The 97,063-nt window shown below is 35.5% G+C and carries 87 protein-coding genes (1 of these 87 running past the window's edge); 59 read left to right on the top strand and 28 right to left on the bottom strand.

What is annotated here, in order from left to right:
• The coding region (locus tag Q0543_RS04910) for a hypothetical protein (protein ID WP_299249937.1) at positions 1-1,517 on the top strand (1,517 nt) is incomplete at its 5' end.
• A gap of 252 nt (positions 1,518-1,769) precedes the next feature.
• Here the strand turns inward: Q0543_RS04910 and Q0543_RS04905 are convergent.
• The 3 genes from Q0543_RS04905 to Q0543_RS04895 all read right to left on the bottom strand — a co-directional run bounded on the left by Q0543_RS04905 (position 1,770) and on the right by Q0543_RS04895 (position 3,848).
• Entirely contained in the window at positions 1,770-2,252 is a 483-nt protein-coding gene (locus tag Q0543_RS04905; protein ID WP_299249935.1) for a YcxB family protein, read from the bottom strand.
• A gap of 108 nt (positions 2,253-2,360) precedes the next feature.
• Positions 2,361-3,218, bottom strand: a complete 858-nt coding sequence (gene nadC / locus Q0543_RS04900) for a carboxylating nicotinate-nucleotide diphosphorylase (RefSeq protein ID WP_299249932.1) — start codon at positions 3,216-3,218, stop codon at positions 2,361-2,363.
• A 132-nt stretch (positions 3,219-3,350) separates the two neighbouring features.
• Positions 3,351-3,848 carry a DUF4783 domain-containing protein gene (locus Q0543_RS04895; protein WP_299249929.1) on the bottom strand — a complete coding sequence of 166 codons (498 nt, stop codon included), beginning with the start codon at positions 3,846-3,848 and terminating at the stop codon, positions 3,351-3,353.
• Positions 3,849-4,049: 201 nt separating this feature from the next.
• On the opposite strand from Q0543_RS04895, the gene gpmI reads away from it, so the two are divergent.
• The 7 genes from gpmI to Q0543_RS04860 all read left to right on the top strand — a co-directional run bounded on the left by gpmI (position 4,050) and on the right by Q0543_RS04860 (position 13,115).
• Positions 4,050-5,570: a 2,3-bisphosphoglycerate-independent phosphoglycerate mutase gene (gene gpmI / locus Q0543_RS04890; protein WP_299249926.1), complete on the top strand. Its 1,521-nt coding sequence runs from the start codon at positions 4,050-4,052 to the stop codon at positions 5,568-5,570.
• 588 nt (positions 5,571-6,158) lie between these two features.
• Entirely contained in the window at positions 6,159-7,370 is a 1,212-nt protein-coding gene (locus Q0543_RS04885; RefSeq protein WP_299249923.1) for a porin, read from the top strand.
• 322 nt (positions 7,371-7,692) lie between these two features.
• Positions 7,693-8,832, top strand: a complete 1,140-nt coding sequence (locus Q0543_RS04880) for a 5-(carboxyamino)imidazole ribonucleotide synthase (RefSeq protein WP_299249920.1) — start codon at positions 7,693-7,695, stop codon at positions 8,830-8,832.
• Entirely contained in the window at positions 8,829-9,344 is a 516-nt protein-coding gene (purE, locus tag Q0543_RS04875; RefSeq protein WP_299249917.1) for a 5-(carboxyamino)imidazole ribonucleotide mutase, read from the top strand. The genes Q0543_RS04880 and purE overlap by 4 nt, the downstream gene beginning before the upstream one ends.
• A gap of 10 nt (positions 9,345-9,354) precedes the next feature.
• The gene (locus Q0543_RS04870) at positions 9,355-11,373 is read left to right on the top strand and encodes an OmpA family protein (protein WP_299249914.1); all 2,019 of its coding nucleotides are present in this window, start codon (positions 9,355-9,357) and stop codon (positions 11,371-11,373) included.
• Between the two features lie 105 nt (positions 11,374-11,478).
• On the top strand, positions 11,479-12,243 hold the full coding sequence (locus tag Q0543_RS04865; RefSeq protein ID WP_299249911.1) for a TerC family protein: 765 nt from the start codon (positions 11,479-11,481) through the stop codon (positions 12,241-12,243).
• Positions 12,244-12,245: 2 nt separating this feature from the next.
• Positions 12,246-13,115, top strand: coding sequence for an aldose 1-epimerase family protein (locus Q0543_RS04860; RefSeq protein WP_299249908.1), 870 nt, complete (start codon positions 12,246-12,248; stop codon positions 13,113-13,115).
• On the opposite strand, the gene Q0543_RS04855 is transcribed toward Q0543_RS04860, so the two are convergent.
• From Q0543_RS04855 to Q0543_RS04845, 3 genes are all read right to left on the bottom strand, one after another.
• Complete coding sequence (locus tag Q0543_RS04855; RefSeq protein WP_299249905.1) at positions 13,086-14,294, bottom strand: hypothetical protein; 1,209 nt, start codon at positions 14,292-14,294, stop codon at positions 13,086-13,088. The two genes, Q0543_RS04860 and Q0543_RS04855, sit on opposite strands and share 30 nt — an antisense overlap.
• 140 nt (positions 14,295-14,434) lie before the next feature.
• Positions 14,435-15,967, bottom strand: coding sequence for a sigma 54-interacting transcriptional regulator (locus Q0543_RS04850; protein WP_299249902.1), 1,533 nt, complete (start codon positions 15,965-15,967; stop codon positions 14,435-14,437).
• A 133-nt stretch (positions 15,968-16,100) separates the two neighbouring features.
• Complete coding sequence (locus Q0543_RS04845) at positions 16,101-17,201, bottom strand: VWA domain-containing protein (protein WP_299249899.1); 1,101 nt, start codon at positions 17,199-17,201, stop codon at positions 16,101-16,103.
• Between the two features lie 490 nt (positions 17,202-17,691).
• Here Q0543_RS04845 and Q0543_RS04840 point away from each other — a divergent pair, with 490 nt between their 5' ends.
• From Q0543_RS04840 to Q0543_RS04805, 8 genes are all read left to right on the top strand, one after another.
• A complete protein-coding gene (locus Q0543_RS04840; RefSeq protein ID WP_299249895.1) occupies positions 17,692-18,852 on the top strand; it encodes a 2-isopropylmalate synthase in 1,161 nt (386 codons plus the stop codon).
• A 48-nt stretch (positions 18,853-18,900) separates the two neighbouring features.
• On the top strand, positions 18,901-20,301 hold the full coding sequence (leuC, locus tag Q0543_RS04835; protein WP_299249892.1) for a 3-isopropylmalate dehydratase large subunit: 1,401 nt from the start codon (positions 18,901-18,903) through the stop codon (positions 20,299-20,301).
• Between the two features lie 35 nt (positions 20,302-20,336).
• On the top strand, positions 20,337-20,600 hold the full coding sequence (locus Q0543_RS04830; protein WP_299249889.1) for a hypothetical protein: 264 nt from the start codon (positions 20,337-20,339) through the stop codon (positions 20,598-20,600).
• 17 nt (positions 20,601-20,617) lie between these two features.
• Complete coding sequence (leuD, locus tag Q0543_RS04825) at positions 20,618-21,226, top strand: 3-isopropylmalate dehydratase small subunit (RefSeq protein ID WP_299249886.1); 609 nt, start codon at positions 20,618-20,620, stop codon at positions 21,224-21,226.
• A gap of 165 nt (positions 21,227-21,391) precedes the next feature.
• Complete coding sequence (gene leuB / locus Q0543_RS04820) at positions 21,392-22,474, top strand: 3-isopropylmalate dehydrogenase (RefSeq protein ID WP_299249883.1); 1,083 nt, start codon at positions 21,392-21,394, stop codon at positions 22,472-22,474.
• A 19-nt stretch (positions 22,475-22,493) separates the two neighbouring features.
• Entirely contained in the window at positions 22,494-24,173 is a 1,680-nt protein-coding gene (ilvD, locus tag Q0543_RS04815) for a dihydroxy-acid dehydratase (protein WP_299249880.1), read from the top strand.
• 16 nt (positions 24,174-24,189) lie between these two features.
• Complete coding sequence (gene ilvB, locus Q0543_RS04810) at positions 24,190-25,911, top strand: biosynthetic-type acetolactate synthase large subunit (protein ID WP_299249877.1); 1,722 nt, start codon at positions 24,190-24,192, stop codon at positions 25,909-25,911.
• 249 nt (positions 25,912-26,160) lie between these two features.
• Complete coding sequence (locus tag Q0543_RS04805) at positions 26,161-27,333, top strand: DUF748 domain-containing protein (RefSeq protein ID WP_299249874.1); 1,173 nt, start codon at positions 26,161-26,163, stop codon at positions 27,331-27,333.
• Positions 27,334-27,424: 91 nt separating this feature from the next.
• Here Q0543_RS04805 and Q0543_RS04800 read toward each other — a convergent pair whose 3' ends face one another.
• The 3 genes from Q0543_RS04800 to Q0543_RS04790 form a co-directional block, all read right to left on the bottom strand.
• The gene (locus Q0543_RS04800) at positions 27,425-27,970 is read right to left on the bottom strand and encodes a hypothetical protein (RefSeq protein ID WP_299249871.1); all 546 of its coding nucleotides are present in this window, start codon (positions 27,968-27,970) and stop codon (positions 27,425-27,427) included.
• A gap of 284 nt (positions 27,971-28,254) precedes the next feature.
• The gene (locus Q0543_RS04795; protein WP_299249869.1) at positions 28,255-28,860 is read right to left on the bottom strand and encodes a carboxymuconolactone decarboxylase family protein; all 606 of its coding nucleotides are present in this window, start codon (positions 28,858-28,860) and stop codon (positions 28,255-28,257) included.
• A 30-nt stretch (positions 28,861-28,890) separates the two neighbouring features.
• On the bottom strand, positions 28,891-29,448 hold the full coding sequence (locus Q0543_RS04790; RefSeq protein ID WP_299249866.1) for a peroxiredoxin: 558 nt from the start codon (positions 29,446-29,448) through the stop codon (positions 28,891-28,893).
• Positions 29,449-29,555: 107 nt separating this feature from the next.
• Here Q0543_RS04790 and Q0543_RS04785 point away from each other — a divergent pair, with 107 nt between their 5' ends.
• Positions 29,556-30,500 (top strand): hydrogen peroxide-inducible genes activator, encoded by a 945-nt coding sequence (locus Q0543_RS04785; protein ID WP_299249863.1) that lies wholly within the window; start codon positions 29,556-29,558, stop codon positions 30,498-30,500.
• A 208-nt stretch (positions 30,501-30,708) separates the two neighbouring features.
• Positions 30,709-31,782 (top strand): acyl-CoA desaturase, encoded by a 1,074-nt coding sequence (locus tag Q0543_RS04780; protein ID WP_299249859.1) that lies wholly within the window; start codon positions 30,709-30,711, stop codon positions 31,780-31,782.
• 92 nt (positions 31,783-31,874) lie between these two features.
• Here Q0543_RS04780 and Q0543_RS04775 read toward each other — a convergent pair whose 3' ends face one another.
• Together Q0543_RS04775 and Q0543_RS04770 are read right to left on the bottom strand one after the other, a co-directional pair.
• Entirely contained in the window at positions 31,875-32,474 is a 600-nt protein-coding gene (locus tag Q0543_RS04775) for a Crp/Fnr family transcriptional regulator (RefSeq protein ID WP_299249857.1), read from the bottom strand.
• Positions 32,475-32,902: 428 nt separating this feature from the next.
• A complete protein-coding gene (locus tag Q0543_RS04770) occupies positions 32,903-33,994 on the bottom strand; it encodes an acyl-CoA desaturase (RefSeq protein ID WP_299249854.1) in 1,092 nt (363 codons plus the stop codon).
• A gap of 251 nt (positions 33,995-34,245) precedes the next feature.
• Between Q0543_RS04770 and Q0543_RS04765 the strand changes: the two genes are divergently transcribed.
• From Q0543_RS04765 to Q0543_RS04755, 3 genes are all read left to right on the top strand, one after another.
• On the top strand, positions 34,246-34,764 hold the full coding sequence (locus tag Q0543_RS04765; RefSeq protein WP_299249851.1) for a DJ-1/PfpI family protein: 519 nt from the start codon (positions 34,246-34,248) through the stop codon (positions 34,762-34,764).
• A 10-nt stretch (positions 34,765-34,774) separates the two neighbouring features.
• Positions 34,775-35,443: an RluA family pseudouridine synthase gene (locus Q0543_RS04760; protein ID WP_299249848.1), complete on the top strand. Its 669-nt coding sequence runs from the start codon at positions 34,775-34,777 to the stop codon at positions 35,441-35,443.
• 307 nt (positions 35,444-35,750) lie between these two features.
• On the top strand, positions 35,751-36,647 hold the full coding sequence (locus Q0543_RS04755; RefSeq protein WP_299249845.1) for a hypothetical protein: 897 nt from the start codon (positions 35,751-35,753) through the stop codon (positions 36,645-36,647).
• A gap of 320 nt (positions 36,648-36,967) precedes the next feature.
• Here Q0543_RS04755 and Q0543_RS04750 read toward each other — a convergent pair whose 3' ends face one another.
• From Q0543_RS04750 to Q0543_RS04725, 6 genes are all read right to left on the bottom strand, one after another.
• Entirely contained in the window at positions 36,968-37,603 is a 636-nt protein-coding gene (locus Q0543_RS04750) for a hypothetical protein (protein ID WP_299249841.1), read from the bottom strand.
• A 274-nt stretch (positions 37,604-37,877) separates the two neighbouring features.
• Positions 37,878-38,513, bottom strand: a complete 636-nt coding sequence (locus Q0543_RS04745) for a hypothetical protein (RefSeq protein WP_299249841.1) — start codon at positions 38,511-38,513, stop codon at positions 37,878-37,880.
• Between the two features lie 274 nt (positions 38,514-38,787).
• Complete coding sequence (locus tag Q0543_RS04740; RefSeq protein ID WP_299249841.1) at positions 38,788-39,423, bottom strand: hypothetical protein; 636 nt, start codon at positions 39,421-39,423, stop codon at positions 38,788-38,790.
• Between the two features lie 274 nt (positions 39,424-39,697).
• A complete protein-coding gene (locus tag Q0543_RS04735) occupies positions 39,698-40,336 on the bottom strand; it encodes a hypothetical protein (RefSeq protein WP_299249838.1) in 639 nt (212 codons plus the stop codon).
• A 201-nt stretch (positions 40,337-40,537) separates the two neighbouring features.
• Entirely contained in the window at positions 40,538-41,176 is a 639-nt protein-coding gene (locus tag Q0543_RS04730; protein WP_299249836.1) for a hypothetical protein, read from the bottom strand.
• A gap of 5 nt (positions 41,177-41,181) precedes the next feature.
• The gene (locus Q0543_RS04725; protein ID WP_299249833.1) at positions 41,182-42,816 is read right to left on the bottom strand and encodes a polymorphic toxin-type HINT domain-containing protein; all 1,635 of its coding nucleotides are present in this window, start codon (positions 42,814-42,816) and stop codon (positions 41,182-41,184) included.
• A 621-nt stretch (positions 42,817-43,437) separates the two neighbouring features.
• Here Q0543_RS04725 and gltB point away from each other — a divergent pair.
• The 4 genes from gltB (at position 43,438) to Q0543_RS04705 (ending at position 50,204) form a co-directional block, all read left to right on the top strand.
• Positions 43,438-47,976, top strand: coding sequence for a glutamate synthase large subunit (gltB, locus tag Q0543_RS04720; protein ID WP_299249831.1), 4,539 nt, complete (start codon positions 43,438-43,440; stop codon positions 47,974-47,976).
• A complete protein-coding gene (locus Q0543_RS04715; RefSeq protein WP_299249828.1) occupies positions 47,969-49,474 on the top strand; it encodes a glutamate synthase subunit beta in 1,506 nt (501 codons plus the stop codon). The genes gltB and Q0543_RS04715 overlap by 8 nt, the downstream gene beginning before the upstream one ends.
• Before the next feature lie 263 nt (positions 49,475-49,737).
• Complete coding sequence (locus Q0543_RS04710) at positions 49,738-49,920, top strand: hypothetical protein (protein WP_299249826.1); 183 nt, start codon at positions 49,738-49,740, stop codon at positions 49,918-49,920.
• A complete protein-coding gene (locus Q0543_RS04705) occupies positions 49,908-50,204 on the top strand; it encodes a type II toxin-antitoxin system RelE/ParE family toxin (RefSeq protein WP_299249824.1) in 297 nt (98 codons plus the stop codon). The genes Q0543_RS04710 and Q0543_RS04705 overlap by 13 nt, the downstream gene beginning before the upstream one ends.
• An 83-nt stretch (positions 50,205-50,287) precedes the next feature.
• On the opposite strand, the gene Q0543_RS04700 is transcribed toward Q0543_RS04705, so the two are convergent.
• The 4 genes from Q0543_RS04700 to Q0543_RS04685 all read right to left on the bottom strand — a co-directional run bounded on the left by Q0543_RS04700 (position 50,288) and on the right by Q0543_RS04685 (position 53,497).
• Positions 50,288-50,767, bottom strand: coding sequence for a hypothetical protein (locus tag Q0543_RS04700; RefSeq protein WP_299249822.1), 480 nt, complete (start codon positions 50,765-50,767; stop codon positions 50,288-50,290).
• A 25-nt stretch (positions 50,768-50,792) separates the two neighbouring features.
• Entirely contained in the window at positions 50,793-51,272 is a 480-nt protein-coding gene (locus Q0543_RS04695) for a hypothetical protein (protein ID WP_299249820.1), read from the bottom strand.
• Positions 51,273-51,280: 8 nt separating this feature from the next.
• The gene (locus tag Q0543_RS04690) at positions 51,281-51,598 is read right to left on the bottom strand and encodes a hypothetical protein (protein WP_299249818.1); all 318 of its coding nucleotides are present in this window, start codon (positions 51,596-51,598) and stop codon (positions 51,281-51,283) included.
• A 738-nt stretch (positions 51,599-52,336) separates the two neighbouring features.
• Positions 52,337-53,497, bottom strand: coding sequence for a hypothetical protein (locus Q0543_RS04685; protein ID WP_299249816.1), 1,161 nt, complete (start codon positions 53,495-53,497; stop codon positions 52,337-52,339).
• A 450-nt stretch (positions 53,498-53,947) separates the two neighbouring features.
• On the opposite strand from Q0543_RS04685, the gene Q0543_RS04680 reads away from it, so the two are divergent.
• Both Q0543_RS04680 and Q0543_RS04675 read left to right on the top strand, forming a co-directional pair.
• Positions 53,948-54,130: a hypothetical protein gene (locus Q0543_RS04680; RefSeq protein WP_299249814.1), complete on the top strand. Its 183-nt coding sequence runs from the start codon at positions 53,948-53,950 to the stop codon at positions 54,128-54,130.
• Complete coding sequence (locus Q0543_RS04675; protein ID WP_299249812.1) at positions 54,118-54,417, top strand: type II toxin-antitoxin system RelE/ParE family toxin; 300 nt, start codon at positions 54,118-54,120, stop codon at positions 54,415-54,417. The genes Q0543_RS04680 and Q0543_RS04675 overlap by 13 nt, the downstream gene beginning before the upstream one ends.
• Before the next feature lie 159 nt (positions 54,418-54,576).
• Here the strand turns inward: Q0543_RS04675 and Q0543_RS04670 are convergent, their stop codons facing one another.
• The gene (locus tag Q0543_RS04670) at positions 54,577-54,936 is read right to left on the bottom strand and encodes a helix-turn-helix transcriptional regulator (RefSeq protein WP_299249810.1); all 360 of its coding nucleotides are present in this window, start codon (positions 54,934-54,936) and stop codon (positions 54,577-54,579) included.
• Between the two features lie 221 nt (positions 54,937-55,157).
• On the opposite strand from Q0543_RS04670, the gene Q0543_RS04665 reads away from it, so the two are divergent.
• The 22 genes from Q0543_RS04665 to Q0543_RS04560 all read left to right on the top strand — a co-directional run bounded on the left by Q0543_RS04665 (position 55,158) and on the right by Q0543_RS04560 (position 81,723).
• Positions 55,158-58,235, top strand: a complete 3,078-nt coding sequence (locus Q0543_RS04665; protein ID WP_299249807.1) for a type I restriction endonuclease — start codon at positions 55,158-55,160, stop codon at positions 58,233-58,235.
• 222 nt (positions 58,236-58,457) lie between these two features.
• A complete protein-coding gene (locus tag Q0543_RS04660) occupies positions 58,458-60,083 on the top strand; it encodes a class I SAM-dependent DNA methyltransferase (RefSeq protein ID WP_299249805.1) in 1,626 nt (541 codons plus the stop codon).
• Positions 60,076-61,368 carry a restriction endonuclease subunit S gene (locus Q0543_RS04655; protein WP_299249803.1) on the top strand — a complete coding sequence of 431 codons (1,293 nt, stop codon included), beginning with the start codon at positions 60,076-60,078 and terminating at the stop codon, positions 61,366-61,368. The genes Q0543_RS04660 and Q0543_RS04655 overlap by 8 nt, the downstream gene beginning before the upstream one ends.
• Positions 61,369-61,717: 349 nt before the next feature.
• Positions 61,718-62,113 (top strand): GxxExxY protein, encoded by a 396-nt coding sequence (locus tag Q0543_RS04650; RefSeq protein WP_299249801.1) that lies wholly within the window; start codon positions 61,718-61,720, stop codon positions 62,111-62,113.
• 255 nt (positions 62,114-62,368) lie between these two features.
• Positions 62,369-63,220, top strand: coding sequence for a Bro-N domain-containing protein (locus Q0543_RS04645; protein WP_299249799.1), 852 nt, complete (start codon positions 62,369-62,371; stop codon positions 63,218-63,220).
• 324 nt (positions 63,221-63,544) lie between these two features.
• Positions 63,545-63,895 carry a helix-turn-helix domain-containing protein gene (locus tag Q0543_RS04640; protein WP_299249797.1) on the top strand — a complete coding sequence of 117 codons (351 nt, stop codon included), beginning with the start codon at positions 63,545-63,547 and terminating at the stop codon, positions 63,893-63,895.
• Positions 63,889-65,181, top strand: coding sequence for a type II toxin-antitoxin system HipA family toxin (locus tag Q0543_RS04635; protein WP_299249795.1), 1,293 nt, complete (start codon positions 63,889-63,891; stop codon positions 65,179-65,181). The genes Q0543_RS04640 and Q0543_RS04635 overlap by 7 nt, the downstream gene beginning before the upstream one ends.
• 179 nt (positions 65,182-65,360) lie before the next feature.
• The gene (locus Q0543_RS04630) at positions 65,361-66,389 is read left to right on the top strand and encodes a virulence RhuM family protein (protein WP_299249793.1); all 1,029 of its coding nucleotides are present in this window, start codon (positions 65,361-65,363) and stop codon (positions 66,387-66,389) included.
• Between the two features lie 130 nt (positions 66,390-66,519).
• On the top strand, positions 66,520-66,972 hold the full coding sequence (locus Q0543_RS04625; protein WP_299249791.1) for an SRPBCC domain-containing protein: 453 nt from the start codon (positions 66,520-66,522) through the stop codon (positions 66,970-66,972).
• A 221-nt stretch (positions 66,973-67,193) separates the two neighbouring features.
• Entirely contained in the window at positions 67,194-67,544 is a 351-nt protein-coding gene (locus tag Q0543_RS04620) for a tRNA-binding protein (RefSeq protein ID WP_299249789.1), read from the top strand.
• A 424-nt stretch (positions 67,545-67,968) separates the two neighbouring features.
• A complete protein-coding gene (locus Q0543_RS04615; RefSeq protein ID WP_299249787.1) occupies positions 67,969-68,382 on the top strand; it encodes an SRPBCC family protein in 414 nt (137 codons plus the stop codon).
• Positions 68,383-68,403: 21 nt separating this feature from the next.
• A complete protein-coding gene (locus Q0543_RS04610; protein WP_299249786.1) occupies positions 68,404-68,934 on the top strand; it encodes an SRPBCC family protein in 531 nt (176 codons plus the stop codon).
• A gap of 183 nt (positions 68,935-69,117) precedes the next feature.
• Positions 69,118-70,002 (top strand): UbiA family prenyltransferase, encoded by an 885-nt coding sequence (locus Q0543_RS04605; protein WP_299249785.1) that lies wholly within the window; start codon positions 69,118-69,120, stop codon positions 70,000-70,002.
• Positions 69,999-71,087, top strand: a complete 1,089-nt coding sequence (locus tag Q0543_RS04600; protein WP_299249783.1) for a type III polyketide synthase — start codon at positions 69,999-70,001, stop codon at positions 71,085-71,087. The genes Q0543_RS04605 and Q0543_RS04600 overlap by 4 nt, the downstream gene beginning before the upstream one ends.
• Positions 71,080-71,772: a methyltransferase domain-containing protein gene (locus tag Q0543_RS04595; protein WP_299249780.1), complete on the top strand. Its 693-nt coding sequence runs from the start codon at positions 71,080-71,082 to the stop codon at positions 71,770-71,772. The genes Q0543_RS04600 and Q0543_RS04595 overlap by 8 nt, the downstream gene beginning before the upstream one ends.
• Positions 71,759-72,889, top strand: coding sequence for an FAD-dependent monooxygenase (locus tag Q0543_RS04590; RefSeq protein ID WP_299249777.1), 1,131 nt, complete (start codon positions 71,759-71,761; stop codon positions 72,887-72,889). Before Q0543_RS04595 ends, Q0543_RS04590 begins: the two co-directional genes overlap by 14 nt.
• 125 nt (positions 72,890-73,014) lie before the next feature.
• Positions 73,015-73,863, top strand: coding sequence for a bifunctional helix-turn-helix domain-containing protein/methylated-DNA--[protein]-cysteine S-methyltransferase (locus Q0543_RS04585; protein ID WP_299249775.1), 849 nt, complete (start codon positions 73,015-73,017; stop codon positions 73,861-73,863).
• Between the two features lie 165 nt (positions 73,864-74,028).
• On the top strand, positions 74,029-74,634 hold the full coding sequence (locus Q0543_RS04580) for an alpha-ketoglutarate-dependent dioxygenase AlkB (RefSeq protein WP_299249943.1): 606 nt from the start codon (positions 74,029-74,031) through the stop codon (positions 74,632-74,634).
• 307 nt (positions 74,635-74,941) lie between these two features.
• Positions 74,942-78,850, top strand: coding sequence for an Ig-like domain-containing protein (locus tag Q0543_RS04575; RefSeq protein WP_299249773.1), 3,909 nt, complete (start codon positions 74,942-74,944; stop codon positions 78,848-78,850).
• A 138-nt stretch (positions 78,851-78,988) separates the two neighbouring features.
• On the top strand, positions 78,989-79,879 hold the full coding sequence (locus tag Q0543_RS04570; protein WP_299249771.1) for a J domain-containing protein: 891 nt from the start codon (positions 78,989-78,991) through the stop codon (positions 79,877-79,879).
• Entirely contained in the window at positions 79,876-80,172 is a 297-nt protein-coding gene (locus Q0543_RS04565) for a chaperone modulator CbpM (RefSeq protein WP_299249769.1), read from the top strand. Before Q0543_RS04570 ends, Q0543_RS04565 begins: the two co-directional genes overlap by 4 nt.
• 9 nt (positions 80,173-80,181) lie before the next feature.
• Positions 80,182-81,723 (top strand): hypothetical protein, encoded by a 1,542-nt coding sequence (locus Q0543_RS04560; protein WP_299249767.1) that lies wholly within the window; start codon positions 80,182-80,184, stop codon positions 81,721-81,723.
• Between the two features lie 104 nt (positions 81,724-81,827).
• Here the strand turns inward: Q0543_RS04560 and Q0543_RS04555 are convergent, their stop codons facing one another.
• The 4 genes from Q0543_RS04555 to Q0543_RS04540 form a co-directional block, all read right to left on the bottom strand.
• Positions 81,828-82,715: a DMT family transporter gene (locus Q0543_RS04555; RefSeq protein WP_299249765.1), complete on the bottom strand. Its 888-nt coding sequence runs from the start codon at positions 82,713-82,715 to the stop codon at positions 81,828-81,830.
• 131 nt (positions 82,716-82,846) lie between these two features.
• The gene (locus Q0543_RS04550; RefSeq protein WP_299249763.1) at positions 82,847-84,832 is read right to left on the bottom strand and encodes an amylo-alpha-1,6-glucosidase; all 1,986 of its coding nucleotides are present in this window, start codon (positions 84,830-84,832) and stop codon (positions 82,847-82,849) included.
• Positions 84,833-85,016: 184 nt separating this feature from the next.
• Positions 85,017-86,405, bottom strand: a complete 1,389-nt coding sequence (locus Q0543_RS04545) for a GH1 family beta-glucosidase (protein WP_299249760.1) — start codon at positions 86,403-86,405, stop codon at positions 85,017-85,019.
• Entirely contained in the window at positions 86,402-87,448 is a 1,047-nt protein-coding gene (locus tag Q0543_RS04540) for a glycosyltransferase family protein (protein ID WP_299249757.1), read from the bottom strand. Before Q0543_RS04540 ends, Q0543_RS04545 begins: the two co-directional genes overlap by 4 nt.
• 305 nt (positions 87,449-87,753) lie before the next feature.
• On the opposite strand from Q0543_RS04540, the gene Q0543_RS04535 reads away from it, so the two are divergent.
• A complete protein-coding gene (locus tag Q0543_RS04535) occupies positions 87,754-88,626 on the top strand; it encodes a UDP-2,3-diacylglucosamine diphosphatase (protein WP_299249940.1) in 873 nt (290 codons plus the stop codon).
• Positions 88,627-88,653: 27 nt separating this feature from the next.
• Complete coding sequence (locus Q0543_RS04530; RefSeq protein ID WP_299249755.1) at positions 88,654-88,968, top strand: hypothetical protein; 315 nt, start codon at positions 88,654-88,656, stop codon at positions 88,966-88,968.
• Here Q0543_RS04530 and Q0543_RS04525 read toward each other — a convergent pair whose 3' ends face one another.
• Positions 88,969-89,211 carry a hypothetical protein gene (locus Q0543_RS04525; RefSeq protein WP_299249752.1) on the bottom strand — a complete coding sequence of 81 codons (243 nt, stop codon included), beginning with the start codon at positions 89,209-89,211 and terminating at the stop codon, positions 88,969-88,971. It abuts the gene before it with no gap.
• A 456-nt stretch (positions 89,212-89,667) separates the two neighbouring features.
• On the opposite strand from Q0543_RS04525, the gene Q0543_RS04520 reads away from it, so the two are divergent.
• From Q0543_RS04520 to Q0543_RS04485, 8 genes are all read left to right on the top strand, one after another.
• Positions 89,668-90,681, top strand: a complete 1,014-nt coding sequence (locus Q0543_RS04520; RefSeq protein WP_299249749.1) for a PstS family phosphate ABC transporter substrate-binding protein — start codon at positions 89,668-89,670, stop codon at positions 90,679-90,681.
• Between the two features lie 21 nt (positions 90,682-90,702).
• Positions 90,703-91,590, top strand: a complete 888-nt coding sequence (pstC, locus tag Q0543_RS04515; protein ID WP_299249746.1) for a phosphate ABC transporter permease subunit PstC — start codon at positions 90,703-90,705, stop codon at positions 91,588-91,590.
• Positions 91,591-91,595: 5 nt separating this feature from the next.
• Positions 91,596-92,492: a phosphate ABC transporter permease PstA gene (gene pstA, locus Q0543_RS04510; protein ID WP_299249743.1), complete on the top strand. Its 897-nt coding sequence runs from the start codon at positions 91,596-91,598 to the stop codon at positions 92,490-92,492.
• An 82-nt stretch (positions 92,493-92,574) separates the two neighbouring features.
• Positions 92,575-93,324, top strand: a complete 750-nt coding sequence (pstB, locus tag Q0543_RS04505) for a phosphate ABC transporter ATP-binding protein PstB (RefSeq protein ID WP_299249740.1) — start codon at positions 92,575-92,577, stop codon at positions 93,322-93,324.
• A 62-nt stretch (positions 93,325-93,386) separates the two neighbouring features.
• Positions 93,387-94,058 carry a phosphate signaling complex protein PhoU gene (gene phoU / locus Q0543_RS04500; protein ID WP_299249737.1) on the top strand — a complete coding sequence of 224 codons (672 nt, stop codon included), beginning with the start codon at positions 93,387-93,389 and terminating at the stop codon, positions 94,056-94,058.
• A 79-nt stretch (positions 94,059-94,137) separates the two neighbouring features.
• A complete protein-coding gene (locus Q0543_RS04495; RefSeq protein WP_299249734.1) occupies positions 94,138-94,968 on the top strand; it encodes a hypothetical protein in 831 nt (276 codons plus the stop codon).
• Between the two features lie 73 nt (positions 94,969-95,041).
• The gene (locus Q0543_RS04490; RefSeq protein WP_299249732.1) at positions 95,042-95,404 is read left to right on the top strand and encodes a phage holin family protein; all 363 of its coding nucleotides are present in this window, start codon (positions 95,042-95,044) and stop codon (positions 95,402-95,404) included.
• Positions 95,405-95,420: 16 nt separating this feature from the next.
• Positions 95,421-96,182, top strand: coding sequence for a geranylgeranylglyceryl/heptaprenylglyceryl phosphate synthase (locus tag Q0543_RS04485; protein ID WP_299249729.1), 762 nt, complete (start codon positions 95,421-95,423; stop codon positions 96,180-96,182).
• Between the two features lie 61 nt (positions 96,183-96,243).
• On the opposite strand, the gene Q0543_RS04480 is transcribed toward Q0543_RS04485, so the two are convergent.
• Positions 96,244-97,063 carry the 3' portion of an AraC family transcriptional regulator gene (locus Q0543_RS04480; RefSeq protein WP_299249727.1) on the bottom strand. It continues 104 nt past the right edge of the window, so only the last 820 of its 924 coding nucleotides appear in the window; the start codon falls outside the window, past its right edge; its stop codon occupies positions 96,244-96,246.

The raw sequence follows: 97,063 nt of genomic DNA, 5'->3' as shown, positions 1-97,063 counted from the left end.
CAACGTATCAATGGAGAAAGAATGGAGCAACTATTCCTTCAGCAACAGCAGTAAGTTATGTTGCATCTGGTATTTTGAACAACGATACCTTTGATGTGGTTATGACATCCACTGCAAGTTGTCCTTCAACTCCTACTGCAACTTCTATCCCAAAAACGATAACAGTTGGCACAACAGTTATACCAAGTGTAACAATAGCGGCTAGTCAAACGAGTATTTGTATAGGCACAAGTGTTACGTTTACAGCAACGCCAATAAATGGGGGAGCAGCAACGTATCAATGGAGAAAGAATGGAGCAACTATTCCTTCAGCAACAGCAGTAAGCTATGTTGCATCTGGCATTTTGAACAACGATGCGTTTGATGTGGTAATGACTTCTACACTAAGTTGCCCTTCAACCCCTACTGCAACTTCTATCCAAAAAACAATAACAGTTGGCACAACAGTCACACCAAGTGTTACTATAGCAGCCGATCAAACGAATATTTGTGTGGGCACATCTGTAACCTTCACAGCTACACCTGGTAATGGCGGAGTTCCAACCTATCAATGGAGAAAAAATGGAGCAACGATTCCTTCAGCAACAGCAGTCAGTTATGTTGCATCTGGTATTTTGAACAACGATAAGTTTGATGTTGTAATGACATCAACTGAAAATTGCGTTTCAACGCCTACAGTATCATCTACTCAAACTACAATAACAACAACCACTAGCGGAGTTGCATCTGTTACTGTAACTGTTGCTCCAGGTAACAATGCGTATGAAGGGCAATCGCTTACATTTACTGCAAATCCTATTAATGGTGGAGCCGCACCTACCTACCAATGGAAAAATGGCGCAACAAATATTGCAGGTGCTACAAATGCCTTATTTACAACAACCGCGCTTCAAGTTGGAAATAATTCAATTTCAGTAACGATGACGTCAAATGCAACGTGCGTTACTACACAAACTGTAGGCTCTCCATCAGCAAGTATTACAATTAATCCCTTGCCAAGCTTTACATCCAATATTGTAGGGCCTACGAGCGTGATTTCGAATCAAACATATGTTTCATTTTCAGTTCCAAATCAAAATGGCATGTCCTATGTGTGGACAGTACCTGCAGGCGCAACGATTATAAGCGGACAAAATACAAATGCTATTGCCGTAAATTTCGGTACAACAAGTGGTAATGTGAGTGTTACGCAAACAAACCCGATTGAACAAACATCTACTATTTCTTCAACAGTTCAAGTCGGAAATACAAATCCAATAGATATGCCAAGTATCGGCATTGCCGTGTCTGCATATCCGATTCCATGTAATGATTTTGTGAGTCTATCAATAGTGGGGACGAGCACCTTAGACGGAACATTTACACTGATTGATATGACGGGTAACATCGTAACTACGGGAGGGTTTGAATATTCTGGGGTGCCTATTCAAATTAAGACAGATATTGCTTCTGGCGTATATCAGTTAATTCTACAGTGGGATGCAAACACCACGATGACTCGAATTGTAAAATATTAGAAGTTCCGCAAAGCGAGTTTAAGTTAAACGCCTTAGTGAATAAATTTTATTAAGGCGTTTTTGGTTATCAGGGTATTGAAAAAAAACAGATTGCTACGTCTATCGTAACAAAGCTATTTGAATTAAAGCCCCACTTTTAATGAATAAAAAGTGGTTTAAGTATTTGACAAAAAAGAGCCCTTTTGAATTGGATAAATTCAAAAGGGCCTTTTTTATTTTATTGTCTAGAAACCTGTACCTAGCGACTGGCAACTATTTTTGCAACAATTCTTTTCTATTAAGAATGGTATCTAAAAAGCGTAAATCATTATCAGAAGTAAATATTTTATAAGGTAAAAGTAGAAATTGGCCTCTGCCCATTATAAATAAAAAGTCATTTTTTCTTTTGTATACTTTTTTGAACATATCCCATTTAACTGGGCTACCTTGTCTTTCATTTAGTTTGATCAACAATTGTCTGCTATCAATTTCATAGCTCATTTTTTCAAACATCATTTTCCCTTGCTCCATTTTAGTGGCGCCATAAAATTGGATGTACCAAAACAAGGCGTATAAAATGGGAGCTAGAATTGCTGGAATAATAAACCACCATTTATCTTCTGGCAATATAAAAGCGATACAGCCAAATACAAATGGAAAAGCGATATACCACCATTGCTCTTTTGCGATAGTCCATAAGCCTGCTTTAATAAAATCTTTAGGCAAAAGCTGGTATTTTTTTGTTTTAACAATCATGAATAAGTTCTAATTATAAATTTGAAAGAATAGTGAATGCTTAATTTCAGTGCAAGTTACGCAAAATTATCCTTTGTGAATCGCTTTAGTAAAAAAGCTGATATGTAATTATAGCGCTTTTAGGCTCATATCTTTACTGCTATAGCTGTGACTCAATGAACCGATAGAAATAAAATCAACACCAGATTCTGCTACAGCAACAATTGTTTTTTCATTAATGCCACCCGAAGCTTCAATTTCAGCCTTGGTACCAATGATGCCAACAGCCTCTTTCATAAGTGTTGGGCTCATGTTGTCAAGCATGATACGGAAAGCACCACCTTCGGCAAGCGCTTCTTTAACCTCCTGTATATTTCTCGTTTCGATTTCAATTTTAAGGTCTTTATGCGTTCGGTTTATATAGTCTTTGCAATTTTTTAATGCATTGGCTACACCACCTGAGTAATCAACATGATTGTCTTTTAACAAAATCATATCAAAAAGTCCATAACGATGATTTACTCCACCACCAATTAATACCGCCCATTTTTCAAGCATTCTAAAGTTGGGTGTAGTTTTTCGAGTATCTAATACCTTTGCTTTTGTATGGTTTATAATAGATTGTAATGAATGCGTGTAGGAAGCGATTCCACTCATACGTTGCATCGTATTTAAAACCAATCTTTCAGAAACCAATATGGAATGTACAGAGCCAGATACTGTTAAGGCTATTTGACCAAACGTAAATGGATCTCCATCCTGCATGCGAATGTCAAGTTCGAGTGCGGGGTCTACGCGTTCGAATATTTTTTTTGCAAGATTTATTCCTGCGAGTATCCCCGAATCTTTAAGGATCAATTGAGCTTTACCCATTTTTCCTTGGGGAATGGATGCAAGAGAAGTATGGTCTCCATCGCCAACATCTTCAAATAATGCTGCATCGATAAAAGAATCTATGCGTTCTGGGGTTAAATAAGTATAATGCATACTGCAAAATTAAGTTTTTAAACAGGAAAAGAAATACAGAACGGTATTCTTTTAAAAGTAGTGAAACAAAAAATCCCACCTATTGGCGGGATTTTTTGCGAAAATATACTATATAAACTAAACTACATGAAATTACTTACGCTCTATTATAATTGAATCAATTAAGAATTTTCCATTTACAGGCTTTAAAACCATTGTTACTCGCATAGAACCCGTTGCCGTAACATATTCCCCAATGGTGAATTTAAAATCTTCTTTATCAAGCACTTTGTGTATGTATGTGAAATTTGTTGGCGGGTATTTTTTCATGAAATCCCGCATCACAAATTCTGCTTGAGTTTTGCTATAATTATTTCGGTCCTGATCTGGAAGCTGAATTTCAACCATATTCCCCATATAGTTTGTTAAATCTTTTGAATCGGAAGACTTAACGGAAATACGTATGCTCTCAATAATTTCAGGAACAGATGAATTTGTCTGTGCTTGAACATCGTTGAAAGTGCCAAGCAATGTTGAAACTGCTGCGACAAACAAAAAACGGATAGACAAGTGTTTATTCATATTATAAAAGATGTAGCTAAAATAATGCCAGACTTTGTTTTCATTTGCAATCGTTCTTATAGAATTCATAACACACATATTTATAGGCATATAAAATTTATTAGGCACTATGAATGGATTTACTTGGATATTCATAAATCGATTCATTTCTTCTGAATACGTCCCTAAAGTTGATTCGTTATGTAAAGTTTAAAAGCAATTCGCCTATTCTCAGAGAATTTATTCATAATTTTAGAAATATTAATCGAAGCATATAAGAAAATAAGTACAATGAATAAAAAAGTAATTTTAATGATACTAGATGGTTGGGGTTTAGGCACCAATCCCAAAGTTTCGGCAATCGCTGCAGCTAAAACTCCCTTTGTTGATTCGTTATTTTTAAAATACCCGCACAGTAAGTTAGAAGCTTCTGGTCTTGCAGTTGGTTTGCCAGTTGGGCAAATGGGAAACTCGGAAGTTGGCCACATGAATATTGGCGCCGGTCGTATTGTATATCAAGATTTGGTTAAAATAAACCTTGCGGTTGAAAACAATACCTTAGCAGATGAGCCAGCTATTAAAGACGCATTTAATTACGCAAAATCAAATAACAAGAAAGTACATTTTATTGGTTTGGTTTCAGATGGTGGCGTGCATTCACATGTGAACCATGTAAAAGGACTTTGTACAATCGCGCATCAATATGGTTTGAAAGATGTGTTTGTACATGCCTTTACAGACGGAAGAGATTGTGACCCCAAAAGTGGTTTGGGATTTGTTCAAGAACTAGAAGCATCAATGGCTAAAACGACAGGTAAAATCGCTTCTATTGTTGGGCGTTATTTTGCTATGGATAGAGATAATCGTTGGGAACGCGTTAAGTTGGCCTATGATGTGATGGTTCATGGCGAAGGTGCTCATGCAACAGACGCTCTTAAAGCGATTCAGAATTCATATAATGAAGGCGTAACGGATGAATTTATTAAACCCGTTGTAATTGTTGATTCTGCAGACCAGCCCATTGCTAAAATTGAGCAAGGAGATGTTGTTATTTGTTTCAACTTTAGAACAGACCGCGGTCGCGAGATAACAGTAGCATTGACACAAAAAGATTTTCATGAACAAAATATGTTCAAACAAGATCTATACTATGTAACGATGACGAATTATGACGATACATTTAAAGGAGTTAAAGTCATTTTCGATAAAGACAATTTAAGTAATACGCTGGGTGAAGTGTTGGAAGCTGCTGGCAAAAAACAGATCCGTATTGCAGAAACCGAGAAATACCCTCACGTAACATTCTTCTTTTCAGGAGGCAGAGAACAGCCATTTAATGGAGAGAAGAGATTGATGGCTGCCTCACCAAAAGTTGCTACATATGATTTGGCTCCAGAAATGAGTGCTAATGAGATAAAAGAAAAAATCGTTGCTGAATTAATTTCTAAAGACCCTGATTTTGTAGTCTTAAACTTTGCAAACCCAGATATGGTAGGGCATACAGGCGTTTTTGAAGCTGCAGTCAAAGCATGTGAAGTTGTTGATGGATGTACAGAAGCTGTTGTTACTACAGCATTGGAAAATGGGTATACAGCAATTGTTATTGCAGATCACGGCAATGCAGATTTCATGATTAATGAAGATGGAACCCCAAATACAGCTCATACAACAAACCTTGTACCGTGTATTTTAATAGACAAGACGCATACTAAACCCCTAAAGAATGGTAAACTAGGCGATTTGGCCCCTACAATTCTTGAATTAATGGGTGTTGCAAAACCTAAAGAAATGACAGGAGAATCTCTTTTATAAGAAAAGCATAATCCTTTTTTATTTCGTTTAAAAAGTCCCGGCCTAATCCGATTATTATCGGATTGGACGGGACTTTTTTATGCCTAAATTTTATATTTTAATATAAAAAAGTAAATAATTGAATTTGTTGGGTTAAAATTTACCCTGAAAATTAAAAAAATTTACTTTATTTTAAAAATATAGATTAAATTTTAACTTATTTTTAATTTATTGGTACAAATATGAATAATATAAGGTTAAATTTTAACTATCAATACGTGAAAACACGTAGATTTCCTTAGAATAGCAATTTTTATGAAGTTAAGGGGGTTTTCATAAATAGTAGTAATTGTATTATTCTAATTTTGTAGTAATTTTGATTTTTTTGTTTAATTATTAAATCATTGTATTATTCTAATATTAAGTACTCTTTATGACAAAATAGTACACTATTTTAAGATTTTAGTAAGAAGTGATATTTGGTAGGAATGGTATTTTACCCTATGTTTACATCATGGACGATATGAATATTCTAACCCGGTATAAAATATCACCCATATATTGACCAACCCTTTTATCAATTTATTACCAACTAAACGAATTAATGTTATGAAAAAATTTGCACTCGTTACGCTGGCATCTTTACTGTTCTCAGCGTTTACCTCTCAAGCAGGAATTAATGAAGATTCTACAAAATCTGGAAAATTGACCGTTTCTGGTTATGTAGATGTTTATTATCAATATAACTTAAACAATCCTTCTGTAGATCCAGGTCTTACATTTTCTGAAAACCCAGGTAGAATTTTCGATATCAAAAACAATCAATTCTCTTTAGGGCTTGCGCAAACAAAATTTGCCTACACAACAGAAAAATCAGAAGTAGTAGTAGATCTTACTTATGGACCAAACTCCATATTGGGTAATTTTGGTAACGTTGCTGGCGGAAATGACTTGATGATTAAGCAGGCTTATATGTCTTACATGTTTACAAAAAAACTAAATGTAACAATTGGCCAATTTGGTACGCATATTGGCTATGAATTGATTGACGCTCCACTTAATTACAATTATTCACTTTCTTACCTATTTGGTAACGGTCCATTCTACCATACTGGTGCTAAGGCTTCCTATGCAATCACTGAAACTTTTGGTATAATGGCAGGGGTAGTGAATGGATGGGATGAAATGTTTGATTTTAACGGCACGAAGTCCGCAATCGCTCAAATATATGTTGCACCAACAGACGGGTTTAATATTTATGTAAACTACATCGGTGGTGATGAAAGAAACGGATATTCATTTCCAACATTGGGTACACCAGGAGCTAAAATTGCAACAACTGCTAAAACAGTTTCACACTTATTCGATTTAACAACTACATATCAACTAACAGATGCCTTTAAATTGGGTTTAAATGCAGCATATGGTTTTGGTAATAACTTAAAATTAAATGCAGCCGAAGCAGATGGATATTCTAAAGGCTCATGGGGCGGCGCGGCATTGTATGCAGATTACCGATTCTCTGATTTCTTTGGATTAGGTTTACGTGCAGAGCATTTTATTGACAAAGATGGTCTTAGATATATCTCAAGCACATTTGGTCAAGGTTGCGAAGTAAGCGAATTTACGTTAACAGGAGATTTAAAATTTATGGACGGGCACTTTAACTTGAAGCCTGAATTCAGAATTGATGTAGCAAAAGTTAATGATAATGCTGGCGGTACTGCTAAGGGGTTTACGAGTAATCCTGGCGATCCTAGCAAAGCAAAAACGACCAACTTACAACCAACAATAGGAATGGCCGCTATCTATGCATTCTAATTAGAAATACAAAAACGAACAATATTTAAGATTACGGTTAATTTTTTAATCTGGTTAGTAAAGAAACCCAGTCACCAATACCCTCGGTGCTGGGTTTCTTGTTTTTATGCAGTTATCAGTGGCTAGTTTCTACGAACTAGACAACTAAACATTATATTTAGTACCATAATTTGGCTCCATTGCATTGGGTTGGGAAAAGGCATAATTTATTTCATTTTTTATTTCACCTCAATAATTACACATTTTTACTACTTTACACTTTAAACTTTACACTTTAAACTTATTACTTCCGTATCTTTGCCGTTATTATTTAATGAAATAAATGGAACACTTTTATTCAGATTACAAAATAGGCATGCTTGGTGGCGGTCAGCTAGGTCGAATGTTATTGCAAGCTGCTGTAGATTATAATCTTGAAATTCACGTCTTAGATCCAGATGCCGATGCTCCTTGTAAAAAATGGGGTGCTAGTTTTGCGCAAGGTTCATTAACTGATTACGACACGGTTTACCAATTTGGTAAAGATATGGATTTGATTACCATCGAAATTGAAAATGTAAATGTTGAAGCATTAAAAAAACTTCAAGAGGGTGGAACAAAAGTATTTCCCCAACCAGAAGTCATAGAAATGATTCAAGATAAAAGACTTCAAAAAGAATTTTATTTAAATCACAATATACCAACAGCTCCGTTTGTATTAACGAACACAAAAGAAGACATCCAAAACCATTTAGACTTCCTTCCTGCTGTACATAAGTTGGGCAAAGAAGGCTATGATGGTAAAGGGGTTCAAGTAATAAATACCAAAGATGATATTTCAAAAGGCTTTGATAAGCCGGGTATATTAGAAAAGAAAATTGATTTTGAAAAAGAATTGAGTGTAATTGTAGCACGTAATTCGGACGGAGAAATTACCACCTTCCCAACAGTTGAAATGGTATTTCATCCGGTTCAAAATTTGGTTGAATTTTTATTTTCTCCAGCAGAAATTTCAGAGGACTTACATAAAAAAGCTGAAAAAATTGCACGTACTGTAATCAATGAAATTGGGCTAGTGGGAATACTTGCAGTAGAAATGTTTTTAACAAAAGAGGGTGAAATTTTAGTAAATGAAATTGCTCCTCGTCCACATAATAGTGGGCATCAAACCATACAAGCAAATTACACATCGCAATACGAGCAGCATTTGAGAGCTATTTTAAATATGCCATTAGGTTCTACTTACCAACACTGCCCTGCAGCAATGGTTAATTTATTAGGTGAGCCAGGATATGTTGGCGAAGCAATATTTGATGGCCTCGAAGATGCATTAAACATTGAGGGGGTATTCCCACATTTGTACGGAAAAAAAATAACAAAACCATTTCGTAAAATGGGACATGTTACAATTTTAGACCAATCTATTGATGGGTTAAAAAAGAAATCAGAACAAGTAAAAGAACTTATAAAAATTATAGCATGAGCAAGCCGTTAGTAGGAATCATAATGGGTAGCCAATCAGACTTGAAAATAATGTCTGCCGCTGCTGATATCTTAGAAAAATTTGGAATCGCATTTGAACTCACCATCGTTTCTGCACATAGAACGCCAGAACGTATGGTTGAATATGGACAATCAGCTGTTGCTAAAGGGTTGAAATGTATCATTGCAGGCGCGGGCGGCGCAGCTCATTTGCCCGGCATGGTTGCGGCATTAACAACATTACCTGTTATTGGAGTACCAGTAAAATCCTCTAATTCCATAGATGGATGGGATTCTGTTTTATCTATTTTACAAATGCCTTCTGGCGTACCTGTTGCTACTGTAGCTCTTGATGGAGCCGCAAACGCAGGGATTATTGCAGCACAAATTATTGGGGCATTTGACGAAAATATTCAAAAGAAATTACAAGCTTATAAAATTGAATTGAAAACAAAGGTGGAAGAATCTGTAGCATCAATAGATAAAAATGGGTTTAGATCATTGATCAAATAAAAACGAAACAATGAGAATTTTTTTGCTATCTTTTTTACTATTTGCTCATTTTGTTCAAGCCCAACAAGAGGTTCGGTGGGCTTGCAGAATTGAAGGGACAAATGAGTCCCATACAGGCTTATCTTATGGTCCCGACAATGCACTAGGCGTGCCGCAGGTATACCCTGCTTTTGGTGCACAGCTAAATCCAAACGCTTGGGTTGTTGGTGGAAATAGCCAAGGATATAAATCGGATAAAATATTTTTGAAGATCTCGTTTTGTGACCCAATTTTAGCTGAGCAAATCGTTGTAGTTGAATCATATAATCCAGGTTCGATTACCACTATAACCATCATTGAAGCTTCGGGTAAGATTTCAAAAGTATATAGCGCACAAAGTAAACCGATAAATGAAAAATCACGCATTTTATCTATTCCGATAAAAAAAACCACTACGCCTGTTGTCGCAATGATTATTACTGCATCTAATCAAGAATCTATAGAGTGGAATTATATAGATGCAATTGCAGTGGCTTCAACAAAAGATCCGATTGATTTATCCATACATTTAAGTGCCGATGTAATGCTTATTGGTAACTCTAAACCCTTGAGCGATGCAATCAATACTACGGCACTCGAAACATATCCAATCATATCTTCAGATGGAAATATTTTATATTTTGCACGCCTGGGTGATCCAAATAATATAGAAGACCCATCTACAACTGATATTTGGTATTCAACAAAATCTTCTGAAGGGACTTGGGCAAAAGCAAAAAATATTGGTCGGCCATTAAATAACGCAGCACATAATTTTGTTAGTTCAATCACCTCAGATGTGAACACACTTGTCATTGCAAATACCTATAATGCTGATGGAAGTTCTAAAGGAGATGGTGTATCCTTGTCTAACTATACGCTGAAGGGCTGGGAAGTTCCTAGAGCCATGAAAATTGATGAGTTTCAAAATGCCAATGAATTTGTATCGTATTTTTTAGCATCCGATGGCAAAACATTGTTGATGAGTGTTGAAATGCCAGATTCGAAGGGTGGCCTAGATATATATGTAAGCTTTATCAAAGATAATAATTCCTGGTCTAAACCCTTAAACATCGGAAAGCAAATAAATACGTTTCAATCCGAGGCAACTCCGTATTTGGCTTCAGATGGAAAGACAATGTACTTTGCTTCAGAGGGACATTTAGGTTATGGCGGCTATGATATTTTTATGACAAAACGTTTAGACAATAGCTGGACAAATTGGTCTACACCTATTAATCTAGGTCCTAATGTAAACTCAATCTATGCTGACTTAAGTTTTTCTATGCCCGCTTCAGGGGATATTGCTTATACCTACGTACTACGAAATAAAACAAATCTAACAGATATATATTCCGTTTCATTAGCGCCATCTTTAAAGCCCGAACCTGTGACAATGATTAAGGGTAGGGTGTTGGATGCGAAAACGGGGCTGCCAATTGATGCGAAAATATTTTACGATCTATTAGAAACGGGCAGCAACAAAGGTGTTGCACATTCAAATGCTGTTACGGGGGAATATCAAATTGTATTGCCTAGTGGAAATGCGTATGCATACAGAGCTACTGTGTCAGGTTATTTTTCGATAAATAAAAATATAACAGTGGAGTCAAATTCATTTTACACGGAAATTCAAGTAGATTTACTGCTTGTGCCTATTGAAACAGGGCAAAAAATTGCATTGAATAATGTTTTTTTTAATCAAAGCACGGCAATATTAATTGAATCTTCTTTTGCTGAATTAGATCGAATTGTTGAAATTTTAAATGAGAACCCTGCAGTAAGAATTCAATTGGATGGACATACGGATAACCAAGGAAATCCTACACTAAATATTGAATTATCTCAGTCGCGCGTTGAAACCGTAAAGTCCTATTTTGTAACACATGGGATTGATACAAAACGAATTACAACAAAATCATTTGGAGGAAGCAAACCCATTGCTCCAAATGATTTAGAAGAAAATAGGAAAAGGAATAGAAGGGTTGAAATTGTAATTATTTCACACTAAGATAAGTAAGCATATCAGGCAATTTTTAACTAGTTATCAGTAACTTATAAAGTTTCATTTGTGAAATAAAAATTCGTACCTTCCAATTCTAATATTAGTAGCAATATGTTTGATGCGTTTTTAACACTTGATGGGTGGATGAGCTTGCTCACACTAACAATCATGGAAATAGTTTTAGGAATTGACAATGTGATTTTCATTTCCATTATTTCTGATAAATTAAGCCCAGAAATCCAGTCTAAAGCTCGATTTGTAGGTTTGGCTGGAGCCTTAGTCATTCGAATTATATTACTTTCATTTATTACGTATTTGGTCGGAATGGATAAAAGTATTTTTACTGTTTTTGATATTGGCTTTAGTTGGAGAGATTTAATATTAATAGCTGGGGGCTTATTCTTAGTGTATAAAAGCACCTCTGAGATTTATGAAAAAATGGAAGGTCATGTAGAAGTACATGAGGGGAAAGCAAATAAAAGTTTAAGCACTGCAATCATGCAGATCATTTTGTTGGATGTGGTCTTCTCTTTTGATTCTATCTTAACGGCTGTAGGCTTGTCTAATCACATTGAAATAATGGTTATTGCAGTTGTTATTTCAATGGTGGTGATGTTAATTTTTGCATCTACAATTAGCAACTTTATCAACAAACACCCTTCGGTTAAGGTACTAGCATTATCGTTTTTATTGATGATTGGTATACTTTTAATTGCAGAAGGTTTTGATCAACACGTACCTAAAGGCTACATTTACTTCTCTATGTTCTTCTCGTTATTAGTTGAAGCCATTAATATGTATTCAAACAAAAGAAATAAAACGCGCGAAAATATTGAAAAAGCTGTTTTAGAAGACTTGAAAGAAGAGAGAAAATAAGAATGCAGGTTTTAGAAAATGAAGTATTAAAAGTTGCAATTTCTGCTAATGGCGCTGAGCTGCAAAGTATCTACCATAAAACGGTTCAACTCGAATATTTGTGGCAAGGCGATCCTGTAGTTTGGCCACGTAAAGCACCCGTATTATTCCCGATTGTTGGAAAGGTAAAGAACAACGAGTATACTGTAACTGACAAGAAGTATTCTTTAACACAGCATGGCTTTGCACGTGATCGCATGTTTGATTGCATACATTTTACGAATACTTCCTGCACGTATAGATTGAGTCATTCAGAAGCATCGCTTCTTGTATTTCCTTTTGAATTTGAATTGGATGTTATTTATACCATCGAGGGAGAATCACTAACGGTATCGTATCGTGTTTTCAATCCTTCGACAAGTAAGGAACTCTATTTTTCTATTGGCGCACATCCCGGGTTCAACTGCCCTTTAGTAGAAGGCGAAACCTTCGAAGATTATTATTTAGAATTTGAAAAATCCGAAAAACTAAGTCGTGTTTTGTTAGAAGGTGGTTTGCGTAGTGATGCTTCCGAAGAAGTATTACTCACAAATAAAAAGCTTCCCTTATCGGCCGATTTATTCACAGTTAAAGATGCAATTGTAGTTTCTGGCTTGTATTCAGAATGCATTTCTTTAAAATCTAAAAAATCAAGCCATGGATTGCATTTCAATTATAAAAATTATCCATGGTTTGGAATTTGGTCAAAACCTGGTCCGTTTATTTGCTTAGAGCCATGGATGGGTGTTGCAGACGATATTCATTCTGATGGTAATTTTATAAAAAAAGAGGGTATTCAATCCTTAAAACCGAATACAGAAAATTTATTTAGTTATTCGATCTCGTTGTTTTAATAAAAAATCATCCATCAAAAATCCTCCAAAAACTATAAGCAAGGGCAATATGGGGAGCAAATATTTTTCCCAAGTCAAATAGGATAAACTCATTGTTAATAAAAAGAATAACCAACTCATGCATATTAAAAAAGCGGGCGATTGGTAATTTTTAAACGCTTTTTCTACTAGCAATACAATCACCAAAGACGAACACATAAAAAGTAAGAGCCAAATTCCTTGCTCTATATACTGGGGTAATGTATGCGTTGCTTTATGGATCAAACCAATGGTGTCGATATGTATGATAGAATCAATAGCAACTTGGGAACCTTGGACAGGAAACAGTCCAAACCAAATAGCCGATAAAGGCACCACAAATAGCAGGTGATTTTTTTTAGTATTTTTTAACATTAAAAATAACAATGGGAATGTATAGACCATGCTAGCTGCCATATATGCCGTTATAGCATCCCAATGAAATGTATATGCTCTATGGATGTATAACTCTTTAAGAGTGTTATCTGGACTTGCTCCGCCCCAGAAAACCATCAAAGCAGCAAACCCAACAACAGGAATTAAAAGCAATAGCTCTTGCTTTATTAATGCGTTGTTAATTTTAAAGGATTGTTTTGAAAAAATAAAAATTGCGATTACAGGCAAAAACAATATCATGTATTGTCTACATAAAATTGCAAGTAATAACCAAATGGAGGTTGCTAAATACTTTCTATCAATCAAATAAATAAAAACCCACAACATACATAATTCACACATCAAATCCGTGTATACAAAAAAACCTACACCGATAAAATATGGGTTAAGGGTTAAAATTAAAATACATATATAGGATGTAAGGTTACTTAATTGAAATTTCTTAAAAAGTTGAAAAGCAGAAATGATTGTAATAAAAGTTATTAATATAGAAAGCACACGCAAAGTGGCTAAGCTTGAGCCAAAGAGCCAACCCCAAAATGCATAGAGTATGAAGGGAAGAGGTGTTGACATCTCTTCGTAATGTTTAAGGGTAGGTAATAACGGTTGATTAATAAACTCAAGTATCGTAAAATAGAAATGTTCTTCATCTGTCCATGCTCTAAAGTCAAAACCGAAAAATACCATTAGTCCTATGCAATAAAATGTTGCATAGGTAATGATTATGAAATTTTCTAAAGAGATATGTTTTTTTGAAACAGGCACGATTTTGATATTTTACATACAATACTACCAATAATGTATGAAAAGAAAAATTAGATAAAAACAATGCCGTCAACACATTGGAATTGACGGCATTGTTTAAAACATTGTATCTAATAATAAGGTTAGTATAGAGGCAATTTTTAATTATTGCTAAATCCAAAATCATCACCAAGTTCTTCGTCCTCATCGTCTTCGTCAGGCTTGTTTACATCGAACATGGATCCTACTAAATCTTTAAATTGAAATTCGCGATCCAATTTATTTTTACTCAACTGAGAAAATTCAGCCAATCCATTTAACAAGAATTCCATTAATAATAATTGTTGCTCTGCACTTGCTGTAGGCACATGCTTTTCAACCAATTGTTTTAAACCAGGAATAGAAAGAAGTGTTTTTTCATATTCAGGATGACTCATTTCATTCAGAATATCTATTGTATTTCCTTCGCCAAACCAATCTACTATTGGAGCATAGATATTTTCTTTCTTTTTGTCTTTTTTTAACTTCTCCGGATTTGGAAATAAGTTTGTAAACTCTGAACGAATTGCTTTTCCTATTAAGAAATAGGCAACAGTTGCAATCCCTTCTAATTCTCCCTCATATACAAGTTCTACTTTCCCAGTTATGGAAGGGATTACAGCATATAAATCTGCAATACGCGCATGCGTATTTTTTTCACCATTGATCAACATGCGTCGTTCTGCAAAACTAAATAAGTTTTCCATAGCAGAAATGGTCATACGTGCTGATACCCCGCTCTTCTGATCTACAAATTCACTTTCACGTGCTTGAAAAGCAATTTCTTCAATCAGTATTTTTAATAAATCATCAATATGAACATGCTTGCGTTGGTGCTCTGAAATGTTTGCTTCTTGTGCTGTAATTTCTTTTGAAATTTCAATCGATTTAGGGTAATGCGTTAATATTTGAGAATCAATTCGGTCTTTCAGCGGTGTAACGATAGAGCCTCTATTGGTATAATCTTCTGGGTTTGCAGTAAATACAAATTGAATATCTAAAGGCAAACGTAATTTAAAACCTCTGATTTGTATATCCCCTTCTTGCAACATATTAAATAATGCAACTTGAATACGTGCTTGCAAATCGGGCAATTCGTTGATAACAAAAATCCCTCTATGCGAGCGTGGTATTAAACCAAAGTGAATGACACGTTCATCTGCATAGGTTAATTTTAAGGCAGCAGCTTTGATTGGATCTACATCACCTATTAAATCAGACACAGAAACATCGGGTGTCGCCAACTTTTCTGTATAACGCTCACTTCTATGTATCCACTGTATGGGGGTGTTGTCTCCATTCTCATCAATAGCGTCGATAGAAAATCTAGAAAGAGGCTTAAGTGGATCGTCATTCAACTCAGAAAATGCTACAATTGGCATGTACTCATCTAATAGATGTGTCATCAGGCGAGCAATACGCGTCTTTGCTTGTCCACGCAAACCCAATAAGATGATATTGTGCTTTGCAAGTATGGCAGTCTGCAACTGTGGGATTACCGTATCTTCAAAGCCTTGAATTCCCACAAATGGATTTTCTTTCTTTTTTAATGCGTCGATTAAGTTGTCACGCATTTCTTCTTTTACACTTTTTGATTTATAACCCGCAGCCTTTAGTTGGCCTAGTGTGCGGATTTTTTTCATGTCGTACTTCATGTCAAACTTTTAGTAATAATTTTAAATTCATATATGAAATCCCAAAAAAACAAAAAACAAATCCCAAACAGAATCGGATTCTATATCCGTTTGGATTTTGTTTTTTGTTTTTTGGAATTTTAAAGACTGTGCTTTACCTCACAGTCTTTTTCCTATTCTTTATATAATCTTCAAACACAAAATCACCCAAGCCATCGAGTCCGCTATAAAATGCTTTACCGTTATTTGTCTGAGTAAACTCTCGCACGAACTGCTGCAGGTAGGGGTCGCGGGCTATCATAAAGGTTGTAATGGGAATTTTTAATCGTCTACATTGAGCAGCCATATTCATGGTTTTGGTAATGACTTTTCGATCGAGGCCAAAACTATTTTTATAATACCTGCCATTTTCTTTTATACAAGTTGGTTTGCCATCTGTTATCATAAAGATTTGTTTGTTTGGCGTTTTTCTTCTTCGAAGAATATCCATTGCCAATTCTAAACCGGCATAGGTATTTGTGTGATAGGGGCCTACTTGCAAGAATGGCAAATCTTTTAATTCTACGGGCCATGCATCGTCTCCAAATACAATGATATCTAAAGTGTCTTTTGGATATTTTGTTTTAATCAATTCTGCCAGTGCCATTGCTACTTTTTTAGCAGGCGTAATTCGATCTTCGCCATACAAAATCATAGAGTGGGAAATGTCAATCATCAACACCGTCGAACTTGAAGATTTGTGTTCGCGTTCGCGTATGGATAAATCGGAATCGTATAATTTAAATTCATCAATACCATGATTGACTTGTGCATTGTGGATGGACGAAGTCATGTCAATGGAATCCAAGGTGTCGCCAAACTGAAATGGTCTTATATCTGAATTGAATTCATCTCCAACGCCACTTTGAGTAGTTTTGTGATTACCAACAGAGCTTTTTTTAAGTTTGCCAAAGATTTCTTCCAGCGCTGATTTACGAATGCTTTGTTCTGTTTTAGATGTAGGCTGGGGGATAGAGCCACTGCCAGGAACATCGGATATATACCCGTTTTCTTTTAAATCGTTTACAAAGTCACCCATTCCATAATTTGAATCAATAAATTTATATTGTTGATCCAATTCACTCATCCATGTTAATGTCTCAGAAACATCCCCGTTGGTGAGTTGCAATAAATGAATAAATATTTTTTTAAGTCCCTCAAACCCTTTTTCTTGGTTCGCTGGGGGTACATACGTGGAGAATCTATTGCCAATCATAATTTGATAACACGCTAAAGGAGCATTTAGTTGAAGATAGGTATAAAATAAAAATGAAACACTTGATATAAATTAAAATTTATAACTAGACAGAAATTTCCGTTTTGAAACAAGCCGTTTTTCTTTAAAAAATCATATTATCTAAAAAAACCTGATTTTGAACTAGAAACAATACTTTCATTTTTATAAAATTTATATATTATATTATTAATCAGTGTAATATACGTATATATTATGTTTAATAGTATCGTTCCATTCTTTTGGAGGCCGTAATAATTATGTAATTTAAGATGCTATTTCGTTCATATTTCGCTATTTTTGTTTATACCGTATTCTTAGTATGTTAAAAATAGTTGAATCAGTTTAGGTATTTACATCTAATTTTGATGTTAAGGTCTAATTATCAGATTTTTATATTTTTAATAGGATTTGATTAAGTATTGCGGCAATTAATTAGTAGAAATACAAATAAATAGTTCGAAGTATCATTATGGGAAAAAGAATTTTCGTTTTCGACACAACACTTAGAGATGGTGAGCAGGTTCCCGGTTGTCAATTGAACACTGAGGAAAAAATCATTGTGGCGAAAGCGTTAGACGAATTAGGTGTCGACATAATCGAAGCAGGTTTTCCGGTTTCAAGTCCTGGAGATTTTAATTCAGTTGTAGAAATTACCAAAACAGTAACACGTCCAACTATTTGCGCATTAACTCGTGCTAAAGAGGCGGATATCAATATTGCTGGTGAGGCATTGCGTTTTGCAAGACGTAGTCGTATTCATACAGGTATTGGTAGTTCTGATATTCATATTGAACACAAACTTCGTACTACGCGCGAAAATATTCTTGAAATGGCTGTAGCTGCTGTAAAGCAAGCTAAAAAAGTTGTGCATGAAGTTGAATTTTTCTGTGAAGATGCTGGTCGTGCAGACGAAGCATTTCTTGCACGCATGGTAGAAGCTGTGATTGATGCAGGTGCTGATGTTGTAAACATTCCAGACACTACTGGATATATGTTGCCATGGCAGTACGGTGAACGCATTAAATATTTGATGAATAATGTTTCTAATATTGATAAAGCAATATTAGCAGCACATTGTCATAATGACTTAGGTTTAGCAACAGCAAATTCACTTGCTGCTTTGACCAATGGCGCCCGTCAGGTTGAATGTACTATCAATGGTATTGGCGAACGCGCTGGTAACACTGCATTAGAAGAAGTAGTAATGGCGATGGAATGTCATAAAGAAACATTAGGTTTCGTTACAGGAATTAATCATAAAAAACTTGTTCCGATTAGTCATTTAGTATCTACACTAATGAAAATGCAAGTACAACACAACAAAGCAATTGTTGGTAGAAATGCATTTGCACACTCTTCTGGTATTCACCAAGATGGCTTCTTAAAGCATCGTGAAACGTACGAAATTATTGATCCTGCAGCAGTAGGTGCAGATTCTTCTTCGATCATTTTAACAGCACGTAGTGGTAGAGCAGCCTTAAATCACCGTTTGGCAACAATCGGTTATATGTTATCTAAAGATCAATTGGATCAGGCATATACGCAGTTCTTAGATATGGCTGACCATCTTAGAAAAGTAGAAGACGAAAACTTACACGAGTTAATGCGTGGCAAAGTTTACGCAAAGTAATTGTTGAGACAAAATAAAATAATATACACTAGTATCTTAATATAGAAAATGGGAACGACCTTATTCGAAAAAGTTTGGAATGCACACGTTGTAACAGAAGTGAAAGATGGTCCAAGCATCTTGTACATCGATAAACAATTAATTCACGAAGTAACAAGCCCGCAAGCATTTGCTGGTATTGAAAAAAGAGGCATTGGTGTTTTTCGTCCAGAAAGAACATTAGCAACACCCGATCACAACGTTCCTACTAAAGGTCAAAACTTGCCAATTGTTGAAGATTTATCTCGTTTTCAAGTTGATAAATTAACTGAAAACTGCAACAAGTTTGGCGTTACATTATATGGCTTAGGTCACGCATCTCAAGGGGTTGTACACGTTGTTGGACCTGAAACAGGAACAACGTTACCGGGTATGACGATCGTGTGTGGTGATTCACACACTTCTACACACGGCGCTTTTGGATCCATTGCATTTGGTATCGGTACTTCAGAAGTGGAGCAAGTATTGGCTACGCAGTGTTTGATGCAAACAAAAGCTAAAACATTAAAAATTGAAATCAACGGAACACTTTCTAAAGGTGTAACGGCGAAAGATATTATCCTATATGTAATTGCGCAGATCTCTGCAGCAGGTGGCACAGGATACTTTGTTGAATATTGTGGTTCTGCAATTACGTCTCTTTCTATGGAAGCGCGTATGACGATCTGCAACATGAGTATTGAAATGGGTGCTCGTGGCGGTATGATTGCTCCGGATGAAACTACTTTCAACTACATTAAAGGACGTGAATTTGCTCCTAAAGGTGCTAAGTGGGATGAAGCAGTTGCATACTGGAAAACATTATTCACAGATGCGGATGCAACATTTGATAAAACATTAAAATACGATGCTGCGGATATTGGTCCGATGATTACCTACGGAACGAACCCAGGCATGGGCATCAGTGTAAATAAAAATATTCCTTCAATTGATCAAATTGAAGAAAGCAATAAAGTAACCTTCAAAAAAGCTCTTGATTACATGGGTTTCCAAGCAGGGGATTCATTGATTGGCAAACAAGTAAACTGGGTATTCTTAGGTAGCTGTACAAACGGACGTATCGAAGATTTGAGACAGTTTGCAGAATTTGTAAAAGGTAAAAAGAAAGCTGCAAATATTAATGCGTTAATCGTACCAGGATCTAAGCAAGTTGAAAAACAAGCGATCGCTGAAGGGATTGATAAAGTATTGGCTGAAGCTGGTTTTGAATTAAGAGAGCCAGGTTGTTCTGCGTGCCTTGCAATGAATGAAGACAAAGTTCCTAAAGGTGAATATTGTGTATCTACATCGAACCGTAACTTCGAAGGTCGTCAAGGACCGGGAGCGCGTACCTTGCTTGTAAGTCCACTGACAGCAGCAGCGATCGCAGTAAGCGGTAAAATTGTTGATGTGCGTGAAATGTTGAACTAATTCGTTTCTTTATCTTGAAAACAGCTATTGGAAATATGAAAAACGAAGATCGAATGGTCGAATTACTAGCCGAAATGGTTAAAAATTCTGACAGAAGTATTGAACAACAAAAGGAGTTAATTTCGGAAGTGAAAATAATGAGAAAAGATATTTCTGCTATGCATAAAGATATTCGCAAGAATAACATAATGCTTGCAGAGCATTCAAGAGCAATTATAACTCTTGCTGAGAATGTAGATTCTTTTTCTGCTTATGATGAACGTATCTCTGAAATAGAAAAAAAAGTTTTTAAAAAATAATAATATATTCTTTTAAAATGGAAAAATTTATAACAATACAATCAACTGTCGTTCCCCTTCCTATTGAAGATGTGGATACAGATCAAATTATACCTGCACGTTTCTTAAAAGCAACTACAAAATCAGGATTTGGCAAAAGTCTTTTCTGTGATTGGAGATACAATGAAGATGGTACTCCGAAAGCAGATTTCGTAATGAACAATCCGTTATACAGCGGAAAAATTCTTGTAGCAGGTAAAAACTTCGGTTGTGGTTCTTCAAGAGAGCACGCTGCTTGGGCCATTGATGATGCAGGCTTTAAAGTAGTCGTATCTTCTTTCTTTGCAGATATTTTCCGTGGAAATGCATTAAACAACGGTATTCTTCCAGTACAAGTTTCTGAAGCATTCTTGAAAAGCATTTTTGATGCAGTTGCAGCTAATCCGAAACAAGAGTTGAACGTTGATTTGGTGAATCAAGTAATTTCTATTACAGGCACAGACTTGAAAGAAAGCTTTGTAATCAACGAATACAAAAAAACATGTTTGATCAACGGATACGATGATATCGATTACGTGTTGAGCGTAAAAGATAAAATCGAATCATACGAGAAGACATCGAAGTATCTTGATTTGATTCAAGCTTAAGGCTTTTGCAAAAAAAGCCTAATGCTGAAAGCGTTTCGCTCTAATAAATAAAAATAGTAAAAGGTATGATTTGAGTTCTCTCAATCATGGCTTAAAAAGAAAATAAATTTTAACATTTAAACGACACAGGCATTAGGCCTTAAGCCTTACGCCTTAAGCACACAGATGGAAAAGAAAATTGCAGTATTAAAAGGTGATGGTATTGGTCCAGAAGTAACGGATCAAGCATTAAAAGTATTGAAGGCAGTAGAAAAAACATTCGGTCATACATTTCATTACACAGAAGCACTCGTTGGTGCAGTAGCAATTGATGCAACTGGAAATCCTTTTCCTCCTGAAACATTGAAAGTATGTCAAGATGCTGATGCTATTTTATTTGGAGCTATCGGTCACCCAAAATACGATAACGATCCAAAAGCAAAAGTACGTCCTGAGCAAGGTTTACTTGCAATGCGTAAAGCTTTAGGTTTGTTTGCAAACATTCGTCCAGTTAACACATACAAAATTTTAGCGAACGCTTCTCCATTGCGTGCAGATCTTGTGCAAAATGTAGACTTCGTAGTATTTCGTGAATTGACTGGTGGTATTTACTTCGGTGCACGCGGTCGTAGCGAAGATGGCAACATGGCATTCGATACATGTACATACACACGCGATGAAATTCTTCGTATTTCTAAATTAGCTTTTGAATCCGCTCGTTTACGTAAAAACCACGTTACCTTAGTTGATAAAGCAAACGTATTGGCTTCTTCTCGTTTATGGAGAGAAGTGGTAAAAGAATACCATGCTGCAAATTTTGCAGATGTAACATTGGATTTCATGTTTGTTGATAATGCGGCAATGAAAATCATTCAGCAACCAGCATTCTTTGATGTTGTGTTGACTGAAAATATGTTTGGTGATATTATCACAGATGAAGCTTCTGTAATAACTGGTTCTATGGGTATGTTGCCATCTGCATCTGTAGGTAGCGAAGTAGCTTTATTTGAACCAATCCATGGTTCGTATCCAGAAGGTGCTGGCTTAAACATTGCCAATCCGAACGGTGCAATTCTTTCTGCTGCGATGTTGCTTGAAACATCTTTCGGCTTATTGAAAGAAGCGAAAGCTATCCGTGCTGCAGTTGAGCAAGCAATGGAAGATGGTATCTTAACTATTGATATCCGTCGTGAGAAACCAAACTCTACAACAGAAGTTGGTGACTACGTAGCAAATTTAGTTGCTAAAGGTGCTAGTGTTGTAGCTTAATTTAAAAACAGATTTTACTGTGAGTACAGAATTAAATAAAATTAGTAAACGTTTAACGCAAGACCCATCTCAGCCTGCATCTCAAGCAATGATGTATGGTGCGGGTTTTACCGACGAGGATATGAAAAAACCAATCGTTGCGATTGGTAGTACAGGTTTCGATGGTAACACATGTAACATGCACTTAAATATTCTTGCTGGACAAGTAAAAGGTAGTATCACACGTGGCGGTATGGTTGGACTTGGTTTCAACACAATCGGCGTGAGTGATGGTATCTCAATGGGTACAGAAGGCATGCGTTTCTCACTTGTATCTCGCGATGTAATTGCGGATTCAATTGAAACAATTTGCGAAGCACATTATTATGATGCATTGGTAACAGTAGTTGGTTGTGATAAAAATATGCCAGGTGCTGTAATTGCAATGGCTCGTTTGAATCGCCCGTCAATCATGGTATACGGCGGCACTATTCACTCTGGTCACTACAAAGGCGAAAAACTAAATATTGTTTCAGCATTTGAAGCATTGGGTAAAAAAGTAGCTGGCACAATCTCTGAAGAAGATTACCAAGGTGTAATTAAAAATGCGTGTCCGGGTGCGGGTGCGTGTGGTGGCATGTACACTGCAAATACAATGGCATCTGCAATTGAAGCAATGGGATTAACACTTCCATATTCTTCAACGGCTCCTGCTACGAGTGAAAAGAAAAAGGCAGAAACATTAGCGCTTGGCAAAGCGATGATGTTATTGTTGGAAAAAGATATAAAGCCTCGCGATATCATGACGTTTGAAGCATTTGAAAATGCGATACGTGTAATTTTGGTATTGGGTGGTTCTACAAATGCAGTAATGCACTTGATTGCAATGGCGAAAGCTGCGGGTGTTAAATTAACGATTGACGATTTCCAACGAATCGGAAATACTACACCGTTATTAGCAGACTTAAAACCAAGCGGCAAGTATATGATGGAAGACATGGATGCTATTGGTGGCGTGCCTTCTGTAATGCGTTTGTTAGCAAAACACAACTTGCTTCATTTAGATTGTATGACTGTAACAGGTAAAACTGTTGGAGAGAATTTAGAAGAAGCACAAGATCTTCCAAATGATCAAGACTTAATGTATGCTTGGGACAAACCAATTAAGCAAACAGGTCACTTACAAATTTTGTATGGCAATCTTGCGCCTGAAGGTTCTGTAGCAAAAATTACAGGAAAAGAAGGAACATTCTTCGAAGGCCCTGCTCGCGTGTACAACTCGGAAGAGGAAGTAAACAAAGGCTTGGAAGCAAACGAAGTGAAGGCTGGCGAAGTTATTGTCATTCGTTATGTTGGTCCGAAAGGCGGTCCGGGTATGCCTGAAATGTTAAAGCCAACAGCTTTGTTGATGGGTTTAGGTTTAGGTAACGAATGTGCATTAATTACAGACGGTCGTTTCTCTGGTGGTACACACGGTTTCGTAGTGGGACACATTACACCAGAAGCAACGGAAGGCGGAATGATTGGCTTAGTTGAGAATGGTGATATCATTCTTATCGATGCTGAAAACAGAATTCTTGAAGTTAAAATTTCTGAAGAAGAAATTAGCAAGCGCCGTGCTGCATGGGTAAAACCTGCACCAAGAGCTACGTCTGGAGTTTTATATAAATACATGAAATTAGTATCTTCTGCATCTGAAGGATGCGTTACCGATAATTAATTAAAAAGCTAGCTTTATGAAGCCGAAAATTAAATTAAGAGGAGCAGAGTACATTGTTCGCATCATAGAATTATTAGATGCACGTGACTTATTTGCCTATCCAGGCGGTGCAATTTTACCGATCTATGATGCACTTGCATATAGTAGTTTAAACTGTGTACTCGTTCGTCATGAGCAAGGAGCAGCTTTTATGGCAAATGGATATGGACGCGTAACAGGCCGTCCCGGCTTCTGTCTAGCAACGTCTGGCCCTGGAGCTACCAATTTAGTTACAGGTATTGCGGATGCATATGCAGACAGCGTACCAATGATTGCTATTACAGGTCAAGTTGCCTTACACTTAATTGGTTCGGATGCGTTTCAAGAGACAGATATAACTGGTATCTGTATTCCGATTACAAAAAAGACATATTTACTTACAGGCTTAGAAAGAGCAGCAGAAATCTTCTGTGAAGCATACAGTGTATCTATTAGTGGCCGACCAGGACCAGTATTGATAGATGTGCCAAGAAGCATTCAGGCAGAATACGTTGAATTGGATGAAGATTGGGAAAGCAAATTTGTTAAGCCTGAACGCGAAGTAAAAAATAACTTCACGGATCAAGACATTGCAGCTGCAGTTGAATTATTCAAAAATGCTGAACGTCCATTGATTATATGCGGACATGGGGTTTTATTGTCTAAAGCTTGGGATGAATTGAGAACCTTTGTACATCGCGAAAATGTTCCTGTCATCTCTACCATTTTAGGTATTGGCGCTATGGAGCATGATGATCCCTTATACTTCCAATGGTTGGGTATGCATGGTATGAAGTATTGCAACGATGCAGTGCAGAATGCAGATTTAATTGTTGCTTGGGGTATTCGTTTTGATGACCGTATTACAGGTAAACTTAATGACTTTGCTCCTAAGGCAAAAATCATGCATGTAGATATTGACAGAAGCGAATCAAGCAAAAATGTACGTACAGATGTATTTATTAATGGCGATTTAAAAACTGTTATTGATCGTATTCCTGATACACGTACAGAAACGAACACTCGTAACAGAACTGCTTGGGTAGCACAATTGAACGATTGGAAAGAAGAATATCCGTTACAAGAAGCTGATTATTCTAAGTTCACACAAGTTTCTGCTATCCAGTTATTGGATGAAATGTTGGATCGCTCTGCCGTTGTATCTACCGACGTTGGTCAACATCAAATGTGGGCGGCACAATATTGCCAACGTTTGAAGCCAAATCACTTCTTAACATCCGGCGGACTAGGTTCTATGGGCTTTGGTTTGCCAGCAGCAATGGGTGCGCAAGCAGGCTTGCCTTACAACGATGTGTGGTGTATTACAGGTGATGGTTCATTCCAAATGAACATGCAAGAAATGGTTACTTGCGTGCAAGAAAAGTGGCCCGTGAAAATATTAATCTTAGATAACAATTATTTAGGAATGGTACGTCAGTGGCAAGAACAGTTCTATTCTAAAAACTACAGCGGTGTAAACTTATTGAATCCAGACTTTGTAATGCTTGCAAAAGCATGCGGTATGGAAGCATGTTATGTAGACAATACAGAAGACTTGAAGAAAGCCATACAAACCGCACACGATCACAAGGGGCCGTATTTAGTGCATGCTCACGTAATGAAAGAAGAAAACGTATTGCCAATGGTTGCACCTGGCACCTCGTTATCTGAAACGATTTACTACCCTGCAAAAGCACAAGCAGAAAAAGTAACGAAATAATATTCGTTTTTAGATATAAGTAAAAAGACAGCTTGAAAGAGCTGTCTTTTTTTGTTGGGACTCAAACCATCAGAAATTTTATGTGGATGTTAATTTTTACACCCAATTTCCTATTCATTATAACATTCCCATTTTTAGGAATCTATATTATATTTTTCTAAAAAATTAACTGTAATTTAATATAGTAGCTGTGAATAAAGGCTTCTGAGCTGTTCACTAAAAAGTATTTCAAATAATAAATTATTGTATATGAGTTTTTTACAAAGAATGTCTAAAAAGAAACGAATAGTAACGATTACCCTTTCAATTATTATTCTAGCATTGATTGTGTTTAGGTTATTATTACCTACCATTGTTAAGAATTATCTCAACAAAACACTCGCTGATATGGGTGAGTATAGTGGGCACGTAGAAGACGTTGATATTTGGCTCATTCGTGGCGCTTATGTTATAAATGGCTTAGAAATCAATAAGACTACAGGTAAGGTTCCTGTTCCTTTCTTAAAAGCGCCTACAATTGATTTAGCGGTAGAGTGGAAAGCGTTATTGCATGGCGCAATTAAGGCGAAGGTTGAATTTGACCGTCCGGAGTTAAATTTTGTAGCGGGACCTACCAAAGAAACATCCCAAACAGGTGCTGGTGCTGATTGGACTGAAACGTTCAAAAAGTTATTACCAATTGACGTCAATGAGTTTCAAATTCATAATGGAATTATCAAATACAATGATTTTCATTCAAGTCCTAAAGTTGATATTTATATTAATGATTTAGAATTGTTGGCAACCAATTTATCGAATGTAATTGAAAAAGGTGAAAAATTACCTTCAGATTTAATGATCAGTGGAAGTTCAATTGGTGGGGGCAATCTTTCAATTAATGGAAAGGTTAATGTTATTAAAAAAGTTCCTGATGCTGACATCAATATGAAATTTACAGGAATTAATTTAACCGCATTAAATGATTTTGCGAAAGCATATGGCAAATTTGACTTTGAAAAAGGAAAGCTTTCTATCTTTAGTGAAATGGCTGTAAACGATGGTAATGTTGTAGGGTATGTCAAGCCTTTACTTGAAAATGTGGATGTATTAAATTGGAGTGAAGATGGTCCAAACTTTACACAAAAACTGTGGCAAGCAGCAATTGGAAGTACATTTGCTATATTTAAAAACCACAAGAAAGATCGTTTCGCAACTAAGGTTCCAATTGAAGGAAAGTTGGATGATAAAATTGATACAGATATTTTCACTACAGTAGTTCGCGTAGTTAAAAATGCTTTTATAGAAGTGTATAAAAAGAATTTAGATGACTCTGTAAATTTCAACACGGCAGGACAAGAGAAAGAAAAGAAGTTTTTATTCTTTAAGGTAAAAGATAAGGATGAAAAAGAAGCGGATAAAAAAGTCGAAAGTGACAAAAAGTAAACATCATATAGCCATAACAAAAAAAGGTCGTTCATCCGAACGACCTTTTTTTGTTATGGCTAGTAAAGGACCACGCAACTGAAAACTAATTTTACCAATCAGACTTGTTTGCTGGATCGTTTTGAAATTCTTTTACGACACGTTTCAAATCGCCAGTTAAAGCGACTAAGTTTGAATTCGTTTTATTTTTAATCATAACCCACGATTTGCTTGTCATTTTTGTTGCTCCACATTCTGGAGATACATTTTCAAGTTTACCACCAGAAGCTTTAACTTTAATATCGCCTGCGTGAACAAAATCTGTTGCTATGTAACGGTATTTTCCATCTTTAATAAAGATAGAAAGGGAAAAAGTCACCAAGCTTTTTTCTGTGCCACTTCCATTTATGTTTGGATAATCAACGCTTGTACTCGCATCGTATACTAGTTTATCTCCAGCTTCTTCTTTAAGCGTAAAACCTTGTTTTGTTGCCCAATCTTTTACAACTTTAGTTAAATCTACTGGTTTAACACCTGTAGCATCCACTACTTCAAGGTATGTGATTTTTCCTGTGCCAGCATCTACTGGTAAATTTTGAGCGAAAGATGTTGCAGAAATTCCGAGAAGGATTAAAGCAGATAATAAGATGTGTTTCATAAGTTTTTTCTTAAATGACAGATAGATTATAATAATTTCCATTTCTTCAATGTATAATATAGTTTATCAAAGTAAAATAATGAAATTTCGACACGATTTTTTTCTTTACTTAGACTTGTATTATAGCAAGACTGAAATTTGCATATAATCATACGTGCACAATTAAAATAAGTTCATTTTTAAAGGGAGCAAAGAAATGTGGTTTTTTTAAATGCATTATAGGGTTAAGAAAGATAGATAAATCATTCTCAACCCTATAATGTGTAGTAAATAAAATACACTCTTTAATTCACAACTTTATCTAGACTAACAATTACAGACGAAAGTCGGATAGCATCCCATACACGTTCTTCGCTTGCCCCCAATTCTCTAACAGAATGTTCATGGGCATTTACACACATTTCACATCCGTTAACAGCGCTCACGGCAAGGCTTATCAATTCAAAGAATTCCTTACCGAGTACTGGCTTCATCATAATGTTCATTTTTATTTTCGCTTGCATGTTATTGTAACTTTCCTTTTGCTGAAAATGTCGGAAGCGATAAAAGACGTTATTCCCCGCCAGCAAGCTAGCGCATGAAATTGCTTCGTTTTGTTCTTCAATACTTGCGCCTTTTTCTAACGCAAGCTTTTGAAAGCCTACAACCAATGCGTTATTCTTTTGATTGCTTGCAATGGACAATGCTAACAACGCCGTTTCTGTTTCGGTGAGTGTTGTCGATTGCAATGCATTACTGATATTTACCTTTAGGTCTCGAATGTAACGCGAATCTGTACTGTCTAGTAATTGCAGTATTGGTAAAGGAGCATCTTCGATTCGAATGAGTTGAACCAATTCTGCGCTAGTTTCTGAAAGTTGTATCATGTCTTTTTTAGTTGTGTTGCTCATTCAAATACTATTTGAATGAGCAACGGTTTATTATGCTTGAATAGTTTCTTGACCTTTTTCCCAATTGCATGGGCATAATTCATCTGTTTGCAAGGCGTCTAATACACGAATTACCTCTTTAACATTTCTGCCGACATTCAAGTCGTTTACACTTACCCAACGAATGATTCCTGTTGGGTCAACGATGAATGTTGCACGTAAGGCTACTTTCTCGTTTGGCTCTAAAATGCCCAATTCTTCTGCTAAAGATTTGGACGTATCCGCCAACATCGGAAATTTCAATCCGCGTAAATCTTCGTGATCTCTTCTCCATGCAGCATGCACAAACTCAGAATCGGTTGATGCACCAATGAGTGTTGTATCCCTATCCCTGAAATCCCCAAAAGCGTTGTTGAATTCCGCTATTTCAGTCGGACAAACAAAGGTGAAATCTTTTGGCCACCAAAACATAACTGTCCATTGGTTGTCTTCATTTACGATATTCTCTGAAGTGATATCCGCAAATTCTTTGCCTTTTTCTATAGATACTACGGCTGTTTTTTTGAATGTAGGAAAGGTACTTCCTACGCTTAATACTCTATTTTGCATGATCTTAATTGTTTTTGTGTGATTGATTGATACAAATGTGCAGGATTTAAATACATAGTTCAAATTGATTGTTTTTATAATAATATAGATTTTAACTATATTGTACTATGATCGATATTACACTAACTCAATTAGAATATATAATAGCTGTTGATACATATAGACATTTTGTTACAGCTGCAGATGCTTGTTTTGTAACGCAGCCAACCTTGAGTATGCAAATAAAAAAATTAGAAGACACATTGGGTGAAATTGTTTTTGATCGCAGTAAGCAGCCGATCGTACCAACGGATATTGGAAAGAAAATAATTGCTCAGGCCCGCATCATAGTTGCTGAAGGTAATAAGTTGGAAGAGGTAGTTAAAGAAAACGCCCTCGATGTTTCTGGTGAGTTATTTATAGGTATCATTCCATCTTTGGCCCCTTATTTATTACCCCTTTTTATGGGAACCTTTTCAAAATTATACCCCTTGGTTAAAGTAAACATTGTGGAGTTGGTGTCGGAAGAAATAATGGATCAATTAAAAAAAGACATACTAGATGTGGGCATATTGGTTACTCCGTTGCATGAGCCAGGTATAATAGAGCAACCGTTATTTTATGAAAAAATGGTTTTATACGTTCATAAGGAGCATCCTTTATCTAAAAAGAAAATTCTACATGCAGCTGATATCGCTACACCTGATTTATGGCTTTTGAGTAAGGGGCATTGTTTCCGTTCGCAGGTGCTAAATTTGTGTTCCTATCAACATGCTGTTAAAAGCCAACTTCCGTTTACATATGAAAGTGGATCACTTGAAACCTTAAAAAGGTTTGTTGAAAAAGAAGGAGGATTTACACTTTTGCCCGAACTAGCAAGCTATGACATTCGTAAAGATGGGGCAGCCAAAATAAAACAATTTGAAAAGACACCTTTACGTGAAGTGAGTTTGGTATATACCCGGAACTATTCTAAGAAGCGATTGTTGAGTAAATTAGAAGAAGAGATTAAAAAATCAATCCCCAAAGCTTTATTAACAGCCGATAGAGGCAGTATTGTAGATTGGAGGTAAGTTTATCTGCACTTGTAAAGAAATATTTATAGAGTTAAAATTCAGTTAGTTAATTCAATAAGTAAACTTGAGGCATGTTATTTGTTATCAAAATAACACGAGCAAAGGGCAATTACTTCTTTTGTCAGATTGTATCCGTATCTTTATAAAACTATAAACCCTATATTTTTGACTTGCGAGAATATCCGTTATTCAAAAATCTCTCAAAATGAAAGCAGCCAAATTCCAAATGCCTACGACTCCGTTTTTCTCCGAATTGAGAAAACGAATAAATGCGCACTTTAAAGAAATTGACATAAAACCAACAGGTGGTTTGCAATTATATATTAAAGCAGCAATTATTACAGTCGCTTTTGTTGCAACCTATTTGCATGTAATTTTCTTTACTTCTCCTTATTTAATTGTCAATTTACTTGAATGTATTTTATTAGGCCTTGCTACTGCAGCAATAGGGTTTAATATTATGCACGATGGCGCCCATGGGAGTTTTAGTAAAAGCAAATGGGTAAATGACCTTGCTGGGATGTCTATAAATATGCTAGGGGCAAATGTGTATCTGTGGAAGTCAAAACACAATGTTATTCATCACACATTTACCAATATTGAAGGTTTAGATGATGATATAGACGCAAAACCATTTCTTCGTTTGTGCGACAATCAAAAGAAATATCAAATTCACCGATTTCAACACCTTTATTTTTGGGCGGTGTATGCGCTTTTATATATATACTGGATTTTCTATACAGATTATAAAAAATATTTTACAGGAAAAGTGGGCGAATTGCCATTTAAGAAAATGGATCTTTCAGATCACATTTCCTTTTGGGGATTTAAACTAATACATGGGTTCTTCTTTGTTGCCTTACCAATCTACTTTGTAGGCTTCCTGCCTTGGTTAATAGGTTTTTTAACGTACACCTTTTGTACAGGCTTTGTAATGAGTATTGTGTTTCAACTGGCGCATACTGTTGAAGATTCTCATTTTCCTATGGTGAATCTAGAAACAGGTATGTTAGAAGATGAATGGGCATTGCACCAGTTAAAAACTACATCTAATTTTGCTACTAAAAACAAAATCGTTTCTTGGTTAACAGGAGGATTGAATTTTCAAATTGAACATCATTTGTTTCCACACATTTCACATATACATTATCCTGAAATAAGTAAAATCGTAAAACAGGTGTGTGAAGAATATGAAATTAAATACAATGAATATTCAAAAGTGCGACTAGCTGTTCATTCTCACATTGGACATTTAAAACAAATGGGTCGAATAAGTTGAAGGTAAAATTACTTCTTAGAAGTGTTATATAAAAAAAGCAGGTGCGTATTTATTAAATACGCACCTGCTTTTTTTATATAACAACATTGAGATCAACCCAAACATAAATCGCTTTTATTCGGCTTTATGATTGCACCCACTTTGCGAGCTTTTATTCTGCTTAGAGATACGTTCGTAATCCCTAGATAGGTAGCAATATGACGTTGGGGCACGCGCATAAAGATATTGGGGTTTTTCTCAATAAGATTATTAAAGCGCTCTTCAGGGCTTTGAGAAATATGCTCTATTAATTGATTTGCATAAGAAGTAAGTCTCGATAAAATAATCGAATGAGACATTTCTGCAATTTCTGGTTCAGTCATATGCAAATGATCTAAATCCTTTTTTGTTAAACAATAAACAGTGCATGGCTCCATTGCTTCAAGAAAGTACTTACTGGGTTTCATTCCATAGAAACTTTCAAAAGAGGTAGCTAATTCATTTTCAAAGAAAAACTGAACAGTAATATCTTTGTTTTCTTTTTCAAAGCCCATACGGATAATACCTTTTTCTAGAATGTACAATCTGTCAGATGTGTCACCAATGAGTAACAGTTTTTCTTTATTTTCAACTTCGATTTTGGTGAAAAATTGGGAATACTTTTTCCAATTGATGTTTAATTCGGATAAAAAACCTGTTTTCTGTCTTACCATAAGTATTTAATGTTAAAAAGCTGGAATAGCTCAGAAGAAGTGATTTCATGAGCTATTATAAATGTTGAAAGAATAAATATAATATATTATATAAGTAGTTCAATACTTTTAATGTAATTTTTATTAAATAAATTGATGTTTTAACATCTATTTATATATGTATTATTTTCATTTAGCTATTTATCAAGTATATAATTTAATTATAATACTGATCTTAAAATGTAATTAAATTAAAAAAATGAATATAAAATAGTGTGCTAATTGTACTGTCTTCCAATTATTGCACAAAAATAGGGTTAAACTAAGAATATGCATTGCTTTATACCTTGTAGAATCAAAATTGTTTAAAACGTTCGGTTAAATCAATAAAAAAACTCCCAGTCTGAGTAAATCAAACTGGGAGTTTTTTGTACAACGTCCTGAAGTACTTATGCAGCTTCTAAGCTATATTTTTTTAATACTTTATAATGCGATTGTATTGCAGTTAAAAAGGTCTCGTTATATAGATAAGGCACACCCATAGACTCTGCTGTTTGTTTTACAATTTTTGAAATCGCTGGATAATGTATATGACACACTTTTGGAAACAAATGATGTTCAACTTGAAAGTTTAATCCTCCACAAATGAAGCTTGTTAAAAAAGAATCCATGCCGAAGTTGGCCGTCGTACACATTTGATGTACCGCCCATGCTTCTTCAATGTTCCCCGATTCGTTTGGAGCTGGGAAAGAGGTTTCTTCCACTACATGGGCTAATTGGAATACAAGTCCCAAGGTGAAACCCATTGCGAAATGCATTGCTACAAAGCCTATTAGAACTTGCCACCAAGCAATATCTAATACAACAAGAGGGATAACAATAAAGATAATGTAATTGATGGCTTTGTATACAAATAACTCCACATAATCACGTGTTGTATAATGATTTGTTACATGTTGTCCGATTTTATCTTGGAACATTTTCATATAGTCTTTACGGAAAACCCAAGATAAACTTGCAAAACCATATAAAAAGAAGCCATATAGGTGCTGAAAACGCTGTATCTTAGATTTCTTATCACCATCCGTTAAACGAATAAGGCCTGGTGCAACAATTAAATCTTCGTCATGATCTTCGATGTTTGTAAAGGTATGATGAACAATGTTGTGGCTAACCGTCCATACAGAAATATTTGCTCCTAAGATATTGAATGTATATGCTAACAAATTGTTCACCCATTCTTTAGAAGAATAGGAACCATGCATGGCATCATGCGAAATATTGAATGCAGAAGCTGCCTTAAAAACCCCTAAAGCAATTGCCATTAATAACATTACGGCTAATGAATAATGATTGGATAATATTAAACCATATAATACCCACACGCCCCCAAAAAAGAAGATACTTTTAAATATCATCAATGCATTGGCATTTTTTGAAATGTTATTTTCTTTGAAATATTGATCCACATTGCGTTTCACAGTTGAAAAAAACTGAGAGTTCTTTGTGTCAATAAATTTTAAACGAGTTGTTGTTGACATGATGAAAATGTTAGTTATAAAACTACCTATTTAGCGACGCAATTTACGATAAATGCGTCAATGTATAATAACGAAGTATGTATTAATATTCAATATAACGTTAGAAGGGGTGATTATAGTTCTAATCGTAAACGAATTAGTTCAATAATGATCCATATCACTAAAATCTTGCCAAATTTTCAATTATATTATATTTATCTATAACAAACTCAATATCTTTGTTGTTTAAACACGGCTTGAATAAAAGAAAAATGATTAAAGTTTTAATGTTGCTCGCTCCCGAACGATTTAGAGATTGTGAATATTTGGTTCCAAGGGCTTTCTTTGATCAAGCTAATTTCGAAGTATCAACGAGTTCAACGAATCACATTGTAAGGGGTAGGTTTGGCTATGCCGTACATATTGACATTTTGTTGGAAGAGGTAGAAGCAGAAAACTATGATGGGATATTCTTTGTGGGTGGTGGTGGATCTGTGGAGTATGCTGACAATACGATTGCAAAAAATCTTTTCGGCTCGTTTTTAAGGTTAAATAAACCTGTCGCTGCTATATGTGCTGCGCCAAGAAATTTATTAAAATGGGGGTATTTGGAAAATAAAAAATGTACAGGTTTTGATGCGGATGGAGTTTTTTCGCAACTCGCTAAGGAATATAAGGCAATAGGTATGCCACATGAAAAAGTGGTTGTAGATGGGAATATTCTGACCGCAAATGGACCTGAAGCTTCAGAAGCATGCGCTCTTGCGTTTATTGAATTGTTAACAAAATAAAAATCTGTTCATGTCAATTATTATTCAAGTTGCCGACCACATACTTTTTGAAGATAACGATATTCTTGTAATTAATAAGCCATGCAGCGTAATGGTTGAGCCAGATCGTAATGGACATCCCAATTTATTGCAACAGGTTCAAAAATACATTAAACAGAGTGTGCATCCTAATAAAGAGGTATATGTTCAGCACATACATCGCTTAGATAGGCCTGTTAGCGGCATTGTACTTTTTGCAAAAAAGAAATCTGTTTTGAAAAATTTAAGTGAGCAGTTCGCCCAACGTACCGTTAAAAAAAAGTATAAAGCCTTAACAGAAAAACAACCTTTGTTAGGGAAAGGAAGCCTAGACAATTGGCTTTACAAGGATAAAAAAAATAAAAAGGCTGTCATTTATAAGGAGCCACATCCAGAGGCAGATAATGTAAAGCTGGCCTACATAACTGAAGATTACAAACAATTTTCTTTGTGGGATATTGATTTACATACAGGCAAATATCATCAAATTCGTGCACAGCTAGGTTTTGTGGGTTGTTCTATTATTGGTGATGCATTGTATGGATCTACATCTAATTATGCTCCCAATGCAATTGCACTACATGCTTACCAATTGGAGTTTGTGCATCCTAGTACCAATGAAAAAATGACAATTCAAGCAAGTGCAAATTGGCTGATTTAATACTTTTATTTTTGTCGAAGCAATTAACTAGAAGAGTTGGCATGTTAATACCTAATTGCAATCGGCTGGGCTAAATTTCATCAGAATAAATACATGAAACGAACAGTTTTTGTAAGCAATGTTAAATTGATTAATACGCTTTGAAACCTAGAAATAGCATTTTACCTAAAAAGGTTTTTGTTGCGTGAATTGCCTAAATGAATGATCCTATTTAAGTTATTATCTATTGAGAAGTAATTGACAGGTTTGATTAAATAATGTAAATTTTATTTAAATTACTCCTGCATGAAGTAATTTTTAAATTAATATGATAGAACAGCGCATAGAAGATTTCTTTCTGAGAACAATTCTAAGTATTTCATTTATTGCAACCTTGTTTATTGTAATCATGGATGTGCTTTTTATGGAAAAGAAAAACTTTACGGGATTTGGCGGTCTAGTTGATATAGCTATACTAATAGGAATTTCTATTGCATTGGTATTGCATAAATATAACTATTATCAATCCGCCGTAATTTTGCCTATTTCAATTGCATCGATTGCCTTGCTTAGCATTAGTATCGTACATGTCAATAGTGCTTCCACAGCAATGATTTCATTGGTTGTGGTGGGTTTTTCAGCTTCAATTTTATTGACTAAAAACATAAAGATAATTGCTCATATTTTCATTTTCATTGGAATGATTGTTGTATTTATTTTTCATTTAAATAATTATATCTTTTATAGGTATTTTACTTCAGACCAAGTTATCACTACGTTTGCTGCATATTTTTGTGCATATTTTATTATCACCTATTCCGTTAGCATATTGAAAGAAACGTACGACCGTATGAATCTTGAATTGAAAGAAAAAAACATAAAGTTATTAGAGCAAACTGTTTTGATGACGCATCAAAAAAATGAAGTTATAGAAAGTAGGAATGAACTTAATAAACTGAACCAAAATTTGGAATTGGTTATTCTGGAGCGAACAAATAATGTGAAACAAAAAAATGAATATTTAGTAAAATATTCATTTGCAAATGCACATTATGTAAGAGGTCCATTGGCTAGGATTTTAGGATTGCTACAATTGGCGAAATTAGAAGAGAAGGTCGACTATCCGTTTTTGTTTTTAAAAATTGACGAACAAGCTAAGGAGATTGATGTTGTTTTAAAGAAAATCAATAAAGAATTAGAAGAAGGACAGGATATTTTTTATTAAGTGAATTTTTGTTTGAATGATCTCTCAAAATGTAGAAGGTAGGATATTAAGGGAAGAAAGGATTGGTCTCATTTTTACTAGGGGCGTTGCCCCTAGCTTTGACATGTAAGGCTTTCAGCCTTTGCGGTTTTAATGAACAGTTACGAAACGTTATGTTTCAACCACGCTAACATGTAAGCAATACAATAGAACATCAATGTTGTTTCGTTAACCAATATATCTATTTATGCAGTCGTCAGGCCACTTTTTCAGTTGGTCCGACGACTTTATTTGTATATTGACTTTTCAAAAATTGACATCTAGAAAGTAGCAACTATAACTTACCGCATACCCATATTGTCGGGCACACCTTTAAATACTTCATCTAATTCGCCATCGCCCCAGCGTTTCATTCTGAAAATGCTGTCCCAATCACCAAATACAGGTTTGGGCTCCCAATTGCTAGCTACATTAAGCGGGCGTTTGCTTGTCCAGATGCATTCTTCTTTGGCATCTTTTTCTTTTTCTATTACTTTTACATTTCCGTTTGTTTCAAAAATATAGGTCCATGCTTTTGTGTAATCCATATCATCATCCATGCCTTTGATATGTTCCCAAAACATCATGCCAGTACAAAACAACATGCCGTTTTCCTGTTCCGTAAACACATAAAACATGTATTTACGGAGATATTCATCTAAAAAACTTATTGTAAAGTCACCCAATAAGTCGTATGATAAATAACTATCTACTTCTTCATTTATGATTTTACATACATTAAATGCGTATTTATTCTCATAGGCATAACGGGCCCAATCCTCGGTACTGGTACAGGTTTTTAAAAACTTTTTTGCGACTTTACCTTTTGATTCATCTTGATATACCTCATGTTTTGCATAATAATTTAATGTTTTTTCTTCTGTGTGCATTTCTCTGTACCCTCTGAGCCAATTCTGATATACGTAGTGATGATCCATAATTAATGATTTAGAAAAACGTTGTATTTTACTAGGGGCGTTGCCCCTAGCTTTGACATGTAAGGCTTTCAGCCTTTGCGGTTTTAATGAACAGTTACGAAACGTTATGTTTCAACCACGCTAACATGTAAGCAATACAATAGAACATCAATGTTGTTTCGTTAACCAATATATCTATTTATGCAGTCGTCAGGCCACTTTTTCAGTTGGTCCGACGACTTTATTTGTATATTGACTTTTCAAAAATTGACATCTAGAAAGTAGCAACTATAACTTACCGCATACCCATATTGTCGGGCACACCTTTAAATACTTCATCTAATTCGCCATCGCCCCAGCGTTTCATTCTGAAAATGCTGTCCCAATCACCAAATACAGGTTTGGGCTCCCAATTGCTAGCTACATTAAGCGGGCGTTTGCTTGTCCAGATGCATTCTTCTTTGGCATCTTTTTCTTTTTCTATTACTTTTACATTTCCGTTTGTTTCAAAAATATAGGTCCATGCTTTTGTGTAATCCATATCATCATCCATGCCTTTGATATGTTCCCAAAACATCATGCCAGTACAAAACAACATGCCGTTTTCCTGTTCCGTAAACACATAAAACATGTATTTACGGAGATATTCATCTAAAAAACTTATTGTAAAGTCACCCAATAAGTCGTATGATAAATAACTATCTACTTCTTCATTTATGATTTTACATACATTAAATGCGTATTTATTCTCATAGGCATAACGGGCCCAATCCTCGGTACTGGTACAGGTTTTTAAAAACTTTTTTGCGACTTTACCTTTTGATTCATCTTGATATACCTCATGTTTTGCATAATAATTTAATGTTTTTTCTTCTGTGTGCATTTCTCTGTACCCTCTGAGCCAATTCTGATATACGTAGTGATGATCCATAATTAATGATTTAGAAAAACGTTGTATTTTACTAGGGGCGTTGCCCCTAGCTTTGACATGTAAGGCTTTCAGCCTTTGCGGTTTTAATGAACAGTTACGAAACGTTATGTTTCAACCACGCTAACATGTAAGCAATACAATAGAACATCAATGTTGTTTCGTTAACCAATATATCTATTTATGCAGTCGTCAGGCCACTTTTTCAGTTGGTCCGACGACTTTATTTGTATATTGACTTTTCAAAAATTGACATCTAGAAAGTAGCAACTATAACTTACCGCATACCCATATTGTCGGGCACACCTTTAAATACTTCATCTAATTCGCCATCGCCCCAGCGTTTCATTCTGAAAATGCTGTCCCAATCACCAAATACAGGTTTGGGCTCCCAATTGCTAGCTACATTAAGCGGGCGTTTGCTTGTCCAGATGCATTCTTCTTTGGCATCTTTTTCTTTTTCTATTACTTTTACATTTCCGTTTGTTTCAAAAATATAGGTCCATGCTTTTGTGTAATCCATATCATCATCCATGCCTTTGATATGTTCCCAAAACATCATGCCAGTACAAAACAACATGCCGTTTTCCTGTTCCGTAAACACATAAAACATGTATTTACGGAGATATTCATCTAAAAAACTTATTGTAAAGTCACCCAATAAGTCGTATGATAAATAACTATCTACTTCTTCATTTATGATTTTACATACATTAAATGCGTATTTATTCTCATAGGCATAACGGGCCCAATCCTCGGTACTGGTACAGGTTTTTAAAAACTTTTTTGCGACTTTACCTTTTGATTCATCTTGATATACCTCATGTTTTGCATAATAATTTAATGTTTTTTCTTCTGTGTGCATTTCTCTGTACCCTCTGAGCCAATTCTGATATACGTAGTGATGATCCATAATTAATGATTTAGAAAAACGTTGTATTTTACTAGGGGCGTTGCCCCTAGCTTTGACATGTAAGGCTTTCAGCCTTTGCGGTTTTAATGAACAGTTACGAAACGTTATGTTTCAACCACGCTAACATGTAAGCAATACAATAGAACATCAATGTTGTTTCGTTAACCAATATATCTATTTATGCAGTCGTCAGGCCACTTTTTCAGTTGGTCCGACGACTTTATTTGTATATTGACTTTTCAAAAATTGACATCTAGAAAGTAGCAACTCTAACTTACCTCATCCCCATATTATCGGGTACGCCTTTAAACACTTCGTCTAGTTCGCCATCGCCCCAGCGTTTCATTCTAAAAATACTGTCCCAATTACCAAATTCTGGTTTTGGCTCCCAGTTGCTAGCTACATTTAGCGGGCGTTTGCTGGTCCATATGCATTCTTCTTTCGCATCTTTTTCGCGTTCAATTACTTTTACATTTCCATTGGTTTCAAAAATATACGTCCATGATTTTGTGTAATCATTCGTACCCTCCAATCCTTTTATGTGTTCAAAAAATTTCATGCCAACACAAAACAACATACCATTTTCTTGTTCTCTGAAAACGTAATACATATACAATCTCAAATGTTCGTCTAAAAAACAAATAACTATATCGTTGATTAAGTCTTGTGATAAATAACTATCTACTTCTTCATTGATGATTTTGCAAACATTAAACGGGAATTTGTTTTCATAGGCATAACGCGCCCAATCTTCAGAAGTGCTACAGGTTTTAGCAAACTTTTTACCTAGTTTACCTTTTTCTTTTAGTGTGTCGGGATAAGGAAGATTTCTATAATACCATAAAGTATCTTCTTCCGTCTGTATTTTTCTTTTTCCTCTAAACCAGTTTTGATATACGTAATGATGTTCCATAATTAATGATTTGCCAGAATGTTGTATTGTTCTAGGGGCGTTGCCCCTAGCTTTGATATGAAAGGCTTTCAGCCTTTGCGGTTTTAATAAACATCTGCGAAACTTTCAGATTCAACCCAAATAAAATGTAATGCATAAATAGTATATCAAATTATAATTCTGTTGTCTAGCATCTGGCAACTAGATCCTAGCAACTCTAACTTACCTCATCCCCATATTATCGGGCAAGCCTTTAAAGACTTCGTCTAGTTCGCCATCGCCCCAACGTTTCATTCTAAAAATACTGTCCCAATTACCAAATTCTGGTTTTGGCTCCCAGTTGCTAGCTACATTTAGCGGGCGTTTGCTGGTCCAGATACATTCCTCTTTCGCACCTTTTTCTCGCTCAGTCACTTCTACATTTCCATCTATATCAAACGTGTATAACCAAGATTTACTATAATCCTCATCATCTTCTAATCCTTTTATGTATTCAAAAAATTTAATTGCAGCACAAAACAACATGCCATTTTTTTGTTCTTCAAACACATAATACATATACAATCTCAAGTGCTCGTCTAAAAAACAAATAACTATATCGTTGATTAAGTCATGAGATAAGTAACTATCTACGTCTTCATTTATGATTTTGCATACATTAAACGGAAATTTGTTTTCATAAGCATAACGTGCCCAGTCTTCAGAAGTGCTACAGGTTTTTGCAACCTTTTTGCCTAGTTTACCTTTTTCTTTTAGTGAGTCCGGATAAGGAAGATTTCTATAATACCACAAAGTATCTTCTTCGTTATGCATTTCTCTATATGCTCTTAGCCAGTTTTGATATACGTAGTGATGTTCCATAATTTTTACCAAAATTTAGTATTGTTAAATGCTTCTAATGCTTTACCAGAAATTTCTCGGATTTTAACACCGTTCCTACGTGCATAGTCGAATATTTCCTGAGGTATAGGTCCCTTTTGAGGCGGCACTTCAAGCACTTTTTTCATTTCTTTTGTATCTCTCTGTATTTTTAATTTTTTACTTTTAGTAGTAGTTTCGCCATACTTTTTTACCAGCTCGTCAATATAACCTTTGGCGGTATCAAATTTTATATTTTTTAGTTGGGTAAATTTATGAGAAATTATTTCCGATTCAGTCATCGCATCCAATACTTTCTCATTGATCATTTTTATCTGCGTATAATCGTAGGCTTTTTGCATAGCCTTGTCAAACAACTGTCCGTTTAAGATATTCTTAGCATATTGAACACCTGCTTCTGCCAATAGTTTTAAACAGACAGATGCGTTGTGCACAAGTACCATCCACCAGCCTACAAAATAGGTGTGCCAATCGGCTACTTCAAAATTATATACTTTTACGGGCACGTCTTCCAGAGTCTCATGTACGGGTTCAAGCAATTGCACCTTGCGCTTGTCCAGCAAATAGGCTTCATCGCCACGTTGTATTTCTCCGGCTGCTTTCCAGCTGTTGTTAATCCAGAAGGGGTGCTCGGGTGTTGTTTTAAATCGTTCTTTGCCAAAGCCCAACTCAATCAGCGCATCCGATTCTTTTTCTGCCGTTGCCAAAACCGGCTTCAAACCCAATGTATCCGTTTGCTCATCCCAAGACCAAACTTGGTCGCCAACCTGTATGTCTTCAATATTTTTAAACCCACCTTGCACAGCAATAGGTGTACCAGCTGGGAAACAAGCGGTTGTAAAACAAACCGTCGGAATTTTTGTAATAAATTCGCTGCAAAGTTTTGAGATCGATTTGCCTATACCCGCTGTTTTGGCAAGCAGTTTTGCTCCTTGCTTTTTTGCTGCATTGGCTGTTACTTTTCCGGCTGCTTTTAATGCCGTGCGGATGCCCGCTTTGCCAGCCATCATGGCTACCGTGGCGGTTCCAAAACTTAGCGCACCTGCCACAACACTAAAAATATCAAAGGCAAGAAACACTACATTCAATGCGATGCCCCAACCATCGCCTGTTTGTGCGGCATGAATGAGATCTCTACCGCTTCCCCAAATGGGGATTAAACCTTCTGCTAAGCCTGCTTCGCTAACAGAGTTTTCTTCTAAAGCTGTTTGTTCTAAAATTTTATCGCCAGCTGCTTTCCCTTCCTGCATCTGTATTACAGCTTCGGGTGGGAGAGGACCTTGCCCAGAAGTTAAGAACTCAATCTTGCCTTGGCCTGTACTACATTGTATGCATGATTTCTTAATCAAGGCTTTTCCGCCACCAACTTTTGCTTTGTAGGTATCTTGCCAAACAGTAGGTTTGGGCACGCATGGTGCAGGTACACCATTAGCCATTTGCGTCAATTTTCTGCAAATAACAAAAGAAGGAATATTTGTGATAGGTTTAGTATCTAGTTCATTGCCTGCTAGTAAACCTGCAATTTTTGTAGTACGTGGGCTTGCTGTAAAAAGCATGGGTACTGTACCTTCGCTACACTGCATTAAGGCACCTGTTATGACGTATTCTTTTGGATGCGACATATCAGTATGGGCGTATAATTAAAAAGTATGGGTTTGACATATAGCGGCTGATATTATAATGAATAATTAATTTTGCAAATAAGTTGGTATATAAAGGCACTAATATGCAATATATTGTATTTCGATCAATAAATTGTAATAGATTAATTGTTATTAACTTATGTTAACATAAAGAAGTTCGTGATCTAATGGCAGCACATTATTTGAGATTTAATTTGAAGAAAAAAGAATCACCACAAATAAATGATAGGGGGAAGGCTTAGAAGTTATAAAACAAAATTTTTGTGTAATAAAATGCATGAAATTTAACAATACATTACATGGAACAGGCTTATAAACCATTTTTCTCTTTAGATGTTTATTTTTTTCGTAAATAATATGTAAATTTAAAGTCGATTTCTGCTTTAAACCTACTAAAACAATTAATTCTGGTACTATTCTAAGATTTATCCTCTTGAATATTATTAAAAAATCGGTTTTTGAATCAAAAACGAATATTTTGTAATACTGCGAAATTGGATTACAACTATTTGCTGAACAGATTTAAAGATTAATGTGTTAACGTAACATAAAGCATATTTCCCCAATACTCGTTTTAGAAATAAAAAAAAATAATTGTAGATGAGAGAGAACAATCAACCCGGTCTGTATGATTCTAGTTTCGAGCATGATTCATGCGGAATTGGTTTTGTAGCCAACCTGAAAGGTAGAAAATCTCACGAAACAGTCGCTAATGCCCTTCATATGCTTGAGCGTATGGAACACCGTGGTGCATGCGGCTGCGAGACGAATACCGGCGATGGTGCAGGTATCCTACTTCAGCTTCCCCATGAATTTTTCGTGGATGAATGTGTCAAGAGTGGCATAAAGTTACCTGCTTTTGGTGAGTATGGTGTTGGTATGGTATTCTTCCCGAAAGATGAAAAGTTGAAGGAAGAATGTAGGAAGATATTGAGCCGTCAAGCTGAAAAGTTGGGCCTAGCCGTATTGGGTTACCGTGTTGTTCCTACAGACAATTCAATGATTGGTGATAGCGCAAAAGCAGTAGAGCCTACGGTTGAACAATTCTTTGTAAAGCGTCCGGATAGTGTGAAAGATGTTGAAACTTTTGAAAGAAAGTTATACGTACTTAGAAACTATTCTGTCCGTATTATTAAGGAAACATTAAACAATCAAATTGTAAATGAACGTTTTTACTTCGCTTCATTTTCATCTAGAACGATTATATACAAAGGGCAGTTAATGACTGCGCAGGTTCCACAATTCTATCTTGATTTACAAAGAACAGAAATGGTATCTGCATTAGCAGTTGTCCACTCTCGTTTCTCAACAAATACATTTCCTTCCTTTAAGTTGGCGCAGCCGTTCCGTTACATCGCGCACAATGGCGAGATTAATACGGTAAAAGGAAACGTAAACTGGATTCGCGCACAAGAAGCATTATTAACTTCTACGGTATTTACCAAAGAAGAAATAGAAATGTTATTGCCTATTTGTGATCCAGGCAACTCAGATTCTGCACACTTAGATAACGTAATTGAATTATTAGTATTAAGTGGCCGTTCTTTACCACATGTGATGATGATGCTTGTTCCCGAAGCTTGGGACGGCAACGATTCTATGTCTGAGGTAAAACACGCATTCTACGAATACCATGCTGCAATGATGGAGCCTTGGGATGGTCCAGCTTCTATCTCTTTCACAAATGGTAAAATTGTTGGTGCTACCTTAGATCGTAATGGACTTAGACCTTCTCGTTGGTGTTTATTAGATGACGATACTGTTATCATGGCATCTGAAGTTGGGGTTATAGATGTAGATCCAGCCCGTGTTATTACCAAAGGTCGTTTGCAACCGGGTAAGATGTTTGTTGCCGATTTAGAGCAAGGTCGCATCATCAGTGATGAAGAGCTTAAAAATGATATTTGTACAAGCCAGCCCTACGGCGATTGGTTGAAAAACAAAATCAAATTAAGCGAACAACCTGAACCTTCTATTATATACAACCAACCCGATGTAACTACTTTGTTGAAAAAGCAGCAAGTGTTTGGATATTCATCGGAAGATCTACGTGTAATTATAGGTGAAATTGCTGTGTCGGGTTATGAGCCATTAGGCTCTATGGGTATTGATACTCCATTGGCAATTTTGTCGGATCAGGCAATGCACTTATCTGGTTATTTCAAACAATTATTTGCACAGGTAACCAATCCACCTATCGATCCAATACGGGAACGTATGGTTATGTCGTTGGTGTCGTATGTAGGTGGTTCGTTAAACTTGTTGGATGAGTCTCCTTACCATTGTCGTATGGTTGAGTTACACCAACCGGTATTAACAAATCACGATTTAGAAAAATTACGTCAGATAGATGATAAGCATTTCCAAACAAAAGCGTTGGAAACAACTTTCAAAGCAGACGGGCAACCGGGTAGTTTAGAAAAAGCATTGAACCGTATCTGTAAATATGCTTCAGATGCAGTTAATGATGGCTACTCTATTATATTATTATCAGACCGTAAAGTTGATAGCGGCCACACACCTATTCCTTCCTTATTAGCAACAGCTGCAGTTCACCATCACTTAATACGTGAAGGCCAACGTGGTAAAGTTGGTATAGTTGTAGAATGTGGTGATGCATGGGAAGTACATCATTTCGCAACTTTAATTGGTTATGGTGCTTCAGCTATTAACCCGTACTTGGCGTTCGAAACCATCATTGGTATGAAGCGCAGCGGTGAATTGCAAACAGAATTACCAGAAGAGAAATTAACATACAACTACATCAAAGCAATTGATAATGGGTTGTTGAAAGTATTCTCTAAAATGGGTATCTCTACACTTCAGTCCTATCAAGGTGCTCAAATTTTTGAAGCATTGGGTATTAGTCCTGAAGTAGTTGATCAATATTTTACAAACACTGTTTCAAGAATTGGTGGTCTAACCTTAGATGGCATTGCAACAGAGGCTTTAATTAAGCATCAGCAAGCATATCCTAAAGTACCTGTACCTCGCTCCAAATTGGAAGTGGGTGGATTTTACCAATGGAAACGTCGTGGTGAATTTCACTTGTTCAATCCACAAACGATACACTTGTTACAACAAGCGTGTCGTAAAGGAGATTATCAAGTATTCAAAAAATACTCTAATTTAATTGACAATCAAATCGAGAAAGCGGTTACGCTTCGAGGCTTGTTACAATTCAAACAAACACAAAATTCGATTTCTATAGACGAAGTTGAACCTGCAGAAAACATCTTCAAGCGTTTTGCTACAGGTGCGATGTCGTTTGGTTCTATTTCTCACGAAGCACACTCGACGCTTGCAATTGCGATGAACCGTATTGGCGGAAAATCAAATTCAGGTGAAGGGGGTGAAGATGAAATTCGGTTTGATCGTAAGGCAAATGGCGATTGGGAGCGTTCTGCTATTAAGCAAGTAGCTTCGGGTCGTTTTGGTGTTACAAGTTATTACTTGGCCAATGCAGAAGAGCTGCAAATTAAAATGGCACAAGGCGCTAAGCCAGGCGAAGGTGGACAATTGCCGGGTTATAAAGTAGATGAATGGATTGGACGTGTACGTCACTCTACGCCAGGTGTAGGCTTAATATCGCCACCACCACATCACGATATTTATTCGATTGAAGATTTAGCACAATTAATTTTCGATTTGAAAAACTCAAATCCTAAAGCACGTGTAAGTGTTAAGTTGGTTTCTGAAGCAGGTGTTGGTACGATTGCAGCAGGTGTAAGTAAAGCACACGCAGACTTAGTATTGATTGCTGGTTACGATGGTGGAACAGGAGCTTCTCCAATCAGTTCTATTCGTCATGCAGGTTTGCCTTGGGAACTTGGTTTGGCTGAAGCGCATCAGACATTAGTAAAAAATAAATTAAGAAGTCGTATTACGGTACAGTCCGATGGACAAATTCGTACAGGTAAAGATTTAGTTGTTGCTGCCTTATTAGGTGCGGAAGAATTTGGTGTTGCAACAGCAGCATTGGTTTCTGTAGGTTGTATTATGATGCGTAAGTGTCATTTAAATACGTGCCCAGTAGGTGTTGCAACACAAAATAAAGAATTGCGTGCGCTATTCACAGGTGAGCCAGAACACGTAGTGAACATGTTTAAATTCCTAGCAGAAGAAATGAGAGAAATCATGGCTGAGCTTGGATATAGAACAGTAAACGAAATGGTAGGTCAAGTTCAACATTTGGAAAAACGTCCTGACTTAAAACATTGGAAATACAAAGCGCTAGACTTAAGCAAAATCTTATACAAAGAAGAAGCTGGTCCGGAAGTAGGTTTGTATAAAACAGAAGAACAGGATCATGGTATGGACGACATCCTTGATTTGAAATTGGTGAAAGCTGCTAAAGAAGCATTGGAAAATAAAACTCCAGTTACAGGCGAATTCAACATACAAAATACAGATCGTTCAACTGGCGTGTTATTGTCGTATGAAGTGTCTACTAGACATAAAGGACAAGGTTTGCCAGAAGGAACAATCAACTATAAGTTCAACGGTTCTGCAGGACAAAGTTTTGGTGGTTTCTTAGCGCCAGGCATTCAGTTTGAATTAGAAGGCGAAGCAAATGATTATTGGGGCAAAGGTTTATCCGGCGGTCGCATCATTTTGTACCCTTCAAAAAGAGCGAAGTTTGTACCAAGCGAAAATATCATTGTTGGGAACGTAGCATTCTACGGAGCAACAAGCGGTGAATCGTATATCCGTGGACAAGCAGGTGAACGTTTCTGCGTACGGAACTCAGGCGCAAGAGCAGTTGTTGAAGGTGTAGGCGATCACGGGTGCGAATACATGACAGGTGGTTTGGCTGTAATCTTAGGAGAAACAGGACGTAACTTTGCTGCAGGTATGAGTGGTGGTGTCGCGTATGTGTATGACAAAGCAAAGAATTTCCCTGCACGTTGCAACATGGAAATGATTGAGTTTGATGTACTCGATGCAGACGACAACAAGGAATTGAAAACAATGATTGAAAATCATTTAAAGTATACAGATAGTGATGTTGCAAAAGCTATCCTAAGCAATTGGGATGCTGCCGTGAAGGATTTCGTAAAAGTAATGCCTTCAGATTATAAAGCTGTATTGTTAAAAAGAAAAAATCAAGGAAATAAGGAGGCCGTAATCAATGGGTAAACCAACTGGATTCATGGAATTCGGCAGAGAACTGCCAGGAAAAAGAGATCCGAAAACTCGGATTAAAGATTATAGAGAACTCTATTTAGATTTCTCTGCAACGCAAATTAAAAATCAAGCAGCTCGTTGTATGAACTGCGGTGTGCCCTTTTGCCATAGCGGTTGTCCGCTGGGTAACATCATACCTGAATTTAATGATGCGGTGTATAGAAACGATTGGGAAGAAGCTGCAGAGATTTTATTCTCTACAAATAACTTCCCAGAGTTTACAGGAAGAATTTGTCCGGCGCCATGTGAAGCATCTTGCGTGCTTGGTATCAACAAGCCACCTGTAACAATCGAAAATATCGAAAAAACCATTGCTGAAACAGCATTTGAAAAAGGCTATGTAAAGGCAAAGATTCCAAAGAAACGTACGGGTAAGACTGTAGCTGTTGTTGGATCTGGTCCTGCTGGATTGGCTGCTGCAGCGCAATTGAACAGCGCTGGTCACCTAGTAACGGTGTTTGAACGTGCAGATCAAATTGGCGGCTTAGTGCGTTACGGTATTCCAGATTTCAAATTAGAGAAGTGGGTAATTGACCGTCGTACAAAGGTGATGGAAGAAGAAGGCGTTATATTTAAAACAAATGTAAACGTTGGCGTTACCATCAAAGCGAAAGAAATTGTAAAACAATTTGATGCTGTTGTATTGACAGGTGGTTCAACTGTTGGTCGCGACTTGCCAATCCCAGGAAGACAATTTAAGGGCGTGCATTTTGCGATGGAATTTTTGAGTCAGCAAAATAAGCGTAATGCAAACATCAACGTAGAGATTGACCATACAGGTGAACCGTATAAGAACGGCGACTTATTAGCTACTGGTAAAAATGTAATTGTTATTGGTGGTGGAGATACAGGTTCGGATTGCGTAGGTACATCAAACCGTCAAGGGGCGAAAAGTATTTTGCAGTTTGAATTAATGCCACAACCGCCAGTGGACAATAACCCACAAACACCTTGGCCAAACTGGCCTATGATTTTACGTACTTCTACTTCGCATGAAGAAGGATGCGATCGTCAATGGTCTATTGTAACCAAAGAATTTATTGGAGATGCAGACGGGAATTTAACAGGATTGAAAATTGCTGAAATGGGTTGGGTTACACCAGCAGACAGCAAACTTCCAAAGTACCAAGAAATGCCTGGTACTGAAAGAATTCTTCCGTGTGAATTGACTTTATTTGCAATGGGCTTCTTGCATCCGCAACATGGCGGCATGTTGAACGAATTAGGAGTTGAATACGATGAGCGCGGTAATGTTAAAGCAAGCGCAACGTATCAAACAAGTGTAGATAAAGTATTTGTTGCAGGTGATATGCGCAGAGGCCAATCTTTGGTTGTTTGGGCGATCTCTGAAGGTCGTGAGGCTGCTCGTAGTGTTGATTTGTTCTTAATGGGCACAACTAGTTTAGAAGCAAAAGACCACGGCACATTGGATACGGTTTATATTAAATAAGCTTAATATAATTTTAAATAGGAAACGTCACGCAATTTTGCGTGACGTTTTTTTGTTTGGGGTGTTAGATTATCGATTGACATTAGGTTTGATTAATATGAATCTTTAGAAATTAAAAGGAAGAATATAATCGCTATTTTTAATGCAAAAGAAACGATATCATTTTGAGATTAAACTACAATCAATAAAATTGCGTATACTCAGAGAAGTAGCGTATTGAATATATAAATAGATAGTTGTATATTGTACTAAATATCAGCACTATGATAACAAAAACGCAACTCATTAGTACCCTAGATCAGTTACCAGAAAACCTAACAGTTGAAGAAGTAATTGAACACATTATTTTTGTAGGGAAAATGCAAAAAGGTTTGGCTGATTCAGAAGCAGGAAAGTTAAACACCAAAGAACAAGCAAAGGCTAAATTGTCAAAATGGTTGAAGTAACATGGACAGACAATGCCGTTCAAGATTTGAATGATATTGCAGAATACATTTCCAAAGACTCGATTCGTTATGCTGAATTAACTGTCCAAGAACTTTTTGAATCCGTAGACATACTTGAAAAATATCCTAATTTTGGCACTATCGTGCAGGAATTTCAAAATGAAAAATTTAGACAAATAATAAAAGGCAATTATAGAATTGTGTATCAATTAGTCAATGAAAACGTAATTCATATTTTAACGGTACATAATTGTGCTCGATTAATTCGCAATACGTTTGAGTAATAATGACAATGAAAATATAAATTTAGTCCTTAACCATTCAAAATAAGTATAACTAATTATTCATTCAAAAGTATTCTAAATAGTTACAATGTAAATTTTAAACACTGCTCGCTAACTGTAATTATAATCTGACGATCCGTTTCCCGTATTTTTTCTTTAAGTCTTAAATTAATTGTTAAATTTTCTATGTCATCAAAATAACTTTCTTCATTGAGTTGTACATAATCATATTTGCCAATGACGGGCCTAGCAATCTTACTGTTGGTTTCTTTAATCCGTTCATTTAATTTATCTACATCCTCAATTGTAACACCATGGTCTAAATAATTAATTTTAAATCGTAAGTCACAAACTTTACCTTTTACTTTTGTTTGCGCGTAAAATGTATGCGTAAAAAAACCTTTCTCATATTTGGTGATTGGCATCACAAGCATATTAAAAAACGGATCATATTTTTCAACCACTTTAGAGGGAGGAAGCTCATTGGTTCCAGTGAAAATGATCAGGTAAGAAATCATTAATACTATGCCAATGCTTAGAATAATAATGTATTTCTTTTTCATAAATGATCCTTTAATATTGTAGAGCTTATAACGTGAGTTTTAAATCTTGGTCACTTATAGTAATGATTAATTGATAGTATTTATCATTTCTTCCAATAAGCCTTAAATTAATTGTCTTATTTTCTATATCATCAAAGTAGCTCTCTGAATTAATCATTAAGTAGCTATAATTTTTATCTATTAATGGCTTTGCAATTTTTTTATTTATCAATTTGATTCGTTCGTTAAGTTTTTCGATATTTTCAAATGTTACAGTATTGTTTATATAATCAATTTTAAAACGCAAATCACATTTTTGATTTCCAATGGTTGTTTGGCTGTAGAAAGTATGTGAAAAAAATCCTTTTTTATATTTAGTTAAAGGCATGTGTAACATATTAAAATATGGGTCGTAGTTTTCAAGGAACTTAGAAGGAGGCAATTTTTTTGTTCCGGTGAAAACAAACAAGTATGAAATAGTTAATACTACAGCAACACTTAGAATAATTATGTGTTTTTTTTTCATATTTCTAATTATTTTAATCTTGCAAAACGGATGGATGAATTGTCTATTTCTCTGCTTGTTTTAACTTCTTCACATCTTTCTTTTCCATCATCATCACCTCTTCCGCTCCCTCTAGAACAAAAATCGTCGTCATAAAAAGAATAGATATTTACTTGCGTAACGATCTCAACATGTATTCCTCCCAGCATACAAGCTATGTCTCCAACAGAAATAAGTACTTTTTTATTCGCATCTCTTTTTTCTATAATTTCAAACGGCCCTGCACCGTTATATATTTGGTTTGCAGAGTAATAATTACCATTTGCGTTTATTATATTTCTTCCCATAAGATATATAGCTTCGCCTACAAATAAATTACAGGTCCATGCATGATCATGTCCATAAACTAAACCGTAATAATTTGAAGGCCATTTGTGAAATGCATCTTTAATTGCCTGATAGGAGTGCGCACCAATACTGAAATCAGATTTCCCAGCCAGAAAACATAAAATTTCCCGCTTCTCCTAGATAAGTTTATTCTGCCAATAATCCATAAATTTCAATTTGTCATCTGGGAAATAGGATGGCTTTGCTATTTTATGAGCAAGATTGGGATTTGTTGTGAAAATAAATTTTATTGTTTTCTTGTTCCATGCTTTTTAGGTATCAAGAAGTAATGTATAATCGGCAAGCAGAGCTGCTTTAAGAGCTAATTGTGTATGTGGTGCTGGGTTCATTTAGAATAATAGAAAAGATCAATTTCATGAAAGATTGTAATAATAAAGAAAAATAATCAATGTGTGATGCACGTGTTAGAAAGGTTTGGTATTTTATTATCTTATGTTAACAGAAATATCTGATTGATTTACTGTTCTTTCTAAAAATAGAATGTTAATATTTAAAAACGTTTGAATGTATATTGAAGAGTAACATTCAGAAGTATGCAATTGCGTTGCCTTTTGTCTGAACCATGATTCGTGTGATTTGAATGATTGATATGATTAAGAATTTTTCTTTTTAATCAATTTTCTTTCACTTTAATCAAACGAATCATCGTTCAGACAAACTAATTTTGACGGAATATTTCACCTGAAAAATGCATTGTAAAAGTCCAGTTCATCGTCATTATCGCCTCCACCAAGTGTAAACTCAAGGTAATCGCTCACAAATTCTACAAATTTAGCTTTAGTATCTGAATCGCCTACCAGCTCAATGGATTCGTCTATTTCAATAATATTGAGATGCGTGCTTGTTACTATTTTATCTATTTCTGATGTTATTCTTTTTTGATTCAAATGTAAAAAGTGCTGAATTTTTTCATACGCAGGATTTCTACGCAGCATAAATTTTTTATGTTCCAATTCTCGAACACGTTGGTAGAGGGTTTCGTTGTATAGCTTTAACGTATCATTGGTTAAGTTATCTAGCCTGTCAGTTGTTTGGCTAATCCACTCCGCTTCCAATCGTAATAAGGTAGCGATATCTTTATTTTCGTAGGCAGCAGTTACTTTTTTCATCAACTCATTTTTTTGAATTTTAAGTACCTCGTCTTGCTCGCTATCTGGGTGTAATACTTTTACTAATGAAATGTATATGCTTCGTATATTTTTCGATTTTAATTCTTCCGCCTGCGCTTGAAGCTGTTCTCTTTTTGTAGGTTTTTTATTTTGTTGGCTTGCCTTAAACTCTTTTGTTTTTTCTTCATAAAACGCCTCAATTCGTTCTTGCATACGCTTGCGACCCTCAGGTGTATCTTCAAAATCAGAGGTATCTATTTCGCCATTAAAAGCAAATTTAATAGAGGCTTCAAACATTCCTCGTTCAAAAAATTCTTGCTGTTCAACTTCTTCTTTGTAGGAAATTTTCGACCATTTATCATACAATTCCTCTTGAATTTTTGTGGGTTCTTGCTGTTCAAATACATCATCCATTTCCGATTTTATAACTTCAGCAACAATCTCCTTTTGCTTTTTCGAAAGTTTATGTTTTTGTGATTCTTCATCCAGTTTGAAAACAAATTTCAATTTCTTTTCAACGATGTTCATCTCAAGCGGATATAATTTATTGTTATACTCTTGCACGGCAGCATCTAATTTTTGCTGCTCTTTTTCTAAATTTATTTCTAAGGCTTCAATTCGTTTGGTAAGTGAGTCAAATCGTTTCTGTTCTTTGGACTGTGTTTTTGATTTATCTTTGTCCTGAATAGATAATTGATTTGTGGATTTATTGGCAGAAGAATTCGTCATGAGATACACCTGTTACTGTGAAGTATAAAATTAATAAATTCATAAGCATTTATTAAGGATAGTAGATCTTTTAATACTCTTTTGGGGTAAAATTATCACCTCTATACCACATCTTAGGTGGGGAACGAAGAATGAGGTAGATTGTTTTTTGTCTGAACTCCCGCGCAAAAGCGGGACAGGTTATGATTCTTGTGATTTTACTGATTGGTGGAGTATGATTTTTTCCTTAATCATTTTTTCACTTAAATTATTTAAACAACAACAGGTTCGAAGCATTTGGGATGTCGAAAAAGAAAAGTGGTATTAGGATAAGATGCTTGTTCGAATAAACCAAAACGACTCTGTAATGGATTCGGCATAGAAACTCCAAATCAATTGATTACGTATAAATCTATAATGACACTGAATTTTATTAACAGATTTTTGTATATTTAAGTAAACATCAGGAGTATGATAACCAAAACACAACTTATAAATACACTTGATCAGTTACCCGAAAACTTAACTGTTGATGAGGTGATTGAGCATATTATTTTTGTTGAAAAAGTTCAGAAAGGCTTGAGCGACTCTGAAAATGGGAAGCTTAATACTAAAGAGGAAGCAAAGATTAAATTGTCTAAATGGTTAAAGTAATTTGGACAGACAATGCTATTCAAGATTTGAATGATATTGGTGAATACATTTCAAAAGACTCGCTTCGTTATGCCGAGTTAACAGTTTTACAACTTTTCGAATCCGTAGATATACTTCAAAAATATACTAATTTTGGCACTATTGTGCAGGAATTTCAAAGTGGAAAATTTAGACAAATAATAAAAGGAAATTATAGAATTGTATATCAGTTAATCAATGATGATGCGATACACATTTTAACGGTTCATAATTGCGCTCGATTAATCAGCAATACACTAACAAAGTAATGCCGTTGAGATACAAATACATCTAGGAGGGCAATAAACCAAGGAGCACGTATCTATCTTAATACAATCTACTTCTTCAGCAACTTATTATACTCCTCCAACAAATCAATGTATTTGCCTTTCCACAGATAAGACTTTCTATCGAAGCGAGGCGGTTATTTATTTGCCCTTACTTTTCGTTCCTTTACTTTTTGATGGAAGCGAAGCTTTTAATAAACTAACATCTTTCGATAAAGCCTCAATCATTTTTGCCATTTCTTCGATGTCTCTTTTTGTGGCGAAGCCATAATTGCTTTTAGAGTCTTCAGCAGTGTTTTCAGAATCATTAAAAAAATCAACAATGTTTACTTCAAGAGTTTTCGCTATTTCAGTTAGGCGGGCTATTGACACGTTTGTTTCATCACGCTCTATTTTGGAATATGCGCTTTTAGTAATACCTAACTCATAAGCAAGGTTGTCTTGAGTAAGCTCCTTGCTTACTCGTATTCTTCTGATTTTTTGTCCTAATGAGGTTTTCACAGAACGAATTTATTCAAGTAGATATTTCTAACGTTTCGTTTAGCTGCAATTAAGTGTCATTATAGTATATATTTGTATCTTTATAGTATATTTAATGGTCAAATATAACCTTTCAAGACATTTTGTGAACTGCAAAATGATTTTGAATGGATATAACTGCGCCAATCGAAATCACATCAAAAGGTAAAGATACTCTTGATTAAAGCCGAGCTAAACCGAACATGATATTCAACGAAGACTCAAGAGTTAAAATACCAACCATTCTGCATCTTATTCGCTTAGGGTATAAGTACCTTTCGTTATCGAAGAATAACTGGGATGAGTCGACCAATATTTTTACAGATATTTTTAAAAAGAGCATTGGAAAAATAAATCAAGAGTTAAGCGAAAGTGATATTACTAGATTTTACGATGAAGTTTCTCTGTGTCTGGAAAATGAAGATATCGGAAAAGCATTTTACGAAAAGCTTGTTTCAAAATCAGGCATAAGATTGATTGATTTTGAAAACTTTGATAATAATAGCTTTCATGTTGTAACGGAACTTAGCTATAAAAAAGACGATGAAGAATTTCGTCCAGACATTACACTTTTAATCAACGGCATTCCACTCGTGTTTATTGAAGTGAAGAAGCCAAACAATCCAGATGGAATTTTAGCGGAGCATAAACGCATACAAACACGGTTTGAAAATAAAAAATTCAGAAAGTTTGTTAACGCTACGCAATTGATGGTATTCTCCAATAACATGGAGTATGACCCACATGCATCGCAACCCATTGAAGGTGCTTTTTATGCAACAGCTTCGTATCACAAACCGAGTTTTAATTATTTCAGGGAGGGAGAAACGTTTGACCTTGAACGCATCCTTACAGATGTATCCGATGAAATTGAAACAGCTGTTTTAAAAGATACCAATCTATTAAGTATAAAGCAATCGGCAGAATTTACGACGAATAAAAATCCTGAAACACCAACAAATAAAATTTGCACGTCTTTGTTTCAGCGCAATCGTTTGTCTTTTTTATTGCAATATGGTTTGGCGTATGTGAAAGCAGAAGAGGGAGAATTGCAAAAGCACATCATGCGTTATCCGCAGTTGTTTGCAACCAAAGCGATAGAAACGAAATTAGAAGCAGGCGTTAAGAAAGGCATCATTTGGCATACGCAAGGAAGTGGCAAAACAGCGCTGGCATTTTATAGCGTGAAATTTTTGACTGATTATTTTCAGTCGAAAAATGTAATACCGAAATTTTATTTTATCGTAGACCGAATCGATTTATTGATTCAGTCTGCCAAAGAATTTAAGAGCAGAGATTTGGGGGTTCATGAAATTAATTCTCGTGAGGCCTTTTCGAAAGATATAAAATCTACGAGTGTTATTCATAACAATTCGGGTAAAGCAGAAATTACGGTTGTTAATATTCAGAAATTTCAAGACGACCCAGATGTAATTAAGAACAACGATTACAATTTGAATATACAGCGCATTTATTTTTTAGATGAAGTACATCGGAGTTATAACCCTAAAGGTAGCTTCTTAGCAAACTTGCAACAATCAGATGCAAATGCGATTAAGATCGGCTTAACGGGCACACCTTTATTGGGCGAGGATTACAACTCCAAAGCATTGTTTGGTGATTACATTCATAAATATTATTACAACGCATCCATTGCAGATGGATATACCTTGCGTTTAATACGTGAAGAAATTGAGACCAAATACAAACTGACCTTAAAAGAAGCCCTAGAGAATATAAAATTATTAAAAGGCAACGCCGACAAAAAAGTCATCTATGCGCATCCAAAATTTGTAGAGCCCATGTTGGATTATGTGGTGCAGAATTTTGAACAAGCGCGCATAACTATGAATGATGCTACCATTGGTGGTATGGTGGTTTGCGATTCGTCTGAACAGGCGAAAATGATGATGGAGATTTTTGAATCTAAATATGCTGTAAAAGCAGAATCAGATTTTTTGATGGCTGCCGAAGACGACCGACCAAGTTATGGCATTCAACAAAAACAAAACAACAAAGTAAAATCTGCGGCTGTTATACTGCATGATATAGGAACTAAAGAAGAACGCAAAAAACAAGTAGAAGCGTTTAAAGAGGGCAAGATTGATTTGCTATTTGTATACAATATGTTGCTCACTGGTTTTGATGCACCACGCTTAAAGAAACTATACATTGGTAGGGTTATTAAATCACACAACTTGTTGCAAACATTGACGCGTGTGAACAGAACCTATAAAGAATTAAAATATGGTTATGTAGTTGATTTTGCAGACATACAATCGGAGTTTGATAAAACCAATCGCGCGTACTTTGATGAATTGAAATCAGAGTATGGGGATGAAATGGAGCATTACACCAATATTTTTAAATCTACGGAAGAGATCAATTTAGAAATTGAAGAGATTAAAGATGTACTATTTGCTTTTGACACCCTCAATGGAGAAAATTTTTCGAAGCAGATAAATCAAATCAATGACCGCAAACAGTTGTTGGAAATTGTAAAAGCATTAAACAATGCACGTAGTTTGTACAATCTCATTCGTTTGTCGGGGAATTATGAATTATTAGAGAAGCTTGATTTTAATAAGCTCACACAACTCTCGCGCGAAGCCAACAATCGTTTGTCGCTTATCAATACAAAAGAGGCCTTGGAAAACAATGTAGATACCAGTAATCTATTAAACATTGCCTTGGAAGATGTACTCTTTGCTTTTGTAAAGGTGAAGGAAGAAGAGATGGTATTGGCCGATCAGCTGAAAGATATTTTGCAACGCACACGCGAATCGCTCGGTGCAAATTTTGATCAGAAAGATCCGGTGTTTATTTCTTTAAAAGAAGAATTAGAAAGGTTGTTCAAGAAAAAAAATCTCAATGAAGTTACAAAAGGTGAAATGGAAGACAACATTAAAGCCTTAGAAATTATCTATTCACAATCAAAAGAAGTAGAACGCAAAAATCAATTGCTAAAGGCGAAGTACGACAACGATGCAAAATATGCACGCATGCACAAACGCTTGATGGAGAAAGATCCCTTAACCAATAGCGAACGCAAGTTGTTTGACGTATTACACAGTCTGAAGCAAGAAGTAGATGCACACATTTTGCAAAACTCAAAAATGTTGGAGAACGAAGCTTTTATAGATAAAATGATGGCGCGTTTAGTAATTAATCAATTTAAGAATAAGCACAACATTGATATAAACGCGGATCAAGCCAATACTATTAAAACGATGATGGTAAAGGAGTACTTAAATGAATTTCATGGTAGGGTTGGGTATTAAATAAGGTTGTCTGAACTATGATTAGAAGATGTCTGAACTATGATTCTTTTGATTAAAGTGAAAGGAAAATGATTAAAGAAAAATGCTAATCACAGCAACTACGGCGAAAATTTTAATCATAACAATCATTCAAATCAAAAGAATCATAGTTCAGACAAGAGAAAGAATCACAGTGCAGACAATCATCAAAATATTAACACGCATTCGAATTAAAATATAAAAATGACTACCACAATACAATTTGAAAAACAAACCAAAGCACTTATAGACGATTTAAAAAGTGTGTGTGCCAATTATGGTTTGGGAAATGACGGCAATGAATTTAAAATCATTACGCAGGTATTTTTATATAAATTCTTGAATGATAAGTTTACGTTTGAAATAAAACAACTCGATAAGAAATTAGCAAAGTCAGACGATGTAGCAAAGGACCTGCGCAAATACAAAAAGGGCGAATACGAAATGCTTACCATGCAGCTCAGCGAAAGTACGGCTGCATTAACACCTGCACAGTTGATACCTTCTTTGTTTGAACGACAAAACGAAGCAAAGTTTTCAGATATCTTTGACAATACCTTACTTGATATTGCAAAAGAGAATAGTGAAATATTTTCTGTGATTACCGATGGTGGCGAAAAAATTGTGTTGTTTGAAAACATCAGCAAATACGTAACCGATAAGCGTGACGAATTTTGCAAAGCCATTATCAATAAATTGGTTGGCTTTAGTTTTGAAACCATCTTTCATGAGAAATTTGATTTTTATGCTACCATCTTTGAATACTTAATTAAAGATTACAATACCAATAGCGGAGGTAAGTATGCCGAATACTTTACGCCACACGCCGTAGCAAAAATTATGGCTGCTTGTTTGATTACGGAGAAACAAAGCAATGTAACCTGTTATGATCCATCTGCGGGGTCGGGCACCTTGTTGATGAATATTGCACATGCCATTGGTGAAGATAAGTGTACGATTTATTCGCAGGATATTTCTCAGAAATCTTCCAACCTCTTGCGCTTGAATTTAATTTTGAATGACTTGGTGCATTCCATTCCTAATATTGTAAAAGGCAATACCATCTTAGAGCCCTACCACAAAGAAGTCAATGGGCGATTGAAGCAGTTTGATTTTATTGTTTCGAATCCACCCTTCAAATTAGATTTTAGCGATTACGTAAAAGACTTAGATACGAAAGCCAATAACGAACGTTTTTTTGCAGGCCTACCCAATATACCCAATGCAAAAAAAGAAAGCATGGCGATATACCCGCTGTTTATACAACACATTATGTACTCGCTTTCTAAAAAAGGCAAAGCTGCGGTTGTTGTACCTACGGGGTTTATAACTGCACAAAGTGGCATTGAACGTAAAATACGTGAGCGTTTGGTTGAACAAAAAATGCTGCGTGGGGTAATTAGTATGCCGAGTAACATCTTTGCAACGACAGGGACTAACGTGAGTATTTTGTTTATAGACAATGCCAATAAAAAAGGCGACATCGTGTTGATGGACGCCTCAAAGTTGGGGACTACGGTGAAGGATGGTAAAAATCAAAAGACCTTACTCTCGCACGAAGAAGAACAATTGATTATCAAAACCTTTAACAAACACGAAGCTGTTGAAAATTTTACGGTTGTAGTATCGTACGAACAAATAGCAGAGAAAAATTACAGCTTTAGCGCCGGACAATATTTTGATGTGAAAATTGAATACACGGATATTACACCAAAGGAATTTGCAAAAAAGATGGACGACTTTAAAACAAATTTAGACACGCTATTTTCAGAGTCTAAAAAGTTAGAAAAGGAGATTCAAAAGCAGCTGGGAGGATTGAAGTATGAGTAAGGTTGAAACATTAAAAGATATTACTTTAAAAATTGGAAGTGGCGCAACTCCCCCGGGTGGGCAAAATTCCTATTATGAAGAAGGCGTTTCATTTATTAGAAGTCAAAATGTGCTTGACTTTAGATTCTCGACAAATGGTTTAGCGTTTATTAACGAACAACAGGCGAAAGAACTAAATGTTGTTACGATCGAGGAAAACGATATTCTTTTAAACATTACAGGTGATTCGATTGCACGGGTTTGTCTTGTTCCTAAAGAAATTTTACCAGCACGAGTTAACCAGCATGTAGCAATAATTAGATGTGATGAAACTGTTTATTATAAATATGTTTATTATTATTTACTGAATTTAAAACCATATCTTCTTAAAATATGTGGTGTCGGAGGAACAAGAAATGCTTTAACTAAGGTTGCTTTAGAAAAGTTAGAAATTATATTTCATGATAATCAAAAACGAAGAGCTGAAATTCTTTCCGCTCTCGATTCTAAAATTGAGCTTAATAATCGTATCAATGCTGAGTTAGAGGCAATGGCTAAAACACTTTACGATTATTGGTTTGTGCAGTTTGATTTTCCGAATGAAAAAGGTAAGCCGTATAAAAGCAGCGGCGGTAAAATGGTTTGGAATGATGCGTTGAAAAGGGAGGTGCCGGCGGGCTGGGAGGTGACTTTCTTGAATGAATGGATTAATAACGACAAAAGCGGTGATTGGGGTAAAGAAGCGCCGGAAGGAAACTACAATCAAAAAGTATATTGTGTTAGAGGTGCAGATATAAATGGTTTGAATGGTAATGGTTCGTTGAACACACCAGAACGTTATATTTTGGAAAAAAACATTCATAAAATTCTAGAGCCTGCTGATTTAATTGTTGAAATATCAGGCGGTAGCCCAACACAATCTACTGGGCGATTAGCATTTGTTACTGATGAAACATTGAATCGTTTTGATGCTCCACTTATTTGTTCAAATTTTTGTAAAGCAGTTACGTTAAAAGATAAAAAGTTGTTATTTAATTTTGTTTATCATTGGAATAGTATTTATGATGCGGGTGTTTTATTTGGATATGAGGGCAAAACAAGTGGCATAAAAAATTTATTGTTCGAAAGTTTTGTAAGCACACATTTAACTGTACTTCCCACAGAAGATATAATTGAAAAGTTTTATAAAACTATTGTTTCTATTCATTCAAAAAAACAAACTAATTTATTAGAAAATCAAAAACTCGCCCAGCTTCGCGATTGGCTGTTGCCGATGTTGATGAATGGGCAGGTGAAAGTTGTCTGAACTATGATTCTTGTGATTTGAATGATTGTTATGATTAAGAATTTTTCTTTAATCAGTTTTCTTTCACTTTAATCAGAAGAATCATAGTTCAGACAACATCAAGCGAATCATAGTTCAGGCAAAATTTCTTATCTTTTGTAAACGTCCTTTTTTAATTTTTATATTGATATTTGCAAGGTTATCTGAACTTTCTCCCAAAAGCGGGACAGGTTCTGATTTGAATGATTGTTATGATTAAGAATTTTTCTTTAATCATTTTTCTTTCACATTAATCAAATGAATCATAGTTCAGACAACATCACACGAATCATAGTTCAGACAATCTTCAATTTTAAAATACCAGCTACACATGATTAACGAACAATACAAACATTCAGAATTAACAGCTAAGATTATTGGTTGTGCTATTGAAGTTCACAAGAAATTAGGAAACGGTTTTCAGGAAGTAATTTATCAACGTGCACTCGAGATTGAAATGTGCCTAATGAATATTTCTTTTAACAGAGAATTTGAAATGCCTATTTTTTATAAAGAACAGCAAATTGGAACGAGGCGAGTAGATTTTTTAGTAGAGGGTATTATTTCAGTTGAATTAAAAGCTATCTCACACATTGAGGAAGTACATTTTGCACAAGCAATTAATTATTTGGAAGCATATAACTTGGAGATTGGTTTACTCATTAACTTTGGGGAAATGAGTTTGAAATTTAAGCGCTTGACAAATAAAAAATTTAAAGATGTTTGAAAAAGATTGTCTGAACTCCCGCTCAAAATTGGGGCAGGTTATGATTCTTGTTATTTGAATGATTGATATGATTATGATATTTTTTTTATTTAATCAATTTTCTTTCAAATTAATCAAACGAATCATAGTTCAGACAATATCAAACAAATCACAGTTGAGACAATTGTAAATATCACCAACCTTCTCTCCATTTTCAACATCTGTACGCAATTTAAATTTTAATCGTAACTTGTTTAATCTAACAATTCAATTTTTATGAATCAGGAAACAGCTATAAAATTATTTGAACAAAAACAGGTTCGCAGTATCTGGGATGCCGAACAAGAAAAATGGTATTTTTCTGTAGTGGACGTAATTTCGGTACTCAGCGATCAAATTGATCATCAAGGAGCGCGAAATTATTGGAAAGTATTGAAAAGTAGGCTTTTAAAGGAAGGGAATGAAACGGTTACAAATTGTAACCGTTTGAAATTAATAGCAGAAGATGGTAAAATGAGACTTACAGACGTTGCTGATACGGAACAATTATTCCGTTTAATCCAATCTGTACCTTCACCTAAGGCAGAACCCTTTAAATTATGGATCGCAAAAGTTGCCCGTGAGCGTATCGATGAAATAGAAGACCCTGAAATTGGCATTGATCGATTGATGGAAACCTATCTCAAAAAAGGATACAGCAAAGAATGGATTAATCAGCGTTTAAAAAGTATTGAAGTACGTAAAGAGTTGACTGATGAATGGGATACAAGAGGCGTAAAAAAAGGTCAAGAATATGCAATACTAACCGATGAGATTACGAAGGCCTGGAGCGGCTTAACGGTGAAGGAATATAAAAATCACAAGGATCTGAAGAAAGAAAATTTAAGAGACAATATGACCAATCTTGAATTGGTATTGAATATGCTTGCAGAAGCTACTACTTCTGAAATTAGCAAAGAAAAGAAGCCAAAAACATTTGACGAGAATAAAATTATAGCCAACCAAGGCGGCACCATTGCTGGTAATACCCGAAAAGAAATTGAAGAGAAGACGGGTAAAAAAGTTGTGAGCACACGTTCAGCAAAAAAACTATTAGCAGACAAAGCAAAACAGATCAAGAAGAAATAATTTGCACTTTTGTTACTGCTTTTGTCTGAGTTCCTCTTCCAAAGCGACAGAGATTATGATTTTTATGATATTGATTTTATTTTAATCACCTTCCTTTCGGCTTAATAAAATCAATCATAGTTCAGACAATTTTTAAATAATCTACACTTTAAGCCTGTATTAAACCAAATGGAACTAATTTTAATTTTTTTGTCTCCTTAAGGCAACATTAACCCTATTTTATTAGGTATTGTTGCCTATAAACAACATATTATATTTGATTTATTTCTAATTTTTCGTATATTAGTTGTGTAATAGCAACATTAAATGCTTATTACATGTATTATGTCGTACTTAAGCAACAATATAAACTGGTATGCACTTAGTGATCCCGCAATCATTGAAGAGTTGGGCAAGCAACTAAAGCGCATGCGTCTAAAAAACAATCTTACGCAACAAGCGCTTGCCGATCGTTGTGGTTTGTTTCGCAGTACCATCAGTGAAATAGAGAATGGTCGTGTGGGTAGTTTGTTAAGTTTTGTGCAATTGCTGCGTGGGCTCAATAATTTAGATTTGCTTGATGCCTTTGTTATAAAAGAAGAAATCAGTCCGCTGATGGTTGCAGAGCAGCAAGCCAACATGCGCAAGCGTGCTTCAAACAAAAGCAAAAAAGACAAACCTGAAAGCGAATGGTAGTAGCAAACGTGATGTTGTGGGGGCAACGAGTAGGCGCTGTCTTGTGGAACTACGAAAAAGACTATGCCACTTTTGAATTTGAAGCAGGTTTTTTAAAATCGGGTTTGGATGTTGCGCCGATTATGATGCCATTAGAAAATGCACGTAGCGGAGAAATTTTTCAGTTTGCAAATCTTCCTAAAGAAACGTTTCATGGTTTGCCAGGCTTGTTATCGGATGCCTTGCCCGATCGGTTCGGGAATCAGTTGATTGATTTATGGCTGGCGTCAAAAGGGCGCGACAAAGACAGTATGAGTCCGGTTGAACGATTGTGTTATTTGGGTTCACGCGGTATGGGCGCCTTAGAATTTGAACCGACAGAGCGCAATGAAAAAGAACCGTCGAAAGGCTTGGAGATTGGTGACTTGGTAGAACTTTCTAAAAAGGCTTTGTCGATTAAAGAAACCTTAGATAGTCATTTTTCGAATGATGATGCAGAAACATTTTCAGATATTATTCGTGTAGGTACCTCTGCTGGTGGTGCACGTGCAAAAGCTGTGGTTGCATATAATGAAAAAACAGGGGAAGTACGTTCTGGACAAATAAAATCTCAGAAAGGATTTGAACATTGGCTCATAAAATTTGATGGTGTAACCAACGAAGCCTTGGGCGATCCCAAAGGGTATGGACGCATTGAGTATGCCTATTATAAAATGGCTGTTGCGTGTGGAATTGTAATGATGCCGAGTAAATTATTGGAAGAAAACGGTAGGGCACATTTTATGACCAAACGTTTTGATCGCATTGCCAATGATGAAAAACTACACATGCAAACACTTTGTGGAATGTGTCATTTTGATTATAATAATCCAAATGCATATTCGTACGAACAAGCGTTTCAAGCAATGCGCCAATTGCGATTGCCATATACAGATGCAGAGCAATTGTATCTACGCATGGTTTTTAATGTGATCGCCCGCAATCAAGATGATCATACAAAAAATATTTCGTTTCTGATGGATACGTCTGGTATGTGGAGCTTATCGCCCGCCTATGATGTTACCTATGCGTACAACCCCGCAAACAAATGGATTGGCAAACACCAACTATCTGTAAATGGGAAAAGAGAAGATATAACGCGCGAAGATTTATTGTCGCTAGCAAAACAAATGAATATTAAAAAGCCGAAAGAAATTATTGAGAAAGTAATTGCTGTAATACGTGATTGGTCTATGTATGCACAAGAGGCAGGTGTTCCGAAGAATCAAATAACAGCTTTGGGGAAGACGCATTTATTGAACATGTAAATTTTTTCGGAGATTGATATATGAAATATTTAATAAATGCTCATGATAGAGAGCATACAGACTGAAAGCCTGAAATATTAAAACTTGGGGCATCGCCCCAAGGAAGAAGTAAATGGAGCTATTTTTTTGCATTAAAAAGTACTATGAAATTGTTTAACTTGTAACACCAACAAATCAACATGGCTAGCGAAAATAAACACACACTAAAACCAAGCGACGAGCTGTCGGATTTTTTGCTGTATACAGCACCAGATGGAGCAGTAAAGATTGAAATCTATTTTCAAAACGAATCGGTGTGGCTAACACAGCAAAAAATCGCAGACTTGTTTGGAGTAGATAGATCTGTAATTACTAAGCACTTGAAGAATATTTTTGAAGGGGAACTGGAAAAGGATACAACTTGTGCAAAAATTGCACAAGTTCAACTAGAAGGTGAAAGAACGGTCACTAGAAATATTGAATATTATAATTTAGATGTTATACTTTCAGTTGGTTACAGAGTTAATAGCAGCAAAGCCACCCAATTTAGAATTTGGGCAACAAAGACGCTGAGGGAATATATCATTAAAGGCTTTGTAATGGATGATGATCGGTTGAAAAATGGACAGTTTTTTGGCAAAGATTATTTTAAAGAATTACTAGAACGTGTTCGTTCCATCCGTGCAAGTGAGCGCAGAATATATCAACAGATTACAGATATTTTTCAAGAATGTAGTATCGATTATGATGTGCATTCGGAAGTAAAAAAACACTTTTTTGCAAGCGTTCAAAATAAATTTCATTTCGCTATCACAGGAAAGACAGCTGCTGAAATTATTTATGGGCAGGCAGATAGTAAAAAAGAACACATGGGTTTAACTACCTGGAAAAATTCACCAGGCGGGAGAATCTTAAAATCGGATACGACTATTGCAAAAAACTATCTGAATGAAAATGAAATTAAACAGCTGGAACGGACCGTAACAAGTTATTTTGATTACATCGAAAATTTGATCGAAAGAGGAAATGCGTTTACGATGGAACAGCTGGCGGAAAGTGTAAATAAATTCCTTTCGTTTAATGAGTATAAGGTGTTAGGGAATGTAGAGACAATTGCTAAAGTACAAGCCGACAAAAAGGCGGAAGAAGAATATGATGTGTTTAATAAAACACAAAAAATAAATTCTGATTTCGATAAAGAAATTCAGCGCATACAAAATAAAAAATGAAAGGATAAATTCTATTTCGTACGATAAAGGCTGAAAGCCTTTCATATCAAAACTAGGGGCGTCTCCCCTAGGAAGAATAGATGATATAGCTGAATATAGAAAAATCAATCTGAAAGATAATTAACCTACCATGAAACCACAAAAAAACGTCTCAAACACAATCGTCATACAGGCATCTGCAGCAGATGTTTGGGATGCATTAGTAAATCCTGCTAAAACAAAAGTATATATGTTCGGCTGCGAAACCGTTTCGGACTGGAAGGTTGGAAGCGAATTGTTATGGCGCGGCCAGTATGAGGGAAAAGAAATGGTTTTTGTAAAAGGCAAAATTTTAGCCATTCATCCCCATGAAGAACTTTTATATACGGTGATTGATCCTTTTGCGTCGTACCCAGATATTCCTGAGAATTATTTAAATGTTACCTATAAGCTAGAAAGCTACGGAGAAGACACAAAATTAACCGTGATACAAGACGGGTTTGAATGTGCCGCAGAAGGTGAGAAACGATATGACGACGTATATAATAAAGGCGAAGGATGGAACCCAATATTAGTGCAGATTAAAGCATTGGTAGAAGCGTAATCAGCATTAAGATTTGACGGATACATGTGAAAATATTGATAAGCACCATGTACTGTCATACACAGACCGTTTCACCACACAACAAATGTGGTGCTATGTGAGCCATTGAACACGGTTGGAGTAACTATGGTAAACAGAGATCAAGGTTTTTAAAATATGCAATCAATATTTTCCAATCCAATAAATCCCATAATCCCACAAATCCCAATTCAGACAAAAAAATGAAATCAAATTCAGACAACAATCTTTCTTGGGCCGAATTCGAACGTGTAGATATACGTGTTGGCACCATTATTCAGGCAGAAGTATTCGCAGAAGCAAAAAATCCTGCGTATAAATTACACATTGACTTTGGAGCCTTGGGAATTAAAAAAACCTCTGCTCAAATCACCGTTTTGTATTCCACAGAAGAATTGATTGGCAAGCAAGTTGTGGCTGTCGTTAATTTTCCACCAAAGCAAATTGCAAACATACAAAGCGAATGTTTGATACTTGGTGCATTGGGAAATGATAAAGCAATTACGCTACTAGGTTTGGATAAAGAGGTAGAAAACGGATTAAGAATCGGATAAAACGTTGGCAGAAGGGTGATTTGAATTTTGCCCAAATACGTAGAAGTTTTGACTGTATTGGATGCTATAACAATTAGGTCCATGAGTTAAATCACACGAATCATCGTTCAGACACGTTTAGCTATCCATTAAATTCTCCCGGTGGTCTGTAAAACATAGGTCACGACGAAAATTTCAGAACTGGTTTGCAGATTCCATTTGATAGAGCGGAAAGGCTGAAAGCCTTACATATCAAAACTTGGGGCATCGCCCCAAGAAAGAAGTCATTGAAATCAATTCCTTAGCACATACTGTCGCCAATCGAATTTCAAAATCGTAAAAATATCCTTAATTTAGTTATTCCATGTATCGAATGTTAAAAATGAAGGAATAGCGTTCTTATTTCTAAAGCGATACGAAATAATAACTCAACGTGTTTAAAAATATGAAAAATCCCATTACTATTGAAACAATCGTTCATGCGCCAATCGATAAAGTGTGGAGTTATTGGAATGCACCCGAACATATTACGCAATGGAATCATGCATCTCCAGATTGGCATGCTCCGAAAGCGGAAAATGATTTGCGTGTGGGTGGAAAATTTACAACGACGATGGCTGCGAAAGACGGCAGTATGCGTTTTGATTTTTGGGGAATCTACGACGAAGTTAAACCTACGGAATGGATTGCCTATACCATGGGTGATGGAAGAAAAGCAACGATTGCGTTTTCTATCGTTGAAGAAAAAATAAAAATAGTACAGCGTTTTGAGCCTGAATCGGAGAATTCAATCAAATTGCAACAAGCGGGTTGGCAAGCGATTTTGAATAGTTTTAAATCATATACAGAAAATAATTAGTACAATACATTCAGTTATAAAATGAAAATACTTAAAGTAATAACAGTTATTGTTGGCGTATTTGTTGCGCTATTTTTGCTTGTAGCCGCCATTATGCCAAGTACCTATACGGTTTCGGTTTCTACTGTTATAAATAAGCCGCAAAAAGAAGTGTACGATTTTGTGAAGTCATTAAAGAATCAAGAATACTATAGCGTTTGGGTAATGAAAGATTCAAATCTTGTAATGACGTATACAGGTGTAGACGGAACACTTGGATTTGTTGCACACTGGAGTAGCAGTAACGACCAAGTAGGAGAGGGAGAGCAGAAAATCACAAAAGTAGACGGAGAGCGAGTTGAAGTTGATATACGATTTGAAAGACCTTTTGAGGGAGAACAAAAGGCGGCAACGATAGTTAAAGACATTGGTGAAAATAAAACCAAAGTAATAAGCGAATTTTATGGCCATGATTCCTATCCTTGGAATGCGCTATCTTTTGTAGGTAAATCCATTATCAAGGATGCACAGACACAAAATATGGTAAATTTAAAAGTGATACTTGAGCGCTAATTCAAGGCCTATAAACGTAGCTCGTATAAAAAACTCATTTCTAAAGAATTAAGAGTATAAACGGAACGTATATTTTCTAATGCAGAATAATTTTGCAATAAATCCCAGCTTTGATATAAGGAATTTCCTTTTAAAGGGTGTAACTTATCTATTCAAATTCAGTTTTGAATAGATACCTTAGGAATGGCAAACTTGATAGATAAAAACACGGTCACCTTATTGCGCATACCTTTTTCATTTTTATTGATGCCTTTATTCCTATTGGCATTAAGTCAATCAGGAGTGAATATTTTAAACTTTAATGTAATTGTGAGTTTTCTCATAATACATCTACTGGTATATCCAGCAAGTAATGGCTACAACAGTTATGTCGATCAAGACGAAGGCAGCATTGGCGGTATAGAAAATCCACCATTGCCAACCATACAATTATTTTATGTAACAGTTTTTTTGGACATACTTGCATTGATTCTATCTGTTGTCTGTATTCATTGGAAGTTTGCAATTTGTATTTTTTTATACATCCTAGCTTCAAGAGCCTATAGCTCTAAAACCATTCGACTAAAAAAATATCCCTACATCGGATTTCTTACAGTGGTATTTTTTCAAGGTGCTTTCACGTATTATATGTGTGTGTTAGGTATTACTGGCCAGTTATTGGAACTGAATCAGCCGATAATTTATTTACTTATAGCCTGCTCTCTACAAATTGCAGGCGCTTATCCATTGACACAGATTTATCAGCATCAACAAGATTATAAAGATGGCGTTATTACCATTAGTTATAAACTGGGGTATATTGGAACATTCTTGTTTACAGGTATCATGTTTCTAGGTACAAACCTATTTTATTTCCTTTACTTTAATGCAACGGAATCTTTGAGCTCGTTTTATATTTTGCAACTGTTCTTCCTTCCAATTGTTGGGTATTATGTGTATTGGTTCAGTACAGTTATTAAAGATAGAACTGCAGCAAATTTTAAACATACCATGCGTATGAATCTGCTTGCAGCTATATGCATGAATACTTGTTTTCTAATATTATACATTATGAATACTTTCGCGTGACATATATTTCAGCCATAGAGACTGGCGTGCCAGCTTACAAACACAATCAAAAAGTGTTTTCTGAGTTTTATGCTCGTTCAACGGACGACACTGAAATACAGCGGAAGATAAAAATCATTGGAACTAAAACGGGTATCGAAACGCGTCATTCGGTATTAAAAGATTTTAGTGTGTCTACATCTGAGTTTAAATTTTTTCCTAAATGTGAAAGTCTTTTACCAGAGCCAAGTTTAACAAAGCGTATGGACATATATAACCATGAAGCACTTAAATTGTCTATAGGAACTGTACTTAAAATAAAAAATTTCGAATCCATTAAATCATCTATTACCCATATTATTACCGTTACATGTACGGGGTTGATTGCGCCTGGTTTAGATATTCAGTTGGCTCAAGCATTGCAATTAAATCCTACGATAGACAGGTGTAGCATTAATTTTATGGGTTGCAATGCCGCCATATTAGCCTTAAAGCAAGCAGATGCAATTTGTAAGAGTAATAACAATGCACGCGTGTTGGTTGTATGTACGGAATTATGTTCCATTCACTTTCAAAAGAATTATTCAGACGATTACATCATTTCAAATCAATTGTTTGGTGATGGCTGCGCAGTTGTTTTGGTCGAAGCTACACCTAATAAATATCAAGATAAAGATTTAATTAAGCTAAATGGCTTTCATTCCTTATTGTTGCATGAAGGCGCAAACGATATGGCGTGGCAATTATCGGAGACGGGATTTAAAATGAATTTAACTTCCTATGTATCGGATTTAATTAACGGCAACATAAAATCCATGTTAGAGAGCATCAATGTTCAATCAGAAAATATTGATCTGTGGGCCGTACACCCGGGGGGTAAAAAAATTATTGATGGGTTTTGCGATGCATTAAATCTAAATGCAGAAAAATTAAAATCATCGTATGAGGTGTTGCGTGACTATGGAAATATGTCATCACCTACGGTATTATTTGTATTGAAAAATTTATTAGAAAAAAATACACATCCAACTATTGGACAATCTATTTTTGTAGCAGCGTTTGGTCCAGGTTTAAGTATCGAAACATTGAAATTGATGTATGCTTAAATATAGAAGCCACGAGAAGGAGTTATTAGATGCTACGGATATACCGAAGAAAGATTTATTTTTAAATCTGAAAGAGTTAAATTTTATCAATACGTGGCTAGGTGGTTATCGTATTAGTTTGTCTGGCATACAAAAAATTTTGAAGAACAATAAGATATCAAGTCTTGTGGATATTGGTTGTGGAGGTGGCGATACATTGCAGGTACTTCACTATTGGTTTAAAAAGAAGAATAGATATGTTTCACTGACCGGTATTGATCTCAATCCTATCTGCATTGATTACGCAAATGCACATGCAGCGAATTATCCGATACATTTTATTTGCGACGATTATAGGCGATTGTTCGATTATATTCCACATGTTGACATCATTCATGCCTGCTTGTTTTGCCATCATCTTTCAGAAGAGCAATTGATAGAGTTGATGCAATTTGCGAAACAACATAAAACCATTTTATTGATTAATGATTTAGAACGGAATACGATTGCATATACTGCAATTTTATGCTTGACGAAACTTTTTTCAAAATCGTACTTGGTTAAAAATGATGCGCCCTTATCTGTTGCTAGAGGCTTTAAGAAAAAGGAATGGAAGGATATTATGGATAAAGCAGGAGTAACGGCTTATTCCATAAAAAATATGTGGGCATTCCGACATCAAGTGATTGTATATGGAAACAAATAACAATTATTCATGCGCTATTATTGGCGGAGGTTTGGCTGGCTTATCCTTGGCGATACAATTAGCCGATGCAGGGGTCGAAGTCATTTTATTTGAAAAAAAAACGTATCCTTTTCATAAAGTATGTGGCGAATACATCTCTATGGAAAGTTGGAATTTCATCACCGCACTAGGAATTCCTTTGGCGGAGCTAAACGTACCCATAATAAATACTGTCGGAATTAGTTCTGAAAAAGGATTTATGCTGAATGCAACTTTGCCCTTAGGTGGCTTTGGCATAAGCAGACATACACTCGATTTTAAACTGTATGAAGTAGCCAAACAAAAGGGTATATGTATACGTGAGAATTGCAACGTATTGAATGTAATACAACTCGATTCAAATTCCTACCGAATAGAAACATCACAAGGATATTACACTTCAAATATCGTATGTGGAACCTACGGAAAATACACACCTCAATTCATACATTCCAAAAAACAGAAGCAACACAATAAAGAGAATTACATCGGAGTAAAATATCACATTAAAACCGATTTGCCAACGGATAGGATAGAACTTCATAATTTTAGCGGAGGCTATTGCGGAATTTCTAAAGTAGATTTGGATGCGTATTGTATGTGTTATTTAGTCAATTCCATTCAATTGAATAACGCACAGAATGACATCAAAAAAATGGAAGAGAACGTATTGTTCAAGAATCCATTTTTAAAAAAACACTTTACACAGGCTGAATTTTTATTTAAAGAACCGCTTGTAATAAGTAATGTAACGTTTCGTAAAAAGTCGACCTATAGAAATGGTATATTCTTATTGGGCGATGCGGCTGGCTCGGTAACACCCTTATGTGGAAATGGCATGAGTATGGCATTACGTGCCTCACATATATTTGCTCAGTTACTAGCTTCTTTTTCTAAAGGAAATATTTCAAAAGAGGTGTTCATTAGAACGTATCAAAATGCTTGGGAACAGCAGTTTGATACGAGAATTATGATTGGATATTATTTACAGGGATTATTTGGCAAAAAGAATCTGACAGATATGAGTTTGAAAGTTCTCCATCAGTTTCCCTCCATTACTAAAAAAATTATTCAACAGACGCACGGCAATCCATTCTAATTGAAACATCGCACGTTTCGGATTTTTACAGTATAATTATTTCATATCTTTGTTATAGTGGACAAACCTACAAGGTTTTAAAAACCTTGTAGGTTTAAATTGCACTGATTCAATTGAATAAAAACATGAACGAGCAAGCTACCATACAGTATAAACGCATTGAAGAAGCGATTGCATATATTCAGACACATTATGCGAAACAACCCAGCCTAGAAGAAATTGCGGCAGCAGTGCATCTGAGCCCCGATCACTTTCAACGCATATTTAGTGAATGGGCAGGAGTAAGCCCCAAAGCATTTTTGCAATATATCAGTATACAACATGCTAAAAAAATCATACAAACTTCTGCTGTAAATTTGCTTGATGTAACACATCAAATTGGCTTGTCTAGTACAAGTAGGTTGCACGATTTGTTTATAAAGATTGAGGGAATGACACCTGCAGAATATAAAAACGAAGGAGCACAGTTAACCATTCAATATAGTTTTTCGCAAACATTTTTTGGAGAAGTACTTGTTGCTTCTACATCAAAAGGAATTTGCCATTTGACTTTTATTGAAAATCAAGAACGCAGTTTTGATTCTTTTAAAAAGCAATTTCCGAAAGCATTGTTTGAAAAGGTAGAGACAAAAATGCATAAACAAGCTCTGGCTATTTTTTCAACAGATTGGACAAATCTGTCTCAAATCAAATTGCATTTAAAAGGAACCGATTTTCAATTAAACGTATGGCAAGCCTTATTGAAAATACCCTTTGGCAATTTGACAACTTACGGAACAATAGCCAAAGCTATAGATAAGCCTAGCGCTTCAAGAGCCGTGGGTACAGCCATTGGAAGCAATCCGATTGCATTTCTGATTCCATGTCATCGGGTGATTCAATCCTCTGGTCAGTTTGGAGGCTATATGTGGGGCCCACTGCGAAAGACAGCGATGATCGGCTGGGAAGGAGGACAAAAAAGTACGGAGTATTAAGTACGGAGTACAAAGTCGGCTTTAAAATGGACAACATATTCCCCCAATGGTATGATAATATACGGAACGTAATGGATGCTATTCAGTTTAATGAATCGAGCAACATGTAAAACTATTTTCACTTACTTTGTGCTTAATACTCCGTACTTAGTACTTTCTTTCCCCATGGATTTATTCAATCAAGACCCAACAAAAAATCTCTTGCCTTACGACGGTGTTGTGGAATATCATGGTAGTATTATAGATACTGCACGTGCGAAGGAGTATTTTAATGCACTCCTTGATTCCATTGAATGGAAGCATGACGAATCATTTATATATGGCAAACACTATGTTACTAAGCGCATGGTTGCATGGTATGGCGACAAATCGTTTGAGTATTCGTATTCAAATACAAAGAAAAAGGCTTTGCCTTGGACAAAAGAATTAATGGAATTGAAAACCTTGGTTGAAAAAATTTCTGGTGAAACATTTAATTCCTGCTTGTTGAATTTATATCATTCAGGGGAAGAAGGAATGTCTTGGCATAGTGATGATGAAAAATCTCTCGTAGAAAATGCCTGTATCACTTCGGTTAGTTTGGGTGCCGAACGCACATTTTCCTTTAAACATAAAACCACAAAACTAGTCGTAAAGCAATTTTTAGCAAATGGGAGTTTATTGCTTATGAAAGGAGCTACCCAAAAATATTGGCAGCATGCTTTGCTAAAAACAAAAAAGGTGCAACTTCCTCGGATAAATCTTACATTTCGTTCAATGGGCGAATATTAGTATGATTTTATTATTTTAAGGGGATTTATTATTTTTAGTTTTAATTTTTAATAATAGATGTTTACTTTTTGAACTTCAATTTGTCTTTACTATTATCCTATAAAATGCCCTTATTGGGTATTTATTCATAAATTTGAATAGTGCTTTTAAACAATAGGGAACTCGTATTCGAACATAAGACACAAATTTTCAAGTATTTGAACTGAAATTGTAAGGATCAACGGCAATAATGAAATATATTTGTTTATATACAATCAGTATTTATTTCCGAATTCAAAAAAAAGAATTAACCCTAACCCAAAACTGTATGAATAAAAATCTACTACGAGGAAATATCGGATCCAAGTTCCTTTCCTTAATTTTCTGTATTGTTTTTGTTGTTTCTGTGAAAGCATCTTACATGAAAAATGTACCTATGCGCGTAACACAACCTGACGGCACCATTTTAAATTGTTTGGCAACGGGTAATGAATTTCATAACTGGATGCACGATAGTAATAATTACACCATCATTAAAAATCAGACTAGCGGTTTTTATGTGTATGCAATTATTGAAAACGGAAAATTAATACCTTCTAATTTTATCGCGGGACAAGTTGACCCATCTTCGATAGGTATTCAGCCAGGTGTAAATTTAAGCGATACAGAGGTTGTTGCAAAAACACAGCAATTAAAAGCGCAAAAAGCTGTTCCACAATCTAATCTTAGGACATCCGCTCCACAATCAGTAAGACAAGCATCAGGTGTTTATAATAACTTAGTTGTGTTTATTAGCTTTAGTGATCAAGGAGAGATAACACTCCCTATGTCTACGATTACGTCAAAATTTAATGCGGTTGGTTCTGCTTCTGTGAGAGATTTTTATAAAGAAGCTTCAAATAGCCAATTGGATTTGGTGAGTTCTTTTTATCCAACATCACCAGGTACGTATCCTGTATCGTACCATGATTCTCATCCAAGAAGTTATTATACAAAAGATGCTCCCGATGGATATGATAATGCCACTCCCAATTCAACCACACGGGAACATACCCTATTAGCAAACGCTGTTAAGGCTGTTCAAAACCAAGTGCCAGCTAATTTGATGATTGATGGCGACAACGATGGTAACATTGATAACATTGTATTTGTAATTAATGGTGTAAATGAAGGCTGGTCTGAATTGCTTTGGCCACACCGTTGGTCTCTTTATTCTCAAACCGTAAAAATTAACAACAAAAGAGCATACGATTATAACATTGTGTTTTCGGATGCCTTAGGTATTGGAGTTATTTGTCACGAGTTATTTCATTCTTTTGGTGCGCCAGATTTATATCACTACACGGACTATCCGCATGAGCCTTCTGGAGACTGGGATTTGATGTCGAGTGGTGATTGGAATTCTCCAAGACACATGACGGTATATTTAAAACAAAATTATGCAAAATGGAGTCCAAGTATCCCTGTACTAACAGATGCGGGTCGCTATAGCTTAGCTCCTGTTTCTCGCTCTTCATTTGCGGCATACCGAATCAATCTCCCAAATACAGATCAATATTTAGTACTGGAGTATAGAAAAAAAGAAGGGTTTTATGAATCAAAACTTGGTGGTGACGAAGGCTTGTTAATATATAGAGTCAATCCAACTATTGATGGAAATGGAGCAAACGGACCAGAAGAACTTTATATATATAGACCTGGTGGAACCAACGCAGTAAATGGAAATTTAAATCAAGCTACTTTTTCTCAAAATAAAAACAGAACAAAGTTTGATAACACAACGAATCCAAGTGCATTTTTAGCAGATGGTTCTTTGGCTGGCTTAGCAGCTAATTTAGGCATTACGAATGTTTCTGTAGTTGGTGAAGTTATTAGCTTTGATTACAAAGGTGGTTCATCTAACAAATCACCTGTAATTACATTGACAGCACCCGTAACAAATGCAACCTATAATGGGCCCGCTAGTATTACAATTTCAGCAAATGCGAGCGATGCAGATGGCACTATTTCTAGAGTAGATTTTTATAGCGGTACAGTTTTATTAAGTTCGGATGCTTCGGTACCTTATAGCTATACGTGGACAAACGTTGCAGCAGGAACGTATACGATTACTGCAAAGGCTACGGACAATTTAGGTGCAACAGCGGTTACAGCAGGCGTAACAGTTAGCGTACTTGCACCAATTTGCACACTTGCGAACACAAAATTAAATACAACGAATTATTTAGGAACAGCTGGTTCGTACAGTGGCACAACAAACGATAACAAGGATAAGGTATTTGATGGCAATGTCAATACGTTTTTTGATGCTGCCAGTGGCGATGCTTCATGGGCTGGTTTGGATTTGGTGAGTAACAAGAAAATTACGGGGGTTCGTTTTTATCCAAGAGCAAACTATTCAGATCGTATGGTTGGCGGAAAATTTCAAGGATCAAGTACGGCAGATTTCTCAGCGGGTGTAGTGGATTTATATACGATTGCAACAGCACCTGCTTATGGCTGGAATTGTGTGAACCTAACGAATGCAACTGCTATTAGATATGTGCGTTATTTGGCGCCAATAAATGGATATGGCAACGTGAACGAAGTAGAGTTTTACGGAACAGCTGTTGCAAATGCATTGCCTATAGTAAGTATTACTTCTCCGACCAATAATGCAACATTTACTATGCCTGCAACAATTACATTATCAGCAAATGCATCAGATACAGATGGGACCATTGCTAGTGTTGCATTCTACACTGGTGCAACTTTATTATATAAAGATGTTTCAGCACCCTATAATTATAGCTGGACAAATGTTGCAGTAGGCACATATACCATCACAGCAAAAGCAACCGATAATAACGGCGCAATTACAACGTCTGCAGCCATTACACTTATTGTAAATCCGGCCTGCACGCCAACGGCTATTATCCCGTATATTCAAATAAATGGTGCATGGTCAAATTCTACAATGGCTACACTACTTGTTGGTGGTTCCGTTAAATTTGGTCCGCAACCTGTTACTACGGGTTCATGGTCTTGGACGGGTCCGAAAAATTTTACTGCGACAACGCGTGAAACGACAGTGACTAATATTCAATTAAATCAAGCTGGGAATTATGTAGCAACGTATACAAATGATGGAGGCTGCACAAGTACGCAAACATTTGTTGTAACAGTTACTGCACCTGAAAATGTATTGCCAACGATTGCGATTACTAGTCCTACAAATAATGCGAGTTTCACTGCACCTGCTTCTGTCACGATTTCTGCCAATGCAACTGATTCAGACGGAACAATTTCTAAAGTGGAATTTTATAATGGAACAGTTTTGTTGAGTTCAGACACGAATGCACCATATACCTACACATGGACTGCTGTTACTGCCGGTACGTATACGATTCATGCAAAAGCAACAGATAATGTTGGTGGGACTGTTACTTCTAACAGCATTTCAATTGCCGTTATAAATCCAACAACGCCAACAGAAAATTGTATAATGCAAACTGCCCCGGTTGCAGATCAATGGGTGGTTCGAAATGATTGGGCAGACCAAGGAAATGGTTCCGCTGTAGTTACTGCCACTAATGCAATAAACATTAAACATCGCCAGTGGGGTAACGCAGATCTTTGGGTTATCGAAACAGGAAAGGCTATTAATGTAGTTAGCGGACAAACATATACGGTATCTTTCGATTTCAAAAACGATGCACAAAATCCTGTTACGGAAATGGAACTTGGTTTTGCAACAGGCGAAATGTGGAATGGTGCTGTGTTAGCACAGCCTGCAATAACTGTTAGTGCTGGCTTACCTACATCGTACACAACCAAAACAGTTACGATTAGTTCAACAACTACAGGGGTTATTTACTTGGCATATAAATTTACATTTGCAGGCCAGCCGAACAATACAGTTAATTTATACATGAAAAATATCGATGTTTGTAGCAATGCAAATGCTGCACAAGCAATGGCTGCAAGTCCGAATGCAACAACAGATATTGAATTTTTGAATGCTATAAAAGTGGGTGCGAATCCGTTCTTAGATCAAACAACCATTCACGTGATTTATTCGACAGATGTTGCTTTGAACGTAACTATGGTCGATATCAATGGCACTGTTGTTTGGGATTCTAATACATTGCATGCGAATCAAATAATTTATTTAGGGTCTGGTTTGCCCGTTGGAGTATATATGGTAACTGCACAATATGAAGGCATTACAAAAACCTTTAGATTACTGAAGAGGTAAGCTTAAGGATCGTATAAACTTAAAAAATCCTGACAAATATCATTTGTTAGGGTTTTTTAAGTTTATACGAATCAATCACTTGATTTTATAAAACAAAATGTTCAACTTAATGGAAGTAACAGTAAGTAGCATTCTTGTATGGATTATTATAATATTCTTGGCATTTCTAAAAGTGCCACAGAAGCAGACATTAAAAAGGCCTATCGTAAAATGGCTCGAAAGTATCATCCCGATTTAAATCCGAATGATAAAGCAGCCGAACAAAAATTCAAAGAGATTAATGAGGCCAATGAAGTGCTCAGCAATGCAGAGAATCGAAAGAAATACGATGCATATGGGGATAATTGGAAAAACGGAAATGCTTATGCAAATTCCGGGCAGCAAAGATCTCAACAATCGGGCGGATCAAGGTCAAGTGGAGGCAATCCGTTTGAATCGGACTACTCTGATTTTTTCAGTTCCATGTTTGGTGGCGGCGGTGGCGGGTCTAGAGGTGGTAGAGGCGGCGTAAAATTTAAAGGTGCTGATTTATTTGCCGAATTGAATCTAGATTTGAAAGAAATTTTTACCACACATAAAAGGGAATTGAATGTGAATGGTCGAAATATTCGCATAACAATCCCCGCAGGTATTAAAGATGGACAAGTAATTAAAATTTCTGGGTACGGCGGAGACGGCTTAAGTGGTGGTCCCAAGGGTGATTTACAAATTCAGATTAATGTCACCAACAGTACAAACTTTAAAATAGACAACAACGACTTGCATCAGAACATAGAAATCGATTTATACAAGGCACTTTTAGGCGGTGACTTAATTGTAGACACTTTCGATAGTAAAGTAAAATTAAAAGTTGCACCCGAAACGCAACCCGGCACCAAAGTAAAGTTAAAAGGCAAAGGCTTGCCTGTTTATAAAAAAGAAACCGAGTTTGGTGATATGTACATTACATATACCGTTGCATTGCCTACAAATTTAACGGAGAAAGAAAAAGAATTATTTACCGAGTTATCTAAACTTAGAAACGCATGAGTGTAGAAGGGCTTATTCCTGTTGTTGAAATTAGTACGCATTACAATGTGCAGGTTTCATTTATAAATAATCTTGTAGCTATCGGTCTTATTCAAATAGATACGGTTGAAGAGGTGCATTATGTCCATGAAAATCAAATTCGCTTAATTGAAAAGATGATTCGTATGCATAATGATCTCGATGTAAATATAGAAGGCATTGATATCGTATTTAATTTATTAGAAAAAATTGATGCTTTGCAAGAGGAGTTAAAAAATTCGAAGAGTCGATTGAAGATATATGAAGGGGAATAATGTCATCATATGACTAGGTTAGATTATATTATTGTTTTAACAAAAGGTTTGTTAGAAGCACCTGAAGAAATCGAATCCGAATTACTGGATTATTTTGGAGGCATTTTTGAAATAACAGAACTTAGAAAACCAGAAGCGGTATCTCTTGGAGTTGGCTTAGACAACGGAGCAGTTCTTTCTTTTGCAACGTGGTATAAATCCATTAGAAGCGAACAGGACGTAAAATGTAAAGTGCGTTCACTTGCATATGAGATTGATGCGCTACCTGAACATATTGCTGCAGCATTTTCGGGCACGCAAGAATATTTGGTGGAAGTCATTACAGAGCATAAAAGTCAATATTATATTATAAAGTCAACGTATTCCTCGCAATATGAAATGACAGTTGATTTGTTTATTGAATGGGTTAAAGCTCAAAAAAATAAAGAGGAGTTGCTTCAATTGATTACAGAAATTATTTCAGATTCAAATCAGTTAAATGGACGAAAGGGTATTTCAAAAGAATCTCTCTATTCTTATTTACATACAGCAGAAGGGATAGAAGTATTTGAAATGCTTGCTTCAAATCTATTAGAAGAAATACAAATAGAATGTATTGTAACGGAGATTGCATTGGAAATACCAGAGTACCTGAAATATTTATTTTTTAAATATGTATTTAAAGAGGATGTCATAGAAGAAGATCCAGTTGTTTATTTATATCCAGAAAGAAAAGTAACGGGCAAAGAATTAATTACACTTATTTGTGCTCAAAAAGCAGATGCTATAATTTGGAAACTGATTCAAGAAGATTTAGAAGAATACCCCTTAGACTTGTTTCCATTAACAGCGGCATCAGAACTTGAAGACACTATAAATAGTCTAACGGACGAAGTGTTATATGATTCGGGGCTTGTATTTAGTGTATGTAACGCCATTCGAAAATTCAGTAAGGAGCAAGGTATAAGACCTATTATTCCTTTTGAAATTAAAGAAGCATTTTCACCTAGTGATAAAGAATACGATAAAGCGGTTGAACGTGGTATGTCGAATCGGTGGTACTTGCAGAGCAACAAAAAAGCATGGGAATTCTACTTGTTTGAACCTGTAGCCATAACAATGCAATTGGATTCAAAAGAAGTTTTTGAACAATCTAAACAAGCCTTTTTAAAAGCACTTTCTGATATTGAATTGTTTGCGCACAAAATTAATTCTCCGTTGGAAGAAGCATTTCGACTTTCACATTATTTTTTGTCGGATGAAGTACCTAATGGAGATTTCAATGAAAATCATTTAAGTGAAATCGTAAAAGATATTATTTCAAAAGGTTTTTCAAATGGTTCTGTAGAAATTGTAAATAATAATTTCTTTTATATCGAAGAATGGAATAAAATGAAGTATAACAGAAATAGTATCTGTGGATTATTTGCATTAACAGTATCGGATGTGTTTGGCGGAATGGGCTCTTGGAACGATCAATATGTAGATGAATATCCTGAAGAATTTGAACGTATTTCTTCTCAAACATTTATGGCGCGAAAGAAATATTTTATAGCGCTTATGTCAAATTAAAATTTACTAGAGACGAAATTTATTTAAACTATTTTTATTATTTATTAGGGAACATGTAGCCAGCTAGATATTTTTCTTTTAACCCAAAACGCACAACATCAGCCCTAGGACTTCTTTCTATTAATCATATACACCGCAGCAATACCCAATATCCCGCCAATAATTGTATGTGGAAGCAATGCTTCTCCTAAAAATAACCAAGCGGATAGCGCTGCGGAAACGGGTACTAGAAAAATAAAACTACTGGCTTTTTCAGGCCCTAAGGCAGTAGTCGCATAGAAGTAATATGTTGTGGCAAGAGATGTTGCAAATAAAGCACTAAATACAATATTCCACCAAAAATAACCATCTGCATGTTGCATCAAAGATGTAAAATCAGATAGGTCAACAAAAGGAATTACGATAACAATAGTCGCAACATACATCCACAAACTAAAACTAAATGAAGAACCGTACTTTGATGCAGTCGATGTGATTCTACTCATAACAGCCCATACAAAAGCAGCTAACAAAAAATACAGATTTCCGGAAGCAAATAATTCATCTAGATTACCCCATAGCTTTAGTAAGGAAGCCCCTGCAAGTATTCCCAATAGCAAACCGATAGATTCATTTCGCGTAGGTTTTTTTCTATTTATGATTAATCCCAAACCATAAGCCATAATTGGATTCATGGTAGTAACCAATACACCACCAGCCCCTGCCAATCCGTTTTTCAATCCGAAAAAGAATAAATAGGTATATAATGACAATAGAAGTCCAGCAATTAATAAGGGCAACACACCCTTTTTGTTTATCAAAAGCGGCGCCTTCATAAACATGAAAATTGGAATGAAACTAATCAATACAACTACATAGCGAATGAGAACAACCGTCATAGGGGCACCATAGCCTGCAGCAACCTTCCCAGATGGCCAACTCAAGCCCCACATAAACATACTAAATAGTATGCCTATGAATAGTAGCTTTTCATTTTTGTTTTGTTGATTCATCAAAAGGAAACCTGTTTGGATTGTAAGGTGAATTAAAATTACCATTTATTCTTCCAACTAAAAATCCCATAACTCATGTTATGGGATTTTTAGTTTTATTTGGAATTGGTTTTTTGCGATTTGGAATTTGCTTACGATAGTTGGTATTCTTCAATAACGCGCAATACTTCGGCAACACCCCAAGCTTGTGCAATACAACCACGTGGGTGATGCGGCGCATCTCCATCAAATATTTCCGATACGCTACCGATACCCGCTTCTTCTAAATGGTAGGTAAAATTAGTAATAACTTTTTTACTTAATCGATGTGCATGGTCGCCACCAACGCGCATCATAACGTCCAGGTAGGGTCCAAGAAGCCAACTCCATACCGTGCCTTGGTGATAGGACGCATCACGTCTTTTTCCATCTCCTTGGTAGATGCCATAATAATTTTGATCATGAGGGCTTAAACTCCGCAAACCAACTGGTGTATATAAATGTTCTTCTACACAATTAAATACAGCTTGTGCTTTTTCGCCTTCTAATAATTGAAACGGAAGACTGATTGCAAAAAGTTGATTCGGGCGAATGCAATCGTTTGGTTGATTGTCTTCACCTATTAAATCGTATAAATAATTCCCGTTTTGATTCCAGAATTTAGCTAAGAATGATTCCTTTGTTTTTTCAGCTGCCGTTTCCATTGCCGCTGCATCTTGTGATTGAGAATTAGTCTCTAATAACGATGCAAATATTTTTAAACTATTATACCACAATGCTTGTATCTCAACCGGCTTACCCATGCGCGGCGTAACAACCCAATCACCAACTTTTGCATCCATCCAAGTGAGTTGTTGCCCAACTTCTCCTGCATGTAAAAGGTTATCCTCGTCTACTTTGATATTGAACAAGGTGCCTTTAAAATGATGGTCAACAATATCTTTTAATATTGGAAGAATCTCATTGAGTACAAAATTTCTGTCTTGTGTCGTTTGAAGGTATTTATATACCGCTACGAAAAACCAAAGTGTCCCGTCAACATTATTGTATTCAGGTGCTTCGTTTCCATCTTTGAAACGATTTGGGATCATGCCATTCTGTACACTTTCAGCAAAGGCTTTCAGAATGCGCTTGGCGTCATCAAACTTTCCAGTTGTTAAACATAAACCTGGCAAAGAAATCATTGTATCTCTACCCCAGTCGGTAAACCAATGATATCCTGCAATAACTGTTTTTAAATTTTCTGAACGCGTAACAATAAACTGATTTGCTGACAATGTTAATTGTTCTACAGTGGAATTGTTTGACTTTCCTTCAAGCAATTGAGCTTTGCGTTTACGCTCAATTTCGAAAAGTTGAAAGGGATCTCTACCTGTTGGGTCTTCTGTTGAAAGAATTACACCAAAAGAATCACCCGCATTTAATTTCAATGAAAATGTTCCATGATTAAATAAATCTTCTTCGCAATCAGCACCTCTGTAGCGTTCTATAGCGTAGTCGAATTGATAAAACCAATTCGGATCTTCCCTTAACGCTGCATTCGGAATAGAAATAAATATTTCAGGAGTGGATGCATAGGGTTTCGTTTTGAATATTCCGTTTTCAAACGTGCATTTTTTATTAAACTCCTCATTTGCTGAATGCAACGAATGATAGTCTCTTCCAGATATTAATGGAAGTAATTTAAACGTAAAGGAGGAAGACGCTTTCAATACATTGTACAATACAACCGTTGTATTTTCACCTTGTACCATCGCAACTGTTTTTTTAATTACAACACCATGCGATTCAAAAATAAATTCTGGAAAAAAATCCTTTTTGAATTCAGTTAGTAATAAATAACCTTGAGGCGAAATTGCTTCACGAAATTTATTTGTATTCAATGGAATAAATTCATCATTTATAACGATGATTTCATCCAATTTGTTTACTAAAACCATGCGTTCAGTTGGCGGCTTCGTCGCTGCAACTAGCATTCCATGGTACCTACGCGTATTGCAACCACTTAAAGAACTACTTGCCCAGCCACCCAAGCCATTTGTTTCTATCCATTCGTTGCCTTCCCAAAGTTTACCAGAAGAGCCATAGAATAACTTGTGAACATCAGTTTGAATGGCGGTTTTGTCTAATCGTAACATAGCAGTATGTAGAATGATAATCTTAGTAATGTTTGCTTACACTTAAGGGGGTATTGTTGTAAACAAATTGATATACTAAGGTAATCTATATTTTACTAATCCACATATAATTGCCGTTAAAAAAGGTGGCCTCCCGTATAAATTAAGTGAAAATTTTAGGGGAACTAAAATAGAAAATAGATGTTTAGCCACGTATAAAATTCCCATACCAAGCTCCTGATTCTTTCACAATGCGTTTTTGTGTATTGAAGTCTGTGTAAATCAGGCCAAAACGTGGATAAAATCCTTCTGCCCATTCAAAGTTATCGGTCCATGTCCAAACAAAATAGCCCTCAACTTTTGCTCCTTCCTTTTTTGCTTTTAACACTTGTTCTATGTGATCTTGCAAGAATATTGTCCTTAAATGATCAGCAATAATTCTTTCGTGATGGGTATCTTCAAATGCTGCACCGTTTTCTGTAATCAATATTTTTTTTATTCCGGGGTAGGCATCAAACTTTTTAATCATATGGTAAATGGACTGTGGATATACTTCCCAATTCATTAATGTATGTTGAACATTTCTATCTGGAGCACTAACAAGTCTAGCTTTTAAGTAGGGGGTTAACCACGAATGTTTAACAAATTCTCGTGTATAATTCTGAACACCTATGAAGTCAAAATTGAATTGCATTTTATATTCGTCGCCTTGTAAAATATACTGATGAATGGGCTGCAATGGTTTTAATACATCTGTTGGATAGCCCATTCCCAGAGTTGGCTCAATAAATAGTCTATTTAAAAGCGCATCCATCCTATGTGCTGCTAAAACATCTTTATCAATATTTCTATATGGTTCTATATGAGAGCACGAAAACGTTGTGCCAACGTTGGCTCCAGGTTGAATGGATTTTATTGCTCGCGCACCTTCGCACATACTTAATACGGCATGATGAATTGCAGGTAAAAAATTTTTCATTCCTCTTCTACCAGGTGCATGAATACCTAAAAAATAACCAGCACCAACAAATACCATGGGCTCATTCATTACCATCCAGTTGGAAACCCGATCACCAAAATATTTTACACAAATCGAAACATAAGAGGTGAACCAATTGACAACTTCTCGGTTCGTCCAACCACCTTTATTTTCTAGCGCTTGCGGTAAATCCCAATGGTATAATGTAATCCAAGGCGTAATATTATATTTTAAACATGCATCAATTAAACGATCATAAAACGCAACACCTGCAGGGTTGATTTCACCAATTCCATAAGGTAAAATCCGGGCCCATGAAATAGAAAATCTAAAATGATTGATTCCCAATGCATGCATTAATTTCAAATCTTCTTCATAGCGGCTATAAAAATCACAGGCTATATTTCCATTCTTTTTATCTCGTATTTTATGGGTATCCTTATTTGTAAATGTATCCCAAATAGAAGGGCCTTTACCATCTACATTATAACCACCTTCAGTTTGGTATGCTGATGTAGAAACGCCCCAAATAAATGTGGTATCAAGGTTTTTTTTATAAGTTGAAAGTGTATCTGGAATAAACAAATTGGATTGATTGGGTTCAAAGTGTATCATGCATCTAAATCAAGCTCTTTTTCCCATTTTCGAACCAAATCGCCTTCACTCTTAGATTTTGTATATTTTGAAAAAATATGATCTAAAATCCGTTCTGTAATATCAGGATAATCTACTTCAATTCGATCTTCTGAGCTAAGCCATTTTTCAAGTATATGTAAATGTTTCTTTTTTAAACTTTTCATAACCGGCACGCCCATTTCTTCTAATGCCGTCGCATTGCATTGTTGTTCATACTGACCTTTCATTGGAATTACCAATAATTTCTTTTTCATGAAAAGTGCCTCAGCTGGTGTTTCAAAACCTGCGCCACAGATCACACCTTCTGAACTTGCAATACTTTCTACAAACAATTCATTTTGAATTGGAAGAATGACAACGTTCTTTTTTATTAGCCCCTTCTTATTGTGTTTTGAGAAAACCCGCCATTGAATATGTTCAAATCCTAAGAGATGTTTTAATATACGATCGTCGTCGTATGCTGGCAAATAGACCGTATAATGTCCTAAATTCTCAACTGTTGCTTTTCTGATTTGTTGCCGTATTACGGGTGTGAAAATATTTTTATCGTAGCGTTCAAAATGGAAGCCATATTGTTTTGTAGAGGGCGCATAGTAGCGTAACAGAGCTTGTCCAATAATATCATAACTTATTGGTTTAGGCGAATGTGCAGATTGAACAGCAGATTGATGACTTAAAGAAATACATTGTTTATTGGCTGCATAGCAAGCCCAAGCACTTATGGGTTCAAAATCATTAATAACAATATCGTATTCATCTATCGGCAATTGTTTGATTTCATTATAAACTCGCTTTGATTTTAATTTCAAAAACGTATTGTATAAATCTACTCCGCCTTTTTTCCCAAAGATGAAACTTAGTCCTTTAAAAGTATATTTTATTGGGAAAGGCAATTGTAAATCTCCTTGTATACCGCTTACTAAGACATCTACTTCTCCGTACTTTTTCAATAAGGGTACTATTTCTAAAGCTCTGCTTAAATGGCCATTTCCAGTGCCTTGTATGGCATATAATATTTTCATGAATTGAATTAAGAATTACGAACTCTAAAAGGTGAATTAAATGCAATTAATTTGCTAATAATGAAATTTTCAAGAATATTGAAAATACGTTTTGCTACTTTTGAAAGTACATGTCTCATGATAAATGTGTCTATATTTCCTTTCATAAAAGTATGGTTCTTATATTCTGTAGAGGTTAAGGATATATTATGGTATTGTTACCTATGAATGCTATATATAATGATAACATAATATCATTATAAAAATTACATCAATACATTTATGTTCTTTTGTAAGACAAACATGAATTTTTGTTTTGGTATATGATAAAAACACACTACAGAACGATAGTGCTTTCTGACATTCACTTAGGAACCTCTGGGTCGAAAGCAAAAGAAGTATCAAATTTTTTAAAAAACCATTCTTGTGACACCTTGCTTTTAAATGGTGACATTATTGATGGTTGGCAATTACAAAAATATGGCAAATGGAAAAAGTCACACACACGATTTTTTAAAAGAGTCATAAAAATGACTGAACAATATAAAACAAAAGTATATTACTTAAGAGGGAATCACGATGATTTTTTGGATACGATATTGCCTTTAAGTTTTGGGAATATTCACATTGAGAGAGAATATATTCATAAAGGTGCAACTGGGAAATCCTATTTGGTCATTCATGGGGATATCTTTGATTCTATTACAACCAATTTAAAATGGATTGCAAAATTGGGAGATGTAGGCTACACCTTTTTATTATGGATAAATAAACATTATAATAATTATAGAGTTAAAAAAGGCTTGCCTTATTATTCGCTTTCACAAATTGTTAAACAAAAAGTAAAATCTGCAGTTTCATATATTTCTGATTATGAAATGGCATTAGTAGAATTGGCTCGCTTTCGTAAGTGCGACGGGGTTATATGTGGCCATATTCATCAGCCAGCAATTAAAAATTATAATGGCATTGAATATTTAAATTCAGGTGATTGGGTTGAGTCTATGTCGGCACTTGTAGAAACAATACATGGTGAATGGAAACTTATTTATTATAACGAATCTTTTAATGCAGATATAGATAGTATTGAAGACGCAGATGACTCTTTATTTGTTTTTGAGAACATGACAAAATTTACAAAAGATATAACCATATATAAACCAAGACTAGCATCTATTTCGAGTCTATTAAATTTATAAAATCCAAACTTAATTCGTTAGAATGATATGGACACAACTACTCTTAAAAGGGAAATAAAAGATATATTAAAAAAGCAAAAACATAAAAAGCAACAAACGGTTGTTGATGTGTTATTATATAATGGAAATTTGATGTTGAAATCTTTTCGAATATATGAATACAATGTTTCAACATGTTTAATAAAAGGAATGACTATGCATGAGGAATATGCATATTTACGTGAAAATAGAAAACCTATTTTTGCTTATTTTCATTTAGATGAAATCAACACAATTGAAATTACAAACTCTGATTATTTATTTTTAAGTAAACCAATTCTCAATTTGAGTAGTATGTTTTAATTAATACAAAGTGAATCTATCTTCTGCAAATCTGTCGTTTAAATAAGATATGGTTAATCGATAAGTACCCTTAATCAGTGTGGATATATCTACAACTACATTGTTTTCACCTTCATTTAATTCTTCCCAAATAGAAAGTTTTTTTTCGCCGATAATGTTATAAATTTTGATATTTATAAGTTGGTATTGTTCTGCGTGTAATTGCAAATCAAGGTAATGTCCCAAAGAATCGATTTTGTCCATATTGAAAGAATTTTAATGCAACTTACAATACATAGATTATCAAATAGTTACTATAAAATTAAGTCTTGGTGTTGCTGAATAAAAAGAGATTTATTTTTAATTTACAACTCTTAACATTTTGGTAACATTGGAGTAATAGTATGATAACATTTAGATTGCTACTTTGTATGGACTTGTATGACGAATACGAATAACATTTAATTAAGAGTATTTAATGTCTTATTTATCTATAACTTACTCTAAGCATGGTTAATAGGTCTTTGTAAGTAGTAATGAAAGTATATTAACAACAATAGTACTAATTTGTATAACGTTGATTTTCATACATTATACAACAAATCAATATTATAGGAATATGTTAAATTGAAATAATCAATAAAATATAGTAGTTAAACTAAGCTATATGTTAAGTGCAAAATAAATTATCAAAATTCATTCGAAACAAATAAATTCAACATGAAAAAAATTCTCTTAATTAGCTTTGTCGCTGTAATGATTTCTTCTTGTGGAAATAAAGAAAATTCAGAGTCAGTACAAAGTTCTTCAATTAAAGTAGACGGCTCTTCTACTGTTTTTCCAATTTCTGAAGCTGTTGCAGAAGAATTTGAAAACGAAAATAAGGATATTAAAATTACAGCAAATGCATCTGGAACGGGTGCTGGATTCAAAAAATTCATTCGAAATGAAATTGATGTAACTGGAGCATCAAGACCGATAAAAGAATCAGAAGACAAAGACTGTAAAGAAAAAGGAATCGAATATCTTGAAATTCCAATCGCATACGATGGTTTGGCGGTGGTTGTTAGTAAAGAAAACACGTGGGTTGATTTTCTAACGGTTGCAGAATTGAAAAAAATATGGGAACCTTCAGCTAAAGGAACTGTAACACATTGGGACCAAATACGTGCAGGCTGGCCACATGAAAAAATTAATTTATACGGTGCAGGTACAGAATCAGGAACATTTGATTACTTTACAGAAGCGATTGTAGGCGAAGCAAGATCTTGCAGAACAGATTATACTGCTAGTGAGGATGATAATGGATTGGTGAGTGGCGTAGCAGGAGATAAACATTCGTTGGGGTATTTTGGATACGCATATTTCTATGAAAATCAAGACAAATTGAAATTAGTGGCAATTGATGATCAAAAAGACGACAATGGTAAAGGCCCAATCTTAGCAACTACTGAAACTATTGTAAATGGAACATACCAACCTTTATCTCGTCCATTGTTGATTTATATAAATAAACAATCATCTAAAAGACCAGAAGTCGCTAATTTTGTAAATTATTACATTGATCAAGCACCAACGTTGGTTCCTGAAACAGGATATGTTGCTTTATCACCAGAAGCATATAAATTAGTAAAAGCACGTTTTACTTCTGGCACAACTGGATCGCTTTTCTTAACTTTGAAGACTACGGTTGGTGTGAAATTAGAAGAAGTATTAAAATCTACACAACAATAATTTAAATTGTTGCCTTATTGAATGAAGCGCTCAGAAAAAATAATTGAAGCATTCCTACTTGCCTGCAGTTTGTTAACCGTGTTAACAACTGTAGGCATTATTGCTGTTTTATTGTTTGAAACAGTTAGGTTTTTTGAAGTTGTACCCATCTGGAATTTCTTAACAGATACAGAATGGTCACCATCATTTTCTAAAGATCAACAACACTTTGGTATAATGCCTCTATTGGCAGGCACATTTCTAACAACTTTTATAGCCATGGCTGTAGCGGTTCCTTTAGGAATTACCATAGCGGTTTATTTAAGCGAGTACGCAAGCAATCGAGTTCGGAATATTGTTAAACCAATTTTAGAAATTCTGGCGTCAATACCTACCATCGTGTATGGTTATTTTGCATTAGCATTTGTAACACCATACATCCAACAAGCATTTCCTTCTTTAGAATTAAATAATTTCAATGCCTTAGCTCCGGGCATTATTATGGGGATTATGATTTTACCCTTGGTTTCTTCATTAAGTGAAGATGCTTTACACGCTGTGCCACGTATGTTAAGAGAAGGTTCTTATGGTATGGGTGCAACTAAGTTTCAAACTGCATTTCGTGTTGTTATACCAGCAGCATTATCAGGGATTGCCGTATCAATCATACTTGCATTGTCAAGAGCAGTGGGAGAGACAATGATCGTTGCTATTGCAGCAGGTAATAAACCTACATTAACATTCAATCCCTTAAATCAAGTACAAACGGCAACAACATACATTGTTCAAACAGTAAATGGAGATGTGGCGAATGATTCTATCGAATATAAAACTATCTATGCAGTTGGGATGAGTTTATTCATCATCACTTTGTTATTGAACAATATTAGTTTCTGGTTGAAGAAACGTTACCAACAAGTTTATAAGTAATTGTTATGGCCAAGAAATTAGGAAAGAGAATGCGCCAAAAGCAAGTGCGCAAAAACAAATGGTACGAATACCAAGACAAATCCTACAAATACATTGCATTGTTTGCTACCAGTATCGGCGTAATTATTTTAGGAATATTATTATATGATGTGGTGCTTGATGGCTTTGGCAGAATAGATTTGAAGTTCTTCTTAGATTCATCTTCTCGTAAAGCAAAAAATGCGGGGATCTACGCAGCTCTTGGGGGTACGTTATGGATAATGTTACTTACTACTTTGATTGCATTCCCCATTGGTATTGGTGCGGGGATATATTTAGAGGAGTATAATAAAAAAGGTAGACTTTCAAGTATTTTAGAAATCAATATTTCTAACTTGGCTGGTATTCCTTCTATCATATATGGTCTTTTAGGACTTGAAATCTTTTCCCGAACACTGATGATGGGAGATACTGCGTTGACAGGAGCCTTGACCTTGGCTTTATTGATTTTACCAATCATTATTGTATCTACTAGAGAAGCATTAAAAACCGTTCCCTATAATTTGAGAGAAGCTTCGTTCGCATTAGGGGCATCTAAATGGCAAACAATTTGGCATCAAATATTGCCCGCGTCTCTTCCTGGTATTGTAACTGGGGCTATCTTGGCCATATCGCGAGCTATTGGAGAAACAGCTCCTCTTATTGTTATTGGTGCAGCTACTTATATTACATCAGTACCAACTTGGCCTAATGAATCCTTTACCGTTTTGCCTATTCAAATATTTTATTGGATTGGAAAACCACAGCATGATTTTCAAGTAAACGCTGCTGCTGCTATTATCGTTTTATTGGGAATAACATTTCTTATGAATGGTGTTGCAGTTTATTTACGTTATCGTTGGCAGAAAAAAGTTAAGTGGTAACACGTAGTTGAAATTAAAACATATAAATAAAGTTAACGTGCAGGTTTAAGACAATGCATGTATTTAACTAAAATTTTGAAAGATGAAAATTGAAGCACAAGATGTACATGTGTATTACGGGCAAGAACATACGTTGAAAGGGGTATCGCTCTCTGTAAAAAAGAATACAGTCACTGCATTGATTGGTCCATCAGGCTGCGGTAAATCAACGTTTTTGCGTTGCATGAATCGGATGAATGACTTGATAGATAACTGCAAAGTCAGCGGAAATATATTAATTGACGGAGTAGATATTAATTCTCCATCAGTTAATATTAATGAATTACGTAAGGCAGTTGGTATGGTGTTTCAAAAGCCAAACCCCTTCCCCAAAACTATTTTTGAAAACGTTGCGTATGGATTACGCGTAAATGGCGTTTCCAATAAAGAATACATCAACGACAAAGTTGAGTGGTCTTTAAAGCAGGCAGCCTTATGGGATGAAGTTAAAGACAAATTAAAAAAGTCTGCCTTAGCATTATCTGGTGGACAGCAACAACGCTTGTGTATTGCGAGAGCGCTCGCAGTAGAACCATCAATTTTATTAATGGATGAGCCGGCATCTGCATTAGATCCAATATCTACGTCTAAGATTGAAGAGTTGATCTATAATTTGAAAGCTTCATATACCATCATGATTGTTACACACAACATGCAACAAGCTTCAAGGACCAGTGACAAAACAGCGTTCTTCTACATGGGGGAATTGGTGGAGTACGATGACACACGCACGTTATTTACGAACCCTAAAAAAGAGCGCACACAAAATTACATAACGGGTAGATTTGGTTGATACCAAACGAAATTAAGAGTTTAACGTATTATATTTTTACACTTTGATTCAATAAAAAAAGTATGAATCTTTTAGAAACAGAATTAGGAGAATTAAAAAGCGAATTGCTTGACATGACTCATCTTGTTAAGGAACAGATGGAAAAAAGCATAACTGCTTTCTATACATTTGATCACGATTTGGCAAAAGAAGTTTTAAAAAATGAAAAACGTGTTAATGGCATCGAATTAAAGATCGATAGTCGTTGCGAACATATTTTAGCCTTATTTAATCCTGTTGCCATCGACTTGCGATTTGTAGTTGCGTCTTTGAAAATGGTTTCAGATTTAGAACGTATTGGTGACAATGCAGAAGGTTTATGCAAGTTTTTATTAATGGCAGAAAAACCATTTGATGCAGCCTTGATTGAAAAAATGCGTTTCAAAGAAATGAATGACATCGTATTGGACATGTTGAATGTACTTTGCGAATCTTTTGAAACCGACAATACAAAATTGGCACGTACCGTCTTTTCTATGGATGAAGTATTGGATGATATAAACTCAAGCGCAAATGTTGCTTTAGCAGAATACATTCAATGTAATACAGATAAAGACAAAGTGATGCAGGCGATTTATTTGTTATCTATGATTCGCAAAACCGAACGTGTAGGCGATTACATTACAAATATTTCGGAGGAGATTATTTTTTATGTAAAAGCGAAAGTTTTAAAGCATAAGAAAAATAAAGAGTAAGGGAATAATAGCCATATATAGCATATGTAAAACCCACTATTTGGTGGGTTTTATTTTTTAACCCCATTATTTTGAAACCATGAAAAGAGAAATCCTTACCCTTCTTTTTTATAGTATCGTATTTTTTGCATCGGCTCAATCGAGCAGCAATATTCCTATACAAAAAAAATACAAAGAAACACTATTTCAATTTGCACCAAGAGTAGATTTGGCGTTTGATAAAATACGTTTGAATCTATATTTGGCTGGGGCTATCAATGCAGACCATGCTTACAAATCACTTGTTGAAAATAGGAAATGGTATTCACAACTTGGCCTAGACTTAGGTTTGTCAGAAAAGTGGTATGTGGGTATATCAAATAGAATAAATGGAGGTAGTACCGCAAAAAATAGTTACAATTATACAACAAAAGCATATGTTCAACATCGGGGAAAAATTAAAAGTTTACTTTTTTTAAAGGAGTTCATATATGAACAGTTTAATTATTCGAACAATACGCAAGTTCAGATTGGGCCCAATGGTACTTCTTATTCAAGAAGGCCTGCAATTGGAAGAATTGGTTTAGGCTTGGGGATTGGAAGGCATTTTAATGAAAATAAGTTTGCTGTATTTATTTCTTATAAAGCATTTGTACAAACAGATTATGGCGATAAACGGAATGAATTGTTTAAGAATCGGCTTATTGACTATACGAATGCACGAATTGATTTAGGCTATTTAGTGAATAAAACATGGTATGCAGGCATCTATATAAGTAGAGACACGTATTATTCATATATACCTGCATCGACACCGTATAATAGCAATACGATAACACCCATTGTTGGGCTGGCTTTCAATCTAATACTGCACTCTAAACGGACAATTGACAAACCATTGAACAGTTTTAGGTATTTTTATACCTATTAATAAAATTTTACAGCAAACTAAGATAATCCATTGGCTATTTTAGTAACTTTAACTGAATTCATACTCAATGTATATGATTAAATTATTGCTACAACTTTTCAAAACAGGAACTATTGTTGATACAGTTCAAGGGCTTTTTCAATCAAAAATTGAAAATATAAAAATGGATTTTTATAAGAAGCTTTCTAACGTGTTGGCGAGCATTGTACTCATTATTATTATATCATTCGTTGCTTTAATGATGATGCTATTTTTAGGGTTTGGACTAAGTTTTTATTTAAATATAGTATTAGAGAGTAGTTATTTGGGGTTCTTAATAGTTGGTGCTTTGTTTTTTATCGCCACATGGATGATGTCGTTTGCTATAAAAGCCGGCTTCTTGCATAAAACACTAAGAACGTTGCTATTGTTAATTCTTGATAATAAGAACGATTAAATATAAGGCGCTTTTCATGAGTTCAATATACAGGCAATTAACAGAAGATTCGGCACGTGGTAAAAAAACGTTTGCTGTATTAATTGATCCGGATAAATTAGAAGACAGTACTTTAAATAAGTTATTAGAGCTGTCAAAAACGTGTACAATCGATTACTTTTTTTTAGGAGGTAGTTTGTTGTCTAAGTATAATATTCCAGAAATCATTCAAAAAATAAAACAACGCTCTAACATACCTGTAATTTTATTTCCTGGAGGCTACCTTCAAGTAGAGCCAACGGCAGATGCAATTTTGTTGTTGTCATTAATTTCAGGCCGTAATGCAGATTATTTAATTGGGCAGCATGTTATAGCAGCACCATTAATTAAGCAAAGCAAATTAGAAGTGCTTTCAACAGGTTATTTGTTGGTTGATTGTGGTGCGCAAACTACGGCATCGTATATTAGCAATACAACACCTTTGCCTTACGATAAGCCATCCATTGCAGCAGCTACAGCAATGGCAGGAGAAATGTTGGGTTTGAAGTGCATGTATTTAGATGGCGGAAGTGGTGCAGCAAAACCTGTGAGTGCTGATATGATTGCTGCAGTAAAAAAAGCAATTAATAGTCCTTTAATTGTTGGCGGTGGCATAAATTCAGAAGAGAAAGTACTTCAAGCCTTGCACGCAGGTGCTGATGTAGTTGTTGTTGGAACAGGGATAGAAAAGGATCCAGAATTGATGGTTAAACTTTCTGATGTTGTACATAAGGCTAATAGCCAAACCGTAAAACAATAAAAGTCACCCATTGCTGAGTGACTTTCTTAAAAGGATAATACTTTTTAAAGCGTAAACATACTTATATATTCATCAACGATTCTCTGCGTCTCATTTTTCCTGCAGGTATACCAAACATCATTTTAAAACGACGACAGAAATACGCTGTATCTTTGTAGCCAACTTCACCGCCAATTTCGCGTATGCTTTTCTTAGAAGTTCTTAATAAATCAACTGCCTTTTCCATGCGTTGATATTCAATATAATCTTGAGGATTAATACCTGTCAACATTTTAAAATATTGACCTACGTAATCTTCGGAGACGTTTGCAACACCAGCCAAAACTTTGTTAGACAAATCACCACCAAGATATGATTTGATGTAAGCAAAAATATCTAAAAGACGTGGATCTTTAAAATACGTACTATTTGTTGCGAGTCTCTCAACAAATAAATTTTTTCTCAAGATAAAACGAATAATCTCTACAACAATACGATCTGTATTGATATTAATTACTCTGTCTTTCCCAGCTTCGTCCGTTAAATCTTCAACAACGGTATCCAATATAAATTGACTCAGCTTTGGGGTATCTGTAATGATGAAAGGCGGAATATCAAGTGAAGTAAAGAAGTTGACAGAGTCAAATACTTTTGCTTCAAAAGAAACGTAACTAAATGAATTTGGATCCGTGCCAATCAATGTAGGATCTACAACAGAGTTTAAAAATTTCTCTCTATTGGTTAGTAATTCTTCATTGGATAATTTAATTGCGTTCCCTGATCCGTAAGAGATAGAAACAGATCTTCCACCAGGTATAAAAAGCAATTCACCTTCTTTTACTTTAGTGCGTTCTTCACCAAAAGAAATTTCTCCTTTGTGAAGCAGTACAATCATATTACTA

The organism is uncultured Cytophaga sp. (assembly GCF_937863595.1).
Lineage (GTDB): Bacteria > Bacteroidota > Bacteroidia > Cytophagales > Cytophagaceae > Cytophaga.
This window is presented reverse-complemented; position numbering and strand designations above follow the sequence as displayed.

Excerpts from the sequence above, each read along its gene's own strand:
- Q0543_RS04565 (WP_299249769.1), top strand. The coding sequence starts at position 79,876 with ATGAGTGTAGAAGGGCTTATTCCTGTTGTTGAAATTAGTACGCATTAC.
- Q0543_RS04695 (WP_299249820.1), bottom strand. The coding sequence starts at position 51,272 with ATGAAAAAAAAACACATAATTATTCTAAGTGTTGCTGTAGTATTAACT.
- Q0543_RS04625 (WP_299249791.1), top strand. The coding sequence starts at position 66,520 with ATGAAACCACAAAAAAACGTCTCAAACACAATCGTCATACAGGCATCT.
- Q0543_RS04575 (WP_299249773.1), top strand. The coding sequence starts at position 74,942 with ATGAATAAAAATCTACTACGAGGAAATATCGGATCCAAGTTCCTTTCC.
- Q0543_RS04590 (WP_299249777.1), top strand. The coding sequence starts at position 71,759 with ATGGAAACAAATAACAATTATTCATGCGCTATTATTGGCGGAGGTTTG.
- Q0543_RS04710 (WP_299249826.1), top strand. The coding sequence starts at position 49,738 with ATGATAACAAAAACGCAACTCATTAGTACCCTAGATCAGTTACCAGAA.
- Q0543_RS04675 (WP_299249812.1), top strand. The coding sequence starts at position 54,118 with ATGGTTAAAGTAATTTGGACAGACAATGCTATTCAAGATTTGAATGAT.
- Q0543_RS04795 (WP_299249869.1), bottom strand. The coding sequence starts at position 28,860 with ATGAGCAACACAACTAAAAAAGACATGATACAACTTTCAGAAACTAGC.
- Q0543_RS04715 (WP_299249828.1), top strand. The coding sequence starts at position 47,969 with ATGGGTAAACCAACTGGATTCATGGAATTCGGCAGAGAACTGCCAGGA.
- Q0543_RS04905 (WP_299249935.1), bottom strand. The coding sequence starts at position 2,252 with ATGATTGTTAAAACAAAAAAATACCAGCTTTTGCCTAAAGATTTTATT.
- purE (WP_299249917.1), top strand. The coding sequence starts at position 8,829 with ATGAGCAAGCCGTTAGTAGGAATCATAATGGGTAGCCAATCAGACTTG.
- Q0543_RS04865 (WP_299249911.1), top strand. The coding sequence starts at position 11,479 with ATGTTTGATGCGTTTTTAACACTTGATGGGTGGATGAGCTTGCTCACA.
- Q0543_RS04645 (WP_299249799.1), top strand. The coding sequence starts at position 62,369 with ATGAATCAGGAAACAGCTATAAAATTATTTGAACAAAAACAGGTTCGC.
- Q0543_RS04490 (WP_299249732.1), top strand. The coding sequence starts at position 95,042 with ATGATTAAATTATTGCTACAACTTTTCAAAACAGGAACTATTGTTGAT.
- Q0543_RS04860 (WP_299249908.1), top strand. The coding sequence starts at position 12,246 with ATGCAGGTTTTAGAAAATGAAGTATTAAAAGTTGCAATTTCTGCTAAT.
- Q0543_RS04790 (WP_299249866.1), bottom strand. The coding sequence starts at position 29,448 with ATGCAAAATAGAGTATTAAGCGTAGGAAGTACCTTTCCTACATTCAAA.
- Q0543_RS04540 (WP_299249757.1), bottom strand. The coding sequence starts at position 87,448 with ATGAAAATATTATATGCCATACAAGGCACTGGAAATGGCCATTTAAGC.
- Q0543_RS04850 (WP_299249902.1), bottom strand. The coding sequence starts at position 15,967 with ATGAAGTACGACATGAAAAAAATCCGCACACTAGGCCAACTAAAGGCT.
- Q0543_RS04640 (WP_299249797.1), top strand. The coding sequence starts at position 63,545 with ATGTCGTACTTAAGCAACAATATAAACTGGTATGCACTTAGTGATCCC.
- Q0543_RS04615 (WP_299249787.1), top strand. The coding sequence starts at position 67,969 with ATGAAAAATCCCATTACTATTGAAACAATCGTTCATGCGCCAATCGAT.
- Q0543_RS04620 (WP_299249789.1), top strand. The coding sequence starts at position 67,194 with ATGAAATCAAATTCAGACAACAATCTTTCTTGGGCCGAATTCGAACGT.
- Q0543_RS04885 (WP_299249923.1), top strand. The coding sequence starts at position 6,159 with ATGAAAAAATTTGCACTCGTTACGCTGGCATCTTTACTGTTCTCAGCG.
- Q0543_RS04485 (WP_299249729.1), top strand. The coding sequence starts at position 95,421 with ATGAGTTCAATATACAGGCAATTAACAGAAGATTCGGCACGTGGTAAA.
- Q0543_RS04685 (WP_299249816.1), bottom strand. The coding sequence starts at position 53,497 with ATGACGAATTCTTCTGCCAATAAATCCACAAATCAATTATCTATTCAG.
- pstA (WP_299249743.1), top strand. The coding sequence starts at position 91,596 with ATGGCCAAGAAATTAGGAAAGAGAATGCGCCAAAAGCAAGTGCGCAAA.
- Q0543_RS04895 (WP_299249929.1), bottom strand. The coding sequence starts at position 3,848 with ATGAATTCTATAAGAACGATTGCAAATGAAAACAAAGTCTGGCATTAT.
- Q0543_RS04605 (WP_299249785.1), top strand. The coding sequence starts at position 69,118 with ATGGCAAACTTGATAGATAAAAACACGGTCACCTTATTGCGCATACCT.
- phoU (WP_299249737.1), top strand. The coding sequence starts at position 93,387 with ATGAATCTTTTAGAAACAGAATTAGGAGAATTAAAAAGCGAATTGCTT.
- leuC (WP_299249892.1), top strand. The coding sequence starts at position 18,901 with ATGGGAACGACCTTATTCGAAAAAGTTTGGAATGCACACGTTGTAACA.
- Q0543_RS04845 (WP_299249899.1), bottom strand. The coding sequence starts at position 17,201 with ATGATTGGCAATAGATTCTCCACGTATGTACCCCCAGCGAACCAAGAA.
- pstC (WP_299249746.1), top strand. The coding sequence starts at position 90,703 with ATGAAGCGCTCAGAAAAAATAATTGAAGCATTCCTACTTGCCTGCAGT.
- Q0543_RS04530 (WP_299249755.1), top strand. The coding sequence starts at position 88,654 with ATGGACACAACTACTCTTAAAAGGGAAATAAAAGATATATTAAAAAAG.
- Q0543_RS04680 (WP_299249814.1), top strand. The coding sequence starts at position 53,948 with ATGATAACCAAAACACAACTTATAAATACACTTGATCAGTTACCCGAA.
- Q0543_RS04755 (WP_299249845.1), top strand. The coding sequence starts at position 35,751 with ATGATAGAACAGCGCATAGAAGATTTCTTTCTGAGAACAATTCTAAGT.
- Q0543_RS04650 (WP_299249801.1), top strand. The coding sequence starts at position 61,718 with ATGATTAACGAACAATACAAACATTCAGAATTAACAGCTAAGATTATT.
- Q0543_RS04840 (WP_299249895.1), top strand. The coding sequence starts at position 17,692 with ATGGGAAAAAGAATTTTCGTTTTCGACACAACACTTAGAGATGGTGAG.
- Q0543_RS04735 (WP_299249838.1), bottom strand. The coding sequence starts at position 40,336 with ATGGAACATCATTACGTATATCAAAACTGGTTTAGAGGAAAAAGAAAA.
- Q0543_RS04525 (WP_299249752.1), bottom strand. The coding sequence starts at position 89,211 with ATGGACAAAATCGATTCTTTGGGACATTACCTTGATTTGCAATTACAC.
- Q0543_RS04870 (WP_299249914.1), top strand. The coding sequence starts at position 9,355 with ATGAGAATTTTTTTGCTATCTTTTTTACTATTTGCTCATTTTGTTCAA.
- leuD (WP_299249886.1), top strand. The coding sequence starts at position 20,618 with ATGGAAAAATTTATAACAATACAATCAACTGTCGTTCCCCTTCCTATT.
- Q0543_RS04745 (WP_299249841.1), bottom strand. The coding sequence starts at position 38,513 with ATGGATCATCACTACGTATATCAGAATTGGCTCAGAGGGTACAGAGAA.
- Q0543_RS04705 (WP_299249824.1), top strand. The coding sequence starts at position 49,908 with ATGGTTGAAGTAACATGGACAGACAATGCCGTTCAAGATTTGAATGAT.
- ilvB (WP_299249877.1), top strand. The coding sequence starts at position 24,190 with ATGAAGCCGAAAATTAAATTAAGAGGAGCAGAGTACATTGTTCGCATC.
- Q0543_RS04560 (WP_299249767.1), top strand. The coding sequence starts at position 80,182 with ATGACTAGGTTAGATTATATTATTGTTTTAACAAAAGGTTTGTTAGAA.
- Q0543_RS04630 (WP_299249793.1), top strand. The coding sequence starts at position 65,361 with ATGGCTAGCGAAAATAAACACACACTAAAACCAAGCGACGAGCTGTCG.
- Q0543_RS04780 (WP_299249859.1), top strand. The coding sequence starts at position 30,709 with ATGAAAGCAGCCAAATTCCAAATGCCTACGACTCCGTTTTTCTCCGAA.
- Q0543_RS04610 (WP_299249786.1), top strand. The coding sequence starts at position 68,404 with ATGAAAATACTTAAAGTAATAACAGTTATTGTTGGCGTATTTGTTGCG.
- Q0543_RS04805 (WP_299249874.1), top strand. The coding sequence starts at position 26,161 with ATGAGTTTTTTACAAAGAATGTCTAAAAAGAAACGAATAGTAACGATT.
- Q0543_RS04495 (WP_299249734.1), top strand. The coding sequence starts at position 94,138 with ATGAAAAGAGAAATCCTTACCCTTCTTTTTTATAGTATCGTATTTTTT.
- Q0543_RS04775 (WP_299249857.1), bottom strand. The coding sequence starts at position 32,474 with ATGGTAAGACAGAAAACAGGTTTTTTATCCGAATTAAACATCAATTGG.
- Q0543_RS04655 (WP_299249803.1), top strand. The coding sequence starts at position 60,076 with ATGAGTAAGGTTGAAACATTAAAAGATATTACTTTAAAAATTGGAAGT.
- Q0543_RS04830 (WP_299249889.1), top strand. The coding sequence starts at position 20,337 with ATGAAAAACGAAGATCGAATGGTCGAATTACTAGCCGAAATGGTTAAA.
- Q0543_RS04570 (WP_299249771.1), top strand. The coding sequence starts at position 78,989 with ATGGATTATTATAATATTCTTGGCATTTCTAAAAGTGCCACAGAAGCA.
- gltB (WP_299249831.1), top strand. The coding sequence starts at position 43,438 with ATGAGAGAGAACAATCAACCCGGTCTGTATGATTCTAGTTTCGAGCAT.
- Q0543_RS04635 (WP_299249795.1), top strand. The coding sequence starts at position 63,889 with ATGGTAGTAGCAAACGTGATGTTGTGGGGGCAACGAGTAGGCGCTGTC.
- Q0543_RS04520 (WP_299249749.1), top strand. The coding sequence starts at position 89,668 with ATGAAAAAAATTCTCTTAATTAGCTTTGTCGCTGTAATGATTTCTTCT.
- nadC (WP_299249932.1), bottom strand. The coding sequence starts at position 3,218 with ATGCATTATACTTATTTAACCCCAGAACGCATAGATTCTTTTATCGAT.
- Q0543_RS04555 (WP_299249765.1), bottom strand. The coding sequence starts at position 82,715 with ATGAATCAACAAAACAAAAATGAAAAGCTACTATTCATAGGCATACTA.
- Q0543_RS04580 (WP_299249943.1), top strand. The coding sequence starts at position 74,029 with ATGGATTTATTCAATCAAGACCCAACAAAAAATCTCTTGCCTTACGAC.
- Q0543_RS04740 (WP_299249841.1), bottom strand. The coding sequence starts at position 39,423 with ATGGATCATCACTACGTATATCAGAATTGGCTCAGAGGGTACAGAGAA.
- Q0543_RS04545 (WP_299249760.1), bottom strand. The coding sequence starts at position 86,405 with ATGATACACTTTGAACCCAATCAATCCAATTTGTTTATTCCAGATACA.
- Q0543_RS04800 (WP_299249871.1), bottom strand. The coding sequence starts at position 27,970 with ATGAAACACATCTTATTATCTGCTTTAATCCTTCTCGGAATTTCTGCA.
- Q0543_RS04690 (WP_299249818.1), bottom strand. The coding sequence starts at position 51,598 with ATGGGAAGAAATATAATAAACGCAAATGGTAATTATTACTCTGCAAAC.
- Q0543_RS04660 (WP_299249805.1), top strand. The coding sequence starts at position 58,458 with ATGACTACCACAATACAATTTGAAAAACAAACCAAAGCACTTATAGAC.
- Q0543_RS04770 (WP_299249854.1), bottom strand. The coding sequence starts at position 33,994 with ATGTCAACAACAACTCGTTTAAAATTTATTGACACAAAGAACTCTCAG.
- Q0543_RS04585 (WP_299249775.1), top strand. The coding sequence starts at position 73,015 with ATGAACGAGCAAGCTACCATACAGTATAAACGCATTGAAGAAGCGATT.
- gpmI (WP_299249926.1), top strand. The coding sequence starts at position 4,050 with ATGAATAAAAAAGTAATTTTAATGATACTAGATGGTTGGGGTTTAGGC.
- leuB (WP_299249883.1), top strand. The coding sequence starts at position 21,392 with ATGGAAAAGAAAATTGCAGTATTAAAAGGTGATGGTATTGGTCCAGAA.
- Q0543_RS04760 (WP_299249848.1), top strand. The coding sequence starts at position 34,775 with ATGTCAATTATTATTCAAGTTGCCGACCACATACTTTTTGAAGATAAC.
- Q0543_RS04725 (WP_299249833.1), bottom strand. The coding sequence starts at position 42,816 with ATGTCGCATCCAAAAGAATACGTCATAACAGGTGCCTTAATGCAGTGT.
- pstB (WP_299249740.1), top strand. The coding sequence starts at position 92,575 with ATGAAAATTGAAGCACAAGATGTACATGTGTATTACGGGCAAGAACAT.
- Q0543_RS04550 (WP_299249763.1), bottom strand. The coding sequence starts at position 84,832 with ATGTTACGATTAGACAAAACCGCCATTCAAACTGATGTTCACAAGTTA.
- Q0543_RS04785 (WP_299249863.1), top strand. The coding sequence starts at position 29,556 with ATGATCGATATTACACTAACTCAATTAGAATATATAATAGCTGTTGAT.
- Q0543_RS04750 (WP_299249841.1), bottom strand. The coding sequence starts at position 37,603 with ATGGATCATCACTACGTATATCAGAATTGGCTCAGAGGGTACAGAGAA.
- Q0543_RS04595 (WP_299249780.1), top strand. The coding sequence starts at position 71,080 with ATGCTTAAATATAGAAGCCACGAGAAGGAGTTATTAGATGCTACGGAT.
- Q0543_RS04730 (WP_299249836.1), bottom strand. The coding sequence starts at position 41,176 with ATGGAACATCACTACGTATATCAAAACTGGCTAAGAGCATATAGAGAA.
- Q0543_RS04665 (WP_299249807.1), top strand. The coding sequence starts at position 55,158 with ATGATATTCAACGAAGACTCAAGAGTTAAAATACCAACCATTCTGCAT.
- Q0543_RS04880 (WP_299249920.1), top strand. The coding sequence starts at position 7,693 with ATGGAACACTTTTATTCAGATTACAAAATAGGCATGCTTGGTGGCGGT.
- Q0543_RS04700 (WP_299249822.1), bottom strand. The coding sequence starts at position 50,767 with ATGAAAAAGAAATACATTATTATTCTAAGCATTGGCATAGTATTAATG.
- Q0543_RS04765 (WP_299249851.1), top strand. The coding sequence starts at position 34,246 with ATGATTAAAGTTTTAATGTTGCTCGCTCCCGAACGATTTAGAGATTGT.